This is a genomic window from Streptomyces sp. NPDC001668 (assembly GCF_042893155.1).
Taxonomy (GTDB): Bacteria; Actinomycetota; Actinomycetes; order Streptomycetales; family Streptomycetaceae; genus Streptomyces.
In genome coordinates this window covers 113,232-224,875 of sequence record NZ_JBIAUQ010000015.1, presented here as the reverse complement: position 1 = coordinate 224,875, position 111,644 = coordinate 113,232, and the positions used below count along the sequence as shown (strand labels likewise).

The 111,644-nt window shown below is 70.7% G+C and carries 100 protein-coding genes, 3 tRNA genes, 1 pseudogene and 1 riboswitch (2 of these 105 cut by a window edge); of the genes and pseudogenes, 49 read left to right on the top strand and 55 right to left on the bottom strand.

Annotation, left to right across the window (positions count from 1 at the left end; genetic code table 11):
* Nucleotides 1-192, top strand: a pseudogene (locus ACFYZ8_RS35610) (NTP pyrophosphohydrolase); its annotated part reaches 85 nt to the left of the window's first position; the annotation flags it as partial.
* A 99-nt stretch (nucleotides 193-291) separates the two neighbouring features.
* Here the strand turns inward: ACFYZ8_RS35610 and ACFYZ8_RS35605 are convergent.
* Nucleotides 292-804 carry a GtrA family protein gene (locus ACFYZ8_RS35605; protein WP_388540692.1) on the bottom strand — a complete coding sequence of 171 codons (513 nt, stop codon included), beginning with the start codon at nucleotides 802-804 and terminating at the stop codon, nucleotides 292-294.
* A gap of 142 nt (nucleotides 805-946) precedes the next feature.
* Entirely contained in the window at nucleotides 947-1,435 is a 489-nt protein-coding gene (locus ACFYZ8_RS35600; RefSeq protein WP_388540695.1) for a MarR family winged helix-turn-helix transcriptional regulator, read from the bottom strand.
* Nucleotides 1,436-1,517: 82 nt separating this feature from the next.
* On the opposite strand from ACFYZ8_RS35600, the gene ACFYZ8_RS35595 reads away from it, so the two are divergent.
* On the top strand, nucleotides 1,518-1,943 hold the full coding sequence (locus tag ACFYZ8_RS35595) for an HGxxPAAW family protein (RefSeq protein WP_388540698.1): 426 nt from the start codon (nucleotides 1,518-1,520) through the stop codon (nucleotides 1,941-1,943).
* A 225-nt stretch (nucleotides 1,944-2,168) separates the two neighbouring features.
* Here the strand turns inward: ACFYZ8_RS35595 and ACFYZ8_RS35590 are convergent, their stop codons facing one another.
* Complete coding sequence (locus ACFYZ8_RS35590) at nucleotides 2,169-3,131, bottom strand: GlxA family transcriptional regulator (RefSeq protein ID WP_388540701.1); 963 nt, start codon at nucleotides 3,129-3,131, stop codon at nucleotides 2,169-2,171.
* Nucleotides 3,132-3,277: 146 nt separating this feature from the next.
* Here ACFYZ8_RS35590 and ACFYZ8_RS35585 point away from each other — a divergent pair, with 146 nt between their 5' ends.
* The 9 genes from ACFYZ8_RS35585 to ACFYZ8_RS35545 all read left to right on the top strand — a co-directional run bounded on the left by ACFYZ8_RS35585 (nucleotide 3,278) and on the right by ACFYZ8_RS35545 (nucleotide 14,390).
* A complete protein-coding gene (locus tag ACFYZ8_RS35585) occupies nucleotides 3,278-4,174 on the top strand; it encodes an NAD-dependent epimerase/dehydratase family protein (RefSeq protein ID WP_388540703.1) in 897 nt (298 codons plus the stop codon).
* Between the two features lie 160 nt (nucleotides 4,175-4,334).
* Nucleotides 4,335-5,210, top strand: coding sequence for a DUF2797 domain-containing protein (locus tag ACFYZ8_RS35580; protein WP_388540705.1), 876 nt, complete (start codon nucleotides 4,335-4,337; stop codon nucleotides 5,208-5,210).
* An 18-nt stretch (nucleotides 5,211-5,228) separates the two neighbouring features.
* Complete coding sequence (locus tag ACFYZ8_RS35575) at nucleotides 5,229-5,720, top strand: hypothetical protein (protein ID WP_359040499.1); 492 nt, start codon at nucleotides 5,229-5,231, stop codon at nucleotides 5,718-5,720.
* A gap of 145 nt (nucleotides 5,721-5,865) precedes the next feature.
* Nucleotides 5,866-6,606 (top strand): response regulator transcription factor, encoded by a 741-nt coding sequence (locus ACFYZ8_RS35570; RefSeq protein WP_041821748.1) that lies wholly within the window; start codon nucleotides 5,866-5,868, stop codon nucleotides 6,604-6,606.
* Nucleotides 6,603-8,246 (top strand): ATP-binding protein, encoded by a 1,644-nt coding sequence (locus tag ACFYZ8_RS35565; RefSeq protein WP_388540708.1) that lies wholly within the window; start codon nucleotides 6,603-6,605, stop codon nucleotides 8,244-8,246. Before ACFYZ8_RS35570 ends, ACFYZ8_RS35565 begins: the two co-directional genes overlap by 4 nt.
* A 14-nt stretch (nucleotides 8,247-8,260) precedes the next feature.
* A complete protein-coding gene (locus ACFYZ8_RS35560) occupies nucleotides 8,261-9,763 on the top strand; it encodes a bifunctional glycosyltransferase family 2/GtrA family protein (protein WP_359040494.1) in 1,503 nt (500 codons plus the stop codon).
* On the top strand, nucleotides 9,763-11,949 hold the full coding sequence (locus ACFYZ8_RS35555; protein ID WP_388540711.1) for an ArnT family glycosyltransferase: 2,187 nt from the start codon (nucleotides 9,763-9,765) through the stop codon (nucleotides 11,947-11,949). The genes ACFYZ8_RS35560 and ACFYZ8_RS35555 overlap by 1 nt, the downstream gene beginning before the upstream one ends.
* A 63-nt stretch (nucleotides 11,950-12,012) precedes the next feature.
* Nucleotides 12,013-13,497: an MFS transporter gene (locus tag ACFYZ8_RS35550; protein ID WP_388540713.1), complete on the top strand. Its 1,485-nt coding sequence runs from the start codon at nucleotides 12,013-12,015 to the stop codon at nucleotides 13,495-13,497.
* 122 nt (nucleotides 13,498-13,619) lie between these two features.
* Nucleotides 13,620-14,390: a TetR/AcrR family transcriptional regulator gene (locus ACFYZ8_RS35545; RefSeq protein WP_359040487.1), complete on the top strand. Its 771-nt coding sequence runs from the start codon at nucleotides 13,620-13,622 to the stop codon at nucleotides 14,388-14,390.
* Here ACFYZ8_RS35545 and ACFYZ8_RS35540 read toward each other — a convergent pair.
* The 4 genes from ACFYZ8_RS35540 to ACFYZ8_RS35525 form a co-directional block, all read right to left on the bottom strand.
* Nucleotides 14,387-14,860 carry a PPOX class F420-dependent oxidoreductase gene (locus tag ACFYZ8_RS35540; RefSeq protein WP_359040485.1) on the bottom strand — a complete coding sequence of 158 codons (474 nt, stop codon included), beginning with the start codon at nucleotides 14,858-14,860 and terminating at the stop codon, nucleotides 14,387-14,389. The two genes, ACFYZ8_RS35545 and ACFYZ8_RS35540, sit on opposite strands and share 4 nt — an antisense overlap.
* A 53-nt stretch (nucleotides 14,861-14,913) precedes the next feature.
* Nucleotides 14,914-15,726, bottom strand: a complete 813-nt coding sequence (locus tag ACFYZ8_RS35535) for a YceI family protein (RefSeq protein WP_359040483.1) — start codon at nucleotides 15,724-15,726, stop codon at nucleotides 14,914-14,916.
* A 92-nt stretch (nucleotides 15,727-15,818) separates the two neighbouring features.
* Nucleotides 15,819-18,359 (bottom strand): MFS transporter, encoded by a 2,541-nt coding sequence (locus tag ACFYZ8_RS35530; RefSeq protein ID WP_388540717.1) that lies wholly within the window; start codon nucleotides 18,357-18,359, stop codon nucleotides 15,819-15,821.
* 13 nt (nucleotides 18,360-18,372) lie between these two features.
* The gene (locus ACFYZ8_RS35525) at nucleotides 18,373-18,927 is read right to left on the bottom strand and encodes a MarR family winged helix-turn-helix transcriptional regulator (protein WP_388540719.1); all 555 of its coding nucleotides are present in this window, start codon (nucleotides 18,925-18,927) and stop codon (nucleotides 18,373-18,375) included.
* A 194-nt stretch (nucleotides 18,928-19,121) separates the two neighbouring features.
* Between ACFYZ8_RS35525 and ACFYZ8_RS35520 the strand changes: the two genes are divergently transcribed.
* The gene (locus ACFYZ8_RS35520) at nucleotides 19,122-19,325 is read left to right on the top strand and encodes a hypothetical protein (RefSeq protein ID WP_359040477.1); all 204 of its coding nucleotides are present in this window, start codon (nucleotides 19,122-19,124) and stop codon (nucleotides 19,323-19,325) included.
* 418 nt (nucleotides 19,326-19,743) lie between these two features.
* Here the strand turns inward: ACFYZ8_RS35520 and ACFYZ8_RS35515 are convergent, their stop codons facing one another.
* The 8 genes from ACFYZ8_RS35515 to ACFYZ8_RS35480 form a co-directional block, all read right to left on the bottom strand.
* A complete protein-coding gene (locus ACFYZ8_RS35515) occupies nucleotides 19,744-20,637 on the bottom strand; it encodes an RNA polymerase sigma factor SigF (RefSeq protein WP_359040621.1) in 894 nt (297 codons plus the stop codon).
* A 327-nt stretch (nucleotides 20,638-20,964) separates the two neighbouring features.
* Nucleotides 20,965-21,810 carry an RNA polymerase sigma factor SigF gene (locus tag ACFYZ8_RS35510; RefSeq protein ID WP_388540722.1) on the bottom strand — a complete coding sequence of 282 codons (846 nt, stop codon included), beginning with the start codon at nucleotides 21,808-21,810 and terminating at the stop codon, nucleotides 20,965-20,967.
* 144 nt (nucleotides 21,811-21,954) lie between these two features.
* Entirely contained in the window at nucleotides 21,955-22,248 is a 294-nt protein-coding gene (locus ACFYZ8_RS35505) for a Dabb family protein (protein WP_007383128.1), read from the bottom strand.
* A gap of 12 nt (nucleotides 22,249-22,260) precedes the next feature.
* Complete coding sequence (locus tag ACFYZ8_RS35500) at nucleotides 22,261-22,437, bottom strand: hypothetical protein (protein WP_388540725.1); 177 nt, start codon at nucleotides 22,435-22,437, stop codon at nucleotides 22,261-22,263.
* Nucleotides 22,438-22,558: 121 nt separating this feature from the next.
* Nucleotides 22,559-22,643 (bottom strand) — tRNA-Ser (locus ACFYZ8_RS35495).
* Between the two features lie 45 nt (nucleotides 22,644-22,688).
* A complete protein-coding gene (gene tadA / locus ACFYZ8_RS35490) occupies nucleotides 22,689-23,114 on the bottom strand; it encodes a tRNA adenosine(34) deaminase TadA (RefSeq protein ID WP_388540728.1) in 426 nt (141 codons plus the stop codon).
* A 59-nt stretch (nucleotides 23,115-23,173) separates the two neighbouring features.
* Entirely contained in the window at nucleotides 23,174-23,719 is a 546-nt protein-coding gene (locus tag ACFYZ8_RS35485; protein WP_388540747.1) for a hypothetical protein, read from the bottom strand.
* Nucleotides 23,720-24,054: 335 nt separating this feature from the next.
* Nucleotides 24,055-24,261, bottom strand: a complete 207-nt coding sequence (locus tag ACFYZ8_RS35480; RefSeq protein ID WP_359040612.1) for a hypothetical protein — start codon at nucleotides 24,259-24,261, stop codon at nucleotides 24,055-24,057.
* Between the two features lie 96 nt (nucleotides 24,262-24,357).
* Between ACFYZ8_RS35480 and upp the strand changes: the two genes are divergently transcribed.
* Nucleotides 24,358-24,993 carry a uracil phosphoribosyltransferase gene (gene upp, locus ACFYZ8_RS35475; protein ID WP_359040610.1) on the top strand — a complete coding sequence of 212 codons (636 nt, stop codon included), beginning with the start codon at nucleotides 24,358-24,360 and terminating at the stop codon, nucleotides 24,991-24,993.
* A gap of 376 nt (nucleotides 24,994-25,369) precedes the next feature.
* Here the strand turns inward: upp and ACFYZ8_RS35470 are convergent, their stop codons facing one another.
* Nucleotides 25,370-25,666, bottom strand: coding sequence for a hypothetical protein (locus tag ACFYZ8_RS35470; RefSeq protein ID WP_388542234.1), 297 nt, complete (start codon nucleotides 25,664-25,666; stop codon nucleotides 25,370-25,372).
* Nucleotides 25,667-25,686: 20 nt separating this feature from the next.
* Complete coding sequence (locus tag ACFYZ8_RS35465; protein ID WP_359035237.1) at nucleotides 25,687-27,384, bottom strand: sodium:solute symporter family protein; 1,698 nt, start codon at nucleotides 27,382-27,384, stop codon at nucleotides 25,687-25,689.
* Between the two features lie 111 nt (nucleotides 27,385-27,495).
* Between ACFYZ8_RS35465 and galT the strand changes: the two genes are divergently transcribed.
* From galT to ACFYZ8_RS35445, 4 genes are all read left to right on the top strand, one after another.
* A complete protein-coding gene (gene galT / locus ACFYZ8_RS35460) occupies nucleotides 27,496-28,557 on the top strand; it encodes a galactose-1-phosphate uridylyltransferase (RefSeq protein WP_359035239.1) in 1,062 nt (353 codons plus the stop codon).
* Nucleotides 28,554-29,522, top strand: coding sequence for a UDP-glucose 4-epimerase GalE (gene galE, locus ACFYZ8_RS35455; protein ID WP_359035241.1), 969 nt, complete (start codon nucleotides 28,554-28,556; stop codon nucleotides 29,520-29,522). The genes galT and galE overlap by 4 nt, the downstream gene beginning before the upstream one ends.
* A gap of 2 nt (nucleotides 29,523-29,524) precedes the next feature.
* A complete protein-coding gene (gene galK / locus ACFYZ8_RS35450) occupies nucleotides 29,525-30,679 on the top strand; it encodes a galactokinase (RefSeq protein ID WP_388542236.1) in 1,155 nt (384 codons plus the stop codon).
* A gap of 88 nt (nucleotides 30,680-30,767) precedes the next feature.
* Complete coding sequence (locus ACFYZ8_RS35445; protein ID WP_359035245.1) at nucleotides 30,768-31,556, top strand: hypothetical protein; 789 nt, start codon at nucleotides 30,768-30,770, stop codon at nucleotides 31,554-31,556.
* On the opposite strand, the gene ACFYZ8_RS35440 is transcribed toward ACFYZ8_RS35445, so the two are convergent.
* Nucleotides 31,546-32,004 carry a GNAT family N-acetyltransferase gene (locus tag ACFYZ8_RS35440; protein WP_359035247.1) on the bottom strand — a complete coding sequence of 153 codons (459 nt, stop codon included), beginning with the start codon at nucleotides 32,002-32,004 and terminating at the stop codon, nucleotides 31,546-31,548. The genes ACFYZ8_RS35445 and ACFYZ8_RS35440 overlap by 11 nt on opposite strands.
* Nucleotides 32,005-32,271: 267 nt before the next feature.
* Here ACFYZ8_RS35440 and ACFYZ8_RS35435 point away from each other — a divergent pair, with 267 nt between their 5' ends.
* Nucleotides 32,272-33,039, top strand: a complete 768-nt coding sequence (locus ACFYZ8_RS35435) for a response regulator transcription factor (protein WP_359035249.1) — start codon at nucleotides 32,272-32,274, stop codon at nucleotides 33,037-33,039.
* A 41-nt stretch (nucleotides 33,040-33,080) separates the two neighbouring features.
* Here ACFYZ8_RS35435 and ACFYZ8_RS35430 read toward each other — a convergent pair whose 3' ends face one another.
* On the bottom strand, nucleotides 33,081-33,578 hold the full coding sequence (locus tag ACFYZ8_RS35430) for a MarR family winged helix-turn-helix transcriptional regulator (protein WP_007382615.1): 498 nt from the start codon (nucleotides 33,576-33,578) through the stop codon (nucleotides 33,081-33,083).
* An 89-nt stretch (nucleotides 33,579-33,667) separates the two neighbouring features.
* Here ACFYZ8_RS35430 and ACFYZ8_RS35425 point away from each other — a divergent pair, with 89 nt between their 5' ends.
* Together ACFYZ8_RS35425 and ACFYZ8_RS35420 are read left to right on the top strand one after the other, a co-directional pair.
* Nucleotides 33,668-34,462 (top strand): trans-aconitate 2-methyltransferase, encoded by a 795-nt coding sequence (locus ACFYZ8_RS35425; RefSeq protein ID WP_388542238.1) that lies wholly within the window; start codon nucleotides 33,668-33,670, stop codon nucleotides 34,460-34,462.
* 257 nt (nucleotides 34,463-34,719) lie between these two features.
* Nucleotides 34,720-34,893: a CsbD family protein gene (locus ACFYZ8_RS35420; RefSeq protein ID WP_359035254.1), complete on the top strand. Its 174-nt coding sequence runs from the start codon at nucleotides 34,720-34,722 to the stop codon at nucleotides 34,891-34,893.
* Between the two features lie 78 nt (nucleotides 34,894-34,971).
* Here ACFYZ8_RS35420 and ACFYZ8_RS35415 read toward each other — a convergent pair whose 3' ends face one another.
* From ACFYZ8_RS35415 to ACFYZ8_RS35400, 4 genes are read right to left on the bottom strand one after another with little or no spacing between them, the layout of a single operon-like run.
* The gene (locus ACFYZ8_RS35415; protein ID WP_359035256.1) at nucleotides 34,972-35,268 is read right to left on the bottom strand and encodes a hypothetical protein; all 297 of its coding nucleotides are present in this window, start codon (nucleotides 35,266-35,268) and stop codon (nucleotides 34,972-34,974) included.
* A gap of 33 nt (nucleotides 35,269-35,301) precedes the next feature.
* On the bottom strand, nucleotides 35,302-35,571 hold the full coding sequence (locus tag ACFYZ8_RS35410) for a hypothetical protein (RefSeq protein WP_359035258.1): 270 nt from the start codon (nucleotides 35,569-35,571) through the stop codon (nucleotides 35,302-35,304).
* 22 nt (nucleotides 35,572-35,593) lie between these two features.
* Nucleotides 35,594-36,274 carry a TetR/AcrR family transcriptional regulator gene (locus tag ACFYZ8_RS35405; protein ID WP_359035260.1) on the bottom strand — a complete coding sequence of 227 codons (681 nt, stop codon included), beginning with the start codon at nucleotides 36,272-36,274 and terminating at the stop codon, nucleotides 35,594-35,596.
* The gene (locus ACFYZ8_RS35400; protein WP_388542241.1) at nucleotides 36,271-37,281 is read right to left on the bottom strand and encodes an acyl-CoA desaturase; all 1,011 of its coding nucleotides are present in this window, start codon (nucleotides 37,279-37,281) and stop codon (nucleotides 36,271-36,273) included. Before ACFYZ8_RS35400 ends, ACFYZ8_RS35405 begins: the two co-directional genes overlap by 4 nt.
* Before the next feature lie 307 nt (nucleotides 37,282-37,588).
* On the opposite strand from ACFYZ8_RS35400, the gene ppc reads away from it, so the two are divergent.
* Complete coding sequence (gene ppc / locus ACFYZ8_RS35395; RefSeq protein ID WP_389050790.1) at nucleotides 37,589-40,330, top strand: phosphoenolpyruvate carboxylase; 2,742 nt, start codon at nucleotides 37,589-37,591, stop codon at nucleotides 40,328-40,330.
* A gap of 63 nt (nucleotides 40,331-40,393) precedes the next feature.
* Here ppc and ACFYZ8_RS35390 read toward each other — a convergent pair whose 3' ends face one another.
* From ACFYZ8_RS35390 to ACFYZ8_RS35360, 7 genes are all read right to left on the bottom strand, one after another.
* Nucleotides 40,394-41,086 (bottom strand): LPXTG cell wall anchor domain-containing protein, encoded by a 693-nt coding sequence (locus tag ACFYZ8_RS35390; RefSeq protein WP_388541006.1) that lies wholly within the window; start codon nucleotides 41,084-41,086, stop codon nucleotides 40,394-40,396.
* A 138-nt stretch (nucleotides 41,087-41,224) separates the two neighbouring features.
* Nucleotides 41,225-41,740: a hypothetical protein gene (locus ACFYZ8_RS35385; RefSeq protein WP_359035712.1), complete on the bottom strand. Its 516-nt coding sequence runs from the start codon at nucleotides 41,738-41,740 to the stop codon at nucleotides 41,225-41,227.
* A 53-nt stretch (nucleotides 41,741-41,793) separates the two neighbouring features.
* Complete coding sequence (gene pth, locus ACFYZ8_RS35380; RefSeq protein WP_388541004.1) at nucleotides 41,794-42,396, bottom strand: aminoacyl-tRNA hydrolase; 603 nt, start codon at nucleotides 42,394-42,396, stop codon at nucleotides 41,794-41,796.
* Nucleotides 42,397-42,522: 126 nt separating this feature from the next.
* Entirely contained in the window at nucleotides 42,523-43,116 is a 594-nt protein-coding gene (locus tag ACFYZ8_RS35375; RefSeq protein WP_359035708.1) for a 50S ribosomal protein L25/general stress protein Ctc, read from the bottom strand.
* 196 nt (nucleotides 43,117-43,312) lie between these two features.
* Nucleotides 43,313-44,293 (bottom strand): ribose-phosphate diphosphokinase, encoded by a 981-nt coding sequence (locus ACFYZ8_RS35370; protein ID WP_359035706.1) that lies wholly within the window; start codon nucleotides 44,291-44,293, stop codon nucleotides 43,313-43,315.
* Between the two features lie 132 nt (nucleotides 44,294-44,425).
* Nucleotides 44,426-45,874, bottom strand: a complete 1,449-nt coding sequence (gene glmU / locus ACFYZ8_RS35365; RefSeq protein ID WP_388541000.1) for a bifunctional UDP-N-acetylglucosamine diphosphorylase/glucosamine-1-phosphate N-acetyltransferase GlmU — start codon at nucleotides 45,872-45,874, stop codon at nucleotides 44,426-44,428.
* Nucleotides 45,875-45,986: 112 nt separating this feature from the next.
* Nucleotides 45,987-46,061 (bottom strand) — tRNA-Gln (locus ACFYZ8_RS35360).
* Nucleotides 46,062-46,350: 289 nt separating this feature from the next.
* On the opposite strand from ACFYZ8_RS35360, the gene ACFYZ8_RS35355 reads away from it, so the two are divergent.
* Nucleotides 46,351-47,658 carry a histidine kinase gene (locus tag ACFYZ8_RS35355; protein WP_359035702.1) on the top strand — a complete coding sequence of 436 codons (1,308 nt, stop codon included), beginning with the start codon at nucleotides 46,351-46,353 and terminating at the stop codon, nucleotides 47,656-47,658.
* 10 nt (nucleotides 47,659-47,668) lie between these two features.
* Here the strand turns inward: ACFYZ8_RS35355 and ACFYZ8_RS35350 are convergent, their stop codons facing one another.
* Nucleotides 47,669-48,163, bottom strand: a complete 495-nt coding sequence (locus ACFYZ8_RS35350; protein WP_388540997.1) for an SUKH-3 domain-containing protein — start codon at nucleotides 48,161-48,163, stop codon at nucleotides 47,669-47,671.
* Between the two features lie 88 nt (nucleotides 48,164-48,251).
* Nucleotides 48,252-48,836, bottom strand: coding sequence for a YwqJ-related putative deaminase (locus tag ACFYZ8_RS35345; RefSeq protein WP_388540994.1), 585 nt, complete (start codon nucleotides 48,834-48,836; stop codon nucleotides 48,252-48,254).
* Nucleotides 48,837-49,160: 324 nt separating this feature from the next.
* On the opposite strand from ACFYZ8_RS35345, the gene ACFYZ8_RS35340 reads away from it, so the two are divergent.
* From ACFYZ8_RS35340 to ACFYZ8_RS35330, 3 genes are all read left to right on the top strand, one after another.
* The gene (locus tag ACFYZ8_RS35340; protein WP_388540992.1) at nucleotides 49,161-50,144 is read left to right on the top strand and encodes an SMI1/KNR4 family protein; all 984 of its coding nucleotides are present in this window, start codon (nucleotides 49,161-49,163) and stop codon (nucleotides 50,142-50,144) included.
* Nucleotides 50,145-50,152: 8 nt separating this feature from the next.
* Complete coding sequence (locus ACFYZ8_RS35335) at nucleotides 50,153-53,152, top strand: SUKH-4 family immunity protein (protein WP_388540989.1); 3,000 nt, start codon at nucleotides 50,153-50,155, stop codon at nucleotides 53,150-53,152.
* 236 nt (nucleotides 53,153-53,388) lie between these two features.
* A complete protein-coding gene (locus ACFYZ8_RS35330; protein ID WP_388540986.1) occupies nucleotides 53,389-54,279 on the top strand; it encodes a cellulose-binding protein in 891 nt (296 codons plus the stop codon).
* A gap of 152 nt (nucleotides 54,280-54,431) precedes the next feature.
* On the opposite strand, the gene ACFYZ8_RS35325 is transcribed toward ACFYZ8_RS35330, so the two are convergent.
* The 3 genes from ACFYZ8_RS35325 to ACFYZ8_RS35315 form a co-directional block, all read right to left on the bottom strand.
* Nucleotides 54,432-56,039, bottom strand: a complete 1,608-nt coding sequence (locus ACFYZ8_RS35325; protein WP_359035690.1) for a cation acetate symporter — start codon at nucleotides 56,037-56,039, stop codon at nucleotides 54,432-54,434.
* Nucleotides 56,036-56,443 (bottom strand): DUF485 domain-containing protein, encoded by a 408-nt coding sequence (locus tag ACFYZ8_RS35320; RefSeq protein WP_359035688.1) that lies wholly within the window; start codon nucleotides 56,441-56,443, stop codon nucleotides 56,036-56,038. The genes ACFYZ8_RS35325 and ACFYZ8_RS35320 overlap by 4 nt, the downstream gene beginning before the upstream one ends.
* Before the next feature lie 241 nt (nucleotides 56,444-56,684).
* Complete coding sequence (locus ACFYZ8_RS35315) at nucleotides 56,685-58,184, bottom strand: MFS transporter (protein WP_388540982.1); 1,500 nt, start codon at nucleotides 58,182-58,184, stop codon at nucleotides 56,685-56,687.
* 424 nt (nucleotides 58,185-58,608) lie between these two features.
* Between ACFYZ8_RS35315 and ACFYZ8_RS35310 the strand changes: the two genes are divergently transcribed.
* From ACFYZ8_RS35310 to mfd, 3 genes are all read left to right on the top strand, one after another.
* On the top strand, nucleotides 58,609-59,427 hold the full coding sequence (locus ACFYZ8_RS35310) for an ABC transporter ATP-binding protein (RefSeq protein ID WP_388540979.1): 819 nt from the start codon (nucleotides 58,609-58,611) through the stop codon (nucleotides 59,425-59,427).
* A complete protein-coding gene (locus ACFYZ8_RS35305; RefSeq protein WP_388540977.1) occupies nucleotides 59,424-62,003 on the top strand; it encodes an ABC transporter permease in 2,580 nt (859 codons plus the stop codon). The genes ACFYZ8_RS35310 and ACFYZ8_RS35305 overlap by 4 nt, the downstream gene beginning before the upstream one ends.
* Nucleotides 62,004-62,269: 266 nt before the next feature.
* Nucleotides 62,270-65,800 (top strand): transcription-repair coupling factor, encoded by a 3,531-nt coding sequence (mfd, locus tag ACFYZ8_RS35300; RefSeq protein WP_388540974.1) that lies wholly within the window; start codon nucleotides 62,270-62,272, stop codon nucleotides 65,798-65,800.
* Nucleotides 65,801-65,961: 161 nt separating this feature from the next.
* Here the strand turns inward: mfd and ACFYZ8_RS35295 are convergent, their stop codons facing one another.
* Nucleotides 65,962-66,546: a TetR/AcrR family transcriptional regulator gene (locus ACFYZ8_RS35295; protein ID WP_388540971.1), complete on the bottom strand. Its 585-nt coding sequence runs from the start codon at nucleotides 66,544-66,546 to the stop codon at nucleotides 65,962-65,964.
* Between the two features lie 115 nt (nucleotides 66,547-66,661).
* Here ACFYZ8_RS35295 and ACFYZ8_RS35290 point away from each other — a divergent pair, with 115 nt between their 5' ends.
* Nucleotides 66,662-67,588, top strand: coding sequence for a hypothetical protein (locus ACFYZ8_RS35290; RefSeq protein ID WP_388540969.1), 927 nt, complete (start codon nucleotides 66,662-66,664; stop codon nucleotides 67,586-67,588).
* Nucleotides 67,589-67,606: 18 nt separating this feature from the next.
* Entirely contained in the window at nucleotides 67,607-68,215 is a 609-nt protein-coding gene (locus ACFYZ8_RS35285) for a nucleotidyltransferase family protein (protein ID WP_388540966.1), read from the top strand.
* A gap of 111 nt (nucleotides 68,216-68,326) precedes the next feature.
* Here ACFYZ8_RS35285 and ACFYZ8_RS35280 read toward each other — a convergent pair whose 3' ends face one another.
* Nucleotides 68,327-68,512 (bottom strand): antitoxin, encoded by a 186-nt coding sequence (locus ACFYZ8_RS35280; protein WP_359035673.1) that lies wholly within the window; start codon nucleotides 68,510-68,512, stop codon nucleotides 68,327-68,329.
* A 195-nt stretch (nucleotides 68,513-68,707) separates the two neighbouring features.
* Here ACFYZ8_RS35280 and ACFYZ8_RS35275 point away from each other — a divergent pair, with 195 nt between their 5' ends.
* Together ACFYZ8_RS35275 and ACFYZ8_RS35270 are read left to right on the top strand one after the other, a co-directional pair.
* Nucleotides 68,708-69,430: an HNH endonuclease family protein gene (locus ACFYZ8_RS35275; RefSeq protein ID WP_359035734.1), complete on the top strand. Its 723-nt coding sequence runs from the start codon at nucleotides 68,708-68,710 to the stop codon at nucleotides 69,428-69,430.
* A gap of 86 nt (nucleotides 69,431-69,516) precedes the next feature.
* Entirely contained in the window at nucleotides 69,517-70,260 is a 744-nt protein-coding gene (locus ACFYZ8_RS35270; protein ID WP_388540963.1) for a GNAT family N-acetyltransferase, read from the top strand.
* 24 nt (nucleotides 70,261-70,284) lie between these two features.
* Here the strand turns inward: ACFYZ8_RS35270 and ACFYZ8_RS35265 are convergent, their stop codons facing one another.
* Together ACFYZ8_RS35265 and ACFYZ8_RS35260 are read right to left on the bottom strand one after the other, a co-directional pair.
* Complete coding sequence (locus ACFYZ8_RS35265) at nucleotides 70,285-71,079, bottom strand: hypothetical protein (protein WP_388540960.1); 795 nt, start codon at nucleotides 71,077-71,079, stop codon at nucleotides 70,285-70,287.
* Between the two features lie 107 nt (nucleotides 71,080-71,186).
* A complete protein-coding gene (locus ACFYZ8_RS35260) occupies nucleotides 71,187-71,843 on the bottom strand; it encodes a hypothetical protein (protein WP_388540958.1) in 657 nt (218 codons plus the stop codon).
* A 221-nt stretch (nucleotides 71,844-72,064) separates the two neighbouring features.
* Here ACFYZ8_RS35260 and ACFYZ8_RS35255 point away from each other — a divergent pair, with 221 nt between their 5' ends.
* The 13 genes from ACFYZ8_RS35255 (at nucleotide 72,065) to ACFYZ8_RS35195 (ending at nucleotide 87,136) form a co-directional block, all read left to right on the top strand.
* A complete protein-coding gene (locus ACFYZ8_RS35255) occupies nucleotides 72,065-74,263 on the top strand; it encodes an N-6 DNA methylase (RefSeq protein WP_388540950.1) in 2,199 nt (732 codons plus the stop codon).
* Between the two features lie 94 nt (nucleotides 74,264-74,357).
* Nucleotides 74,358-75,047, top strand: coding sequence for a hypothetical protein (locus tag ACFYZ8_RS35250; protein WP_388540948.1), 690 nt, complete (start codon nucleotides 74,358-74,360; stop codon nucleotides 75,045-75,047).
* 38 nt (nucleotides 75,048-75,085) lie between these two features.
* The gene (locus ACFYZ8_RS35245) at nucleotides 75,086-76,579 is read left to right on the top strand and encodes a serine/threonine-protein kinase (protein WP_359035732.1); all 1,494 of its coding nucleotides are present in this window, start codon (nucleotides 75,086-75,088) and stop codon (nucleotides 76,577-76,579) included.
* An 88-nt stretch (nucleotides 76,580-76,667) separates the two neighbouring features.
* Complete coding sequence (locus tag ACFYZ8_RS35240) at nucleotides 76,668-77,504, top strand: glycoside hydrolase domain-containing protein (RefSeq protein WP_388540945.1); 837 nt, start codon at nucleotides 76,668-76,670, stop codon at nucleotides 77,502-77,504.
* A gap of 155 nt (nucleotides 77,505-77,659) precedes the next feature.
* On the top strand, nucleotides 77,660-78,307 hold the full coding sequence (locus ACFYZ8_RS35235) for a SurA N-terminal domain-containing protein (protein WP_359035659.1): 648 nt from the start codon (nucleotides 77,660-77,662) through the stop codon (nucleotides 78,305-78,307).
* Nucleotides 78,308-78,434: 127 nt separating this feature from the next.
* The gene (locus ACFYZ8_RS35230) at nucleotides 78,435-79,439 is read left to right on the top strand and encodes a nucleoside triphosphate pyrophosphohydrolase (RefSeq protein WP_388540942.1); all 1,005 of its coding nucleotides are present in this window, start codon (nucleotides 78,435-78,437) and stop codon (nucleotides 79,437-79,439) included.
* 413 nt (nucleotides 79,440-79,852) lie between these two features.
* Nucleotides 79,853-81,148 carry a cytochrome P450 gene (locus tag ACFYZ8_RS35225; protein WP_388540940.1) on the top strand — a complete coding sequence of 432 codons (1,296 nt, stop codon included), beginning with the start codon at nucleotides 79,853-79,855 and terminating at the stop codon, nucleotides 81,146-81,148.
* Nucleotides 81,149-81,340: 192 nt separating this feature from the next.
* Nucleotides 81,341-82,333 carry a transglycosylase family protein gene (locus ACFYZ8_RS35220; protein WP_388540937.1) on the top strand — a complete coding sequence of 331 codons (993 nt, stop codon included), beginning with the start codon at nucleotides 81,341-81,343 and terminating at the stop codon, nucleotides 82,331-82,333.
* Nucleotides 82,334-82,538: 205 nt separating this feature from the next.
* A riboswitch (cyclic di-AMP (ydaO/yuaA leader) is annotated at nucleotides 82,539-82,706 on the top strand.
* Nucleotides 82,707-82,709: 3 nt separating this feature from the next.
* Nucleotides 82,710-83,402: a transglycosylase family protein gene (locus ACFYZ8_RS35215; RefSeq protein ID WP_359035653.1), complete on the top strand. Its 693-nt coding sequence runs from the start codon at nucleotides 82,710-82,712 to the stop codon at nucleotides 83,400-83,402.
* 294 nt (nucleotides 83,403-83,696) lie between these two features.
* Nucleotides 83,697-84,983 (top strand): phosphopyruvate hydratase, encoded by a 1,287-nt coding sequence (eno, locus tag ACFYZ8_RS35210; RefSeq protein ID WP_306986654.1) that lies wholly within the window; start codon nucleotides 83,697-83,699, stop codon nucleotides 84,981-84,983.
* A gap of 101 nt (nucleotides 84,984-85,084) precedes the next feature.
* On the top strand, nucleotides 85,085-85,561 hold the full coding sequence (locus ACFYZ8_RS35205; protein ID WP_359035651.1) for a septum formation initiator family protein: 477 nt from the start codon (nucleotides 85,085-85,087) through the stop codon (nucleotides 85,559-85,561).
* Nucleotides 85,562-85,631: 70 nt separating this feature from the next.
* Nucleotides 85,632-86,168, top strand: coding sequence for a DUF501 domain-containing protein (locus ACFYZ8_RS35200; protein ID WP_359035649.1), 537 nt, complete (start codon nucleotides 85,632-85,634; stop codon nucleotides 86,166-86,168).
* Nucleotides 86,165-87,136: an exopolyphosphatase gene (locus tag ACFYZ8_RS35195; RefSeq protein WP_388540933.1), complete on the top strand. Its 972-nt coding sequence runs from the start codon at nucleotides 86,165-86,167 to the stop codon at nucleotides 87,134-87,136. Before ACFYZ8_RS35200 ends, ACFYZ8_RS35195 begins: the two co-directional genes overlap by 4 nt.
* A 545-nt stretch (nucleotides 87,137-87,681) precedes the next feature.
* Here ACFYZ8_RS35195 and ACFYZ8_RS35190 read toward each other — a convergent pair.
* The 6 genes from ACFYZ8_RS35190 to ACFYZ8_RS35165 all read right to left on the bottom strand — a co-directional run bounded on the left by ACFYZ8_RS35190 (nucleotide 87,682) and on the right by ACFYZ8_RS35165 (nucleotide 92,130).
* A complete protein-coding gene (locus tag ACFYZ8_RS35190; protein ID WP_388540930.1) occupies nucleotides 87,682-88,530 on the bottom strand; it encodes a hypothetical protein in 849 nt (282 codons plus the stop codon).
* Between the two features lie 86 nt (nucleotides 88,531-88,616).
* A complete protein-coding gene (locus tag ACFYZ8_RS35185) occupies nucleotides 88,617-89,081 on the bottom strand; it encodes a glycine-rich domain-containing protein (RefSeq protein ID WP_388540928.1) in 465 nt (154 codons plus the stop codon).
* A gap of 150 nt (nucleotides 89,082-89,231) precedes the next feature.
* A complete protein-coding gene (locus ACFYZ8_RS35180) occupies nucleotides 89,232-89,420 on the bottom strand; it encodes a hypothetical protein (protein WP_388540926.1) in 189 nt (62 codons plus the stop codon).
* The gene (locus ACFYZ8_RS35175; RefSeq protein WP_388540923.1) at nucleotides 89,417-89,947 is read right to left on the bottom strand and encodes a hypothetical protein; all 531 of its coding nucleotides are present in this window, start codon (nucleotides 89,945-89,947) and stop codon (nucleotides 89,417-89,419) included. Before ACFYZ8_RS35175 ends, ACFYZ8_RS35180 begins: the two co-directional genes overlap by 4 nt.
* Before the next feature lie 271 nt (nucleotides 89,948-90,218).
* Entirely contained in the window at nucleotides 90,219-91,406 is a 1,188-nt protein-coding gene (locus ACFYZ8_RS35170; RefSeq protein WP_388540922.1) for a helix-turn-helix domain-containing protein, read from the bottom strand.
* A gap of 82 nt (nucleotides 91,407-91,488) precedes the next feature.
* A complete protein-coding gene (locus tag ACFYZ8_RS35165; protein ID WP_388540919.1) occupies nucleotides 91,489-92,130 on the bottom strand; it encodes an HAD family hydrolase in 642 nt (213 codons plus the stop codon).
* 483 nt (nucleotides 92,131-92,613) lie between these two features.
* On the opposite strand from ACFYZ8_RS35165, the gene ACFYZ8_RS35160 reads away from it, so the two are divergent.
* Both ACFYZ8_RS35160 and ACFYZ8_RS35155 read left to right on the top strand, forming a co-directional pair.
* Nucleotides 92,614-93,990, top strand: coding sequence for an NAD(P)/FAD-dependent oxidoreductase (locus ACFYZ8_RS35160; protein WP_388540917.1), 1,377 nt, complete (start codon nucleotides 92,614-92,616; stop codon nucleotides 93,988-93,990).
* Between the two features lie 227 nt (nucleotides 93,991-94,217).
* A complete protein-coding gene (locus ACFYZ8_RS35155; protein WP_389050788.1) occupies nucleotides 94,218-95,516 on the top strand; it encodes a class I SAM-dependent methyltransferase in 1,299 nt (432 codons plus the stop codon).
* Between the two features lie 248 nt (nucleotides 95,517-95,764).
* Here the strand turns inward: ACFYZ8_RS35155 and ACFYZ8_RS35150 are convergent, their stop codons facing one another.
* Together ACFYZ8_RS35150 and ACFYZ8_RS35145 are read right to left on the bottom strand one after the other, a co-directional pair.
* Nucleotides 95,765-98,293 carry an ABC transporter permease gene (locus tag ACFYZ8_RS35150; RefSeq protein WP_388540912.1) on the bottom strand — a complete coding sequence of 843 codons (2,529 nt, stop codon included), beginning with the start codon at nucleotides 98,291-98,293 and terminating at the stop codon, nucleotides 95,765-95,767.
* Nucleotides 98,293-99,054: an ABC transporter ATP-binding protein gene (locus ACFYZ8_RS35145; RefSeq protein WP_359035726.1), complete on the bottom strand. Its 762-nt coding sequence runs from the start codon at nucleotides 99,052-99,054 to the stop codon at nucleotides 98,293-98,295. Before ACFYZ8_RS35145 ends, ACFYZ8_RS35150 begins: the two co-directional genes overlap by 1 nt.
* Nucleotides 99,055-99,479: 425 nt before the next feature.
* Here ACFYZ8_RS35145 and ACFYZ8_RS35140 point away from each other — a divergent pair.
* A tRNA-Leu gene (locus ACFYZ8_RS35140) sits at nucleotides 99,480-99,563 on the top strand.
* Nucleotides 99,564-99,648: 85 nt separating this feature from the next.
* Here the strand turns inward: ACFYZ8_RS35140 and ACFYZ8_RS35135 are convergent.
* The 8 genes from ACFYZ8_RS35135 to ACFYZ8_RS35100 form a co-directional block, all read right to left on the bottom strand.
* Nucleotides 99,649-100,995, bottom strand: coding sequence for a metallophosphoesterase (locus tag ACFYZ8_RS35135; protein ID WP_388540910.1), 1,347 nt, complete (start codon nucleotides 100,993-100,995; stop codon nucleotides 99,649-99,651).
* The gene (locus tag ACFYZ8_RS35130) at nucleotides 100,995-103,232 is read right to left on the bottom strand and encodes an MMPL family transporter (protein WP_388540908.1); all 2,238 of its coding nucleotides are present in this window, start codon (nucleotides 103,230-103,232) and stop codon (nucleotides 100,995-100,997) included. Before ACFYZ8_RS35130 ends, ACFYZ8_RS35135 begins: the two co-directional genes overlap by 1 nt.
* Nucleotides 103,233-103,430: 198 nt before the next feature.
* Nucleotides 103,431-104,564, bottom strand: coding sequence for an alpha/beta hydrolase (locus tag ACFYZ8_RS35125; RefSeq protein ID WP_359035633.1), 1,134 nt, complete (start codon nucleotides 104,562-104,564; stop codon nucleotides 103,431-103,433).
* Nucleotides 104,561-105,637 carry an NAD-dependent epimerase/dehydratase family protein gene (locus ACFYZ8_RS35120; protein WP_388540904.1) on the bottom strand — a complete coding sequence of 359 codons (1,077 nt, stop codon included), beginning with the start codon at nucleotides 105,635-105,637 and terminating at the stop codon, nucleotides 104,561-104,563. Before ACFYZ8_RS35120 ends, ACFYZ8_RS35125 begins: the two co-directional genes overlap by 4 nt.
* Nucleotides 105,634-107,880 (bottom strand): MMPL family transporter, encoded by a 2,247-nt coding sequence (locus tag ACFYZ8_RS35115; protein ID WP_388540901.1) that lies wholly within the window; start codon nucleotides 107,878-107,880, stop codon nucleotides 105,634-105,636. The genes ACFYZ8_RS35120 and ACFYZ8_RS35115 overlap by 4 nt, the downstream gene beginning before the upstream one ends.
* Nucleotides 107,861-109,507, bottom strand: coding sequence for an FAD-dependent monooxygenase (locus tag ACFYZ8_RS35110; RefSeq protein ID WP_388540898.1), 1,647 nt, complete (start codon nucleotides 109,505-109,507; stop codon nucleotides 107,861-107,863). The genes ACFYZ8_RS35115 and ACFYZ8_RS35110 overlap by 20 nt, the downstream gene beginning before the upstream one ends.
* Complete coding sequence (locus tag ACFYZ8_RS35105) at nucleotides 109,504-110,217, bottom strand: HAD family hydrolase (RefSeq protein ID WP_388540895.1); 714 nt, start codon at nucleotides 110,215-110,217, stop codon at nucleotides 109,504-109,506. Before ACFYZ8_RS35105 ends, ACFYZ8_RS35110 begins: the two co-directional genes overlap by 4 nt.
* A gap of 32 nt (nucleotides 110,218-110,249) precedes the next feature.
* Nucleotides 110,250-111,287 carry a ScbA/BarX family gamma-butyrolactone biosynthesis protein gene (locus ACFYZ8_RS35100; protein ID WP_359035623.1) on the bottom strand — a complete coding sequence of 346 codons (1,038 nt, stop codon included), beginning with the start codon at nucleotides 111,285-111,287 and terminating at the stop codon, nucleotides 110,250-110,252.
* 240 nt (nucleotides 111,288-111,527) lie between these two features.
* Here ACFYZ8_RS35100 and ACFYZ8_RS35095 point away from each other — a divergent pair, with 240 nt between their 5' ends.
* Nucleotides 111,528-111,644: the 5' portion of a BTAD domain-containing putative transcriptional regulator gene (locus ACFYZ8_RS35095; RefSeq protein ID WP_359035621.1), read on the top strand. It continues 2,766 nt past the right edge of the window; 117 of the gene's 2,883 nt are visible here — the first part of the coding sequence; its start codon is at nucleotides 111,528-111,530; its stop codon lies off the right edge, out of view.

The following is a 111,644-nucleotide window of genomic DNA, read 5'->3' as shown; positions in this document are numbered from 1 at the left end:
TGCATCGGATCGCGACGACGGTCTGCCGTGATCCGGACGGGCGGATTCTCGTGCATCGGCGGCCGCACACTCGCCGAGGAGCGGGGGGTGTTCGGGGAGCCGCGCTTTGTCCTCAAGTTCCTGTGCCGTGGTGAGATCAGCCCCTACTGGCTCGGGGTGCACGAGGTGGTCGTGACCGCGGCGGCGGTACCTGGGGGGTGAGCGGCTGCGTCTGTCTGTACCTGTCTGTACCTGTCTGGGCATGGGCAGTTGGCTTCTCGGGGCCTGATCCGTGCGGACGCGGCGCTCCGGTCAGCAGGCCGCGCTCACCGCGGTGCGCGGCACTGCCGGACGGGGCAGGGCTACGACGGTCCCGGCCGGGCGCACGTCCTCGCGGGGGCCGGCGAAGACGAACAGGCGCAGGACCAGGAAGCGGCCGATGCCGGCCAGGGCGGAGGCGCCGAGGTAGACGACCTGTTCCGTGAGCTTGTCCGGCGAGGACTCGACGGCGTGCAGCAGGAACATCGCGGCGCAGGTGACGGCGTACGCGGCGGCCGCCGAGCCGGAGGACTGGAGGTGCCGGCGCCAGCCGGGGCGGCGGCCGGTGCCGAAGGTGAACAGGGCGTGCAGCTCGGTGCACAGGAGCGTGGAGGCCACGGTGATCACCGCGTTCGCCAGCGCCCACGGCATCGTCATCGCGGCCAGCGGTACCGCGAAGCTGGAGAGGACGCCGATCCCGCCGCCGCAGACGACGAAGCGCACGAAGGAGGCGAGGGGGCCGGGCGTGGACGGGGACTGGGTCCGGTCGGCCGTCTGCGGCTCCATGGGGTTTCCTCCGGTTCGGCGCTCGAGATCGTCGCGATCAACGATGCCGCCGCGGGCCCGCCGAAACGATGGAGCACCCTCCCGGACCGGAGGTAGGGCTGGCTCCACCCCCGGGGTGGGGCGGCCCCGCTCCTGCCCTCCGTTACTCGCCCTCCGCGTCCTTCGCCCGCAGCTCCTCGATATAGGCGAGCGCGAGGTTCGTCGAACGGCTGAACCAGTCGTGGAGTACGGCGATCTCGTCGGCGGAGTAGCCCGCGAAGACGGCGTCGAGGCGGTCGTAGTACGGCTGGTACAGGGCGACGACCTTGGCCACGGCGTCGGGGAGCGCGGCGACCCGGACGCGGCGGCGGTCGGTGGGGTCCGGGACGCGGGTGACGTAGCCGCCGCGTTCGAGGCGGTTGAGGATGCCGGTGACCGCGCCGGTCGTGACATGGGCGTGCTCGGCGAGGTCGCCCGCGGTGAGGAGGTTCTCGCCGGCCTTCAGGACGCAGGCGAAGCACAGCAGGTCGGTGACGTTCAGGCCCAGTCGCTGGGCCATCTCCTGTTGGCCGAGGTGGGCGGTGGCGATGAAGAAGTCCATCGCCTCCAGGGCCTGGGCCGGAGTGGCGGAGGGACGGGGCTCGGCGTGCATCGGAATCCTTATTATCTTAGTGCGTAAGAGGTTTCTGCGCTAAATTTCTTAGGAGGTGAGACAACGGGCCGGAGGAGGATCTGTGAGTGCACATCAGTATGACGAGGGGCACACGGTCGCGGGGTGGACCGGAGTCGCCATCGCCACCGTGGGGACGTGCGTGCTGGGGCTGGGGGTGTGCGTGGTGTCCGGCGCGCTGATGGCCGTCGGCCTCGTGATCACCGGGGCGAGCGCCCTCGTGACCTGGGCCCTGCACCTGGCCGGCTGGGGCAAGCCGCCGGGGCGTCGGCCGCGCGCGGAGTGGGGCATGCGGGTGCGGGACACGGGCGCGCGGCAGGGGCACCCGGGGTGCGTCGGATGCCGGATGGCGGGTCGGCGCGGGGCGCGGACCGGGGTGGTCGGGGCGAGGGCCGCGGCGACGGTGGAACCGGTCCCCGGGGAGGCGGTGGAGTCGATGGAGCCGATGGAGCCGATGGAGCCGACGGAGTCGATGGAGTCGGTGGGCTGACCGGTCCCCTCGGTTCTCGTGCGGCCTCGTTGTCAGTGGCGCCTCTTACTCGGCCCCTGAGTTCTAGCCCGGAACGGGGTGCCCGGCCCTTCTTCGCGCCCGTGGTGATCACGAGCCGCATGGCGATGGCGCGCAGGCTCGTCGCCGCAGGTGGACCGCCGAGCGGGCAGGTGTTTCACGAGCGACCATCTGCAGAACGCCATGACCGGGTCGGGACACGTTCGGTCACTGACCGGTTTTCACGCTCGGTCGGTGGGCGAAGGAGCTGCGGTAGGCGGCCGGGGTCATGCCGATCTGGCGGCTCAGGTGCTGGCGGAGCGACTCGCCGGAGCCGAGGCCGCTGCGGCTGGCCACCTGGTCGACGGTGAGATCGGTGGTCTCCAGCAGCTCGCGGGCCCGCAGCAGTCGCTGCTGGAGCAGCCATTGGAACGGGGTCACACCGGTCTCGGTGGTGAAGCGGCGGGTCAGGGTCCGCACACTGACCTTGGCCTGGCCGGCAAGGTCGTGCAGGGAGATCGGCTGGTCCAGATGTCGTAGTGCCCAGATGCGGGCCGCGTCCAACAAGGAGTCCGTCCTGGCCGGCAGCGGGGTCTGCACGAACTGCGCTTGCCCGCCGTGGCGCACCGGGGTGACGACGGCGGCGCGGGCTGCCGCGTTGGCCGCGGCCGCGCCGTAGTCGGAGCTGATCAGGTGCAGGCACAGGTCGATCCCGGCGGCCGAGCCGGCACCGGTGACGATCGATCCGTCCTCGGCGAACAGCCGGTTGGCGTCCACGCGCACCGAAGGGAAGGCGCGCTGCAGTTCCTCGGCCAGGGCCCAGTGGGTGGTGGCAGCACGGCCGTCGAGGAGCCCGGCCTGGGCGAGGACGAAGGCGCCGCTGCAGATCGAGGCGATGCGTTTGCCCGCGGCGGCCGCCTCCCGCAAGGCGTCCAGTGCGGCCGGCTCGGCATCGTGCCGGCTGGCGGTCGACGGGACGATCACCGTGTCCGCCGCCGCGACCGCCTGAAGGCCGTGCCGGATCACCACCTCGATGCCACCGGAGGCGGCGACTGTGCCGGGCCTAGCGGTGCACACAGTCACCTCATAGCCGGGGAGTCCCTCTGTCTCGGCGGCGCCGAGCAGCGTCGACGGCATGGACAGGTCGAAGGGCTTGACCGCAGGCACGGCCAGGACAGCGACACGATGCATGGCCAGATCCTTGGATCTCGTGGCTTTCAGGCCACTGACCCTACCTCGCGTCCGCACGGGAGAGTAGGGCGAGCGGCGGGCCCCCGCGAACCACGTTTCCCTCTCCGGGGAAGCGTTCCCTTCTTGAGGAAAGCGGAGACAACGTCATGGCTGATTCAGTCGTCATCGGGGCAGGCGCGACCGGGGCCGCGACCGCAAGGCAACTGGCCGACAGCGGCAGGCGGGTCCGCCTCATCACCCGCAGCGGCAGTGGTCCCGACCACCCCGGCATAGAACGCATCGCCCTGGACGCGGGCCGCACTGACGATCTGGCCGAGGCACTGGCCGGAGCGACCACGGTCTTCAACGCCGCCATGACCGCCTACCAGACGTGGCCGGAGACCATGCCTCCGTTGTTCGCTTCGATCCTCGCCGCGACCGAGCGGGCCGGAGCCGACTACGTGATGCTCGGCAACCACTACGGCTATCAGCGGACCACCGGGCCGCTCACCGAGCGAACCCCGATGACCCCGCACACCCGAAAGGGGCGGGTGAGAGCCGAGTTGTGGCAGCAGGCCAAGGATGCCCATGACGAAGGGCGACTGCGGGTCACCGAAGTGCGAGCCGGGCAGTACCTGGGACCAGGCGCCGTCTCAGCGTTCACCCTGCTGGTCGCGCCCCGGGTCTGCCAGGGCGAACTGGCTCTCGTCCATGGCAATCCCGATGCGGCGCATTCGTTTTCGTACACCGAGGACGTCGCAGCGGCGCTGGTGGCGGTCAGCGGCGACGAGCGGGCCTGGGGACGGGCCTGGAACGCCCCGGTCATCACCACGACCCTGCGCCAGGCCGCGACCGAGCTCGCCGAACTCCACGGGGCACCCGAACCTCGGTTGGAGCCGCTCACCGAGCGGGATGTGGCGCTGCTGTCCTTCACCGATCCGCTGTGGCGGGAGTTCGCCGAGATGAGTTACATGACCGAGCGTCCGTTCCTCGTGGACGACAGCGATGTCCGCGACACCTTCGGACTCAAGCCCTCGACGCTCCGCGAAGCGCTGGCGGCCTGATGCCGCAGTGGGCGGGCCGGGGCTCCCGGCCCGCCCACGCCTGGACTCGAGGCGCTGCAAGACGCTCGACGACCGCCGCACGGTCCCGCACCGCCGGCCACCGCGCCCTGCTTTGTGGCTGGTGTCTGGGCCAGGACTCCGGGGCCTACTCTCGTGAGGGATGGCACAGGGATGGAAGTGCGCGGGGTTGTCGTGGTCGGCGGACGGTCCCGTGCTGCGCTGGGACGGTGGGCGGCGCAGTGCGCTGACCTGGGGGAAGCGGGTGGCCTTCGGGGTCGCGGCGGGGAGTGTGCGGACATGTGTGGGAGCGCGGGGGCACGCGTGTCCGGCGCGGGCCCCGGTGTCGGGGCGGAGCACGGGGGCGCGGTGCGAGGAGTGCGCGCGGCTGGACCGGGCGCACTCCGTGGCCGCCGACACCCTCGCGGACGATCCCCGTCCGTACCGGGTGTATCTGGCGTGGTTCGGGCCCGGCATGGTCAAGGTCGGCATCACGGCGTACGAGCGGGGCTCCGCGCGCCTGCTGGAGCAGGGCGCCGTCTGTTTCAGCTGGCTCGGCACCGGTCCGCTCATGGCCGCGCGGCGCACCGAGGAGCTGCTGCGGGCGGCGCTCTCGGTGCCGGACCGCGTTCCGTACGGCGCCAAGCGGGCCGTACGGTCCGCGCTGCCGGTGTCGGCTGACGAGCGGGCCGCCGAGATCGCCGCACTGCACGCGCGGGCGGTGGCGTTGGGCGGCTGGCCGGACTCCCTGGAGCGCGCGCCGTACCGACCGGTCGACCACGTCGAGATCTTCGGTCTCGCCGCACTGGCCGCCGCCGTGGGTGAGGTGAGCGAGCTCGTCGCGGGCGGGGCGGTGGGTGGGCGGCTTCTCGCGGCCGCCGGACCCGACCTGCACCTGGAGACGGAGAGCGGGGGAGCCGTCGTACTGGACACCCGGCTGATGACGGGGTGGGAACTGGTCCCGGCCGACGGGACGGAAATCAGCGTGCCGGTGAGAGAGTTCAAGGAGGCGCAGGGGGTTCAGGACGGGTTGTTCTGACGAGGGGGAGGTCCGGGGATGGACGTCACCGTGCAGTGGATACGCACGTCGTGGACGAAGCGGTCCCGTGGCGGCGAGGCCGCGACGAGGAGGAACGCGGCTCCGGTCGGGTTCGCGTTGCCGCCGTCCGCGGTGGGGCGGGCCGGAGCGGCGTTCGTCCACGCGGTCCGGATGGACGAGCGGGACGACTTCGCGCCGCACGACCAGCAGGGCGACAACCTCAGGGGTGTCGACGTCCAACTCCGTGAGGCGGACGGGCGGTTGCGGGTGCTGCCCAGGGTGCGGCCGATGTTCGGGGTGCCGCCCCGGCCGCGGCGGCGCCCGGGCGTGCGGCTCGAACCCGGGCAGTGGGTGCGGTGGCAGCTCAACTACCGCTTCAGCAGTGCCGTCGGGTTGCGCGACTGGTCGTACTGGCTGGACACCTTCAACATCGCCTACGGCCCGGTCGGCGCGGAGGTGTTCCTCGGGGCGCCGACGGTTCAGGTGGACGAGCAGGGGCCGGTCCGGTAGCGGCCGGAGACGGGGCCGGGTGCCTTGTCCGTCTCGTCGGACAAGGGACTCCCCAGGGATTCCCTGAGAGCCGCCTGTGTGTTTCTCAGGAAAATCACAGATTGCCGAAAGCGTGTTCTCAGGGGGCCCCGACATGGTGTTCACCATGACCACGACCTCGCCCCAGGGGCGCACCGAACTGCTGAGGCCGGACGGGAGCCCCGTCCGCGTGCTTGTGGTGGACGACGAGCTGTCGATCACCGAGCTGCTGTCCATGGCCCTGCGCTATGAGGGATGGCAGATCCGCAGCGCGGGAGACGGCACGGGCGCCGTGCAGACCGCGCGGGAGTTCCGGCCCGACGCCGTCGTCCTGGACATGATGCTCCCGGACATGGACGGCCTCACCGTCCTGGGGCGGCTGCGGCGCGAACTCCCGGACGTGCCCGTGCTGTTCCTGACGGCGAAGGACGCCGTCGAGGACCGTATCGCCGGGCTCACCGCCGGTGGCGACGACTACGTCACCAAGCCGTTCAGCCTCGAAGAGGTCGTGGCCCGGCTGCGCGGCCTCATCCGCCGCTCCGGCGCGGCAGACCGCCGCTCCGACTCCGTGCTGGTCGTCGGTGACCTCACCCTCGACGAGGACAGCCACGAGGTGTCGCGGGCCGGGGACAACATCCACCTCACGGCGACCGAGTTCGAGCTCCTGCGGTTCCTGATGCGCAACCCCCGGCGGGTGCTCAGCAAGGCGCAGATCCTGGACCGGGTGTGGTCGTACGACTTCGGCGGCCAGGCCAACGTCGTCGAGCTGTACATCTCCTACCTGCGACGGAAGATCGACGCGGGGCGTGAGCCGATGATCCACACCCGGCGCGGCGCCGGCTACCTGATCAAGCCCGCCGCCTCATGAGCGGGCGACGACGGCCGCGGGCGCAGAAGCGGGCAGAGCGGACAGGAAAGCCGCGCACGCTGCGGACGCGGCTCGTCGTCGCGTCGGTGGTGCTGATCGCGGTGGTGTGCTCGGTGATCGGCACGGTGACGACGCTGGCGTTGCGGACCCATCTGTACGACCAGTTGGGCGACCAGGTCTTCGACGCGGGGAAGCGTCTGGCGGGGCCGCCGTTCGGCAGGTCGGAGATCCCGAAATCGAAAGACCAGCAGAACCAGAGCCAGACACAGAACCAGATCCAGAACCTGGACCAGCTCGACGCCTTCGTCACCTACGGACCGACGCAGGAGAACACCGTGGCCGCCGAGATCGGCGCCGACGGCACCATCTCCAAGGCGGTCGTCGCCGTACGGGAATCAAGCGACACCGGCCAGCGGATGAGGGCCAAGACGCTGACCGCGGCACAGCGGGCCGTGTTCGCCGGCGTGCCCACCACGGGCAAGCACGTCGTGACCATTCCCGGTGTCGGTGAGTACCTCGTGATGTACACCGTGTCCAGGGAGGGCACCGGCTACTACGTGGCCTTGCCCACCGACGCCGTGAGCAACACCATCAACACCCTGATCCTCGTGGAGATCAGCGTCACCGCCGCCGGTCTCGGCGCAGCCGTCATCGCCGGTTACGTCCTCGTAGGACTCGCCACCCGCCCCCTCCGCAAGGTCGCCAACACCGCCACCCGGGTCTCCGAACTGCCTCTCCACACCGGTGAGGTCAACCTCAGCGAGCGCGTGCCCGAGGCGGAGTGCGACCCGCACACCGAGGTCGGCCAGGTCGGCTCCGCGCTGAACAGGATGCTGGACCACGTCCACGGCGCCCTGCACGCACGGCAGCAGAGCGAGATGCGGGTGCGGCAGTTCGTCGCCGACGCCAGTCATGAGCTCAGGACGCCGCTCGCCTCCATCCGCGGATACGCCGAGCTCACCCGGCGCGGCAGGGAAGAGGTCGGCCCCGACACCCGGCACGCGCTCGGCCGTATCGAGTCCGAGGCGGGCCGCATGACGCTGCTCGTGGAGGACCTGCTGCTGCTCGCGCGCCTCGACGCCGGGCGGCCGCTCCAGTTCGAGCACACCGACCTCGTCCCGCTGGTCGTGGACACCATCAGCGACGCCCGCGCGGCCGGCATGGACCACAACTGGCGTCTCGACCTGCCCGACGAACCCGCCCTCGTCTCCGGCGACGCGGCCCGCCTCCAGCAGGTGCTCATCAACCTGCTCGGCAACGCCCGCAAACACACCCCGCCGGGTACGACGGTCACCGCGCGCGTGCAGCGCCGCGGACCGTGGATGTGCGTGGACGTCGAGGACGACGGCCAGGGCATCCCGCCCGACCTGCTCCCGCACGTCTTCGAACGGTTCGCGCGCGGTGACTCCTCACGCTCCCGTGCCTCCGGTTCGACCGGTCTCGGTCTCGCCATCGTGCAGGCCGTCGCGACCGCGCACGGCGGCGCGGTGACCGTGGACAGCGTCCCGGGGCGGACCGTGTTCACCGTGCACCTGCCCGCGGTCGGGCCCGTGGCCCCCCGTCCGGCGCCCGAAACCAACTGGCAATCGCACTCACAGGCACAGCACAGCGCCGCCATATGGGTGCAACAGGGGGCCTGACCAGAGTCGTTCCCATGCGAACCGACTCTTCTCCCGGCACCCTGCCGGCGCGGGAGCACCTCCCGGCCGGCGACGCCGGTACGCCTGTCCTGGACGTAGTGATCCCCGTCTACAACGAGGAGAAGGACCTCCAGCCGTGTGTGCTGAGACTGCACGAGCACCTCCGGCGCACGTTCCCGTACGCGTTCCGCATCACCATCGCGGACAACGCCTCGACCGACACCACTCCCCTGGTGTCACAGCGGCTGGCGGCGGACATCCCGGAGGTCAGGGCCTTCCGGCTGGAGCAGAAGGGCCGCGGCCGGGCGCTGCGGACCGTCTGGTCCGCCTCGGACGCCCCGGTCCTCGCCTACATGGACGTGGACCTGTCCACCGACCTCAACGCCCTGCTGCCGCTGGTGGCCCCGCTGATCTCGGGCCACTCCGACCTGGCGATCGGCTCCCGGCTCGCCCGCAGCTCCCGGGTCGTGCGCGGCCCCAAGCGCGAGTTCATCAGCCGCGCCTACAACCTCATCCTGCGCGGCTCCCTCCAGGCCCGCTTCTCCGACGCACAGTGCGGCTTCAAGGCCATCCGGCGGGACGTGGCGCAGGTCCTGCTGCCGCTCGTCGAGGACACCGGCTGGTTCTTCGACACCGAGATGCTGGTCATCGCCGAGCGCGCGGGACTGCGTATCCACGAAGTGCCCGTCGACTGGGTCGACGACCCCGACTCCACCGTCCACATCGTGAAGACGGCGACCGAGGACCTCAAGGGGGTGTGGCGGGTGGGCAAGGCCCTGGCGAGCGGATCGCTGCCGCTGGACCGGATCACCCGGCCCTTCGGCGACGACCCGCGCGACCGCGAGATCCAGGACGTGCCGAAGGGGCTGGCCCGCCAGCTCGTCGGGTTCTGTGTCGTCGGCGGTCTGTCGACCCTGTTCTACCTCGTCCTCTACAGCGCCTTCCGGCAGTTCAGCGGGTCGCAGATCGCCAACGCGCTGGCCCTGCTGGTCTCGGCGGTCGCCAACACCGCCGCCAACCGTCGCCTGACCTTCGGCGTGCGCGGGCGGGGCGGCGCCGTCCGGCACCAGGCGCAGGGCCTGGTCGTCTTCGGCATCGGCCTCGCGCTGACCAGCGGCTCCCTCGCCGCGCTCAACGCGGCCAGCAGCGACCCCGCGCACTCCACCGAACTGGCGGTGCTCATCGCCGCCAACCTCGCGGCGACCGTACTGCGCTTCCTGCTCTTCCGGGCCTGGGTCTTCCCCGACCGCGGTGACGACCAGCCCCGGTCCACCGTCGTCGCCCGCACCCCGTCCACGCCGGCCTACTCGACCCAGCAGTTCCCGCAGCAGCCCAGCGCGCCGCTGCCCCAGCGACCCACGGCACAGCAGTACGCCACGACGCCGTACACCCCGGCGTCCCCGTACGACCCGACCGAGTTCCGCGCCGGTGAAGCCGCGGAGCAGCGCTCCTGGAAGGACGCCACCGTGCAGTTGCAGCCGGTGCGCCCGACCGACACCGACCCGAGGAACTCCTGATGACCACACAGACCGATCACCCGGCCCAGCAGGGTTCCGGGTGGGGTCCGGCGGCGACGGCCTCCGAGGCGCCGGTCGCTCCCCCGGCCCCCGAGTCCGGTGAACCCCGGCGGCCCTTCGTGCGCAGACTGTGGCGCGGTCGCCCCGAGGACCCGCGCTGGGCGCGCCCGGCCCTCCTCGGCCTGCTCGCCGCGACCCTCCTGCTGTACCTCTACAACCTGAGCTCCTCCGGCTACGCCAACTCCTTCTACTCGGCGGCGGTCCAGGCGGGCAGCCAGTCCTGGAAGGCGTTCTTCTTCGGCTCGCTGGACGCGGGCAACGCCATCACCGTCGACAAGCCCCCGGCCTCGCTGTGGCCCATGGAGCTGTCGGTGCGGATCTTCGGCCTGAACTCCTGGGCGATCCTCGCCCCCGAGGTCCTGATGGGGGTCGGCTCGGTCGCCGTCGTTTACGCCTCCGTGCGCCGCCGGTTCAGCCCCGCGGCCGGTCTGATCGCGGGCGCCGTGCTCGCGCTCACCCCCGTCGCGGCGCTGATGTTCCGGTTCAACAACCCGGACGCCATGCTGGCGCTGCTGATGGCACTCGCCTGCTACCTCGTGGTCCGCGCCCTGGAGGACGGCCGGACGAAGTGGCTGCTGTGGGCGGGTGCCGCGATCGGCTTCGCGTTCCTCGCCAAGACCCTCCAGGCCTTCCTGATCCTGCCGCCGCTGGCGATCGTCTACGCCGTCTGCGCGCCGGTCTCCGTCAGGAAGCGGTTGGGCCAACTGGCCGCGGCCACCCTCGCGTTGGTCGTCTCCGGCGGCTGGTGGGTGGCGATCGTCGAGCTGTGGCCCGCCTCCTCCCGCCCCTACATCGGCGGCTCCCAGAACAACTCCTTCCTTGAACTGACCTTCGGCTACAACGGCTTCGGCCGCCTCAGCGGTGACGAGACCGGCTCGGTCGGCGGCGGCGGTGGCGGAGGCGGCACCGGGCAGTGGGGCGAGACCGGCTGGGACCGGATGTTCAACTCCGAGATCGGCGGCCAGATCTCCTGGCTGCTGCCGGCCGCGCTGATCCTGCTCGTCGCCGGTCTGGTGGCGACCCGCAAGCTCGGGCGCACGTCGGTGACCCGCGGTTCGTTCCTCGTCTGGGGCGGCTCGCTGCTGATGACCATGGTCGTCTTCAGCTACATGGCGGGCATCTTCCACCAGTACTACACGGTGGCCCTCGCCCCCTACCTGGCGGCCGTGATCGGCATGGGCGCGGGCATCCTGTGGGAGAAGCGCGCCGAGCTGTGGGCGTCGATCACCCTCGCGGGCTCGGTCGTGGCGGCGGCGACCTGGAGCTACGTCCTGCTCAACCGCACCTCCGACTACCTGCCCTGGCTGAAGTACCTGGTCCTGATCGGCGGCCTCGTCGCCGCGCTCGGCCTGATCTTCGCGGGCCGTGTCACCCGTCAACTCGCCCTCGCGGCAGCGTCCCTGGGCCTGCTGGCCGCCCTGGCCGGCCCGACGGCGTACACCCTCAGCACCCTCCAGGAGGGCCACACCGGTTCCATCGTGACGGCGGGCCCGGCGGGCGCGTCCATGATGGGCGGCGGTGGCGGTCCGGGTGGGGGCGGCGGTGGCCGGGGTGGCTTCGGCGGCGGAATGCCCGGCCGGCAGGGACAGCAGCAGAACGGCAACGGCACCACGCAGGGCGGCGGCACGGGCGGCTTCCCCGGTGGGGGCATGCCCGGCCAGAACCAGCAGAACGGCAACGGCGGCACCCAGGGTCAGCAGGGCGGCCCCGGCGGACGGACGGGCGACGGCGGCGGCATGGGCGGCGGCGTCGGCGGTCTGCTGAACGGCGCCAGCGTCACCTCCGAGGCCAAGAAACTGCTGGAGACCGACGCGTCGGAGTACACCTGGGCCGCGGCGGCCATCGGCGCCCAGAACGCGGCGAGTTACCAGCTCTCCACCGGCGACCCGGTGATGGCGATCGGCGGCTTCAACGGCACCGACCCGTCCCCGACGCTGGCCCAGTTCAAGAAGTACGTGGAGGACGGAAAGATCCACTACTTCATCGCCGGCGGCTCGGGCGGCGGCAGGGGCGGCAGCAGCAGCGGTACGTCCTCGCAGATCACCTCGTGGGTCGAGGCCAACTTCAAGAAGGTCACGGTCGGTTCGGCCACCTTCTACGACCTCACCCAGAAGGCGAGCGGCTGACGGTTCTCCCCGGCGGAGCGGTCATGTTGTACGGCGTATAGGAACTGTTCTACGGTGTACAGCATGACCGCCCCCGCCGCCACCGTCACCGTCTCCCAGGGCCATCCCCAGCGCTGGCTGATACTCGGCGTCATCTGTCTGGCGCAGCTGACCGTGCTGCTCGACAACACGATCCTGAACGTGGCGATCCCCTCCCTCACCAGCGAACTGGGAGCCGCCACCGCCGACATCCAGTGGATGATCAACGCGTACTCCCTGGTGCAGTCCGGTCTCCTGCTCACCGCGGGCAGCGCCGCCGACCGCTACGGCCGCAAGAAGATGCTGGCCGCGGGGCTGGTGCTGTTCGGCGTCGGTTCACTGGTCGCGGGTCTCGCCGACTCCACCGCTCAACTGATCGCGGCGCGGGCCGGGATGGGCGTGGGCGGCGCGCTGCTGATGACCACCACGCTCGCCGTGGCGATGCAGATCTTCGCGCCCGAGGAGCAGCCAAGGGCCATCGGCATCTGGGCCGCGGTGAACTCGCTCGGCTTCGCGACCGGCCCCCTCCTCGGCGGCTTCATGCTGAACCACTTCTGGTGGGGCGCCATCTTCCTGATCAACCTGCCGGTCGCCGCGCTCGCCCTGGTCGCGGTCGTGATCCTGGTCCCCGAGTCCAAGAACCCACGCGGCGACCGCCCCGACCTGCTCGGCGCCCTGCTGTCCACCATCGGCATGGCCTCCCTGGTGTACGCGATCATCTCCGGCCCCGAGCACGGCTGGACGTCCGGCCGGGTGCTGGCGCCGGCGGCCGTCGCGGCCGTGGTCCTCGCCGGGTTCGCGTACTGGGAGAACCGGATCCCCCATCCCATGCTGGACACGCACTTCTTCCGCGACCGCCGCTTCACGGGAGCGGTGGCCGGGGCGGTCCTGATCACCTTCGGCATGGGCGGCTCGCTCTTCCTGCTCACCCAGCACATGCAGTTCGTCCTCGGATACGGCCCCCTGGAGGCGGGGCTGCGGACGGCACCGCTCGCGCTGATGATCGTCGCCCTCAACTTCACGGGCCTGTCGGCGAAGTGGTCGACGAGGCTCGGGACGCCGCTCTCCATCGGCCTCGGCATGGCGGTGATGGCGGCGGGCCTCCTCTCCATCGCCACGCTGACCGACCACGGCTATCCGGGCACGCTCCTCGGGCTGGTGCTCATCGGCACGGGGGCGGCGGTCGCCAGTCCGGCGATGGCACACGCGATCATGAGCGCGATCCCGCCGGAGAAGGCCGGGGTCGGCGCGGGGATCAACGGCACGGTGGCGGAGTTCGGGCAGGGGCTGGGGGTCGCGGTCCTCGGCGCGATGCTCAACGCGCGGTTCGCGGCGGGGATTTCGGTGGCCGCGGTGTCCCTGCCGGGGGCGCTGGCGGAGGCGGGATCGGTGTCGGAGCGGGCGCGGATCACGGACGCGTTCGCCTCCGGCCTGGAGAGCAGTCAGATGGTGGGGGCGGTGGCTGTGTTGCTGGGTGGGGTGGTGGCGGGGGTGTTGTTGCGGCGGGCTGAACGGGGGAAAGCCGCCTGAGGGGGTGGAGGCTTCCCGCTCGTCGGCGGGTGCGGGCTCGTCGTGGTCTCTCGCGCAGTTCCCCGCAACCCTGCGGGGCCTGGCATCTTTGACAGTGAACGGACGTTTCTGAAAGGTGCGCCATGGCTAACGCAGGCCAGAAGGCCCAAGGCCGGACCAGTGTCTGGCTGGAGGGCAAGGTGCGCCGGGGCGGGCGTGGGGGCGGGCAGCCGTCCGGGCTGGACCGGGACCGGATCACCGAGGTCACCGTACGGCTGCTCGACGCGGAGGGGCTGGCCAAGTTCTCGATGCGGCGGCTGGCCGCCGAGCTGAACGTGACCGCGATGTCCGTCTACTGGTACGTCGACACCAAGGACGACCTCCTCGAACTCGCCCTGGACGCGGCCTTCGGCGAGCTGGAGCTGCCCGACCCGGGCGCCGACGAGGACTGGCGGGACCAACTGCGCGCGGTGGCCGGGGAGTACCGGAGTCTGCTGGTCCGGCACCCCTGGGTCTCACCGCTGGCCGGCACCTTCCTCAACATCGGCCCCAACTCCCTGGCCCTGTCCCGGATCGTGCACCGGGTCGTCCGCAAGACCGGCCTGCCCGCCCACGGCATCACCGGCGCGATCTCCGCCGTCTTCCAGTTCGTCTACGGCTTCGGCACCATCGAGGGCCACTTCATGACCCGCTCCGCGCAGGCCGGCATGACCCAGGACGCGTACTTCCGCCACGCCATGACAGCCGCCGCCCAGGCCCCCGACGCCGCCGAGATCCTCAAGGAGAACGAGGAGATCATGACGGCGCGGGGCGGCGACACGGTGGAGGAGATGAGGGACAGGGACTTCACGTTCGCCCTGGACCTCCTGGTGGCAGGCATCGAAACGATGGTGCAGGCGACTTCCAGCGCCTAGGCGTCCGGCGAAGCCAGCCGCGCGGGGAAACCGCCGGTGGCCACCGGCCCCCACCGCTCCGGGGTGACCCGGATGATCGACTTCCCCTGCTTCACCATCGCCGCCCGGTACTCGTCCCAGTCGGGGTGCTCCCCGGAGATGTTCCGGAAGTACTCCACCAACGGCTCCACCGACTCCGGCGAGTCGATGACCTCCGCCGTCCCGTCGACCTGCACCCACGGCCCGTTCCAGTCGTCGCTCAGCACGATCACGCTGACCCGGGGGTCCCGCTTGGCGTTCCGTGTCTTCGCCCGCTCGGGGTACGTGGAGACGACGATCCGCCCGGAGTCGTCCACCCCGCAGGTCAACGGCGAGGCCTGCGGAGACCCGTCCGCCCGCCGCGTCAGCAGGATCGCCCGGTGCCGGGGCCGTACGAAGTCCAGCAGCTCGTCCAGGGAGACGGACTTGTTGGTCGCGATGTTCGGTGCCATGGAATCAGCCTAGTGCCGGGGCGGGCGACGCCTGCCCTGATGGGAGATCCGCTTCAGTGCGACTCCCCCTGCACCGCCTGCACATCGAGCTCGACCTTCAGCGTCGTACCGATCGCCGCGATCCCCGCCTGCACGACCTGGTTGTAGTTCATGGCGAAGTCCTCCCGCCGCAGCTGGGTCGTCGCCCGGAAGGCCGCGCGGGTGCCGCCCCAGGGGTCGGCGCCGGTGCCCAGGTAGGACAGGTCCAGGTCCACGGGTCGTACGACACCCCGCATCGCCAGTTCCCCACGCACCGTCCAGCGATCCGTACCGGTCACCGTCAGCCCCGTCGACCGGTAGGTGATCTCGGGGTACCGCTCGACGTCCAGGAAGTCCGCCGACCTCAGGTGCTCGTCGCGCATGGCGTTCCCCGTGTCGATGGAGGCCGCCCGGATGACCGCCTCCACCCGGGACTTGGTCACGTCGTCCGGGGCGACCTCGATCGCCGCCGTGAAGTCGGTGAAACGGCCGTGCACGCTGGAGATGCCCAGGTGCTGGGCGACCGCGCCCACACTGGAGTGGGCCGGGTCCACGGTCCAGGGGCCAGGCGGCGGGAGTTCCGTCCCGCCGATGCGGGCCAGCGTGACCGTGCCGACCTCGGCCCGGCCGCTCGCGGTGACGATCGCGCTGGAGGCGGCGGGCGCGTAGCCGACGGCGGTGACGATGACGGTGTACGGCCCCGGCTCCAGCGGAGTCCGGTCCCGTACGGCGCCCTCCTCGTCCGCCTCCGCGCGCAGCACCTGCGTGCCGGTCATGTCGGTCACCGTGACGACCGCGTGCGACACGGCCCATCCGTCGCGGGTCCGGATCCTCGCGCTCAGTCCCATTTCACGTAACTCCTCGAAGAAGAAGACCGGCCCGTGGCGGGCGCGCACCTCCGCTTGGAGCGCGCTGCCCGCCACGGGCCGGAGCGGGTGAACTACTCGCCGGGGTGGGCGAGTTCGATGTCGTGGTCGTCGACGCCGGGGCCGTTCACCGTCAGGGCCGTCGCCTGCGGCGGGTAGCCCGTGGCGATGACCGTGTACTCGCCGCCGTCCAGGTCGGTGAAGGCGTACGCCCCGTCCGTCCCGGTGGTGGCGGTGCCGACCACGTTGCCGGCCGCGTCCACGAGGGTGACCCGCGCGTCGGCCAGCGGACCGTGCGGCGCCCGTACGACACCCTGGAGGCGGGCGCCGGAGTCGAGGTCGACCTCGATCCGGGTGACGCCGGTGCCGCCGACCTCGACGGGCAGGGCGCGCGGCCGGAACCCGGCGGCGTTGACCGCGACGGTCACGGCACCCGGGACCAGCTCGCCGAAGGCGAACTCGCCCTGCTCACCGGTGGTCCCGGTGGCCAGCAGATCGCCGCGCACGTCGGTGACGATCACCATGGCGTCCTTGACCGGCTCCCCGTTCTGCGCGGCCCGCACGAGCCCGTTCAGCCCGCTGGTGCCGCTGAGGAGGATGTCGTACGCCACCGGCTCGCCGTTGACGAGCACCGTGGACGCCTGCGGCTGGAAGCCGTCCGCGGAGGCGATCAGGACGTACGACCCGACGCTCGGCGCCTCGACGGCGTAGGAACCGTCGGCCTGGGTGACCGACCGGCCCAGCTGCCGTCCCGTGAGCGAGATCAGCGTGACGGCGGCCTGCGGGACCGGGGCGCTCTCGTTGCCGCGGACGAAGCCGCGGACCGGGATGCCGCCGGAGCCCTCACCGGACGCCTCCGGACGGGCGAGGGTGGCCACGGCGGACAGCCGCTGCGTGCCCTCGGGGGCGGTCTCGGTGTCGGAGGTGGTGGCCCAGCTCGGGGTGTGCCCGGCAGCCGGGGCCTCAGCCGCCTCCGCGGGAGCCGCGGTCTCCGCGGGGGCCTCGGCCGGCGACGCCTCCGCCGCGGCCTGTGCCAGCGCGCCCTTGGTCTTCAGCGGGACCTCCTTGATGAACAGGGTGATCAGGAACGCGACGGCCGCGAGGGCGCCGGCGATCAGGAACACATCGGCGATGCCGTGGCCGTAGGCGCTCTCCATGAGCGTGCGCACCGGGGCCGGGAGCTTGCTCAGGTCCGGGATGCTGTCGGTGGACGAGCCGGAACCGGACAGCGCGGCCTGGTACTTGGGGTCGAGGGCGGCGACGCCGTCCGTGACGTAGTGCGTGATCCGGTGGGACATGACCGCGCCGAGCGCGGAGACGCCGACCGCACCACCGAGGGAACGGAAGAAGGTGACCGTGGAGCTGGCCGCGCCGAGGTCGCTCGGCTCGACCTGGTTCTGCGTGCACAGCACCAGGTTCTGCATCATCATGCCGATGCCGAGACCCAGCAGCGCCATGAAGATCGACATCTTCCAGTACGCCGTGTCGTACCGGATGGTGCCCAGCAGGCCGAGGCCCGCCGTCACCAGCACACCACCGCTGACCAGCCACGCCTTCCAGCGTCCGGTGCGGGTGATGAACTGCCCGGAGACGGTCGAGGAGATGAAGAGCCCGCCGATCATCGGGATGGTCATGACCCCGGACATCGTCGGGGACTTGTCGCGGGCCAGCTGGAAGTACTGGCTGAAGAAGACCGTGCCGGTGAACATCGCGACACCGACGAACAGCGAGGCCAGCGACGCGAGCGTGATGGTGCGGTTGCGGAACAGCCGCAGCGGGATGATCGGCTCGGTCGCCTTGGACTCGATCAGCACGAACAGCAGACCGAGCACGATCGAACCGCCGACCATGGTGTAGGTCTGCCACGACACCCAGTCGTACTTGTCGCCGGCGAAGGTGACCCAGACCAGCAGCAGCGACACGGCGGCCGCGACGAAGGTGGCGCCGGCCCAGTCGACCTTGACGTCCCGCTTCACGGTGGGCAGGTGCAGGGTCTTCTGGAGCACGATCAGCGCGATGACGGCGAAGGGGACGCCGACGTAGAAGCACCAGCGCCAGCCCAGCCAGCTGGTGTCGGTGATGACACCGCCGAGCAGCGGGCCGCCGACGGTGGCCACGGCGAAGGTGGCGCCGAGGTAGCCGGAGTAACGGCCCCGCTCACGCGGGGAGATCATCGCGGCCATGACGATCTGCGCGAGGGCGGACAGACCGCCGACGCCGATGCCCTGGACGACACGGCAGGCGATGAGCATGCCGGAGTTGTGCGACAGACCCGCCGCCGCGGAGCCCAGGACGTAGATGACCAGGGCTATCTGGACGAGCGCCTTCTTGCTGTACAGGTCCGCGAGCTTGCCCCACAGGGGGGTGGTCGCGGTCATCGCCAGCAGCGAGGCGGTGACGACCCAGGTGTAGGCGGACTGGCCGCCGCCGAGGTCGCTGATGATGTGCGGGAGGGCGTTGGTGACGATCGTGGACGACAGGATCGCCACGAACATGCCGAGCAGCAGGCCGGAGATGGCCTCCATGATCTGCCGGTGCGTCATCGGGGCGTACTCCGCGGAGCCTCCCCCGTGCTTGGCGTGAGCCCGCACACCGGCTGGTGTGGTCGTTGCCATGGGCTTCCTTCTCTTACTTGGTGATCGCGGGTGTACGGGTGGTCTGTTCGAGTACGGGGGGTGCGGGTGCGGATGCGAGTGCGGGGGGCCGGGGTTCGGGGCCGTGGTCGCGGGGGTCGCCGTGGGCGGCGTGGGTGCGGGTGTCGTCGAAGCTCGCCCGCAGGCGGGCCATCAGCTCGGTCAGCTGGGCCACCTCGTCGTCGCTCCAGTCGCTGAGGCGCTCGGCGAGCATGTGGCAGGTCCGCTGGGACAACTGGACCAGGAGCGACTGGCCGGCCGGCGTCAGACGCAGGATGCGGGAGCGTTTGTCGGCGGGGTCGGGGGAGCGTTCGATCCAGCCGCGCTCGACGACGTGTGCCACGTGGCGGCTGGTGACCGACATGTCCACGGCGAGCAGTTCGGAGAGCTTGCTGATGCGCATGTCTCCGTAGCGCCCGAGCAGGGTCAGTACGGTGGCGGAGCCGGAGGGGCACTCGGACGGCATCATCCGTCCGATCTCCCTCTTCACGGCTCCGAAGGCGCTGAACTGGCGTATCAGCTCTTCGTATCGCGCCTGCTCGGCGGCCATCACACCTCCCGTGTTCGTTGCTTAGGGCAACCATAGGCGTGCTTGGTTGCTACAGGCAAATAAAACGGGGTGGGTGCGGCATAAAAACTTGGCAAAGGCAAGTATTACGAACGTAAACCTGCGGGTGGGGGCTGCGGGGTCTCTGTGAGCCCCGCACTTGGGCCCGACCCGCTGATTCGCTAGGGTCTCTGGGCATGGCTGACAACCAGGGCCCCCAGGGCAACTACGACCCCGCCGGCAGCACCCAGATGTTCCGCGCGTTCGTCGACGAGGGCCCGCAGGCCCGCCGACAGCCGACTGCGCCGGCGGCGTCGGGTGGGGCGCGTGTCGGGGTGATCATCGGGGTGATCGTCGCGGTGGTGATTGTGGCGGCGGTGGCTTGGCTGGCGCTGAAGTAGTCGTTGCGCGCGGGTTCGGTGGGGGCGGGCGTTGTGCGCAGTTCCCCGCGCCCCTGAGTGCCTGCGGCGCAGCTGCGGGTCCGGTGGGGGCTTGTGTAGCGCGTGCGGTGGGTTGTGGGTCGGGGCCGGGGTGGGGGGTATCCGTCCTCGGTCCGGCGGCTCGGTGACTTCAACAGGGCTCGGTGACGGACGCCGGCCGCTGCGGGCGGACACCCCCCACCCCGTCCCCTGCCCGCCGTACGCGGCCAACGGCCCGCGGGGGCGCGCGAGGCGTAGAGAACGGTCCGTCGTGGCGCAGGCCAACTGCAACCCCCCAGGGGCGCGGGGAACTGCGCGACCAGCCCCCACACACCCGCACCCGCCCGACCACCGCACCCGGCACCCCCATAGGCGCCCTGCCCAAGCCCAGCGCAGCGGCTCAGTCCGAGATGAGGCCCTCGCGGAGCTGGGCCAGGGTTCGGGTCAGGAGGCGGGAGACGTGCATCTGGGAGATGCCGACCTCCTCGCCGATCTGTGACTGGGTCATGTTGGCGAAGAAGCGCAGCATGATGATCTGGCGCTCGCGGGGCGGGAGTTTGGCCAGGAGCGGCTTGAGGGACTCCCGGTACTCGACGCCCTCGAGGGCCGTGTCCTCGTAGCCGAGGCGGTCCGCGAGGGAGCCCTCGCCACCGTCGTCCTCGGGGGCCGGGGAGTCGAGCGAGGAGGCCGTGTACGCGTTGCCGACCGCGAGGCCGTCGACGACGTCCTCCTCGGACACGCCCAGCACGGAGGCGAGTTCGGCGACCGTCGGAGAGCGGTCCAGCTTCTGGGAGAGCTCGTCGCTGGCCTTGGTGAGGGCCAGGCGCAGCTCCTGGAGGCGGCGCGGGACGCGGACGGACCACGACGTGTCGCGGAAGAACCGCTTGATCTCGCCCACGACCGTCGGCATCGCGAAGGTCGGGAACTCCACGCCGCGTTCGCAGTCGAAGCGGTCGATCGCCTTGATCAGGCCGATGGTGCCGACCTGGACGATGTCCTCCATCGGCTCGTTGCGCGAGCGGAAACGCGCCGCCGCGTAGCGCACCAGCGGGAGGTTGAGCTCGATGAGGGTGTCCCGGACGTACGCGCGCTCGGGGCTGTTCTCGTCGAGTGCGGCGAGCCGCAGGAAGAGGGAGCGGGACAGGGTGCGGGTGTCGATGGCTCCGGACACCACCGGGGGAGCCGGGAGCGCCGGGGCCGGCGCGGCCTCGACGGCCGTGACGTCGTCGAGTGCGGGCTCAGTCTCGCTCTTGGTGAGCGTGAGCACCTTGGAGCTGCCCAGATCTGCGGACATGCCACCCCCTTTGGGTCGCGGGACGGTCGCGGCGAACGCCCCGTGGTGGAACGTCAGCCTTCACCTGAATACCGGCGCCGAAGCCTCGGCAAACGCGCTTCCGGCAGAATGTCACATGTCGGCAACACGCTGTAGTGACATGTCGACATGTGAGACTCTAATCCGCCCTGGATAAAGGGGGTCTGACGGTTTTTCGGCACAGAAGGGTCGGGAACGGCGCTGGTGAGCGATTCGCTCGCGCCGGTTACGCCTCGACAGTGCTTGCGAACTGCGGCGTTACGGACCGTGCGACCGTGCGCCCCTTATGCATCCGCTATCCGGCGCGAACTATGCGTCGATCCGATTCGCGGACCGAAGCCGCTGGAAGCTACGCGCGAGTAGCCTCGAAACGTGCATCTGTGAGACCCCGAGTTCCGCGCTGATTTGCGACTGGGTGAGATTGCTGTAGTAGCGCAGGAGAAGGATTCTCTGCTCCCGCTCGGGGAGTTGGACCAGCAGATGGCGGACCAGGTCGCGGTGTTCCACGCCGTCCAGCGCGGGGTCCTCGTAGCCGAGCCGGTCGAGCAGGCCCGGCAGTCCGTCGCCCTCCTGGGCCGCCTCCAGTGAGGTGGCGTGGTACGACCGCCCGGCCTCGATGCAGGACAGCACCTCGTCCTCGGTGATGCGCAGCCGCTCGGCGATCTCGGAGGTCGTGGGGGTGCGTCCGAAGGCGGTCGTCAGGTCCTCGGTCGCGCCGTTGACCTGCACCCACAACTCGTGCAGCCGGCGCGGTACGTGGACCGTGCGGACGTTGTCGCGGAAGTAGCGCTTGATCTCGCCGACGACGGTCGGCATCGCGAAGGTCGGGAACTGCACGCCCCGGTCCGGGTCGAAGCGGTCGATGGCGTTGATGAGCCCGATCGTGCCGACCTGGATCACGTCCTCCATCGGCTCGTTGCGGGAGCGGAAACGGGCGGCCGCGTAGCGCACGAGCGGGAGGTTGGCCTCGATGAGCGCCGCCCGCACCCGGTTGTGCTCGGGCGTGCCCGGCTGGAGCCCCTTCAACTGGCCGAAGAGCACCTGGGTGAGCGCCCGGGTGTCGGCGCCGCGGCTGCGTGGAGGGGCCTCCTGGGGAGGCGCGGTACTGGCCGACACGGTCAACGCCACCTCTTCGTTGGTCAACTCATCCGTCAAAAGCGGTCATAGCATCACAAGACATGTGCACTGTGTGCAAGCACCGCATAACGTTGGGTTACGCCGTGTTGAGGGGCAAGTGGGGCTGAAAGACGCAGAAAAGCCTCCCGCCGTTCCCGGCGAGAGGCTTCAAAGCACTCGTGTTCAGTACGCGTAGTCCGCGATCACCCAAGTGGCGAACTCCTTCCACAGCGCCACGCCCGCCTGGTGTTCCGGGTGCTCGACGTAGGTCCGCAGCGCGGTCACGTCCTCGAACCCGGAGTTGATGGCGAAGTCGTAGGCGATGGGGCGGTCGCTGAGGTTCCAGCCCAGCTCCCAGAAGCGGATCTCGGGGATCTTGCCCTCCAGTGCGCGGAAGGCCTCGACACCCTCCACGACGCGCGGGTCGTCGCGCTCGACACCCTCGTTGAGCTTGAAGAGGACGAGGTGGCGGATCATCTGCGCTCCCAGCTAGTGCGCGCCGTCGGCCAGCCATGTGAAGAAGTCGCCCACGGCCTTGGCGGCGTCCGATATGCCTTGGAACCCTATCTCCACGTAGTCGGCGGCCTTGGCCGGGTCCGTGATGATCACGTACAGGACGAAGACCACGACCAAATAGACGGCGATCTTCTTACCGTTCACCGCCACCGCGGCCTCCCCCGCTACTGGTGTTCCCTGTTGGGTGTTCCTGTTGCTTCTGGGCCGCGAGTGTAACCGGGGTGATCAGCACGCACGAAGGGCCCCGTCTCTCGACAGGGCCCTTCTCAAGCGGTAGCGGAGGGATTTGAACCCTCGGTGACTTGCGCCACACTCGCTTTCGAGGCGAGCTCCTTCGGCCGCTCGGACACGCTACCGAGGGAGACCTTACAGCACGGTGGGGCGTGGTTTGAAATCGGTAATCAGCGGTCCCGGAAGAAGTGCGTGAGCAGGCTCGCGCACTCGTCCGCGAGGACGTCCTCGATCACCTCGGGCCGGTGGTTGAGGCGCCGGTCGCGGACCACGTCCCACAGGGAGCCGGCCGCGCCCGCCTTCTCGTCCCGGGCGCCGTAGACGACCCGGTCCACCCGGGACTGCACGATCGCGCCCGCGCACATCGTGCAGGGCTCCAGGGTGACGACGAGGGTGCAGCCGGTCAGCCGCCACTCGCCGAGCGCGGCGGCGGCCCTGCGGATCGCCAGGACCTCCGCATGCGCGGTCGGGTCGCCGACCGCCTCGCGTTCGTTGTGGCCGGCCGCGAGCACGGTCGTACCGTCCGGGGACAGTACGACGGCACCCACCGGCACGTCCGCGCCCGCCCTGCCGGCCTCGTCCAGGGCGAGCCGCATCGCGGCCCGCCAGCGGTCGCGTACCGGGTCGGGCGGGCCTTCTTCCTCGGTCTCTGCGGTCAGCGGACGGTCTCCAGGACCTCCGAGGCGCCCAAGGTCTCGGCGATCGCGGTGAGGGCGTCCTCCGACAGGGACTTCAGCTCCTTCTCGCTGACGCCCAGGTCGTCCAGGACCTGCGAGTCACCGACCGGGCCGTGCGGCACGGCCTCCTTGGAGCCGCCCGCCACCGCGGTGTCGTCGTCCTCGTCCTCTCCCTCGTCGTCACCGTCCTCGGTGCCGTCGAGGTCGAGGGCGTCGAGGTCGGGGCCGTCGTCGCCTGGCTCCCTTCCGAGCAGTTCGTCGGTGAGCAGGATCTCGCCGTACGAGCTGCGGGCGGCGGCGGCCGCGTCCGAGACGTAGATACGAGGGTCCTCCTCGCCGTCGATGCGGACGACGCCGAACCAGGCGTCCTCCTGCTCGATCAGCACGAGCACCGTGTCGTCCTCGGCCGCGGCTTCCCGGGCGAGGTCGGCCAGATCCGACAGCGTCTCCACATTGTCGAGGAGCTCTGTGTCGCTCGCTTCCCACCCGTCTTCGGTGCGCGCGAGCAGTGCGGCGAAGTACACCGTGACTCTCCCACTGGTCATAGGCGTGCCGGTTGGGGGTCCCCCCGGCGGAGGCTGGGCGGGGAGAGCTCGGCTCCGAGCCCCACCCACTCGGAATCGTGGCAGAAACAAGGCGTTCAGGGGACGTCTTCGGCACCCTGTGTCCGGTGGTTTTGATCGCACGCGCGTCGGCACGTCGGTGAAGGACTCACCAGCGCACTCGTCGCCGCCACGAGCGGGATCGTACGCGGCTTTTCCAAGGGCCCACGCACGGCCACCTGTTCAGGGCACCTCGGGTGCTCCGCCGAGTGCTCCGCCGGGTGCTCCACCGGGTGCCTCGGGACACGTGATCTTCCTTACCAGCGGAAGGTCCGCATGCGCATCGCGTGCCGCAGCCGGGCCACCTTCGCACGGCGTGGCTGCACCCGGTCCCGCAGTTCTCTGGCTTCGGCGAGATCGCGCAGGAACTGCGCGCGTCGGCGTCGGCGCTCGGCGTCGGTCTCCTGTGACGACGGTTCGTGCGTCGGTTCGTGCGACGGTTTGTTCTCAGGCAGGTCAGGCATTGGTTCACCACCCCAGTCCGTCCCTCCCACTTTCCCCCGGTCGGGCGGTTTGACGCCAGCGCGAGGGGGGCGGTGGACCCGGTTACTGTTGTGGACATGCGTCTCCACGTCGTCGACCACCCGCTGGTCGCCCACAAACTCACCACGCTGCGCGACCAGCGCACCGACTCCGCGACCTTCCGTCGACTCGCCGACGAGCTGGTCACCCTGCTCGCCTACGAGGCCACGCGCGACGTGCGCACCGAGGCGGTCGACATCCGGACCCCGGTCGCCCCCACGACCGGGGTGAAGCTGTCGTATCCCCGCCCGCTGGTCGTGCCGATCCTCCGTGCCGGGCTCGGCATGCTCGACGGCATGGTCCGTTTGCTGCCGAGCGCCGAGGTGGGGTTCCTCGGCATGATCCGCAACGAGGAGACGCTGCAGGCCACGACGTACGCGGCGCGTATGCCGGAGGACCTCTCCGGGCGGCAGGTGTACGTCCTCGACCCGATGCTCGCGACCGGGGGGACGCTGGTGGCGGCGATCCGTGAGCTGATCAAGCGGGGTGCGGACGATGTGACGGCGGTGGTGTTGCTGGCCGCGCCGGAGGGTGTGGAGATCATGGAGCGTGAGCTCGCGGGGACGCCGGTGACGGTGGTGACCGCGGCGGTCGACGACCACCTGAACGAACACGGCTACATCGTGCCGGGGCTCGGTGACGCGGGGGATCGTCTGTACGGGTCGGCTGAGTAGGTCGTTCGTGAGTGTGCGGGTTCGGGTGCGGGTTCGGTGGGGGCGGGTGTTTTTGCGCAGTTCCCCGCGCCCCTAAATGCCTGCGGCGGCCGGTTCGGCTCCGGTGGGGGCTGGTGTAGCGCGTTCTGTTCGGTGGGTGGGTCGGGGCCGGGGTGGGGGGTATCCGTCCTCGGTCCGGCGGCTCGGTCACTCCAACAGGGCTCGGTAACGGACGCCGGCCGCTGCGGGCGGACACCCCCCACCCCGTCCCCTTCCCGCCGTACGCGACCAACGGTCCATGGGGGCGCAGGCGACTGCAACTCCCTAGGGGCGCGGGGAACTGCGCGACCAGCCACAACGCACCCGCACCCGCCCGACAACCCCACCCGGCACCCCCTTAGGCGCCGTCACCCTCCGCCTCGTCCACCCGCACAGGCGCCGCAGGCTTCAGCTTCAGCCAGATGAGGAAGAAGATGCCGAGCGCCAGCATCCCGAGGCCCGTCCAGAGGTTGATGTTGACGCCCTCGGACTTGTCGAGGGAGGAGTCGGACGGGTTGATGCCGGCGATCGTGACGATGATGCCGTAGAGGACGAACAGGCCGCCGATGATGCGGCGCAGGTCGAAGATGCGGGCGGCCGTCGCGGACTTGGCCTGGAGTTCGGAGACTTCCCGCTGGACTTCGTGTTCGGACATGGTTTCTCAGGCCTCCGGGATCAGAACGAGAACGGGATGTAGCAGGCGGCCGCGAGGACGACCGCGCCCCAGCCCAGCAGGGCCGGCCGGCGGTACCACGCGTCGTCGCCGACGGCGGGCGGCTCGGACATGCCGGGGGACGTCGTGCCGTAGACGAGGCCCTGGAGATCCTCGGCCGGCTTGGGGGCCGTGAACAGGGACACGGCGACCATGACCACCGCGCCGGCGACGAAGCCCACGATCGCGGAGACGAAGTTGGCGCCCTGGTCGGTGGGGATGTCGATGATGCCCTGCTTGTAGATCCAGAAGTAGTTCACCATCGCCGCGACCGTGCCGGCGAGCAGGCCCCAGAAGCCGGACTTCGCGGAGGCGCGCTTCCAGAACATGCCGACGATGAAGACGACGAACATCGGCACGTTGAAGAAGGAGAACAGGGTCTGGAGGTAGCTCATGATGTTGGAGAAGGAAGAGGCCAGGAAGGCCGTGCCGACCGACGCGCAGACGCCGATCACCGTGATCAGGCGGCCGAAGCGGACGTAGTACTCGTCCTCGCGGCCCCGTACGACGTAGCGGCCCCAGATGTCGTTCGTGAACACCGTGTTGAAGGACGAGACGTTCGCCGCCATGCCTGCCATGAAGGCCGCCAGGAGACCGGTGACCGCGATGCCGAGGACGCCGTTCGGCAGGAGCTGTTCCATCAGGTACGGGATGGCGTCGTTGTACTGGTAGCCGGACTTGGTGGTGCCGAAGCCGGGGATCAGGGCCGCCGCCACCAGGCCCGGGATCATGACCAGGAAGACGATGAAGATCTTCGGGTACGCGGCGATCAGCGGGGTGCGCTGGGCCGCGCTCAGGTTCTTCGCCGAGAGGGCTCGCTGGACCTCCGCGAAGTTCGTCGTCCAGTAGCCGAAGGAGAGGACGAAGCCCAGGCCCAGGACGATCGTCAGCCAGTTCGCGCCCAGTGGGTTGGCGCTGCCGATGCCCGTGCCGCCCCAGGCGGTCGTGAAGTTCTCGCCGTGCTGGGCCGTCAGCTTGTCCGTGAGGCCGTCCCAGCCGCCCACCTTCTTCAGGCCGAGGACGACCAGGGGGATCAGGGCCGCCAGGATCACGAAGAACTGGAGGACCTCGTTGTAGATGGCGGAGGACAGGCCGCCGAGGGTGATGTAGGCGAGGACGAAGGCGCCGGCGACGACGATGGCCACCCACTGCGGCCAGCCCAGCAGGGCCTCGACCACGATCGCGAGGGCGTAGAGGTTGACGCCGGCGATCAGGATGGCCGCGAAGGCGAACAGCGCCGAACTGAGCAGGTGGGCCCACTTGTCGAAGCGCAGGAGCAGCATCTCGGGGACCGAGCGCACCTTGCTGCCGTAGTAGAAGGGCATCATCACCAGGCCGAGGAAGACCATGGCCGGGATGGCGCCGATCCAGTACCAGTGGACCGTGTACGCGCCGTACTGCGCGCTGTTGGCGGCCATGCCCAGGATCTCCGTGGCGGCCAGGTTGGCCGAGATGAAGGCGAGACCCGTGATCCAGGCCGGCAGTGAGCGGCCGGAGAGGAAGAAGTCCAGGCTCGTCTTCACCGAGCGGCGGGCCGCGAAGCCGATGCCCAGGACCACGACGAAGTAGATACCGAGGATCGAGTAGTCGAGCCAGTTGGTGGGGAGCCTCAGCTCGGCCGCGAGATATGCGGTGTCTGCGCCGTTTGTGGGGGTTTGCATAGTCAGCAATTGAACACCTCGACCGATGCGCTTTGTTTGATTCTGATGTTGACGTGGGTGGGCGGTTATGGTTACTTGTGTTTAGTTATGTTTGAGTGAAGGAGTCCGGCGGTGAAGAAGACCTCGACCCGGCTGGCCGACGGTCGCGAGCTCATCTACTACGACCTGCGCGACGACACCGTCCGCGACGCCGTGGACCGACGTCCGCTGGAGCGGACTGTCACCACGTCCGAGGTTCGTCGGGATCCGCTGCTCGGCGACTCCGTGGCCATCGCCTCGCACCGACAGGGGCGCACCTACCACCCGCCCAAGGACGAGTGCCCGCTGTGCCCGTCGCGGGACGGGCGGCTGAGCGAGATCCCGGACTCGTGGTACGACGCCGTGGTCTTCGAGAACCGTTTCCCCTCGCTGGCCGGCGACTCCGGCCGCTGTGAGGTGGTCTGCTTCACCTCGGACCACAACGCGTCCTTCGCCGACCTCACCGAGGAGCAGGCGCGCCTCGTCCTGGACGCATGGACCGACCGGACGTCGGAGCTGTCGCATCTGCCCTCCGTAGAGCAGGTCTTCTGTTTCGAGAACCGGGGTGCGGAGATCGGTGTGACCCTGGGTCACCCCCATGGCCAGATCTACGCCTACCCCTTCACCACGCCTCGCACCGCCCTGATGCTGCGTTCTCTCGCGGCCCACAAGGAGGCGACCGGAGGGGAGAACCTCTTCGACGCCGTCGTGGAGAGCGAGCTGGCCGGCGAGCGGGTCGTCCTGGAGGGCGAGCACTGGGTCGCCTTCGTGCCCTACGCGGCGCACTGGCCGTACGAGGTGCACCTGTATCCCAAGCGCCGGGTGCCCGACCTGCTGGGCCTCGACGAGGACGCCCGCACAGAGTTCCCCAAGGTCTATCTGGAACTCTTGAGGCGCTTCGACCGGATCTTCGGCGAAGGTGAGCCTCCTACGCCGTACATCGCCGGCTGGCACCAGGCGCCGTTCGGGCAGCTGGAGGAGTTCGAGGGCGTCAGCCGTGACGACTTCGCGCTGCACCTGGAGCTTTTCACCATTCGCCGTACGTCCGGCAAGCTGAAGTTCCTCGCGGGGTCCGAGTCGGGCATGAACGTCTTCATCAACGACATCCGACCGGAGGCCGCGGCTCAGCGACTGCGAGAGGTAGCGAGTTCATGAAGTACCTGGTGACAGGTGGCGCGGGGTATGTCGGCGGGGTCGTGGCCCAGTACCTGCTTGAGGCGGGGCACGAGGTCGTCGTCCTCGACAACCTCTCCACCGGCTTCCGCGAGGGGGTGCCCACGGGTGCCTCGTTCATCGAGGGTGACATCCGCGACGCCGCGAAGTGGCTCGACTCCTCCTTCGACGGTGTGCTGCACTTCGCCGCCTCCTCCCAGGTCGGCGAGTCGGTCGTGAAGCCCGAGAAGTACTGGGAGAACAACGTCGGCGGGACGATGGCGCTGCTCGGCGCCATGCGCGAGGCCGGGGTGCGCCGACTCGTCTTCTCCTCCACGGCCGCCACCTACGGGGAGCCCGAGGAGGTGCCGATCGTCGAGTCGGCGCCGACGAAGCCCACCAACCCGTACGGCGCCTCCAAGCTCGCCGTCGACTTCATGATCACCAGCGAGGCGAACGCCCACGGCCTCGGCGCCGTGTCCCTGCGCTACTTCAACGTGGCCGGGGCGTACGGCAAGCAGGGCGAGCGGCACGACCCCGAGTCGCACCTCATCCCGCTGATCCTCCAGGTCGCCCAGGGCAAGCGCGAGGCGATCAACGTCTTCGGCGAGGACTACCCCACCCCGGACGGCACCTGCGTCCGTGACTACATCCACGTCGCCGACCTCGCCGAGGCCCACCTCCTCGCGCTGAAGGCCGCCCAGCCGGGCGAGCACCTCATCTGCAACCTCGGCAACGGCGAGGGCTTCTCCGTCCGCCAGGTCATCGAGACCGTCCGCCAGGTCACCGGCCACCCCATCCCCGAGGTCGTGGCCCCGCGCCGGGGCGGCGACCCGGCCACCCTGGTCGCCTCCGCCGCCACCGCCCGCGAGAAGCTGGGCTGGAACCCGACCCGCGCGGATCTCGCGGGCATCGTCGCGGACGCCTGGGAGTTCGCGCAGACCATCAGCGCAGCAAGGGAGCAGTAGCAGTGGCGGCACAGCAGGTCCGGGACGGTTTCGCCGAGCTCTACGGCACCGAGCCCGAGGGTGTCTGGTCGGCGCCTGGCCGCGTCAACCTCATCGGCGAGCACACCGACTACAACGACGGCTTCGTGATGCCCTTCGCGCTGCCGCACACCGCGGTCGCGGCCGTCTCCAAGCGCGAGGACGGCGTCCTGCGCCTGCACTCGGCCGACGTCGAGGGCGGTGTCGTGGAGCTGCGCCTGGACGACCTCGCCCCCGAGAGCGACCGCGACTGGACCGCCTACCCGGCCGGTGTCGTGTGGGCGCTGCGCGAGGCCGGACATCCGGTCACCGGCGCCGACGTCCACCTCGCCTCGACGGTCCCGGCGGGCGCGGGCCTGTCCTCCTCGGCGGCCCTGGAGGTCGTCGTCGCGCTGGCGCTCAACGACCTGTTCGACCTCGGCCTCCAGCGCTGGCAGCTGGCCCGCCTGTGCCAGCGCGCCGAGAACGTCTACGTCGGCGCCCCCACCGGGATCATGGACCAGACCGCGTCCGCCTGCTGCGAGAGCGGCCACGCCCTGTTCCTCGACACCCGGGACCTCTCCCAGAAGCAGATCCCCTTCGACCTCGCCGCCGAGGGCATGGTCCTGCTCGTCGTCGACACCCGCGTCAAGCACTCCCACAGCGAGGGCGAGTACGGCAAGCGCCGCGCCGGCTGCGAGCGCGGAGCGGCCCTGCTCGGCGTCGACGCGCTGCGGGACATCCCCTACGGCGAGCTCGACGCGGCCCTCGAACGGCTCGGCGACGACGAGGAGGCCGTACGCCTGGTCCGGCACATCGTCACCGAGAACGAGCGGGTCGAGAAGACCGTCGCCCTCCTGGAGTCGGGCGAGACCCGTGCGATCGGCCCCGTGCTGATCGCCGGCCACGCCTCGCTGCGGGACGACTTCCGGATCTCCTGCCCGGAGCTGGACCTGGTCGTCGACACCGCCCTCGCCTCCGGAGCCCTGGGCGCCCGGATGACCGGTGGCGGCTTCGGCGGCTCGGCGATCGTGCTGGCGGAGGCGGCCGACGCGGAGCCCCTCACCAAGGCGGTCCAAGAGGCCTTCGCCGCGGCGGAGTTCACCGCTCCGCGGGTCTTCGAGGCGGTGCCGTCCGCGGGGGCGCGACGCCTGGTCTGAGACCGGCTGACCGCTGTTTTGCCCGGCTTGATCCGAACTTGGGGAAAGCCGGGCCTCTCCCTTGCGTACGTCCCAGTAGCGTCGGAGCGTGAGTCGAGCGCACCTTCGCGTCCTGTCGGCGATCGGCATCGGCTGCTACGCGCTCGCCGCCGTCGTCGGCTTCTTCCTCCTGGCGGACCACCACGGCTCCGGGCTCCTGGTGCCCCTGTGGATCGCGCACGGCGTGCTCCTCGCCGTCCTGCTGACCAAGCTGTGCGCCGACGAGACGGGCTTGTCCGCCGCCCTGCTGGTGGTGGGGGCCTCCCTGGTCGCCGTGTACATCGCCGACCTGGCCCGCGACGACCTCACCCTGGAGCGGCGCGGCGAACGCGTCACCGCCACCGTCCTGCGGGACTGGCCCACCCCCGACCAGGGACGCACCACGGACACCCACGACTACGCCCTCGCACGCCGCGACGGCACCAGGCTCCCTGGCCCCGCCCTCCGCGCCAGGTCCGGCAGCCTCGCCGTCGGCCAGAGCGTCACCGTGCTCGCGGACCCCGAGGGCGTCCTGCGCCCCCGGCTCCCGGGTGACGCGGACGCGACCGGTGACGTCCTGGGCGTGGGGGCGTTCGCGCTGGTCGCGCTCGGCGTCGTCGCGGCCACCGGCCGCCGGGGCGCGGCCGTCGCCCGCCGCAGGGAGGAGCGGGCCCGGCTGGCGGAGCAGGAACACATGCTCCGCGAGGCGCTGCGCACGGCCTCGGCCGACGACCACGGCCTCATCGAGGTCCATCCCGCGCACTACCCCGACGTCCCCCACCGCCGCGCGGCCGGTATCGCCGGGGAACTGGGTCTGGAGCCGGCGGACGAGCCGGGCTCCTGGCGCTTCAGGCGCTGAGCCGCTTGGTCAGCGTGTACTCCGTGACCCCCGGCGGGTAGTCCGGGATCACGCACACCACGTCGTACCCCTGCTTCCGGTAGAAGTCCGGCGCCTGGAAGTCCCAGGTCTCCAGGCGCACGGCGGTGCAGCCCCGGCCGCGGCGCGCGAGCCGCTCCGCCGTCGCGAGCAAGTGCGAACCGAGCCCGAAGCCGCGGTGGCGTCCGTCGACCCACAGGTAGGTCACGTGCAGCCAGCTCGTCCAGGTGTGCCCGACCAGTCCGCCCGCGAGATCCCCGGCCGGGTCCAACGCCCAGACATGGAGCGGAAGTTCCCGTTCACCAGGCGTTCCGCGCAGTGCGCGCAGGACCGGGGAGGCGGCCGTGTTGGCTTCCAGCAGCCGTTTGCGGAGCAGATCTTGCCGGGCTTTGTCGACTTCTGTCTCCAGACGAAACATGCGGCTCACCATAAACGCACCGGACAGCCAGTTCTGCAAATAACCTTCCGCTCCTGCCCCCCGGCCGTACCCTGATGAACAGCACCGGTGGGGGCCGGTGCTGATCAGGGGGCGAGACAGTCGGGTACGGCGCCCGAAGTGGGGGTAGCAGTTCTTGCGCGGCGGCGGCCGTGTGGCCATCGTGCTTCGGGCGTCGTACCCGCGGCCGTGTCGTCTCCCAAGTCGTCTTCCGACGATGAGGTATCCCCTGCTCTTCGAGAGCTTGGGGAAGGGGGTTTCGTGGTTCGCATCCGAGTCCTGGTCGTCGACGACCATCGCATCTTCGCCGAGTCGCTCGCCGCGGCGCTTGCGGCCGAGCCCGACGTGGAGGTCGCCGCGGCCGGCAGCGGTCCCGCCGCGCTGCGCTCGCTGGAGCGCGCGGCCGCCGAGGGCCGCCGCTTCGACGTGCTGCTCGTCGACGCCGACCTGGGCGGCAACGTCCAGGGCATCAGGCCCGCCATGTCCGTGCAGGACGGCAGCGAGGACGGTCTCGTCGACGGCATATCGCTGGTCGTCGGGGTCCGTACGGCGCAGCCCGCGGTCCGGATCGTCGTGCTCGCCGAGAAGGACGATCCGCGCCGTGCCGCGCTCGCCCTCCAGGCCGGCGCCTCGGGCTGGGTCGCCAAGGACTGCTCGCTGTCCCGGCTGCTCACCGTCATCCGAGGGGTCCTGCGCGACGAGACCCACCTCCCGCCCGCCCTCCTCACGGGCGTACTGCGGGAGCTCACCGCCGCCCGCAAGCACCGCACCGAGAGCGAGCGGCTGGTGGAGTCCCTCACCCCGCGCGAGCGCGAGGTGCTGCGCTGCATGGTGGCCGGGCTCGGCCGCAAGGCGGTCGCGGAGAGACTGTTCCTGTCCCCGCACACCGTGCGCACCCACATGCAGAACGTCCTCGGCAAGCTGGGCGTCCACTCCACCCTGGCCGCCGTCGCGTTGGCGCGGCGCGCGGGGGTGGGGCCGGTCGACCTGGCCGGGGATGTCGTCGAACGGGGCGGTCAACTGGCGTAGGGGCGCGGGGAACTACCCAAACGGCTCTCCCAGCGGAGCGCCTAGCCGGGGATGTTGTCGAACGGGGCGGTCAACTGGCGTAGCAACCCGGCCAGTTCACCGCGCTGGGCGCGGGAGAGCTCGGCGAGGATCGCGCGTTCCTGTTCCAGCAGACCGGCGAGGGCCTGGTCCGCGCGGTCCTTGCCGTCCTCGGTGAGCCGGACCAGCACCCCGCGCCGGTCGCTCGGGTCGGGCAGCCGCTCCACCAGGCCCTTCTTGGCCAGCCGGTCGATGCGGTTGGTCATGGTGCCCGAGGTGACGAGCGTCTGCGTCAGCAGTTGCCCGGGGGAGAGCTGGTACGGCGTCCCCGCGCGCCGGAGCGCGGTCAGCACGTCGAACTCCCAGGGCTCCAGACTGTGCTCGGCGAAGGCCAGCCGGCGTGCCCGGTCCAGGTGCCGGGCCAGTCTGCTCACCCGGCTGAGCACCTCGAGCGGTTCCACGTCGAGGTCAGGGCGCTCCCGGCGCCACGCAGCGACCAGCCGATCGACCTCGTCCTCCATGACGATCAGTGTAGTGGTTGTGTCGATGTGAAGTCTCTTGATGTGAAGTCTCTTGACATCAAGATAAAAAAACGGGAACAGTGAGTCCCATGACGACCTGGGACCCCGCTCAGTACCTCCGCCACGCCGACCACCGCGCCCGCCCCTTCACCGACCTCCTCGCCCGCGTCCCCGACCTGCCCGGCGAACGGCCGATGATCGCCGACCTGGGCTGCGGCCCCGGCAACGTCACGGCGCTGCTCGCCGCCCGCTGGCCCACGGCCCTGATCACCGGCTACGACAACTCGCCCGAGATGCTCGACAAGGCACAGGCCGAGCACGCGGGGCCCACGTCCGGCGGCGGCCGGCTCGACTTCGCCCACGCCGACGTCCGCACCTGGACGCCTTCCCAGCCGTACGACCTCATCGTCAGCAACGCGACGCTGCAGTGGGTGCCGGGACACGTGGAGCGGTTCGGGGCGTGGGTGGCGGGACTGGTGCCGGGGGGCACCTTCGCCTTCCAGGTGCCCGGCAACTTCGACTCCCCGAGCCACCGTCTGATGCGTGAACTGGCCGAGCGGGCGGGGCTCGCCAAGACCCTGCGCCACGACGACGCCGTCCTCACGCCCCGGGCCTACCTGACGGCGCTGGCCGACCTGGGCTGCGAGGTGGACGCCTGGGAGACGACCTATGTGCACCTCCTCCAGGGGCAGGACCCGGTCCTGGACTGGGTGAAGGGGACGGGCCTGCGGCCGGTGCTGGCCGCGCTCGCCGAGGACCCGCCGGCCTGGGAGGAGTTCCTCGCCGCCTACCGTGCGGCCCTGCGCGAGGCGTACCCGGCGGGGCAGCACGGCACGCCGTTCCCGTTCCGCCGCGTCTTCGCCGTCGCCCGCAAGGAGGGCTGATGCTCACGGCCGTGGACCATGTGCAGCCGGCCGCGCCGCCCGGCTCGCCACCGGCGCTCGCGGCCCGGGGCGGGTGCTGGTTCCGGGCCGGGGCGGTGGAGCTGCACCTCGGGATCGAGACAGGCTCCAGACCGTCGAAGAGAGGTTCTACTCGTACGACCCCGTGGGCAACCGGCTGGAGTTCCTGGTTTGACCGCGCGGCACCGGGTCACCCGCAGTGCTGACAGCGGATTCCGCAATCACTGGGAGTGAGAACGGTGGCTGGAGACCAGAAGGCCAAGGCCAAGAAGGAACAGGCCAAGGGCAAGGCCAAGGAAGCGGTTGGCCGTGCGGTCGGCAACGAGCGCATGGAAGCCGAGGGCCGCATGGCGCAGTCCAAGGGCGACGCGCGCCAGGCCAAGGAGAAGACGAAGGACACCTTCAAGCACTGACAGTACGAAACCGAACGGCCCGTGCACCGACGCCAGGTGCACGGGCCGTCGTACGGTCCGGTGACGGGTCAGGCCCACTCAGCGCCACTCGGGCGGGATGTTCTTCACCTGCTCCAGGATGTCCCAGTCCTTGGGGCGGTAGCTGGGGGAACTCCAGGGAGCGCCCTGGCCGAGCCAGTAGCCGCGGTAGGTGCGCAGGCCCATCAAGCTGATGTCGCCCACGCTGGGCTCGTTGAAGCAGCACGGGCAGATGGCGCCCTCATTGGGCCAGCCGTGCTCCCAGAACGGCTCCACGCCGTCGTCGTAACCACAGACCCGGCAGACGGTCTCCCACTCCGGGCCGGGCGGCTGCGGGAGTTCCTGTTCGGACGGCACGGGGCCGATCTCCTTCGTGTCGGGAAGGCGCGCTCAGCGCCATTCGACCGGGACGGCGGACAGTTGCTCCAGGACGTCCCAGGCCACGGGGCGGTTCTTCGGTACGTCCCAGGGGGCGCCCCGGGCCACCCAGTGGCCCCGGTTCTCGCGGACCTTGGACAGCTGGTCGTCGCCGAGGCCCGACTCGATGCCGCAGCAGTCGCAGATCACGTACTGCGGCACACCGTGGCGGTCCCACAGGAGTGAGCCGTCGTCGCGCCCGCAGACCCGGCAGACCGTCTCCGACAGATCCTTCGCCTGCACCTGGCTGATCCCCTTCCCCGTCCTAGCTCTTCCGGCGTCCTATCAGGCGCGGCTTCGCCTCCAGGCCGTCCAGGCCGTGCCAGGCCAGGTTCACCAGGTGCGCCGCCACCTCCGCCTTCTTCGGGCGGCGCACGTCCAGCCACCACTGGCCGGTCAGGGCGACCATGCCGACCAGGGCCTGCGCGTAGAGGGGGGCGAGCTTGGGGTCGAAGCCGCGGCGCTTGAACTCACGGCCCAGGATGTCCTCCACCTGGGTCGCGATGTCCGAGATGAGCGAGGCGAAGGACCCGGTGGACTGGGGGATGGGGGAGTCGCGGACCAGGATGCGGAAGCCGTCCGTGTGCTCCTCGATGTAGTCGAGGAGGGCGAAGGCCGCCTGTTCGCACAGTTCGCGGGGGTGACCTGCGGTCAGGGAACTCGTCACCATGTCCAGCAGGCGCCGCATCTCACGGTCCACCACCACCGCGTACAGGCCCTCCTTGCCGCCGAAGTGCTCGTACACCACCGGCTTGGAGACGCCCGCCTTCGCGGCGATCTCCTCCACCGACGTGGCCTCGAAGCCCTTCGCGGCGAACAGCGTGCGACCGATCTCCAGAAGCTGCGCGCGGCGCTCGGCCCCCGTCATCCGGGTGCGCCGGGCACGCCGCGGCTTCGCTTCGTTGCTCGGGGTACTGCTGGAGTCGGTCGCCACGGCGTCCATCATGCCGCCTCGGCGGCCTCCTTCTTGCGCCCTGAGCCGTCCCCGTCGGTGATCCGGCGTGAATCGATACGAGAGCGTGACGGCCAGCGCACGTCGTACGCCCAGCCCAGCATCTCGAACCAGCGGATGAACCGCGCCGAGGAGTCCAACTGCCCCCGCATCACCCCGTGCCGCGCCGACGTCGGGTCGGCGTGGTGCAGGTTGTGCCAGGACTCACCGCAGGACAGCACGGCCAGCCACCACACGTTGCCCGAGCGGTCCCGGGACTTGAAGGGCCGCTTGCCGACCGCGTGGCAGATCGAGTTGATCGACCAGGTCACGTGGTGGAGGAGGCAGACGCGGACCAGGGAACCCCAGAAGAAGCCGGTGAAAGCGCCCCACCAGGACATCGTCACCAGACCGCCGATCACGGCGGGCAGGGCCAGCGAGAGCATCGTCCAGAAGATGAACTGCCGCGAGATCGCCCGGATCGCCGGGTCCTTGACCAGATCCGGCGCGTACTTCTCCTGCGGGGTCTGCTCCTCGTCGAACATCCAGGCGATGTGGGCCCACCACAGACCCTTGATCAGTGCCGGGACCGTCTCCCCGAACCGCCACGGCGAGTGGGGGTCGCCCTCGGCGTCGGAGAACTTGTGGTGCCGGCGGTGGTCGGCCACCCACCGCACCAGCGGCCCCTCGACCGCCATCGAGCCCATGATCGCCAGAGCGATCCTCAGCGGGCGTTTGGCCTTGAACGAGCCGTGGGTGAAGTAGCGGTGGAAGCCGATCGTGATGCCGTGACAGCCGAGGTAGTAGAAGAAGACCAGAAGGCCCAGATCGAGCCAGCTCACACCCCATCCCCAGGCCAGCGGCACCGCCGCGAGCAGGGCGAGGAACGGGACGATGATGAAGAGGAGCAGCGTGATCTGTTCGAGCGAGCGCTTCTGCTCACCGCCGAGCGTCGCGGAGGGCGGTGTCGAGCCGTCGGGCGCCTTCGGGGCGTCTGCGATCACATCGGAGCGCGTGGTCATGGGCGTCCCCTGTGGGGTTCGGAGGATGTAAGACAAGTGCCGGGCTACGGGAAGCCTTCCCGGGGTCCGTTACAACGGACCCTACGGTTCCGTAACCTACGGCGTCGTAAGTATGGCAGCGCGGCGCCCGGCGGCTGGAGCCCGACATTCTGCGCGTCCGCATGGACACCTATCCTTGGAGTCGGTCGGACAGCGCGGTCCGCTCTGATTTCTTCCCGGATGCCCGGCCCGTATGCGGCGGCTGCCGCAGGACCGCACTCCGGGTTCCCCTCCCGGACGAGCTTCAACACTGCAAGGAGCCGCACCTGTGAGCAGTGCCGACGACCTGACTACGAGCGCCACGTCGACCAGTAGTGAGCTGCGCGCCGACATCCGCCGGCTGGGCGACCTCCTGGGCGAGACCCTCGTCCGCCAGGAGGGCCCCGAGCTGCTGGAACTCGTCGAGAAGGTGCGCCGCCTCACCCGTGAGGACGGCGAGGCCGCCGCCGAACTGCTGCGCGGCATCGAACTGGAGACCGCCGCCAAGCTGGTGCGCGCCTTCTCCACCTACTTCCACCTGGCCAACGTCACCGAGCAGGTGCACCGCGGCCGCGAGCTGCGGGCCCGGCGCGCCGCCGAGGGCGGCCTGCTCGCCCGTACCGCCGACCGCCTCAAGGACGCCGACCCCGAGCACCTGCGCCAGACCGTCGCCAACCTCAATGTGCGCCCGGTCTTCACCGCCCACCCCACCGAGGCCGCCCGCCGCTCGGTGCTGAACAAGCTGCGCCGGATCGCCACCCTTCTGGAGACCCCGGTCATCGAGGCGGACCGCCGCCGCCACGACACCCGTCTGGCCGAGAACATCGACCTCGTCTGGCAGACCGACGAACTCCGGGTGGTGCGCCCCGAGCCCGCCGACGAGGCCCGCAACGCCATCTACTACCTCGACGAACTGCACGCCGGCGCCGTCGGCGACGTCCTGGAGGACCTGACGGCGGAGCTGGAGCGCGTCGGCGTCCGGATCCCCGACGCCACCCGCCCCCTGACCTTCGGCACCTGGATCGGCGGCGACCGCGACGGCAACCCCAACGTCACCCCCCAGGTCACCTGGGACGTCCTGATCCTCCAGCACGAGCACGGCATCAACGACGCCCTGGAGCTCATCGACGAGCTGCGCGGCTTCCTGTCGAACTCCATCCGCTACACCGGCGCCACCGAGGAGCTCCTGGAGTCCCTCAAGGCCGACCTGGAGCGGCTGCCGGAGATCAGCCCCCGCTACAAGCGCCTGAACGCCGAGGAACCGTACCGCCTCAAGGCCACCTGCATCCGGCAGAAGCTGGAGAACACCAAGACCCGCCTGGCCCGCGGCATCCCGCACGAGGACGGCCGCGACTACCTCGGCACCAGCGAACTGCTCAAGGACCTGACCCTGATCCAGAGCTCGCTCAGGGAACACCGCGGCGGCCTGTTCGCCGACGGGCGGATGGACCGCACCATCCGCACGCTGTCCGCGTTCGGCCTCCAGCTCGCCACCATGGACGTCCGCGAGCACGCCGACGCCCACCACCACGCCCTCGGCCAGCTCTTCGACCGCCTCGGCGAGGAGTCCTGGCGCTACGCCGACATGCCCCGCGACTACCGGGCCAAGCTGCTCGCCAAGGAGCTGCGCTCCCGCAGGCCTCTCGCGCCCACCCCGGCGCCCGTCGACGCGGCCGGGGAGAAGACCCTCGGGGTGTTCCAGACGGTGAAGCGGGCCCTGGAGGTCTTCGGGCCCGAGGTCATCGAGTCGTACATCATCTCGATGTGCCAGGGCGCCGACGACGTCTTCGCGGCCGCGGTGCTGGCCCGCGAGGCCGGGCTGCTCGACCTGCACGCCGGCTGGGCCAAGATCGGCATCGTGCCGCTCCTGGAGACCACCGACGAGCTCAAGGCCGCCGACACCATCCTGGAGGACATGCTCTCCGACCCCTCCTACCGGCGCCTGGTCGCGCTGCGCGGGGACGTCCAGGAAGTCATGCTCGGCTACTCCGACTCCTCCAAGTTCGGCGGCATCACCACCAGCCAGTGGGAGATCCACCGCGCCCAGCGCCGCCTGCGCGACGTCGCCCACCGCCACGGCGTGCGCCTGCGCCTGTTCCACGGCCGCGGCGGCACCGTCGGCCGCGGCGGCGGCCCCTCCCACGACGCGATCCTCGCCCAGCCCTGGGGCACCCTGGAGGGCGAGATCAAGGTCACCGAGCAGGGCGAGGTCATCTCCGACAAGTACCTCGTGCCCTCCCTGGCCCGGGAGAACCTGGAACTCACCGTCGCCGCCACCCTCCAGGCCTCCGCCCTGCACACCGCGCCCCGCCAGTCCGACGAGGCCCTGGCCCGCTGGGACGCCGCCATGGACGTGGTGAGCGATGCCGCCCACGCCGCCTACCGCAGGCTGGTCGAGGACCCCGACCTGCCCACCTACTTCCTCGCCTCCACCCCGGTGGACCAGCTCGCCGACCTGCACCTGGGCTCCCGGCCCTCCCGCCGCCCCGGCTCCGGCGTCTCCCTGGACGGACTGCGCGCCATCCCCTGGGTGTTCGGCTGGACCCAGTCCCGCCAGATCGTGCCCGGCTGGTTCGGCGTCGGCTCCGGACTCAAGGCCCTGCGCGAGGCGGGCCTGGACACCGTGCTCGACGAGATGCACGAGCAGTGGCACTTCTTCCGCAACTTCATCTCCAACGTCGAGATGACCCTCGCCAAGACCGACCTGCGCATCGCCCGCCACTACGTCGAGACCCTGGTCCCCGCCGAACTCCAGCACGTCTTCGCCGACATCGAGGCCGAGCACGAACTCACCGTCCGCGAGGTCCTGAAGATCACCGGCGAGGACGAACTCCTCGACGCCGCCCCGGTGCTGAAGCAGACCTTCGCCATCCGCGACGCCTACCTGGACCCGATCTCCTACCTCCAGGTCACCCTCCTCAAGCGCCAGCGCGACGCGGCCGCCGCCGGCGAACAGCCCGACCCGCTGCTCGCCCGCGCCCTGCTCCTCACCGTCAACGGCGTCGCCGCCGGACTGCGCAACACCGGCTGACCCTCCCGAACAGAAAGAAGCGGTGCCCCCGAGTCGTCAGGGGCACCGCTTCTTGCTGTGGCGTCAGGCCCTGCGCCGCCTGACCACGAGGTAACCGCCCGCCGCCATCAGCGCGGCGGCGAGCCCCGAGAGCAGGCCGACGGGAGCGCCGTTGCCGGTCTCGGCGAGGTCACCGGTGGAGCCCTGCGCGGAAGCGGAGGAAGAGGCCGACGGCGACGCCCCGGCCCCGGCGGACTCACTGGGGTCGGCGCTGGACCCGGCGCTCGGGGAGGCGGACTCGCTCGCACCGGGCGTGCCGGAGGCCGACGCGGTGGGCGTGGCCGTACCGCCGCCACCGCCTTCCTCCGCCGCGCAGTCCGTCCAGAACACCTTGTGCTTGGCGGCCTGGGACATCTCGCCCTCGAAGTTCCAGAACAGCTTGTAGTGCCCGTCGGGCAGCGACAGGTCCTCCGTACGGCCGTGGCCGTCCTTGTCCAGCGTGATCTCGCCGGACTTCACGGTCGTGCCCTGCACGTCGGCCGTCGGGGCCCACGCCTCGATGTGCCAGTCGACCTCCTGGACGGCGTCGAAGCCGAAGGCGTCCAGGTAGAAGGTGCAGACGTGCGGCTCGTTCTTGCGGAGCTCTTCGCCGGTGGTGGCGTCGTGGATCTTCACGGTCCCGTTGTCACCGGGAGGCGTGGCATGGGCGGCAGGGACGACCAGGAAAGCCGCCGAGGCCACGGCGGACAGGACGCCGAAGCGGGTGAGGGTGCGCATGGGGCAGTAATCCATCTTCGAGAGTGAAACGGGAAGATGTGGAGGGGGCGGCTCAGCATCCAGCGATCACTGACCTCTGGTCAATCACGAACAGACAACACTCACTTTCTCCACAGGAGCGGAGCACGGCGAAAGCCGTCAGACGGTCACGAAAGCCGCCGTGAGCAGCGCGACCCCCGACCCCGCCAGCACCCACGCGAGCCGCGTCCGGCGCAGCCCGCCCGCCACGACCACCGACGCGAGCAGCAGCGCCCCGCCCATCGGCACCCAGGAATAGAGCACCCCGGCGGGCCCGGACCGTACGACGTCATCGCTGCCGGGCTTCACGACCACCGAGTAGGTCCGCCCCTTCCGTACCGCCACCGTCTTCTCGATGACGACCCGGTCCCGCGCCTCGGACCCGTGCGACAACGGCGTGTACGGCCCGCTGCACACGTCCCGCGCACACCGGGCCACCTCCATCGTGCCGCGCTCGCGCCCCTTGGTCAGCATCACGTACTGCGCGCTGCCCCAGGACGCCCACACCCCGGCGATCAGGATCACCAGCGCGATCGTGCCCATCGACGCCAGCTGCCCGAAGCGCAGCGCGGCGGTCGAGGTCTGGCGGGCGGCTCGACGGGAGGCGGCGGCGGTGGCAGGCATGGCCGGGATCATTGGCCATGGCCTTGCCCGAAGTCAATGCGGGTCAGGATCCGCGTCCACGCGGACTACGAGTTGTACGTGCTCTGTGCCCGCTCCAGACCCTCGATCACCAGAGCCTCCACCGCGTCGGCCGCCCGGTCCACGAAGTAGTCCAGCTCCTTGCGCTCACTGGACGAGAAGTCCTTCAGCACGAAGTCCGCGACCTGCATACGCCCCGGAGGGCGCCCGATCCCGAACCGCACCCGGTGGTACTCCGCCCCGAACGCCTTCGTCATCGACTTCAGCCCGTTGTGCCCGTTGTCCCCGCCACCCAGCTTCAGCCGCAGCACACCGAAGTCGACGTCCAGCTCGTCATGGACCGCCACGACGTTCGCGACCGGCACCTTGTAGAAGTCCTTCAGCGCGTTCACCGGCCCGCCCGACAGGTTCATGAACGACATCGGCTTCACCAGCACCACCCGCCGGTTCGCCGGACCGGGCGGCCCGATCCGCCCCTCCACGACCTGCGCCTGCGCCTTACCGGCCCGCTTGAACCGGCCCCCGACCCGCTCGGCCAGCAGATCGGCCACCATGAAGCCCACGTTGTGCCGATTGCCCGCGTACTCGGGCCCCGGGTTCCCGAGGCCGACGATCAGCCAGGGGGCGTTGGCGGGGGTAGTCACGTCCATCTCTCCTCTGCACATGGCGCAGCCGCCGCCCCCTGGACAGGGGCGGCGGCTGGAGCGTACATCGCTACCGCACGGCCGGGCGGCGCCGGGGAAGCGGCGGCCCGGCGGCTACGGCCGGACCGCTGCTCAGGCCTCCGCGGACTCGTCGCCCTCGGCGGCCTCGCCCTCGGACTCCTCGGCCTGCGCGGCCAGGACCTGCAGGACGACGGTGTCCTCCTCGACAGCCAGCTTGGTGCCCTTGGGCAGCGGGATGTCCTTGGCGAGGATGGAGTCGCCGGCCGTCAGACCCTCGATGGAGACGGTGACGGACTCGGGGATGTGCGTGGCCTCGGCCTCGACCGGAAGCGCGTTCAGCACGTGCTCCAGCAGGTTGCCGCCCGGGGCCAGCTCGCCCTCGGTCTGGACGAAGATCTCGACGTTGACCTGCTCGCCGCGCTTGACCAGCTGAAGGTCGACGTGCTCCAGGAAGCCCTTGATCGGGTCACGCTGCACGGACTTCGGGATCGCCAGCTCGTTGGTCTTGCCGTCGATGTCCAGGGAGATCAGGACGTTCGGCGTACGCAGCGCCAGCAGCAGGTCGTGGCCCGGAAGGGTCAGGTGCAGCGGGTCGGAACCGTGACCGTACAGAACACCGGGAACCTTGTTGGCACGGCGGATACGGCGGGCGGCACCCTTGCCGAACTCGCTGCGGGTCTCGGCGGTGAGCTTGACCTCGGACATGCGGATCACTCCTCGTAGAAAGAGAACGGACGTGGTCACCCGGCCACGAACGGCCTGCTACGAAGAGCGCGTCGATAACGGACCGCCGCATCCATGGATACGGCCTCCCTCGCCGAGCAACTGGGGCAGTCTACTCGGCGCGGAAGGCCGTAGGAAAATCGATCATGCAGAAGCGTTTTACGGCGTACCGGCGCGCTTACTGCTCGTCGAAGAGGCTGGTCACGGAACCGTCCTCGAACACCTCACGCACCGCGCTCGCGATCGTCGGGGCGATCGACAGAACCGTGATCTTGTCCAGGTCACGGCCCAGCTCGCCCGGCGTCGGCAGCGTGTTCGTGAACACGAACTCACTCACCCGGGAGTTCTTCAGCCGGTCCGCGGCCGGACCGGACAGCACACCGTGCGTGGCCGTCACGATGACGTCCTCCGCGCCGTGCGCGAACAAGGCGTCCGCCGCCGCGCAGATCGTGCCACCGGTGTCGATCATGTCGTCGACCAGGACACACACCCGGCCCTTGACCTCACCCACGACCTCGTGGACGGTCACCTGGTTCGCCACGTCCTTGTCACGCCGCTTGTGCACGATCGCCAGCGGCGCGCCCAGCCGGTCGCACCAGCGGTCCGCGACCCGCACCCGGCCCGCGTCCGGAGACACCACCGTCAGCTTGTTCCGGTCCAGCTTCCGGCCCACGTAGTCCGCCAGCAGCGGCAGCGCGAACAGGTGGTCCACCGGACCGTCGAAGAACCCCTGGATCTGGTCCGTGTGCAGATCCACGGTCAGGAGGCGGTCCGCACCCGCCGTCTTCATCAGGTCCGCGATCAGCCGCGCCGAAATCGGTTCACGGCCACGGTGCTTCTTGTCCTGCCGCGCGTAACCGTAGAACGGCACGATCACGGTGATGGAACGCGCCGAAGCCCTCTTCAGCGCGTCGATCATGATGAGCTGCTCCATGATCCACTGGTTGATCGGAGCCGTGTGGCTCTGGATCACGAAGCAGTCCGCACCACGTGCCGACTCCTGGTAACGGACGTAGATCTCACCGTTGGCGAAGTCGAAGGCCTTCGTCGGGACGACCCCGACACCCAGCTGCTGGGCGACCTCCTCGGCAAGCTCGGGGTGGGCGCGGCCGGAGAAGAACATCATCTTCTTCTCGCCGGTCGTCTTGATCCCGGTCACAGCACTGTCTCCTCAGAGGTGTCACAGCTGGGTGCCGACAGACCGCGCCGCTGGGCGCGACGGGCCTTCTCAGCTGGTGGGTGCGGGTGTGCACTTATCACGGTACGACGACTTCGGCGCACCTGTTTCCGGTCAGCCCTCACTCGAGCCCTCCCGGGAAGCCGCCTCGGCAGCCTTCGCCGCCGCGCTCCCCGGACGCTTCCGGGCCACCCAGCCCTCGATATTCCGCTGCTGGCCACGGGCCACGGCCAGCGAACCGGGCGGTACGTCCTTCGTGATCACCGACCCCGCGGCGGTGTACGCGCCGTCCCCGACCGTGACAGGCGCCACAAACATGTTGTCCGAACCCGTACGGCAATGCGACCCGACCGTCGTGTGGTGCTTGTCCTGACCGTCGTAGTTCACGAACACGCTCGCGGCACCGATGTTCGTGTACTCACCGATCGTCGCGTCCCCCACATACGAGAGATGCGGGACCTTCGTCCCCTCCCCGATGGAGGCGTTCTTCGTCTCCACATACGTGCCGATCTTGCCCTTGGCGCCCAGCCGGGTGCCCGGGCGGAGATAGGCGTACGGCCCGACGGTCGCACCCGCACCGACATGGGCGCCGTCGGACACGGTGTTGTCGACCCGGGCGCCCGCGTCGACGACGGTGTCCGTCAGCCGGCTGTTCGGGCCGACCTCGGCACCCTCGCCGATGTGCGTGGCACCGTGCAGCTGCGTCCCCGGGTGGACGACCGCGTCCTGGCCGAAGGTGACCGTCACGTCCACCCACGTGGTCGCCGGGTCGACGACGGTCACACCGGAGAGCATGGCGGCGGTCAGCAGCCGGTCGTTGAGGATCCGCCGCGCCTCGGACAGCTGCACCCGGTTGTTGATCCCGGCGATCTCACGGTGATCCGCGGCCACCGAGGCCCCGACCCGGTGCCCGGCCTCGCGGAGAATCCCCAGAACGTCCGTGAGGTACTCCTCGCCCTGCGAGTTGTCCGTGCGCACCTTGCCCAGCGCGTCCGCGAGCAACTGCCCGTCGAACGCGAACACCCCCGAGTTGATCTCCCGGATCGCCCGCTGCGCCTCCGAGGCGTCCTTGTGCTCGACGATCCCGGTCACGGCACCGGAGACCTCGTCCCGCACGATCCGCCCGTACCCCGTCGCGTCCGGCACCTCGGCGGTCAGCACGGTGACCGCGTTGCCGTCCGAGGAGTGCGTGGCGGCAAGGGCGTTGAGCGTCTCACCGGTCAGCAGCGGGGTGTCCCCGCACACGACCACGACGGTCCCCTCGACGCGGCCGCCCAGCTCCTCGAGCGCCATCCGCACGGCGTGCCCGGTGCCGTTCTGCTGCGCCTGCACGGCCGTTCGTACGTCGGCGTCGGTGTCGGCGAGATGAGCGGTCACCTTCTCGCGCGCGTGCCCGACGACCACGACGAGGTTCTCGGGGTCCAACTCGCGGGCGGCGGCGAGCACATGCCCCACGAGGGTGCGGCCACAGATCTCATGCAGGACCTTGGGTGTGGCCGACTTCATACGGGTGCCCTCACCCGCTGCGAGAACGACGACGGCTGCCGGGCGAATGGCGCTCACGGGATGCCCTTCGGCTGTGGAGGGGGTGGGGTGACATCCGCAGGATACCGGGGCGTTTCGTGGGGGACATGGGAGCGGGCCCTGACAGTGCGGTCAGGGCCCGAACAGAGTGTGGCTCCCCCGCCAGGACTCGAACCCGGACAGATGGCACCAAAAGCCACAGTGCTGCCAATTACACCACGGGGGAACAAGTTCGACTAAACCGGACATTTAGTCAGGTCGCCGAGTGGCGGCTCCTACTATGCCGTACCAGGCGCCCTCCATGCGACGGTACAGATCGGCGCCCTGTCGGACGGTGATGCCGGCCCAGCGCATACCGTCCGGGCGGAATGTGATCTTCCGGGCTCGAACGGTGGGCGATTCAGCAGTTCGAGGGATATCGGGCGGTTTCGTGGTCGATCGGTCACTCAAGGTGGTGTAGGCCAGTCGTCGAAATGCGCCGGAAAACCTCGCACCGCCGAACGTAGGCTGGAGGCATGACCACGACGGGGGAAGACACCACCGCGGCTCAGACGGGGCCGTGGTGGTGGGCACGGTGGCGTAGTGCGGTGCTGGACGTGGGCCTCGCGTCGGCGTCCGCGGTGGAATGTGCGTTCGAGGGGATCCGGTTCGCGCAGGACGCGGGGATCCCGACGGCCGCGGGGATCGTGTTCGGCGTACTCGCGGGCTCCGTGCTGGTCGTCCGGCGCAAGTGGCCGATCGCCGTCGTGCTCGTGAGCATCGCCATCACGCCCGCCCAGATGGGCTATCTGATGGGCATCGTCGGCCTGTACACGCTCGCCGCGTCCGAGCTGCCGCGCCGCATCATCGGCTCGCTGGCGGGGATGTCACTGGTCGGGATGCTGATCGTGATGTTCGTGCGGGTGCGGCAGGACATGGCGCACGGCGAACTGGACCTGGGCGACTGGTTCGTGCCCTTCGCGTCGATCACGACCGCGATCGGGATGACCGCCCCGCCCCTGCTGCTCGGCCTGTACGTGGGGGCCCGGCGCCGGCTCATGGAGAGCCTGCGGGAGCGGGCCGACGACCTGGAGCGGGAGCTTCAGCTGCTCGCCGAGCGGGCCGAGGAGCGGGCGGAGTGGGCGCGGGGCGAGGAGCGGACCCGTATCGCCCGGGAGATGCACGACGTCGTGGCGCACCGGGTGAGTCTGATGGTGGTGCACGCGGCCGCGTTGCAGGCGGTGGCCCGGAAGGATCCCGAGAAGGCCGTGAAGAACGCGGCGCTGGTGGGGGACATGGGGCGGCAGGCGCTGACCGAGTTGCGGGAGATGCTCGGGGTGCTGCGCAGTGGGGACGGTTCCGGGCGGCAGGAGCGGGCGGCGGTTCCGCTCGTCGCGGTGGGGGTGGCGGCGGCCGCGGCGGCCTCGCGGGTGGTGGACGAGGCGGACGGGCCCTGTCTGGACGATCTGGAGGCGCTGATCGGGCAGTCCGCGGAGGCGGGGATGGCCGTGGATCTGTCGGTGGAGGGTGAGGTGCGCTCGTATGCGGCGCAGATCGAGCAGACGGCGTTCCGGGTGGTGCAGGAGGCGTTGACGAACGTCCACAAGCACGCGGCGGGCGCCAAGACGCATGTACGGCTGGCGCACCGGGTGTCGGAGATCGCGATGCAGGTGGAGAACGAACCGCCGCCGGAGGTGTCGGCGCTGGCGTCGGCCCGGTTGCCGTCGGGGGGCAACGGTCTGGTGGGGATGAAGGAGCGGGTCTCCGCGCTGGGCGGGGTGTTCGTGTCGGGGCCGACGGAGGCGGGGGGTTTCCGGGTGTCGGCGGTGATTCCGGCGGCGTAGGGCGCGGCGGTCAGCCCGCGGTGAGGCGGGCCGGTGCGATGCCGGAGACGAGGCCGGCGAGGGCCTGGTCGATGTCGGGGCCGAGGTACCAGTCGCCGGTGTGGTCGAGGGCGTAGACGCGGCCCTCGGTGTCGATGCAGAGGATGGCCCCGGTGTCGGTCTCGGCGCCGAGGGGGCAGACCTCGGTGTCGAGGGCGCGGCCGAGGTCGGCGAGGGTGCGGGCCATGTGGAGGCCGTGCAGGGGGTCGAGGTGGAGGTGGGCGGGGGCGACCTGGCGGCCGGGGCCGGTGGGGGTCAGGTGCAGTCCGCCGAACTCGGCCCAGGCCTCGACGGCGGCGGGGAACACGGCGTGCCGGTGTCCGGCGGGTGAGGTGTGTTCGCGCAGGGTGTCGGCCCAGATCTCGGCCTGTTTTATGTCCCAGCGTCCGGGCTGCCAGCCGGCGGCGCGCAGGGCGGCGTCGACGGGGACGGGAAAGCGGGTGGTGCCGGTGCGGTCGGGGTGCATCTGCCCTTCGCGTTCGTCGAGGTCATGGGTGGGCGCCGGAGTGCGTGGGGCGCCGTCGTGCGGGTCGTACGACAGGGGGTGGGGGGTGTCAGCCGCCGTTCGCCGTCGGGTCGACGATGCGTACGCCGAAGTGGGCGCTCAGGGCGGTGCAGGCGCGGCAGGGGGCGGCGAAGCTGCCGTGCAGCGGGTCGCCGTCCTCGCGGATGCGGCGGGCGGTGAGTTTGGCCTGCTTGAGGGCGCGGCGGGCCTCGCCGTTGGTCATCGGCTTGCGGGCGGCGCGCTTGCTGCGGGCGGCGTCGGCGGCGGCGATGTGCCGGGATATGAGCATGGTCTCGGCGCAGCGGCCGGTGAAGCGGTCGCGCCGGTCGCTGGGGAGGGTGTCGAGGAAGTCCTGGACGAGCGGGTGCAGCGGTGGGGCCTGGTCGCCGCGGGCGGCGGTGGAGGTGAGGGTGGCGCCGCGGACGGAGAGGGCGGCGGCGACGGTGGGCAGTATGCCGTCGCGGCGGTGGCGGAGGGCGGGCGCGTGGGGTCTTTCGGCGCTGCTCCAGCCGATGCGGGGATCGCCGCCCAGACCGGTGTGCGGGCCGGTGTGAGGGCCGGTGTCCGTGCCGGTCGTCCTGCCCGTGTGCGGCCCTGGGTGCGGTCCCGTCTGCGTCGTGTTCATGATCGTCATCCCCTCCCGAGCATCCCCCGGACGTCACAGACTGCCAAATGGCGTGGCTGGTGCGGAAGCTGGGGCGGTGCGACACGCCCGCGTTCGGGCGGGCTGTCACGGCGGGGTGACGGCTGGTCACGGAAGCGGAGGGGGGCTGGCCGGTGCCCGGTGACCGGTGTCGTCGTACCGCATAGGCTGTCGGCACCGCGATCCAAGTGGTCGCCGCGATGCGCGCGGTTGACGCGTGGAGACGGACGAGACAGTCGATACGGCGCGTGGCGGCCCTGCATTGCCGAAGGGGTCGCCGCGGGTCGTACCAGAGCGCCGCAGGGGGCTTTCGCCATGACGACAGGTCGGCTCGGGCAACAAGCCGCGCCGCCGAACGCGGCCTACGCCGGGCAGGTCGTGCATTTCCCGGATCCGGTCCGGGCCGCGCGTCATCCCAGAGGGGTGCGGGTGGACGAGCATGGCTATCCCGACTTCTCGCCCTACGCGCGTGCCGCCGCGGAGATCGCCGAGCCGCCGGAGGGTTTCGGGGTCGACGAGCTGCGGCTGACGGACTATGTGTCGGCGAACGCGGCGCTCGCGGCGACCGGTCACGCGTTGTGGGACACGGTGCCCGCGGTGGCGACACCGCACGGCTGGACGTGGCATCACGTGGTGAACTCGCGGCGGCTGGAGCTGATCCCGGTCGAGGTGAAGGCGCTGCTGCGGCATCACGGCGGGATCGCGACGACCCGTGTCGACCAGAACAAGCGGGGGACGCGGCCGTTGCAGGAGACGCGTCCGGCGCACTTCGGGCTGCCGAAGTCGGCGGTGGCGGTGACGGAGTCGCAGGTGCAGGGGGTCGAGGAGGACCTCGGCTACCGGCTGCCGGGCGCCTACCGGTCCTTCCTGAAGGCGGCGGGCGGATCGGCGCCGGTGGGGGCCGCGCTGGACGCGGAGTTGGGCCTCCTTGTGGACCAGCCGTTCTTCACGGTGCGGGACGAGGCGGCGGTCAACGACCTCGTGTACGTCAACAAGTGCCTGCGGGACCATCTGACGAAGGACTACCTCGGTGTCGGGTTCGTCCAGGGCGGTCTGCTGGCGGTGAAGGTGAAGGGCGAGGGGATCGGTTCGGTCTGGTTCTGCGCCTACGACGACGCGCGCGACGTCGATCCCTCGGTGCCGCCGGCGGAGCGGGTGCGGCGGCTGTTGCTGCCGTGCGGTGAGGACTTCGACGTGTTCCTGTCCCGACTGGCCGGTAATCCGCCGGAGTTGGAGACGGTGGCGAACCTGATGGTGGACGGCGGTTTCGCGCGGTCCGTGCCGGTGGCTGGGGAGTGAGCTGACCGATGGTGACGTTCGCGCAGGCGCAGGAGCGCGCGGAGGAGTGGATCAACGGGGACGTTCCGGCGTACCAGCACCGTGAGGTGCGGGTGCGGGAGTTCGACCTCGGGTTCGTGGTGTGGGCCGAGGACCGTGCGGACGGTCCGCGGTCGGACGGGGGCGCCCAGCGGCTGGTCATCGCCCGGGACAGCGGGGAGGCCACGCTGTGGCCCTCGTTGCCGGTGGGTGAGGTGATCCGCCGCTTCGAGGAGGAGTACGGGCGGGGGGAGGACGGGGGTGGTGACGCGGGGGGTTCGCCGACCGCGTCCCGGGTCGATCTGAACCAGACGTCGTTCCTGCTGACGCCGCCGGAGTGGTTGCAGGACGCGGCGGACAAGTTGGGGATCGGGGGCGACGGGGGCGCCGCCGGTGGGGCGGGGGGTGCCGGGTCCGGGTCCGGGTCCGAGTCCGGTGCGGATTCGGGTACGGCGTCGGGGGTGCCTGCGGGGGCGCGGCCTTGGACGGGGACCGACACCAACGGGGGTGAGGACCTCTCCGTCGCGTTGCCGGACACGGTGTTCTCGGCGCCGGTGAGCGAGGGGGACGAGGGGACGGAGGAGGGGGCCTCGTCGGCTTCCTCGGTTTTTTCGGCTTCCTCGGTCTCGGAGATCGTGGAGGTGTCGGAGGACGCGGAGGACTCGGAGGGCCCGGAGGTCTTGGACTCCAGGACCGCGCGGATTTCGGGGGGCGGGAGGGGGTCTGAGGCTCCTGGGGTGCCTGATGCTCCCAGGCCCGCGCCGAGTGCCGGGGACATCGCCGATGTGGCCACCAGCAAGCTCGCGCCTCCGTCGCGGGGGCCGGCCGGCGGATCGACTCCGCCGCCTCCCCCGGGGGCGCCCGGTACGCCGGGGGGCGGGTATGTGCCCACCCAGTTCGTGTCGGCGCCGGGCGTCGAGGGGCCCTCGGGTTCCGGGGCGGCACAGTCTCCGGGGCCGCCGTCGGCTCCCGGTGCTCCCACTCCGCCTCCGCCTCCGCCGGGTGCTCCGGGTGCGTCGGGAGGACCTGGTGGTTCAGGGTTCCCGGGTGCCGTCGGGGGGCCGGGTGGGGCTGGTTCGCCGCAGTCGCCCGGGGCTTCGGGTGCGCCGGGTGCCGGTGCTACGCCGCAGTCTCCCGGCGGTCAGGGTGCGTCACCGTTCCCGGGCGCTCCCACTCCGCCCCCGCCGGGTGCTCCGGGCGGGCCTGGTGGTCCGGGGTTCGCGGGCGCCGGTGGTGTGCCGCAGTCTCCTGGCGGCCCGGGTGGGTCCCACTTCCCGGGTGCGCCGGGAGGGGCTGGTGCTTCTGGGAACCCGGGTGCCCCTGGGGGGCCGGGCGGATCCGGCGTTCCGCAGTCACCTGGTGCTCCGGGGGCTCAGGGTGGGTCTGGCGCTCCGCATCCGCCCGGTGCTCCCGGTGTGCCAGGGACCGGTGGTGCGCCGCAGTCTCCTGGCGGACACGGTGCTCCGCATTTCCCGGGTGCTCCGGGGATGCCAGGAGTTGCCGGCACGCCTCAGCCTTCTGACGGCCGGGGTGCTCCGCAGTTTCCGGACGCGCCGGGCACCCCTGGTGCGTCCGGCGCTCCCCAGCCCGCCGGTGCCCCCGGGGCACCGCAGCCTCCCGGGGTGCCCGGAATCCCCCGGACCGCGCCCGGAGCCGTGCATCACGCGGAAACCGTGTTGTCGTCGCCCCCGGTGGGCGGCCCCGGCATGCCTCCGCCGCCGCAAGCTCCCGGCACTCCCGGCGCACCGAACACCTCAGGCTCTCCTGGTGCCCCTGGTGCCCCTGGTGCCCCGGGCTTTTCCGGGGTCACCGGCGCCCCCGCTGCTCCTGGCGCCGCCCCGGGCGCTCCGCAGCCGATGCCGCCCGGCGCGACGCCGCCCCCGCCTCCGGGCGCCGTACCGTTCCCGGGCCCGGTACCACCGCCCGGACAGCCGGCGCCGGGGCACCCCGCGCCGGGCCAGACCGCATCCGGGCACCCCGCCCACCCCCCGGCCTACGGCTACCCCCAGCAGTCGCAGCCCACCGTCGGCCCCGGGTATCAGGCAGTCCTCCGGTACCGCGCGCAGGACGGGTCGGAGCAGCAGTTGATCCGGCGATCGGCGCCGGGGACCCCGCACCCGGAGTGGCAGATCTTCCACGAGCTGCGCGGCATGAACGTGCCGCCGGACCAGGTGCTGGAGCTGCACACCGAGTTGGAGTCCTGCGAGCTGCCGGGGGCGTACTGCGCGCGGATGATCCGGGAACAGTGGCCGCAGGCGCGGATCGCGAGCATCGCGCCGTACGGCACGGATCACGCGAGCCGACAGCAGGGCATGCAGCAACTGCTCGCGCACCAGGGCGAGTTGCACCAGGTGGCCGACGGCCCGGCGCGCCCGGCGCCAGTGCGCGCCCCCTTGCCGCCGGTCCAGGCCGCGCCGCCGATCCCGCCGGAGGGCGTGGCGCAGGAGCTGGCCGGGGCTTTCGGTCCCGGGATCTTCCGGTTCGAGCAGGTCGCGGTGGACCGGCAGGGCGTGCCGCCGGTCGTCGCGCACTCGCTGGTCGTGGCGGGGCTGCCGTTGGACATGGGCCCGTTCTTCTGGGCGCAGGCCCAGCCGGGGCGCCCGGTGCCGACGCTGGCGGAACTGGCTGTGGAGCGCGGTGTGCAGCCGGCCTCCGACGCGGGCTCGTACCTCGTCATGGGCAGCGACTTCGGCAAGGCGATCTGTGTGCAGTACGGCACGGCGAACATCGTCGCCGTACCCGTGGAGGCCGGGCCGGGCGGTGCGCCCGTACCGCCGCAGTTCGTGAACACGGGCCTGCCCGAGTTCCAGCGCTGTCTGGCCCTGCTCGGCCGGATGTGGCGGCTCCGCTTCGGCCTGAACCAGGAGCAGGCGGGCCGCTGGACCGTCGACTTCCAGGCCCAGCTCGCCTCGCTCGACCCGGCGGCGCTGGGTTCGCCGGAGAGCTGGTGGTCGGTGCTGCTGGAGCAGATGTGGGACGGGCTGCTGTGACGCCCCGCCGCCGCTGAGCGGCGCGCGTACGTGAAGGGTCGGACCCGGTCACACAGGACCGGGTCCGGCCCTTCGTCGCGTACCCCCACTGAAGTGACGCTCCATGGCGACCCGCGACGACCGTGACCTGTGCGCGGAGTGTCGCGTTATGAACATTTCCGTCCGATACATCAAGATGTGCGCGAAATCATCATTTCGCGTCCTTTTGTGTAGTTTTGGCGGAGAGGGGTTCCAGGATGAGCAGCGCACCGGTGTCGCCCCAGGGGTTCGTGGCCGTACGGGGGCGCGGCTACCGCCCCGAACAGGTCGACGCGTACGCCGCCGCCCTCTCGCGGGACCGGGACTCCGCCTGGGAACGGGCCGCCCGGCTCACCGTGCTCGCCAAGGAGATGGAAGCCGAGGCGGTGCACCTGCGGGAGGTCGTGGCGGCGCTGGCCCCGCAGGCGTACGAGAGTCTCGGCGAGGGTGCGCGGCGGCTGTTCGAGCTGGCCCAGGAGGAGGCCGCGGCCGTTCGGGAGGGGGCGCGGGAGGAGGCGCGTCGCCTCGCGGACGAAGCGCGGGCGCACGCCGACGGCGTACGGGATGCCGCGCAGGCGCACGCCGACACCCTGCGCGCCGACGCGGACGAACGGGCCCGTCAACTGCTGCTGGCCGCGCGCGCCGAGGCCGATGAGATCCGCGTCACCGCCCGGCGTGAGCTGAAAGAGGGGCGCGGGGAGGCGCTCGCCGCGCTGCGTGACGTACGCCAGCGCACGATCGCGATGCTCGCCGAGCAGGCCAGGGAGCACGCGGAACGGTGGGCCGGGGTCGAGCGGGCCGACGAGAAGCGGGCGGCCGAGGCGGACGCCCGGTGCGCCGAACGGATCGCGCGCGCGGAGGCGGCACTGTCGGAGGCCGAGCGCGGGTTCGCGGAGGCGGAGGCGTCGGTGGGCCGGCGCGAGGAGGACGCACGCGCGCGTGCGGCGGAGATCCTCGCGCAGGCCCGGATGCGGGAGGAGCGGATCGCCCGGGAGACGGAACGGGTGCTGCGGGAACACGGAGAGCGCTGGGACGAGGTCCAGGCGCAGATGGCCCACGTACGCAGCAGCCTGACGGCGCTTACGGGGCGGGCGGCGCCGTTGGAGTGACAGGGGTGTGCCCGGGGTGGGTTCTGGGGGCCCTTCAAGGAGCGTGAGTGCACCCACCCAGGGGCGCGGGGAACTGCGCGAGCAGCCCCCACAGGCCCGCACCCGACACACGGCCCCCACAGGCCCGCACCCGACACACACGACCCCGGCCCTCACCCCCTTCGTACCGCCCCCGCCAGAATCCACCCCTCCACCGCCTCGTACTGCCGCCGCTGCTCCTCCGCCTTCCGCCGCCCGGAGACCACGCTCCCCAGCCACCCGAACAGGAACCCCGCCGGTACCGAGACCACCGCCGTGGTCGTGAACGGGAACCAGCTGAAGTCGGCCTCGGGGAACGCGGACACAGGGGATCCGGAGACGAGGTTCGTGCCCGGCATCAGCACCAGCACGGTCAGCGTGCCGCCGATCAACGTGCACAGCAGCCCCGTTCGCGTATAGCGCCGCCAGAAGAGGGTGTAGACGAGCGCGGGGGCCAGCGCGGACGCGCCGACGCAGAAGGACAGGATCACCAGCGGCTGGAGACTGCGGTGCTGGATCAGCGTCGCGAGGAAGATCGTGGGGACGCCGACCGCCAGCGCGGACACCCGGGCCAGCAGGATCTCGCGGTGCGCCGGCATCGACCGTGCCCTCGCCGCGAACACGTCGTGGGCCAGGGAGTTGGCGCAGGCGAGGATCATGCCGGAGACGGAGGCGAGCAGGGTGAGGAAGAGCGCCGTGGTGACCGTGGTGAACAGGAAGGTCTCCCCGGCCGACACCTCGGGCCCGAACGCCGCCCGGGAGCCCAGCAGATACGCCGTGTTGCCCTGCGGGTCGGCCCCGGCGATCACCGTCCGCCCGATCATCGCCGTCGCCCCCACCCCGACGACCGTGATGACCAGGACGAACACGGCCACCGACGACACCGCCCAGGACATCGAGCGGCGTACCTGACGGGCGCTGGAGGCGGTGTACATGCGCATGGTGACGTGCGGCAGACACGCCCCGCCGATGACGACCGCGAGTTGCGCGGTGATCATGTCGACGCGCGGATACGGTCCGGCCGCGAACTCCAGCCCGGGTTGCAGGAAGCCGGACCCCACCCCGCTCTGCGCGGCCGCCGTGTCGAACAGGGTGGCGGGGTTCCAGTCGAACCGGTTCATGACCAGTACGGCGACCACGGCGCCCGAGCCGAGGAGCATGACCATCTTCAGGATCTGGATGAGGGCGGTGCCCTTCATGCCGCCGATGGCCGCGTAGCTGATCATCAGGATGCCGAGGCCGATGATGAAGCCCGTCTTCAGCGAGTCGCCGGAGAACCCCAGGATGAACGCCAGGAGTTGGCCGGCGCCGGCGAGCTGCACCAGCATCAGCGGCATCAACGCGGCGAGGGTGACCAGGCAGGCGGCGATGCGCACCCCGCGGCCCGGCATCCGGCGTGCGAGTGCGTCGCCCATGGTGAACCGGCCCGCGTTGCGCAGGGGTTCGGCCAGCAGGAACATCAGCAGCATCAGGGACAGGGCCGTGCTGAGCGCGAGGACGATGCCGTCGTAGCCGTACAGGGCGATGACCCCGCCGGTGCCGAGGACGGTCGCGGCGGAGATGTAGTCGCCCGCGATGGCGAGGCCGTTGCGCATGGCCGACAGGGAGCTGTAGCCGGTGTAGAACTCGTCGAGGTCGTCGCCGTCCGGGCCGGTCATCACGCACAGCAGGAGGGTGACGGTGGCGACGGCGGAGAACGCCACCAGGCTCATCGCCTGCGCGGAGTCGCTGAAGCCGGTCATCGCGCCCCCGCCCCACGCCTGGCGTCCACCTCGGACTGCTTGCGGATGCGGTCCGCGAGCGGGTCGACGTAACGGCGCGCGGTGTGCTCGTACACGGCGATCGCCAGCCAGGTGACGGGCAGTTGGAGCAGGGCGAGGAGCAGTCCTGTGGGCAGTCCGTCGGTGACGCTGCTCGCCATGAAGGACGGCGCGTACGCGGACAGGACGAGGAAGAGCGTGAAGTAGCCGAGGGCGGTGAGCGTGGCGGTGCGCCGCTGCCAGCGGTAGGCGCTGCGCAGGATCCGCAGGTCGCTGTGGTGACCGAGCGGGGAGCGGTCGAAGGCGCGGTGCGGGGCCGGTTCGGGCGGCGGGGCGGGGGGCTGCCAGGGGTAGGTGGGGTGCGGCTGTGACGGGTTGTAGGACATCCCGTTGCTCCTTGCGTGGCTCGGGCCCGACGCGGCGGACCGCAGGGAGTTGGGGGGTGGGCGGGGGAGCGGAGCCCCGCACGTTACTCGTCGGTTCGGAGTTGTACAGCCCTTTTGACAAACTGATCGGTCGGTATGCGCTTACTTCTCTGACCTGCGGTGTTACCCCCGTTAACTCAGACTTTTGATCGCGCCGGAGCGTGCTCGGACCCTCACTTCGGGTGCATGAAGCGCCAGTCGTTCACCGCTCCTCGAGGACCGGGAAGCGGCGCGGCGCCAGGAACAGCAGCACCGCGAACGCCAGTGCCGCCGCGCAGCCCGCGCCCACGTACACCGCGTGCACCGCGTCCGCGATGGCCGCGCGGGTCGTCTCCGGGGCCGTACCCGCGTCCAACGCGCGCGTGACGGAGTCGAGGTCGCTCGCGCCGCCCAGGCGGCTCGCCAGCACGCCGTTGGCCACCGCGCCGAAGACCGCCGCGCCCACCGTCTGGCCGGTCTGGCGGCAGAAGAGGACGGAGGCCGTGGTCGTGCCGCGTTCGGCCCAGCCGACCGTCGACTGGACCCCCACGATCAGGGGGAGTTGGAACAGGCCCAGCGCGGCGCCCAGGAGCAGCATCACCAGGGTCGGCTGCCAGGCCGCCCCCGGGTAGGGGAGGAAGGGGAACGCGAAGAGGATCAGGGCCGCCGTACCGATGCCCAGCATCGCCGTGTTGCGGAAACCGATGCGCCGGTACACGTGCTGGCTCAGCGCCGCCGACACCGGCCAGCTCAGCGTCCATACGGACAGCACGAATCCGGCGGCGACCGGGGCGAGACCGAGCACCGACTGGGCGTACGTCGGCAGGAAGACCGTAGGGGCGACCATGAGCAGGCCCAGGGCGCCGAGCGCCAGGTTCACCGCGGCGATGGTGCGGCGCCGCCACACCCAGCCGGGGATGATCGGTTCGGCCGCCCGGCGCTCGATCAGGACCACGGCGGCCGCCAGGGCAAGACCCGTGCCGAACAGGGCCAGTGACGGCCACGACAGCCACGCCCACGCCACCCCGCCCTGGACGAGCGCCGTCAGCAGCACGCCCCCGCAGGCGAACACCGCGAGCGCGCCCGCCCAGTCGACACGCGCACGCGTGGAGCGCGCTTCCCGGACCGGCTCGTGCAGGTACCGGACGATCAGCCACAGGGCCACCGCGCCGATGGGCAGGTTGACGAGGAAGATCCACCGCCAGTCCGCGTAGGCGGCGAGCACCCCGCCGATCCCGGGCCCCGCGACCGCCGCCACCGCCCACACCGTGGACAGCTTGGCCTGGATCTTCGGGCGCTCCTCCAGCGGGTACAGGTCGGCGGCGAGCGTCTGGACCGTGCCCTGAAGGGCCCCGCCGCCCAGGCCCTGCACGATCCGGAACGCGATCAGCGCCCCCATGTTCCAGGCCACCGCGCACAGCAGCGAGCCGAGCAGGAACACCGCCGAGCCCGCGATCAGCACCGGCTTGCGCCCGAAGGTGTCGGACAGCTTGCCGTACACCGGCAGCGTCACGGTCACGGCCAGCAGATAGCCGGAGAACAGCCAGGAGAAGACGGAGAAGCCGCCCAGGTCGCCGACGATCTGCGGGACCGCCGTGGAGACGATGGTGGCGTCCAGGGCCGCGAGCGCCATCGCGAGCATCAGGGCCGCTACGACCGCCCCGCGCCGGTTCGTGGAGACGTGCGCCGCGGTCCCACGTATCGACGGCTTCGTGTCGTCCACGCGGATTCCTTCCCCCTGCACCTATCTGCCGGCGACCACTCTCCCACTTGCCCCTCACGCGGCGGCAGGGTGCAGTCTCGCCGGGGCGGGGGTGGAGCCGACCCCTAGATCGTCTCCACCTGTCGGTGGACTGCCCCTAGGGGTACCTCCGCACTACGGCTGGGGGAGGGTTCGTACCGCCGGAGGAGGAGAAGGCCCGGGGGGCGTCCTTAACCTGGCTTTACGCCGCTGGGGAGCGGTGGGGGAGGGGCGACCGGATGGGCGGGGGTGGGGTTTTCCCCCGCAGAAGAGGGTGCTGAGCACCAGCGCGCCGGACCGTCCCGCGGCACCAGACTGAACGCCGTACCGAGCACCGAGCACCAGCACCTATCGAACGCCGGGCGGTTCCGGCGGCTCATTGGCTGACCGATATAGGAGACATACCGTGACATCGGCTGTAACCATCACCAGGCACGGGGGCACTGGAGGGCGTACGGCCGTTGCCGCGCGGGCGCGGCAGGTCGTCAAGGCGTACGGGTCGGGCGAGACCCGCGTCGTCGCCCTGGACCATGTGGACGTGGACATCGCTCGCGGACAGTTCACCGCGATCATGGGCCCCTCGGGGTCCGGCAAGTCCACCCTCATGCACTGCCTCGCCGGACTCGACACCGTGACGAGCGGTCAGATCTACCTGGACGACACCGAGATCACCGGCCTGAAGGACAAGAAGCTCACACAGCTGCGCCGGGACCGGGTCGGGTTCATCTTCCAGGCCTTCAACCTGCTCCCGACGCTCAACGCGCTCGAGAACATCACGCTGCCCATGGACATCGCCGGGCGCAAGCCCGACAAGCAGTGGCTCGCGCGCGTGGTGGACACCGTTGGACTTTCGGACCGACTCAGGCACCGGCCCACCCAGCTCTCCGGCGGACAGCAGCAGCGGGTCGCCGTGGCCCGCGCCCTGGCCGCGCGGCCCGAGATCATCTTCGGTGACGAGCCGACCGGAAACCTCGACTCGCGCGCGGGTGCCGAGGTACTGGGCTTCCTGCGCAAGTCGGTCGACGAGCTCGGGCAGACCATCGTGATGGTCACGCACGACCCGGTGGCCGCCTCCTACGCGGACCGCGTGCTGTACCTCGCCGACGGCCGGATCGTCGACGAGATGCACAAGCCGACCGCCGAGGCCGTCCTGGACCGCATGCTGTGCTTTTCTGGGGGACACCCCCAGACCCCCGACTTCGACGCCCGGGGGCGCACGTCATGACCGTCATGAAGACCTCCATGCGCAACTTCTTCGCGCACAAGGGACGCATGGCCCTGTCTGCCGTCGCGGTCCTGCTGTCGGTCGCCTTCGTCTGCGGCACGCTGGTGTTCACGGACACGATGAACACCACCTTCGACAAGCTCTTCGCGGCCACGTCCTCGGACGTGACGGTGAGCGCCAAGGGCGCCTCCGACAGCGGCGAGACCACCTCCGACAACGGCAAGCCGCCGGTCATGCCGGCCTCCGTGCTGACCAAGGTGCGCGAGGCGCAGGGCGTGAAGACGGCGGAGGGGACCGTCTTCTCGACCTCGGTGACCGTGGTGGACGCCGACAAGGACAGCCTCTCGCCGTCCGGCGGCGGCCCCACCATCGTCGGCAGCTGGAACGGCAACGACGCCCGCACCATGAAGATCACCTCCGGTACGGCGCCCAAGAGCTCCGACCAGGTCATGGTCGACAAGGACACCGTCGACAAGCACCACCTGAGGCTCGGTGACGAGATCGGCGTGATCAGCGCGGTCGGCACCCACAAGGCGAGGATCTCCGGCGTCGCCGAGTTCCAGGTCACCAACCCCGGCGCCGCGATCTTCTACCTGGACACCAAGACCGCCCAGGAGACCCTCGTCGGCGAGCCGAACGTGTTCACGAACGTCAACGTCACAGCCGCGTCCGGGGTCACCGACGCCCAGCTGAAGAAGAACGTCGCCGCCGAACTGGGCGGCACCTACAAGGTGCAGACGGCCAAGGAGACCGCCGACGCCAACCAGAAGGACGTCGAGGGCTTCATGAACGTCATGAAGTACGCGATGCTCGGCTTCGCCGGGATCGCCTTCCTCGTCGGCATCTTCCTGATCATCAACACCTTCTCGATGCTGGTCGCCCAGCGGACCAGGGAGATCGGGCTGATGCGGGCCGTCGGCTCCTCCCGCGGGCAGGTCAACCGCTCCGTACTGGTCGAGGCGCTGCTCCTGGGCGTGTTCGGGTCGGTGCTCGGGGTCGGCGCGGGCGTCGGGCTCGCGATCGGGCTGATGAAGCTCATGGGCTCCATGGGGATGAACCTGTCGACCAGCGATCTGACGGTCGCCTGGACGACCCCGGTGGTCGGCCTGCTCCTCGGCGTGGTCGTCACCGTCCTCGCCGCCTGGCTGCCGGCCCGCCGCGCGGGCAAGGTCTCGCCCATGGCCGCCCTGCGGGACGCGGGCGCCCCCGCCGACGCCAAGGCGGGCCGCGTACGGGCCCTGGTGGGCACGGTCCTGACCGCCGGCGGCGGTTACGCGCTCTACCTGGCCGCCGCGGCCGACAAGGCCAAGGAGGGCTCCGCGTGGCTCGGCCTCGGCGTGGTGCTCTCGCTGATCGGCTTCGTCGTCATCGGACCGCTGCTCGCCGGCGGTGTGGTGCGCGTCCTGGGCGCCGTCGTCCTCAGGGTGTTCGGTCCGGTCGGCCGCCTGGCCGAGCGCAACGCCCTGCGCAACCCGCGCCGTACCGGTGCCACGGGCGCCGCCCTGATGATCGGCCTCGCGCTGGTCGCCTGTCTGTCGGTGGTCGGCTCCTCCATGGTCGCCTCGGCCACGGACCAGCTCGACAAGACGGTCGGCACGGACTTCATCATCCAGTCCGACAGCGGGCAGATGATCACGCCGGCCGCCGTGAAGGCCGTGAAGGACACGCCCGGTCTTGAGCGGGTCACCGAATACAAGATCACCGAGGCCGACTACACGACCCCGGACGGCAAGGTCCTCAAGAACACCGACATCACGGCCGCCGACCCGACGTACGCGACCGACCTGCGGACCAAGACGGTCGCCGGCAAGCTCGCCGACGCCTACAAGCCCGACTCGATGTCCGTGCACGAAAGGTTCGCCAAGGAGCACGGCATCCGCCTCGGCTCGAAGATCAAGGTGGCGTTCGACGACGGGGCCACCGCGAACCTGACGGTGCGGGCCATCACCAGCAGCGACGGGATCATCGACGCGGGCTCCAAGTACATCTCCATCGCCACGCTCGCCACGTACGTGCCGGCCGACAAGATGCCCCTCGACCAGCTGGTCTTCGCCTCGGCGAAGGAGGGCCAGACGGACGCCGCGTACAAGTCCCTGAAGTCGGCACTGCACGACTACCCGCAGTACACCGTGCGCGACCAGAGCGACTACAAGGAAGCCCTCAAGGACCAGATCGGGCAGCTCCTGAACATGATCTACGGCCTGCTGGCCCTCGCGATCATCGTCGCGATCCTGGGTGTCGTGAACACCCTGGCGCTCTCGGTGGTCGAGCGGACCCGGGAGATCGGCCTCATGCGGGCCATCGGCCTCTCGCGGCGCCAGCTGCGGCGCATGATCCGCCTGGAGTCGGTGGTGATCGCCCTCTTCGGCGCGCTGCTGGGGCTCGGGCTGGGCATGGGCTGGGGCGCCACCGCCCAGAAGCTCCTCGCCCTGGAGGGCCTGAAGGTCCTGGAGATCCCCTGGCCGACGATCATCGCGGTCTTCATCGGCTCGGCCTTCGTGGGCCTGTTCGCCGCCCTCGTCCCGGCGTTCCGGGCGGGCCGTATGAACGTCCTGAACGCGATCGCGACCGAGTAGCCACCGCGGACGGGGGACAGGGCCCGGCGCCGAGGAGTCACGGGGGACTTCTCGGCGCCGGGTTCTTCGCTGTCCACGGGCGGGTGCGGGGTGCCCGCGGGTGCTTCGCCGTCCCCAGGGCACTCGTCGGGGAGGCGGGGTTGTCCACAGGCTCCGACGGCCGGGCCGACGCCGTCGTAGGCTGGAGACCCCCCGGCCCTTCGTTGTGTCGGGCCCTTCGCGTTGCCCACCCACCCCCAGACACCCCCCGGACGGAAGCCGCCAGAATGAGCCTGCACGGTCTGCTCGACGCCGTCGTCAAGGACCCCGCCCTCGCGGAAGCGATCACCGCGGCCCAGGACGGCAACCGCATGCACGTCGACCTGGTCGGCCCCCCGGCGGCCCGCCCCTTCGCGATCGCCGCCCTCGCGCGCGAGGCAGGCCGTCCCGTCCTCGCGGTGACGGCCACGGGCCGTGAGGCGGAGGACCTGGCCGCGGCCCTGCGCTCCCTGCTCCCCTCCGAGGGCGTCGTGGAGTACCCGTCCTGGGAAACCCTCCCGCACGAGCGCCTCAGCCCCCGCTCCGACACCGTCGGCCGCCGTCTGGCCGTCCTGCGGCGCTTGTCCCACCCCCGCCCCGACGACCCCGAGACCGGCCCGGTCTCCGTGGTCGTCGCACCCGTGCGGTCCGTGCTCCAGCCGCAGGTCAAGGGCCTCGGCGACCTGGAACCGGTGGCCCTGCGCACCGGCCAGACCGCCGACCTGAACACGATCGTGGAAGCCCTCGCCGCGGCCGCGTACGCGCGCGTGGAGCTCGTCGAGAAGCGCGGCGAGTTCGCCGTCCGAGGAGGCATCCTCGATGTCTTCCCGCCCACCGAGGAACACCCCCTGCGCGTCGAGTTCTGGGGCGACGACGTCGAGGAGATCCGCTACTTCAAGGTCGCCGACCAGCGCTCCCTGGAGGTCGCCGAACACGGCCTGTGGGCCCCGCCCTGCCGCGAACTGCTCCTGACGGACGACGTACGCGCCCGCGCGCGTGCCCTCGCCGAGGAGCACCCGGAGCTCGGTGACCTGCTCGGCCGGATCGCCGAGGGGATCGCCGTGGAGGGCATGGAATCCCTGGCGCCCGTCCTCGTCGACGACATGGAGCTCCTGCTCGACGTCCTGCCCAAGGGCTCCATGGCCGTCGTGTGCGACCCGGAGCGGGTGCGCACGCGCGCGTCCGACCTCGTGGCCACCTCGCAGGAGTTCCTCCAGGCCTCCTGGGCGGCCACCGCGGGCGGCGGCGAGGCGCCCATCGACGTCGGCGCGGCCTCCCTGTGGTCCATCGCCGACGTCCGCGACCGCGCGCGCGAGCTGGACATGATGTGGTGGTCGGTGTCGCCGTTCGCGGCCGACCTCGAACTGGAGGCGGACACCCTCAAGCTCGGCATGCACGCGCCCGAGACCTACCGCGGCGACACCGCCAAGGCGCTCGCCGACACCAAGGGCTGGCTCGCCGACGGCTGGCGCGCGGTCTTCGTGACCGAGGCGCACGGCCCGGCGGCCCGTACGGTCGAGGTGCTGGGCGGCGAGGGCATCGCGGCCCGCCTGGACGCTGAGCTCGCGTCTCTGAGCCCGTCCGTCGTGCATGTGGCGTGCGGTTCCATCGAGTACGGCTTCGTCGACCCGGCGCTCAGACTCGCCGTCCTGACCGAGACCGACCTGACCGGGCAGAAGGCGGCCGGCAAGGACGGCGCCCGGATGCCCGCCCGGCGGCGCAAGACGATCGACCCGCTCACCCTGGAGGCGGGCGACTACATCGTCCACGAACAGCACGGCGTGGGCCGCTACATCGAGATGGTCCAGAGGACCGTGCAGGGCGCCACGCGCGAGTACCTCGTCGTCGAGTACGCACCCGCCAAGCGCGGACAGCCCGGCGACCGGCTCTACATCCCCACCGACCAGCTGGAGCAGATCACCAAGTACGTCGGCGGCGAGGCGCCCACCCTGCACCGGCTCGGCGGCGCCGACTGGACCAAGACCAAGGCGCGCGCGAAGAAGGCCGTCAAGGAGATCGCCGCCGACCTGATCAAGCTGTACAGCGCGCGGATGGCGGCCCCCGGGCACACCTTCGGCCCGGACACCCCCTGGCAGCGCGAACTGGAGGACGCCTTCCCGTACGCGGAGACGCCCGACCAGCTCACCACCATCGCCGAGGTCAAGGAGGACATGGAGAAGTCGGTCCCCATGGACCGCCTGATCTGCGGCGACGTCGGCTACGGCAAGACCGAGATCGCCGTACGGGCCGCCTTCAAGGCCGTCCAGGACGGCAAGCAGGTGGCCGTCCTCGTCCCGACGACGCTGCTGGTGCAGCAGCACTTCGGGACGTTCTCCGAGCGGTACTCCCAGTTCCCGGTGGTCGTGAAGGCGCTCAGCCGCTTCCAGACCGACACCGAGGCGAAGGCCGTCCTGGAGGGGCTGCGCGAGGGCTCGGTGGACGTCGTCATCGGTACCCACCGGCTGTTCTCCTCGGAGACCAAGTTCAAGGACCTCGGCCTGGTCATCGTCGACGAGGAGCAGCGCTTCGGCGTCGAGCACAAGGAGCAGCTGAAGAAGCTCCGCGCCAACGTCGACGTGCTGACCATGTCCGCCACCCCCATCCCGCGCACCCTGGAGATGGCGGTCACCGGCATCCGCGAGATGTCGACGATCACCACGCCCCCGGAGGAGCGCCACCCGGTGCTCACCTTCGTCGGGCCGTACGAGGAGAGGCAGATCGGCGCGGCCATCCGCCGCGAACTGCTGCGCGAGGGCCAGGTCTTCTACATCCACAACCGGGTCGAGTCGATCGACCGGGCGGCCGCCCGCCTGCGCGAGATCGTCCCCGAGGCGCGCATCGCCACCGCGCACGGCCAGATGTCGGAGCAGGCCCTCGAACAGGTCGTCGTCGACTTCTGGGAGAAGAAGTTCGACGTGCTGGTGTCGACCACGATCGTCGAGTCGGGCATCGACATCTCCAACGCGAACACACTGATCGTCGAGCGCGGCGACAACTTCGGCCTCTCCCAGCTGCACCAGCTGCGCGGCCGGGTGGGCCGTGGCCGCGAGCGGGGCTACGCCTACTTCCTGTACCCGCCGGAGAAGCCGCTGACGGAGACGGCTCACGAGCGCCTGGCGACGATCGCCCAGCACACCGAGATGGGCGCGGGCATGTACGTCGCGATGAAGGACCTGGAGATCCGCGGCGCCGGCAACCTCCTGGGCGGAGAGCAGTCCGGGCACATCGCGGGCGTGGGCTTCGACCTGTACGTCCGCATGGTCGGCGAGGCCGTCGCGGACTACCGGGCCTCCCTGGAGGGCGGTGTCGAGGAGGAGCCGCCGCTGGAGGTCAAGATCGAGCTGCCGGTCGACGCGCACGTCCCGCACGACTACGCGCCGGGCGAGCGGCTGCGCCTGCAGGCCTACCGCGCGATCGCCTCGGTGAACACCGAGGAGGACGTCAAGGCCGTACGCGAGGAACTCGTCGACCGCTACGGCAAGTTGCCCGAGCCGGTGGAGAACCTGCTGCTGGTGGCGGGTCTCCGGATGCTGGCGCGCGCGTGTGGCGTCGGCGAGATCGTCCTCCAGGGCACCAACATCCGCTTCGCACCGGTGGAGTTGCGGGAGTCGCAGGAGCTGCGGCTCAAGCGGCTCTACCCGGGCACCGTCATCAAGCAGGCCGCGCACCAGGTGCTGGTGCCGCGCCCCAAGACCGCGAAGGTGGGCGGGAAGCCGCTGGTCGGGCGGGAGTTGCTCGGCTGGGTCGGGGAGTTCCTCACGTCGATCCTGGGGTCGTGAGGACTGGGGACAGAGAACAGGGGACCGGGGACCGGGGACAGAGAACAGGGGATAGGGGACAGAGAACAGGGGCTCGTGACCGAGCGGCCTCGACGGTGTGATCCGCCGTCAGGCCGCCGTTCGCTCGCCTGTACGCCGCCCGCTCCGCCGGGACAGTGAGTTCAGGGCGCACGGAACAACGTGGTCGCGAGGGTGCGGAACACCTCCTCCGGGTCCTGTTGGCCGACCGGGCCGTCCAGGTTGTGGCTGAGGAGCAGCGTGGCGAAGCCGTGGGCGAGGGACCAGGCGGCGACCCCCGCGAGGCGGCTGTCGACGCCGAGGTCGTCGGCGCGCACCGCCGAGACCGAGGTGCGCAGGGCGTCGGTGGCCAGGACGCGGGCCGTGGTGAGTTCGAGGTCGTCGGCACGCAGCAGTTCCGGCGCGAACATCACCTGGAAGTGGGCTGGGTGCTCGCGGGCGAAGCGTACGTAGCGCACGCCCGCGTCCTTGAGGTCCGAGGCGTCGTTGACCGCGGCCGCGAGCAGCGCGAATCCATCGGCGGCGATCGCCGTGAGCAGGCCGGTGCGGTCCCGGAAGTGGTGGGCCGGGGCCGCGTGCGAGACACCGGCGCGGCGGGCCAGGTCGCGCAGGCTCAGCCCGGCGGGGCCGTCCGCGGCGATGACGTCGAGGGCGGCGGTGAGGATCGCGTGGCGGAGATCGCCGTGGTGGTAGGGGCGGTTCGGCCTGTCGGTTTCCGTGGGTGGCATGGTCAGAGGGTACGCCCGATCTAGGCATTGACAAGTTCGGGCTGCCCAGGCAATCTAGTCAGTGTCAAGTTGTGGGGTGGGTTCGAGGGGTTTCACCGACGGCAGGGGGTAGGTCATGTCCGAGCACGACGGCAGGGTCGAGGCCGAGGTCGAGGTCCAGGCCGGCGGGGCGGGCGGCGCTGTGGAGCTGCCCCGCGTGCGCCGGCTCTGGCATCTGCTGGAGCCGCTGCACGCGGTGGTCTACTACGCGCCGGAGGTCTTCGAGGAGGCGGCGGCGCTCGGGTACGACACGAAGGAGCGCTGGCCGAGCTACTTCCCGCTGCGTGCCGCACCGTTGGGGCCGGTGGGCGCCGAGCGGGTGGCGTCCGCTTTCTACAGCTTCAGTCCCCGCATGGTCGCCGAGCACATCGACACCGCGTGGGCGAGGGCCGAGCCGGGCGCGGTGCTGGCAGCCAGGCTGCGGGGGATCGACCGGGCCTACCGCGTGCTGTTCGGCGACCGCGTCGACAGTCCGGAGCTCGCGCAGGCCGCCGCTCTCGCCCGCCGCGCGGCCGAGGCGGTGAACACGGCGGGCCGTCCGCTCGCCGCGGCCAACGCCGAGTCGCCGTGGCCCGAAGCCCCGCACCTCCAGCTGTGGCAGGCGGCGACGATCCTGCGCGAACACCGCGGCGACGGCCACATAGCGGCCTTGCTGGTGTCCGGTCTCGACCCGGTCGAGTCGCTGGTCTCCTTCGCCGCGATCGGCGCCGCGTCCGTGGAGCGTTTCGAGAGCCGGGGCTGGAGCGCCGGGGAATGGCAGTCCGCGCGCGAGCGTCTGACGGCCCGTGGCCTGGTCGACGAGCACGGCGAGGCGACGGACGCCGGCCGCGACCTGCGCCACCGCGTGGAACACCACACCGACCGGCTCGCCGCCGCACCGTGGCAGTCGCTCGGAGCGGCCGGCACGGCCAGGCTCGCGGACCTGCTCGGCGACTTCTGGGTCGCGGTGCTGTCCTCCGGGCTCCTCCCGTCGGAGACGACCCTGGGCATCGGCAAGGTCTGACCGTGGTAGTCAGGACGGATGCCCGGACAACTCCCCCTCGCGGAACAACTGGACGCGTTCCGTTCCACGCTCAGCCGCAACGAGACCCTGACCGAGGTGATGACCAGGACCGCGACACTTGACCTGCCCGGCTGGTACGTGACGGCGGGCTGCCTGTTCCAGACCGTGTGGAACGTGGTCACCGGCAGACCCGCGGCTCAGGGCATCAGGGACTACGACGTCTTCTACTTCGACGACACCGATCTCTCCTGGGAGGCCGAGGACGCCGTGATCAAGAAGGGGCAGGAGGTCTTCGGCGACCTGTCGGCCGAGGTGGAGATCCGCAACGAGGCCCGGGTGCACCTCTGGTACGAGCGGAAGTTCGGAGTGCCCTGCCCGCCGTACGACTCCACCGAGTCCGCCATCGACCGCTTCGCCGCGACCACCTGCTGTCTGGGCGTACGGCTGGAACCCGACGGGCAGTGGCGCGTCTACGCACCTCACGGGCTGTCCGATGTGTTCAACCTCGTGGTCCGCCCCAACCCGGTGCTCGCCCCGAGAGAGGTCTACGAGGCCAAGGCCGCGCGCTGGACGCGGGAATGGCCGGAGCTCAGGGTGCTGCCGTGGCCGGACGGAACACCGGCCTGACTCTTCCGGCACGTGAAGCCGCCCGCGCGAGGCGAAGCTGCGCGGACGGCCTCTCGTTCGGCGCCAGGTGAGGATGAGAGAGGGGCCTGAGCCCTCCGCAGGCCTTGGGGCCTACGGCTGTTCGGGCCTGTCGCGATCCATGCCGAGCGACCCCTCGATCTTCTGCTGTGCGTCGTCGACCTGGCTCTCGTACTTGTTGCCCGTCCGGTCGTTGACCTTCCGTTCCGCCATGTCGGACATGTCCTTGGACTTGTCCTGCATCTGGCGGTTGCTCTTGAACCTGTCGAAGATGCCCATCCAGAGCTCCTTCCGGAGGTGACTCAGCAATGACGATACGACCGATATGTTCGCGATGCCCACTTGGGAGGGGTGTGGTCTGGACCTCCTGAATGCCGCGGTGCGCCCGCTCGCTACGGTGTGCGCGACGTCGTACGAGGGAAGGCGCTCCTTGCGGGGGGCGGACCGGGTTGGAAAAGGGGAGGGACGCACGTGATGCGTCTGAGGGGCGGGGCCGCGGCCGCCGTCGTGCTGGTGTTCGCCGTGGCCGGGTGCAAGGCGGAGACGACCACAGGGTCCGGCGGGCCGCAGGAGACCGGGGCCGCGGGCGGCTCGGGCGCCGCTCTCACCGCGGCCGAGTCGCTCACCGTGAAGGGGCGGGCGCCCAAGACGGGTTATGAGCGGGACAAGTTCGGCACCGCGTGGGCGGACACCGACTCCAACGACTGCGACACCCGCGACGACATACTCAAACGCGACCTGGAGGACGTGAAGTTCACCGGCGGGGACTGCAAGGTGTCCTACGGCGTGCTCGAGTCGGACCCGTACTCCGGCAAGGAGGTCACCTACCGGCGGGGGCGCAGCCAGGTCGACATCGACCACGTGGTCGCGCTCTCCGACGCCTGGCAGAAGGGGGCCAAGTACTGGGACGCGGGCAAGCGGATAGCTCTCGCCAACGATCCCCTCAACCTCCTGGCCGTCGACGCGAGCACCAACCGTTCCAAGGGGGACGGTGACACGGCGACCTGGCTGCCGCCGAACAAGGCGTACCGGTGCACCTACGTGGCCGCTCAGGTCGCCGTGAAGAAGAAGTACGACCTGTGGGTCACGGCCGCCGAGAAGTCCGCCATGGAGAAGGTCCTCTCGGGCTGCCCCGGCCAGAGGCTCCCGGCCGGCGGCAATCCGACGGCGGCCCCGCCGAGGTTCCACGCGGACTGAGCGAGCCCTGGGGCGCGCGGTCCTGGGGTCCTTGGCGGGCGGGAAATGCGCTTTCCGGTGGGCGGTCCCGCGCCTACGGTGATCACATGGAGCTGAGGGTATCGAGTCTCGCCGAGCGCCCCGAGATGCGGGAGCGCGTCCTCGGCATGGCCGACAGCTGGCCGCGGTTCGTGACCGAGGACCTGATGGGCGGCGCACACTACTCACGGATCTCCGGCGAACTCCCCGGGCACGTGCTGTTCGCCGAGGACGAGCGGGGCGAGGTCGTCGCGCACGCCCACAGCGTCCCCTTCGCCCTGCACACCGAGGACCGCGGCGAACTGCCCGCCCGGGGCTGGGACGAGATGCTCGAGTGGGCCTTCAGCGACCTGCGGCGGGGCGTACGGCCCGACACGGTCAGCGCGATCTCCGTCGTCGTCGATCCGCGCCTGCAGGGCCACGGCCTGTCCGCCCGGATGCTCTCGGCGATGTGTGACAACGCCCGCGCCCATGGCTTCAGCGAGGTCGTCGCCCCCGTCCGCCCCAGCGCCAAGCACCTGGAACCGCACACCCCGATCCAGGAGTACGCCTTTCGCGTACGACCCGACGGTCTGCCGTACGACCCCTGGCTGCGCGTCCACGCCCGGGCCGGTGCCGCCGTCCATGCCGTGGCACCGGCCTCCATGACGGTGTCCGGCTCCCTGGAGCAGTGGCGCCGCTGGACCGGTCTGCCCTTCGACACCCGGGGCGACATCGAGGTGCCCGGGGCACTGGTGCCGGTGCGGTGCGAGCCGGAGCGCGGGTACGCGGTGTACGTCGAGCCCAACGTGTGGATGCGGCACGCTCTTTGAGCGTGCCGCACCGGTCCCGGGGGCTCAGCCGCCCAGGTTGTCGAGGTCCAGGATGTCGCCGGCCGGCTTCCGCGTCGGCACCGGTTCGTCGAAGTCGCTGAAGGTGACGGACCCCTGGTCCGCACCGGCCGTGCTGTCGATCCGCAGCAGGTACGGCTTGCCCTCGGTGGCGACGTACAGCGTGTAGCGGTCCTTGCCGTCCTTCTCGTGCAGCGTGATCGCGGGTATCCCGTCGACGGTGGCCGCCTTGCCGCGGCTCGCGTCGGAGGCGGTGTCCTCGGCGCCGTCGAGCACCGAGCCCAGGTCGCAGAAGTCCTCGAACTCCTTGGCGTCCGCACCCGTCGCCTTCGACTTGGTCCACTTGCCGGCCAGCATGGCCACGGCCGCGTCGGCGTCCGCCTTCGACTCGCCCTCGCTCTGCTCGCGCAGAAGCGCCTCGTCGAACTTCATGTACACGAGGTCACCGGTCTTGATCAGGTCGGCCTTGCCCTTGCCGCCCATGCCGATGGTGCCGGCGCACTCGCCCTTCTTGTTCACGAGGACGTCGAGGCTGATGGTGCCGCCGCTCTCGTCGTCGGGGATGTCGCCCTTCACACGCAGCGAGGAGGCGCCGGTCGTGGCCTTCGTGGCCCGGTCGGCTATCTCGCCGCCGGTCAGCCCGGCGAAGGGTTCCTTCTTCGCGGCCGGCTTGCTGGGATCAGCGGACGCGCTGGACGCGCTCGACGTGCTGTCCGCCTTGTCCTGGCCCGGCTGGCAGCCGGTGAGTCCTGCGGTGGCCGCGGCGGCGATGCAGAGAGCGGCAAGTGCGGTACGACGCATGGTGATTCCTTGGTGGGGATGCGGTGAGGTGATGAGGTGCGGGGCGCGCGGTGCGTGGGGCGCGCCGCCGTGGTGAGCGAGCGGCAGCCGAAGGGGGACGGGCCGGTTCAGCCGGTCTTCTTCCAGTCCTTGCAGCCGGTCGTCTTGAAGTAGGCGTCCGAGGCGCTGACCTTGACGACGGCCGTGCCGTTCACGTTGTCGTTCGCGAGGATCGAGTCGAGGCCGTGCTCGGCGTCCTTGGTGCGCTCCCAGTAGCAGGAGTCGTCGGTGTTGCCGGTGGACCTGTAGGTGCCCGGGGCGATGTCGGTGCCGACCGCGAACATGCCGCCGTCGCCGGACATCCGGGAGACGAAGGAGCCCTTCGTCTTCGCGTCGACGGCCTCCCAGTCGTTGCAGTCGCTCGACGTGAAGAGCTTGTCGGTGGGCTTGACGGTCACGTAACTGGTGCCGGTGACGTTGTCGTTGGCCAGCAGCGAGTCCATCTCGCCCGAGGCGTTTTTGGCCCGCTCCCAGTAGCACATGCCGTCGCTGTTGCCGGTGGTGCGATACGTGCCGGGCTTGACGTCCGAACCGACCCGGAAGTCGCCGTCACCCGAGAACGCGGGCTTCTTCTTGGCGACCTCGGCCGTGCGGGTGCCCTTGCCGGTGCTGCGGGGGGTACCGCCGTCCCCGTTGTCCCCGTTGTCCCCGGCGTTCGCCGAGACGGCTCCGATGACGACGACTCCCACGACGGTGCCCAGCGCGATCTTGCCCTTCATGCCCATGACTGTGTCCCCCTCCGACGTGGCGACCCCGGCTTGTCCGGCGGCCACTCGTTCGCTGGGTCAATAAGAGCAGAGCTTGTGAACCGAGTCAACACGGTTCACAGGGCTGTATGTGTACACGGCCGTGAAGGGGTGGATCTTGCGTTCATCGGTATGCTCGGCGTCACCCGCGGAGCGCAGAGCGCAGAGCGCCGACGCGGGACGACGAGGGGAGCGGGCGGGTGCAGGACAACGCGACTGAGGTGACCGCCGCCGGTATCGCACGGCTGGCCGGGGTGGGCCGCGCGGCCGTCAGCAACTGGCGCCGTCGCCATGCCGACTTCCCGAGGCCCGTCGGCGGCACCGAGACCAGCCCGTCCTTCGCGCTCGCCGAGGTCGAGTCCTGGCTGCGCAAGCAGGGGAAACTCGCCGAAGTCCCCCTGCGGGAGCGCGTCTGGCAACAGCTCTCCGGCCACCCCGGCGGACCGGTCACCGCCCTCACCCACGCGGGCTGCGTCCTGCTCCTGATCCACGACCGCCCGCCGGTCTGGCTGGAGGTGAGCGCCGGCTCCGACGAACGCCTCGCGGAGATGCTGCCCGGGGCGCTGCGGGAGGTGTTCACGCCGCGATTCGGTCCGGAGCCGGCCATGAACACCGAGGCCGTGAACGCCGGGTCCGTGAACACCGAGGCCGTGAACGCCGGGTCCGTGAACACCGAGGCCGTGAACGCCGAAGCCGCGAACGCCGAAGCCACGAACGCCGAGGCCGCGAACGCTGCGCCGACTGTGAACACTTCGCCCCCCGCAGGCCCCCACCCCGCCGTTCGCACCCCCACCGCCCCGGAACTCCTCCCCTCCGCCCCCCTCCTGCGCGGTGTCGCCGAACTCGCCGCCGAACTGGGGGCGCGCCAGACCTTCGAGTTCCTGCTCGGCCGGCACCTCGACGCCAACCCGCGCCAGTACACGCTCACCCCAGCCGACCTGGCCGGTCTGATGGCCGACCTCGCCGGACCCGCCCGCACCGTCCTCGACCCGGCCTGCGGCACCGGCGCCCTGCTGCGGGCCGCCGCCACCCGCCCCGACCAGAGGCTCTACGCCCAGGACAGCGCCCCCGAACTCGCCGCGCTCACCACGCTCCGGCTCGCCCTGCACACCTGGTCCAGCGTGCGCGGCGCGGCCGGCGACACCCTGCGCGCCGACGCCCACCCCGGGCTGCACGCCGACGCCGTCCTGTGCCACCCGCCCTTCAACGAGCGCAACTGGGGCCACGACGAACTCGCCTACGACCCCCGCTGGGAGTACGGCTTCCCCGCCCGCACCGAGTCCGAGCTCGCCTGGGTCCAGCACGCGCTCGCCCGCCTCAAGGACGGCGGCGCCGGCGTCCTTCTCATGCCGCCCGCGGCAGCGTCCCGCCGCTCCGGCCGCCGTATCCGCGCCGACCTGCTGCGCCGCGGTGCCCTGCGCGCCGTGATCGCCCTGCCGGTCGGGGCGGCACCGCCGTACAACATCCCGCTGCACCTGTGGGTGCTGCGCCGCCCGGAAAGGGCGCCCGCGCAACCGGAGGTGCTCCTCGTCGACGTCGGGCAGTTCGCCGGCGAGGGGCGTGGCGGGCCGGACTGGCGGGCTGTGCGCGAGGCCGTCCTCGACGCCTGGCAGGCCTTCGGACGGCCCGGCCGCTTCACCGAACGGCCCGGACTGGCCCGCGCGCTGCCCGTCATCGAACTCCTCGACGACGACGTGGACCTCGCCCCCGCCCGCCACCTGCCGCCCGCCACGTCCACCGACGGCGCCGAACAGCTCACGGCCGTGCGCGAGCGGCTCGGCGAGACCCTGCGCCTGACCGCGGACCTCACCCCGCCGCGCGCCGACGCCGCGCGCCCCGCGCGGTGGCCGCTCACCACCATCGGCGAACTCGCGCGCGGGGGAGCCCTGGTGCTGCGCACGGGCGGAAACGGCGGCCACGCACGCGTGCCCGTCCTCACCGACCACGACGTCCTGTCCGGGGCCGACCCCTCAGGGACGCTTCCCGAGAGCGAGGAGGAGGCCGTGCTGACCGAACCGGGCGACGTCGTCGTACCGGTGCTCGGCGGGGGATCGGTCGCGCGCGTGATCGACGAGACGACCCGGGGAGCCGCCCTGGGGCGCAACCTCGTGCTGCTGCGCCCCGATCCGGCGGCGCTCGACGCCTGGTTCCTCGCCGGCTTCCTGCGCGGCACCGCCAACAACCGCCAGGCCAGCAGCTACGCGTCCACCGCGACCCGCCTGGACGTGCGCAGACTCCAGTTGCCCCGGCTCCCGCTCGACGAACAACGACGCTACGGCGAACGCTTCCGCGCGCTGGACGAGTTCGAGCGGGCGCTCAGGCACGCCGGGCGGCTCGGAGAGCAGCTCGTGCGCGGAATGTACGACGGCCTGGCCGGCGGAACCGTCGCGCCGGACTGATCAGGACGACAACGGTTCGGTACAACCCGTGACCAGTTGTCGGTATCGGCCTATACGCTCGAACCCCACATCGAATCCCGGTTCAGGAGCGTTCATGTACGGCCACGGCGCGGCGCCGCCGCCCGCCCGCGACTCGGGCACGGTCATCACCCTGCGCGTGGTGCTCGCCGCCGTCGGTTTCCTCTCGTGCGGCCTGCTCGCCTGCGCGCCCCTGTTCCGGATCGCGTTCCTGCGCGGACGGGCGGTCGACTGGGTGCTGGCCTGGGCGAGCCTGCCCCTGTCCATCGCCTGCTTCGCGGTGGTCGGCTCGCTGCCGGAGAGCGACCCGAGGACCGACGTCGCCATGTCGCTGGTCATGCTCTTCGGCCTGTTCAGCAGCGTGTACTTCCTGGTGATGGACATCCGGGTGCACCAGCAGAGGCGTTTCGTCGGCTACCCGCCGCCCCACGGCCCGACGGTCCACACCGGCTACGGCTATCCGCAGTCGGCACCGACAACGACGCCCATACCGGCACCGACGCCTCAGCCGGGACCGCCGTACACATCGACCCTCCTGCCCCTGCCCCAGCCCCAGCCACTGGCGCGGCCACCGGTTCCTCCGGTCCCCGCCCCCGGCGTCGTCCCGCCCCCGCCACAGCGCCCCGCGCCCGCCCGCATCGAACAGGTGCGCGCCGAACTCGACGAACTCAGCGACTATCTGCGCAAGCACGACGGCGGCCACGGCGGCGACCCCGGCGGCACCCAGGACGGCAACCCCGGCGGCACCCACGACGGCGGCAGGTGACCGTGGCGACAGGACGTGTCGTCGCCGGCCGCTACGAACTGTCCACGCTCATCGGGCAGGGCGGCATGGGCCAGGTGTGGACGGCGTACGACGAGCGCCTCGACCGGCGCGTGGCGGTGAAACTGCTGCGCCCGGACAAGGTCGCCGGGCAGGAGGCGGACGAGCTGCGCCGCCGGTTCGTGCGCGAGTGCCGGGTGACCGCGCAGGTCGACCACCCCGGGCTCGTCACCGTGCACGACGCGGGCAGCGAGGGCGAGGAGCTGTTCCTCGTCATGCAGTACGTCGACGGCGCGGACCTCTCCGACCACCTCGCCGAGCACGACCCGTACCCCTGGCAGTGGGCGGTCGCGGTCGCCGCGCAACTGTGCGCCGTCCTGAGCGCCGTGCACGCCGTGCCGATCGTCCACCGCGACCTCAAGCCGCGCAACGTGATGGTGAAGCAGGACGGCACCGTCACCGTCCTCGACCTCGGTGTCGCCTCCGTCATGGACACCGACACCACCCGCCTCACGCACACCGGCTCGCCGATCGGCTCGCCCGCCTACATGGCCCCCGAACAGGCCATGGGCGGCGCGGTCGGCCCCTACACCGACCTGTACGCGCTCGGCGTACTGCTGCACGAACTCCTCAGCGGAGACGTCCCGTTCGCGGGCTCGACGGCGCTCGGCGTGCTGCACCGGCACCTGTACGAGCCCCCGCTGCCCGTGCGCCGCAGCCGCCCCGAGGTCCCCGAAGCCCTCGAAGCGCTCGTCCTGCGGCTGCTCGCCAAGGACCCGCAGCACCGCCCGGCCTCCGCCCAGGACGTGTACGAGGACCTGGCGCTGCTCCTGCCCGCGCGCGGGACGCCCAGCGGAGCACCCCTCGACCCGACCCGCCCCTTCCTGCGCCCGCACGCCCCCTGGCCGGACCGGGCGCGCACCCCCGCGCCCCAGCCCGCCCCGGTCACGCCGGTCCCCGAGAAGGCCGAGAAACCGGACGTCGCCCGTGCGGTCGACGAGGTCAAGCGACTGCTCGGCGAGGGCCGCATCACCCAGGCCGTCGACATCCTCGGCGCCATCCTGCCCACGGCCGCCGAACAGCACGGCGCGAACTCCCCGGTCGTACGCACCCTGCGCAAGCAGTACGCCGCCACCCTCATGGACGACGGCCAGTACCGGCGCGCCCTGCCCGAACTGCGCCGCCTGGCCGACGAACGCGCCGCCGAGGCAGGCCACGCCGACCCGCAGTCCCTGCGCTTCCGCTACGAGGCCGCCCAGTGCCTGGAACAACTCGGCGAACCCGCGGCGGCCCTGGCCGAATACCGCTCCCTGCTGCCGTACTACGAGAACCAGTACGTGGCCGGCGACCCCCAGCTCGCCCACGACGTCCGCCGCCGCATCGGCCACCTGCTGCTCGCCCTCGGCGACCGCCCCGCCGCCCACGAGACCCTCGCGCGGCTGCTGCACGACGTGGAGCGGCTCCATGGACCGGGCCACCCGCTCGCGGCGGAGGTCCGCCGCACGCTCCAGTGGCTCGGACAGGTCCGCGGTTAGCAGGCACCACCGCCTGGCCTTACGCTTCGTTCCCGTCAAGCAAGCCATGTACAGCACAACCAACAGCACAACAGGGGTGGGGTCGTCCGTGTCGTCCAAGTCCAGTCATCGTCAGTCGAAGAAGCGCAGATACATCACCTGGGGCGTCGCCGGGGCCGCCGTGGTCGCCGGCGCGGGCCTCGCCGCACAGAGCTCGATGGCCGCGACCACCTGGCCCGCGCAGAAGACGTACACCGGCCGCGCCTTCGACACCTGCGCCGCCCCCTCCCTGGCCGCGATGAAGGCCTGGCACGGCGGCCTGTACGGTGCCGCCGCCGTCTACGTCGGCGGCAAGAACCGCGGCTGCTCCCAGCCCAACCTCACCGCCTCCTGGGTCAAGTCGGTCAGCGCGGCCGGCTGGAAACTCATACCGCTCTACGTCGGCGCCCAGCCGCCCTGCCAGAGCGGCTCCAACCCCGAGAAGCTCACCGCCTCCACCGCCGCCTCCCTGGGCGCGACCGACGGTGCCGACGCGGTCGCCAAGGCCGCCGCGCTCGGCATGAAGACCGGCAGCCCGATCTACCTGGACATGGAGGCGTACGACATCACCAACAAGGCGTGCAACACCGCCGTGCTCACCTATGTGCGCGCCTTCGACAAGACCCTGCGCGCGAAGACGTACCGCGCGGGTTTCTACGGCTTCACCAGCTCCAGCGCCAAGGCGATCGCCAACGCGACCGACAAGACCGACCTGCCGGGCAACCTCTGGTACGCGCTGTGGGACAAGCAGAACACCACCACCGCCGACTGGCCGTTCGGCAAGACGCAGTACACCGATCACAGCCGCGGCCACCAGTACCTGGTGAACAGCAAGGAGACGCGGAACGGCTACACGATCACCGTGGACCGGGACGCCTGGGACGGCCCGGTGGCCATCACCGGCTGACCCCGGCACACGCGCGTGCGCGCGGTGAGGGCGCGGCGGTGCCCGAAGTCCTGGTGAATCGTTGGTCGAATGGGTTGGCCAGAGCCGGTCCCCTGCCTACCATCGATCACCGCAAGACCTTGTGCACCGTCGCACAATCTCCTCGGGAGGCCTCCTTGCACCGCCGTCGTCGCACCGCGCTCGTCCTCACCGCCGCGCTCGCCGCCGCGGCACCCCTGCTCACCGCCTGCGGAAGCGACGCGCATCCCGGCGCCGCGGCCGTCGTCGGCGGGCAGCGGATCACCGTCGCCCAGCTGGAGAACCGGGTGACCGAGGTGCGCGACGCACAGCGGGCCGCCGTCACGGACGAGGAGCAGTACAAGCAGGCCATCGCCAAGACCGGCACCCTCACCCGCGACGTCCTGCACGGCATGGTCCTCGACCGGGTGCTCCACCGGGCGGCCGCCGACGCGGGCGTGAGCGTGACCCGCAAGGAGGTCCAGCAACTGCGCTCGGGCCTGGAGGAGCAGGCGGGCGGCGCCAAGGGCCTGGAGACGGCCTGGCTGCAGCAGTACGGCATCGCCCCCGAGCGCCTCGACGAGAACCTCCGCCTCCAGCTGGAGGCCCAGAAACTCGCCGGGAAGCTCGGCACCGACACCAGCGACCCCGCCTTCTGGAACGCCCTCAGCAAGGCGTCGAAGCAACTCGACGTCGACCTCAACCCGCGCTACGGCGCCTGGGACGTCGCGAAGAGCACCCGCGCCGACGCGAAGACCCTGTGGGTACGGGAGGTCACGGCGGCGGGGAACGAGCAGGGCGCGTAGCGGCACGGGGCTTCCGGGGACTTCCGCACCCCGGGCGGCGAAGGCGGATGATCGTACGATCACTCCACCCTCCCCGGCCTGTGGACAAACCGATCACTCCGTCGGCGCCGTGCGTTAGCTTCGAATCGTGAACGCAACCGGCTTCGAGCCCGCCCCTGACCAGGACCCCGACACGGCGTCCGCCCCCGGCCGCATCGTCCTGCTCACCACCAGCCACCGCGTCGCCCCCGGCCTGCTGTCCTGGCCCGCCTGGCAGGCGCTGCACGCCGCCGACCGTGTGCTGTGCGCGGACGGCGCCCACCCGCAGCTGCCGTATCTGCGGGAGGCGGGTATAGGGGTGGACGAGGCCTCCCCGACCGCTGAGGATCTGGTCGGCGCGTGCGCGGGCGGACACACGGTGGTCGTCGTGGCCACGGGCGAGGGCGAGCCGGCCCTCACGGACGGTCTGGCACGCCTCGCCGGATCCGGACGCGTCCAGATGCCCGAGCTGGAGCTGCTCCCCGCCTCCTACGACCTGCCCGGTGCCCGGCTCCTCGACCTCGTCCAGGTCATGGATCGCATCCGCACCGAGTGCCCGTGGTCCTCCCAGCAGACCCACAAGGGCCTCGCCAAGTACGGCATCGAGGAGGCGTACGAACTCGTCGAGGCCATCGAGGAGGGCGACCGCGACGAACTGCGCGAGGAACTCGGCGACGTCCTGCTCCAGGTGGTCTTCCACTCGCGCATGGCCGAGGACGACCCGGACACCCCCTTCTCCATCGACGACGTCGCCGGCGGCATCGTCGCCAAGCTCATCCACCGCCACCCGCACGTGTTCGGCGACGAGACGGCCACCACCCCCGAGGAGGTCAAGGCGCACTGGCTGCGCACCAAGGCGATAGAGAAACAGCGCACCTCGGTGACCGAGGGCATCCCCCTCGGCCAGCCCGGACTCGCCCTGGCGGCCAAGCTGGCGTCCCGAGTGCGGACGGCGGGCCTGGAGGTACCGCTGCCCCGGGGCGAGGGCATCGGCTACGACCTGCTGGCACTGGCCGCGCGCGCCGAGGCGGAGGGCGTCGACCCGGAGGCGGCGCTGCGGGCGGCTGCGCGGGCGTATCGGGATGCGATCCGGGTGGTGGAGAACGGGAGCTGAGCGTCACCGGCGGGGCGGCGGGGTGACAGAGGCGGCCAAGGGCTCCGGTGACACCGTGGAATGCGTCCGACCGGCCGCCTGAGGAGAACTGGGGTCCGCCCTGCCTCCTGAGGGGACGTCCACCGAGTTGCCGGGTGCCTGACCCGCACCGGAGCTCATTCGGCCGCGCGAACCGAATCCGGCTGGTGTTCGGCCGGCTGCGCGGCTGGCTTGGTCGCTCGTTGCCCGTTTGCCGGCTGTGGTGCCGGCCCGGCTGGCGCTACGGCTGGTTGCCGGCTGCGTCGCTGGCCTGGTCGGTGGTTGTCCGTTTGCCGGCTGTGGTGCCGGCCCGGCCCGTGCCCGCCCGACTGCTCACCATGAGCCCCACCAAGGCCCCGCTCCATGCCCCCGGACAACCGGGATACCGTCAAGGAGTGACCGACCAGCCCCCCGCCGCCCCCGCGACTCCCGCCGCCCCCACACCCCCCGCCCCCGACCTCTTCACCTGGGAGTTCGCCACCAACCCCTACCCCGCCTACGCCTGGCTCCGCGAGCACGCCCCCGTGCACAGGACCCGGTTGCCCAGTGGGGTGGAGGCCTGGCTGGTCACCCGGTACGCCGATGCCAAGCAGGCCCTCGCCGACCAGCGGCTCAGCAAGAACCCGGCGCACCACGACGAGCCCGCGCACGCCAAGGGCAAGACCGGTATCCCGGGGGAGCGCAAGGCGGAGTTGATGACGCATCTGCTGAACATCGATCCGCCGGACCACACCAGGCTCCGACGGCTCGTCAGCAAGGCGTTCACACCGAGGAGGGTCGCCGAGTTCGCGCCACGGGTGCAGGAGTTGACGGACCGTCTCATCGACGGGTTCGCGGCCACCGGCTCCGCCGATCTCATCCACGAGTTCGCCTTCCCGCTCCCCATCTACGCGATCTGCGACCTGCTCGGCGTACCCCGGGAGGACCAGGACGACTTCAGGGACTGGGCGGGCATGATGATCCGGCACGGCGGGGGCCCGCGGGGCGGGGTCGCGCGGTCCGTGAAGAAGATGCGCGGCTATCTCGCCGAACTCATCCACCGCAAGCGGGAAGCGCTGCCGGACGAGCCCGCCCCCGGCGAGGACCTCATCTCCGCGCTCATCCGCGCCTCCGACCACGGCGAGCACCTCACCGAGAACGAGGCCGCGGCCATGGCTTTCATCCTGCTCTTCGCAGGTTTCGAGACCACCGTCAATCTGATCGGCAACGGCGTCTACGCCCTCCTCACCCACCCCGAGCAGCGGAACCGACTGCAGGAGTCCCTGGCCCGGCGGGAAAGGGGCCTCCTGGAGACCGGTGTGGAGGAGCTGCTGCGGTACGACGGCCCGGTGGAGCTGGCCACCTGGCGGTTCGCCACCGAACCTCTGCGCATCGGCGGACAGGACATCGCCGCCGGCGACCCGGTGCTCGTCGTGCTCGCCGCAGCGGACCGGGATCCGGAGCGGTTCGCCGACCCCGATGTGCTCGATCTGTCCCGCAGTGACAATCAGCACCTCGGTTACGGCCACGGCATCCACTACTGCCTCGGTGCCCCGCTCGCCCGCCTGGAGGGCCAGACCGCGCTCGCCACCCTCCTCACCCGGCTCCCGGATCTCCAACTCGCGGTGGAACCGGCCGATTTGCGCTGGCGGGGCGGGCTCATCATGCGTGGACTGCGTACTTTGCCCGTGGAGTTCACACCCGTCCGGTAATCGACCGAGGGATCCGGGCTATCCCCGCACACGGCCGGGTAAACATGACGCGCCCTCAAGTCTGTGATCTTCACGTGATCTACGCGGCATTAACTTGTGACAAGTGATCGAATCCCTATACGTTCACGGACCAGCGCGGTGCCCCGTACCACCCGCCGCGCCGGTACCTGCTGTCTCGCGAAAGGCCCCTCCATGCTCTCCGGGAACGGTCGTCACCGTCGCCCCCGTCAGGCTCCGGCTCTCCTCGTAGCGGCCGGTGTGACGGGATCCGCCATCGCGATCCCACTGCTCGGAGCGACCGGGGCGAGCGCCGCCACCGGCACCACGTGGGACCGGGTCGCGGAGTGCGAGAGCGGCGGCTCCTGGAGCGCGAACGACGGCAACGGCTACTACGGCGGCCTCCAGATGTCCCAGGAGAACTGGGAGAAGTACGGCGGCCTCGAGTACGCCGAGACCGCGGACCTGGCCAGCCGCAACCAGCAGATAGCCGTGGCCGAGAAGCTCCTCGCCGACCAGGGCATCGCCGCGTGGCCGACCTGCGGACTGCTCAACGGCCTCAGCAAGGACTCGAGCTCGGCCGACGTCGACACGGGCGTGGGGAGCGAAACGCCCTCGACGTCCGGTTCGCCTGAAACATCCGGTTCATCTGGTTCATCCGGATCTTCCGGCTCCTCCAACTCGTCGGGCTCCGAGGAGTCCTCCGGCCTGCTCGACGCGCTGGACGGCTCGACCGCGACGCCCTCGCCGTCGGCCACCCCGTCCGGCAGTGACGGAGATTCCGGCAAGTCGGACGAAAAGAACTCTTCGGAATCCAAGGACGCTGCCACGAAGGACGCGCAGCCTTCCGATGGCTCACCCGTGGTGAGCCCAGAAGAGGACGAAGCGGACAAGTCGTGGCAGGAGGGCAGCTCTTCGGCCCTCGTGGACGTCGGCGCCCTCGGCTCCGGCAAGCACCGCGGCGGCAGTGCCGAGGAGAGTGCGACGAAGAGCACAGCCTCCGCCCCGGCCGGCCGGCACGCCGCCGCCACCTACACCGTCCAGGAGGGCGACTCCCTCGTCTCCATCGCCGACTCCCTTGGCCTCGACGGCGGATGGCGTGCCCTCTATGCCGAGAACAAGGACCGCATCGGAGCCGACCCGAGCAACATCGTCGCCGGTCAGACGCTCGACACAGGGGCTGAATAGGGCTGAAAAGCCCAGAAAAACAGCGGGAGTTCACGTCACACTTCGCACTGAATGTCCACTTTGGTGAAAGTGTGGGATGAGTCTCAGAAGCCCTGATCGTCTTTGAAATTCCGCCGATCGCGTGTCTACGGTCGTGACCGCTCGGCAACCCGAGCCCCGTCTGTCGCAACGCCGAATCCTGCCAGCGGCCGTACGGGAACAGTCGTCGCGTCAAGCGCCGTAGGCAGGAGCGGGGGACCCAAGGTAAGCGCCGGGCCCAGCAGTTCACGCTGGACCGGCTTGGGGTTAAGCCGCGCACCGCGAGGTGCGCGACCGGGCAACTCAACCGGCCCGAACCCGACAGCTCACCTCGCAGGCGTCGGTGAGGGGATCCACCATGCTGTTTTCCGGCAAGGGCAAGCACCGCCGTCCGTCCAAGGCCACCCGCGCCGCCGCGCTCGCCGGTGTCACCGGTGTCGCCATCGCCGCCCCGCTGATGGCGGCCGGCAACGCCTCCGCCGCCACCGCCTCCGAGTGGGACGCCGTCGCCCAGTGCGAGTCCGGCGGCAACTGGTCCATCAACACCGGCAACGGCTACTACGGCGGTCTCCAGTTCTCCGCCTCCACCTGGGCCGCGTACGGCGGCACGCAGTACGCCGCGCAGGCCAACCAGGCCAGCAAGTCCCAGCAGATCGCCGTCGCCGAGAAGGTTCTCGCCTCCCAGGGCAAGGGCGCCTGGCCGGTCTGCGGTACGGGCCTGTCCAGCGCCGGCTACAACGGCAGCAGCTCCTCGTCCTCCAGCTCGAACTCCAGCTCCTCGAACTCGGGCACCAGCACCCGTTCGACCGGCGAGCAGAGCGCCTCGCGTTCCTCCGAGCGTCCGGCGGCCAAGAAGACCGTCACCACCCCGACCGGCAAGAAGGTCAAGAAGGGCGACGGCGAGTACAAGGTCGTCAAGGGTGACACCCTCAGCTCGATCGCCGAGAAGCACAAGGTCAAGGGCGGCTGGCAGAAGCTGTTCAAGCTGAACAAGGACATCATCGACGATGCCGACTTCATCTTCCCGGGCCAGCAGCTGCACCTGAAGTAAGACCCAGCTGAACCACAGGGCCCTCACAGCCGTGTCCTTCAGGATGAAGGCCTCGTGAGGGTCACCCCCCGTCCCCACGGGCTCCCCGCTCCGGTGCGTGTTCCCCCGTACGCACCGGGGCGGGGTTTTTTCATGCCCCGGCGCCGACCGGTCTTTGTTCAGTTCAGAAACAATTTACTCTCGGTTCTGTCCATGGGTCGGTCCACACGGTGGCCGATCGCGCCGAGCCGGTTAGGCTCGGACTCGCAGAACCCACCGCGGTCCCGGCGGACCGTGTCACATCCCAAGAAGGAGATGCTCGTGCCGTCCATCGACGTCGTCGTAGCCCGGGAAATCCTGGACTCCCGAGGCAACCCCACGGTCGAGGTCGAGGTCGGCCTCGACGACGGCAGCACCGGTCGTGCCGCCGTCCCCTCCGGCGCCTCCACGGGCGCCTTCGAGGCCATCGAGCTGCGCGACGGTGACCCGAACCGCTACCAGGGCAAGGGCGTCGAGAAGGCCGTCCTCGCGGTCATCGAGCAGATCGGCCCGGAGCTCGTCGGCTACGACGCCACCGAGCAGCGCCTGATCGACCAGGCCATGTTCGACCTGGACGCCACCGACAACAAGGGCTCGCTCGGCGCCAACGCCATCCTCGGCGTCTCCCTCGCCGTCGCCCACGCCGCCTCCGAGGCCAGCGACCTCCCGCTCTTCCGCTACCTGGGCGGCCCGAACGCGCACCTGCTGCCCGTTCCGATGATGAACATCCTGAACGGCGGCTCGCACGCCGACTCCAACGTGGACATCCAGGAGTTCATGATCGCCCCGATCGGCGCGGAGTCCTTCTCCGAGGCGCTGCGCTGGGGCACCGAGGTCTACCACACCCTCAAGAAGGTCCTGAAGAGCAAGGGCCTGTCCACCGGCCTCGGCGACGAGGGCGGCTTCGCGCCGAACCTGGAGTCCAACCGCGCCGCCCTGGACCTGATCCTCGAGGCGATCAAGGAAGCCGGTTACATCCCCGGCGAGCAGGTCGCCCTGGCGCTCGACGTCGCCGCCTCCGAGTTCTACAAGGACGGCAAGTACCAGTTCGAGGGCAAGGACCGCTCCGCCGCCGAGATGACGGAGTACTACGAGGAGCTCGTGGCGGCCTACCCGCTCGTCTCCATCGAGGACCCGCTGTTCGAGGACGACTGGGCCGGCTGGAAGGTCCTCACCGACAAGCTGGGCGACAAGGTCCAGATCGTCGGCGACGACCTGTTCGTCACCAACCCGGAGCGTCTGGCCCGCGGCATCGAGGAGGGCGCCGCCAACGCGCTGCTCGTCAAGGTGAACCAGATCGGCTCGCTCACCGAGACCCTCGACGCCGTCGAGCTCGCCCAGCGCAGCGGCTTCAAGTGCATGATGTCCCACCGCTCCGGCGAGACCGAGGACGTCACCATCGCCGACCTGGCCGTCGCCACCAACTGCGGCCAGATCAAGACCGGCGCCCCGGCCCGCTCCGAGCGCGTCGCCAAGTACAACCAGCTGCTGCGCATCGAGGAGATCCTCGACGACGCCGCGGTGTACGCGGGCCGTTCGGCCTTCCCCCGCTTCAAGGGCTGACCCCGGCAGGGCCAATCCTTAGCCAGTCGTACGTACGTCCCCGTACCGGTCCCGTACCGTGTGCGGGGACGTACGCACGTAGAAGGGGAGGCGGAGAGCCGATGGCCGTGAAGGACCGGGACCGTTTCTCCACCACGACCAGGATCAGGCTGCTCGGCGAGCAGACCGCGGCCCGTGTCTACCGCTCCCAGACCAGACGGCAGGCCCGCCGCTCCCGGCTGACCGGCCGCGCCGCGCTGCTCGCCCTGGTGCTGTGCACGCTGGTGGTGGCGCTGGCGTACCCGATAAGGCAGTACGTCTCCCAGCGCGCCGAGATCGCCGATCTCCAGCGGGAGAAGGCGCGGGCCGCCGAGCGGGTCGAGAAGCTGCGCGACCTGAAGGCGCGCTGGCAGGACGACGCGTACGCGGAACAGCAGATCCGGCAGCGGCTGCACTATGTGCTGCCGGGGGAGACGGGCTTCATCGTCGTCGACCCGGACGCGGCGAAGCAGTCCCGCACCGATCTCGGGGCCGCCGACCGCCCCTGGTACTCCAACGTCTGGGACGGCGTCGACAAGTCCGACGCCTCCGACCAGTGAACAGACCTGAAGACCTGAAGACCTCAAGAACTCAAAACCTCAAGACCTGAAGACCGATAGAAAGACAGGCATGGAAACGCCCCCGCCCTCCACCCCGCGCACCGAGCCCACCGACGCCGACGTCGAGGCCTTCAAGCAGCAGCTCGGGCGGCCGCCGCGCGGACTGCGCGCGATCGCGCACCGCTGCCCCTGCGGACAGCCGGACGTGGTGGAGACGGCCCCTCGCCTCCCCGACGGCACGCCCTTCCCGACGACGTACTACCTGACGTGCCCGCGCGCCGCCTCGGCGATCGGCACGCTGGAGGCGAACGGCGTGATGAAGGAGATGACGGAGCGGCTGCAGACCGACCCGGAGCTCGCGAAGGCCTACCGGGCCGCGCACGAGGACTACCTCGCGCGCCGGGACGCCATCGAGGTCCTGGAGGGCTTCCCGAGCGCGGGCGGCATGCCCGACCGGGTGAAGTGCCTGCACGTCCTGGTCGGCCACTCCCTGGCCGCGGGCCCCGGCGTCAACCCGCTGGGCGACGAGGCGATCGCCATGCTGCCGGAGTGGTGGCGCAAGGGCGCGTGCGTGACCCTCCCCGAGCAGAAGGAGGACGCCCAGTGACCCGGGTCGCCGCCATTGACTGCGGTACGAACTCCATCCGTCTCCTCGTCGCCGACTGCGACCCCGAGACTGGTGAACTGGTCGATCTGGACCGCCGTATGACCATCGTGCGGCTCGGGCAGGGCGTCGACCGGACCGGGCGGCTCGCGCCCGAGGCGCTGGAGCGGACGTTCGCCGCCTGCCGTGAGTACGCCGCGGTCATCAAGGAGCACGGGGCCGAGCGGCTGCGCTTCGTCGCCACCTCCGCCTCCCGGGACGCCGAGAACCGTGACGAGTTCGTGCGCGGGGTCCTGGACATCCTCGGCGTCGAGCCCGAGGTCATCTCCGGGGACCAGGAGGCCGAGTTCTCCTTCACCGGGGCGACCAGGGAGCTCAGGGGCAGCGACCACCTGGCCAGGCCGTACCTGGTCGTGGACATCGGCGGCGGCTCGACGGAGTTCGTCGTGGGCGACGACCATGTGCGCGCCGCACGCTCCGTGGACGTGGGCTGTGTGCGGATGACCGAGCGGCACCTCGTGCGGGACGGCGCCGTCAGCGACCCGCCCAGCGCCGCCCAGATCGCCGCCATGCGGGCCGACATCGAGGCCGCTCTCGACCTCGCCGAGGAGACCGTCCCGCTGCGCGAGGCGCGCACGCTGGTGGGGCTCGCCGGGTCCGTCACCACCGTGTCGGCGATCGCGCAGGAGCTCCCCGAGTACGACTCCGAGGCCATCCACCACTCCCGGGTCTCCCGCGACCGCGTCCGCGAGATCACCGACTGGCTGCTGCGCTCCACCCACGCCGAGCGCGCGGCGGTCCCCTCCATGCATCCGGGGCGCGTGGACGTCATCGGCGCCGGGGCCCTCGTCCTCCTCACGATCATGGAGCGGATCGGCGCCGAGGAGGTCGTCGTGAGCGAGCACGACATCCTCGACGGCATCGCGTTCAATGTGGCAGAAGAGGCCGAAGAGGGTAAGAAGGGTGACTGACCTGTGGTGATGCGCCCAGAGTAGGCGCGTGACGGCCCCGGTTCCTCACTCAGAGGGGCTGGGTCTTTGTCGCTTAAGTCCGTCTTGGTCAAAGTGGGGGATGAGTCTCAGAAGCCCTGATCGTCTTTGAAATTCCGCCGAGCGCGTGTCTACGGTCGTCACCGCTCGGCGATGCGAGCCCCCCGGCTCGGTACAGCGGGCAACGATCACAACGGGTGAGGTGTGAGCGATGCAGAATGCGCAAGTTGTTCGTCTGCTCGTAGTCGGATTAGTAGTGGCTTTGGCTACCTTGGTGGCTCTGGCTGCTGCGTGGGGAACGCGATCGACGGGAGCGAGCTGGCCCGTCGTACTGCAAGAGGGTGGAAAGGCTTTCGGTGGCGCTGTGGTCGTGTTCGGTGCACTGGTCGGCTTGTACCGAGTGACACAGGGCCGCCCTGGCGAGTGACGTTCCTGTGCTTTCGGCAGCAAACGGCACGGCCCCGGTACCTCGCTCAAAGGTATCGGGGCCGTCGCATGGGCGGAGCGCGGATCCTTCGCGGGGGGGATCAGGGGCGGCGTGGCCGATCTGAGGAGAGGGCGTGCGCGTCTGTATGACGCCTTTGCTCGCGGTGCCTGGCCCAGGTCCGGACGGCGGCGGTAAGGACGGCTCTGTGAGGCATGGGGCGTGTGCGTTCCCAGTTTTCCCACGCGGCGTAGACGGTGCGCGCGAAGGTGGTGACGGTGGCAGGGTCGGCCGCACGGAACGCGGGAACCTGCCCGGCGATCGTCTCGGCCTGGTCTGGCGTGTGGCCGGCGGAGATGAGTCGAGGCACTGTCAGCGCGGTGTCTGCCCACGCGGGTGACGGGCAGGAAAGGGCCCAGTCCAGCAGCAGCAATTTGCCGCCGACAGTCCTCAGCATGTTGTGCGGGGACATGTCCGTGTGGGCGAGTGCTCGGCCTTGCAGTCCGGGCGGCACGTCCTCGGGAAGAAAGTCAGTCCACCGGGTGTGAAGCGGCTTCTTGTTCAGCGCTTCGGGCCACGTCGCCTGAGAGACCACGGTAAGCGTGCGCAGCAGAGGGGCGAGATCGTCGGACCCTGGACTCAGGTCCGGGTGCCGACCCTCGATGTACTCGTACCCGTAGAGCACCCACCCGCCGGCCTCGGCCTCCCACAGCACGCGGGGTGCGAGGGGCGCGCATCGTGTGACCCGCGCCTCGTGGCGGTACACCCACGCCTGTGGGTCGTCGTGCCGAGTGCCCTTGATGAACGCGCGCCCCGCGGGGGTGTGGACGGTGCAGGCGAGCCGGGACATGACGCCGTGCGGCGCGGTCTCGGCCGTTTCTACCGGGCCTGTGTGCCGCTCGACGGCGGCCCGGGTCGTAGCCGGTAGGTCGTGCCATTCGATGCGGTCCACCCGCGGTCTCCTGCGTGGTCGAGCGAAACGGGGTCGGCCCCCGGCCTGGCCACAGCGTGGCACAGGCCGGGGCCGACAGGGGGGAACTACTTTGGGTGGTTCGGGCTGTCCGAGCAGTTCGCGTGGCACTGCGAGCAGTCGGCGAGGTCCAGCTCGGGCCAGAACTCCATGTCGATCTCGTACCCGGCGAGGGTGATCGAGTCGACGGTCAGCGCGCGCAGGGCCTTGCCTCCGCCGTGCTCCTCCTTGTCGAGGAATCCGGGCTGGTGGTGCAGGAAACGGCCGAACCGCCGCTCGCAGAACTCGGCGTACGCCTTGGTGTGGAGCAGGAAGGCATGCCAGAAGTCGTCAACGAGCGGCGAAGGGCTGAGCGGCCGACCGGCGTAGTCACACGCCGCGAGGAAGGCGAGCATCTGGCCGACGCCTCGGTCTGCCTTCTCCTCGGTCAGTTGCGGGAACCTGTCGGTCATGTTGGATACGAGGGTCTGCCGCATCTCCGTGCCGATGAGCGTTCGTGCGTCGGTTGCGGTGCGCTTCTGTGTGATGGTCATGTTTCTGTTCCTCCTTGTGGGTGGTATTTCGGACGCATCGGTGTTTGTCGCAGGCCGGACCTGCCCGTGGTGGGCAGCCCGCGGCGGGCGTTCGTGGTGCGACCCTGACCCTGCGGTCGCCATGGGGCCCCTTCGACCATGGGCGGGATCTCAGGTGCTGGGGCAGCCGTGGTCGTGGCAGTGACATCCGCAGCGGGACAGGAGGAGGATGCCCGTCGCTCCGGGAAGCGGGACGTCCTTGGTCTGGTGGCACTCGTCGTGCAGTTCCTCGTATCCCCGCTTCTGCGCGAGCGCGCATTCCGCGGACAAGGGCGAGGTCTCCGCGCACGCCGTGGTCATTCTTCGTACTCGACATCCGGGCTGCGGCCCACGATCACGAGCGCCAGCACGGCTTCGGCACTGCACAGGTGACCCGGCCGAGTCATCGGCACCGACCAGTAGGACGCTCGCGTGTGCTCGTCCATCTCGGTGTGGTCGGCACGCGGCACACCAAGGTAGGTTCCGCTGCTCAGGCACTCCGCATCAGGTGCCGTCCACTCTGTTGCGGTACCCACGGGTACGAGAGCGTAGTAACGGCGGAAGCCGGGGTCATGAATGACTGGACCCCGCAGGTGCTGGGCGAGTTGGACGCCCACGGTGGGTGGCTCTTCACTCATAGCGGCAACGTGAACGAGGCTCTCGGGAACGCGGATTGCCTCGAAGTTGTGCCCCAGAGGAATCAGCGCAAGTTTCGCGACACTGCTCCACTCGTCCCACACCATCCCGGGCGACGGATGTGCCGAGGCCACCCACTCCTCGACCGCCTTGCGCTGTAAAGGGCTCGCGGGGAATGTGCGGGTCCCCTGCGGGGCCGTAATCTTTGGCATGTCGACGCTCCCTCTTTGTACTGAGCGTTGGCCACGCCCCGGGACCGTCGCGACCGGTCGCCGTGCGCAGCATCCTGTTGACAGTCCCGCAGAGGAAGCAGGCCTCACCGTGCAGTCGGACGATGCTGACGCGCCTGTCGACGACTGTCGGTGTGAGGGGGAGTGCTTTGGGCATCCCGGGCTCCCATCTGCTGGTTCTATGCGTGTGACAGATGGTGGGGGCCAGGAAGGGGCACAAGTACCCCGGTGAGGGGTAGTTGGGGCAGCCGACTCAGGTGGCTGCGCACCATTCCGCGAAGTTCGTGAGCGTCTCGGAGTCGGCCCGCTTCAAACGGCGCAACGTGGCTGCGTCCTCACGAACCCAAGGGTGTTCGCGGGTGTGCTGTGGAGCGATACGGCGGGCGACTTTCAGCGATTCGAACGAGTCGTCTGCGAGGCCGGACCACAGTTGGGCGCGGGCAAGTTCGATGTAGAACCCGGAGCGTCGTTCGGCCGGCAGATCCGTCGGAGGCTTCCACTCACCTGCGACGTCGAGGGCGCGGGCGACGTGATCGTCTCCGAGGCTCACCGCCACCGACACCTCGTGGATGCGCAGGGACTCGGGGCCGAACGCGGTGCCGTAGTAGATGCCCTCTGGCACTCGGTCCGCCAGGGCTCGGGCCTCGTTGAGATGGGCGTCGGCAGCAGAGGCGTCATGCGCCCGGCCGGCGATTACGGCGGCCCGCATGTGGAGCGTGCCCCGCACGGCGATCTTCGCTGTCGTGGTGGGAGTGGGTGCGGCACGTAAGGCCTCTTCCAACGCTCGCAAACCAGGGCCGTGAGCGCCAGCGGCGAAAAACGTCTCCGTGCGCACATAGGCGACGGACGCGGTCAACAAAGGATCGCCGGCTTCGGGGGCGGCCCACCGCATGAGTTCGATCAGGCGGGCGGACAAGTCGCGGGCGCCGAATTTGTACGCGACGGCATCCGCGGAACGGTAGGCACGGACGAGGAGCCCGGCGAGTTCGCCGCGCTCACCCGCGAAGGCTCCATGGTAGGCGCGGGCGAGTTCCGCAAGCAGGTCGGGAAGCTTCCGGGCGATGCGCGTGTACTGGGCTGCCAGTCGCCATTGGGCTGCCTCGACGACCGCCGCGTGCAGGTCATGGACGGGGCGGACGGGACCGTCGGCAGGGAGGTCGTACGCCGCGATGGCGTCGGAGAGCATCGGCAGTGCGTCGTGGACTCGGGTGTGGGCCGAGCCGCGGTCAGTGCGCAGGCGGGTGGGGTCGACGCCGAGGGCATTCGCGATGGATTCGAGAGTCGCATCGCTGACGCCGCGCTCGCCCCGCTCAATCTTTCGGATGGTGCCGAGGGCCACGCAGGCAGCACCCGCGAGTTGCTCCTGTGTCATCTTTGGTCGGACCACGCTGCGGTAGTAGGCGATCCGCCTGCCAACTCCGCCGTGCGCAAGTGCGGACATACGAGCTCCAGTTCAGGGGTGTCCATTGCGAACCGTACCCACGTCAGGTCGCTGTGACCGCGAACGTCCTCGCGCGGCCCGGTCACTCCTTGAGGATCTCGGCGAGGTCGGTAAGACTGCCGATCCGCCAGTCCGCCGCGCTGACGACATCGGGATCATCGGCCCACAGATGCCCCCACGGCCCTCGGCGGATGTGCGCCGCCCGCAGTCCGGCCGCCTTCGCGGGGAACACATCGTTGGCCGGGTGGTCGCCGATGTAAAGGGTCGCGCTCGGTGCGGCGTCGGCCACATCGAGCACCTGCTGGAAGAACTCCGGTTGTGGCTTCGCCACACCCCATTCTCCCGACGTGACAACGAGGTCCGCTGGAAGGTTCAGACCCCGGAGCAGCTCCCCTGCCCGACTGGTCTGATTGCCTGCGATGACCACGCGAACACCCAGCTTGCGCAACGTGGACAGAGTGGGACGGACATCGGCGTACAGGTCGGTCTCGTCGAGATGCTCCCCGTGCCCGGCTGCGTCACGGGCGTCGTACTCAGCGGCGACATCGATACCGGGCCGTGCGAGTCGGAGGGCTTCGGCATTGTCGTACCCCTGCGCGACGACCGCGCCGACCAGCGCGGAGAGGGTATGGCGAGGGACGTCCAGCCAGTCGGCCCACGAAGCCCAATAGCGGTCGTCCCGGGTGATGGTTTCGCCGATGTCCAGCACGATGGTCTCGATCACTCTGGGAGCCTACGGCCAGGCAGTGGCCATAGGCTCAGCGTCTCGCGGAAGAGCTCACGCAGTCCTCCCTTGAGCAGGGGGAACGCACGTATGAGCGGGTCTGAAGGGCCCCTCCGGGCCCCTCTTCTGCGTGCCGTCGAGAAAGTTCGTGAAGTTCTTCACAAGGAATTGAGCCCTGTCGGACGACGAATGTGGGCCGGTTGACCCTTCCGGGGGCCCAACACCCGTGTGAACACGTTCAAAACGGTGAGTTGCGGACCTCGGGCGAGGGGTGTGCGAAGGGGTTGCGAGGGCCCCTCACGGCAGGCTTTCCGGCACGGAGAGGCAGCTCACGCGGCATTGACAACGGGCCGCCCTACACGGTGGTTCCCGTCGTGCGCCATGACATGGATCACCCGAGCGGCGGAGGATAACACACCCTCTGCAAGAGCTTGTGAAGGGGCGCACGAGCGACCCCCCTGAGGCGGGTGGATACTCGATGGCATGAGCACCACGGAGCGTCCCAGGATCCTCGTAGTAGGCGGTGGGTACGTAGGCCTGTACGCAGCTCGGCGCATTCTCAAGAAGATGCGCTACGGCGAGGCGACCGTCACGGTCGTCGACCCCCGGTCGTACATGACCTACCAGCCCTTCCTTCCCGAAACCGCCGCCGGCAACATCTCCCCGCGCCACGTCGTCGTCCCGCTGCGACGCGTGCTGCCGAAGGCGGAGGTGCTCACCGGCCGGGTCACCACCATCGACCAGGACCGCAAGGTCGCCACGATCGCCCCGCTGGTCGGCGAGGCGTACGAGCTGCCCTTCGACTACCTGGTGATCGCGCTCGGCGCGGTCTCCCGCACCTTCCCGATCCCCGGCCTCGCCGAGCAGGGCATCGGCATGAAGGGCATCGAGGAGGCCATCGGCCTGCGCAACCACGTGCTTGAGCAGCTCGACAAGGCCGACTCCACGACCGACGAGGAGATCCGCCGCAAGGCGCTCACCTTCGTGTTCATCGGCGGTGGCTTCGCAGGCGCGGAGACCGTCGGCGAGGTCGAGGACATGGCCCGCGACGCGGCCAAGTACTACACCAACGTCTCGCGCGAGGACATGCGGTTCATCCTCGTCGACGCCGCCGACAAGATCCTCCCCGAGGTCGGCCCCAAGCTGGGCGCCTACGGCAAGGAGCACCTGGAGAGCCGGGGCGTGGAGATCTACCTCTCCACCTCGATGGACTCCTGCGTCGACGGCCACGTGGTCCTCAAGAACGGCCTGGAGGTCGACTCCAGCACCATCGTGTGGACCGCCGGCGTCAAGCCCAACCCGGTCCTCGCCCGCTACGGCCTCCCGCTGGGCCCGCGCGGCCACGTGGACACCGCCCCGACCCTCCAGGTCCAGGGCACCGACTACATCTGGGCCGCCGGCGACAACGCCCAGGTCCCGGACGTCGCCGCCCGCAAGGCCGGCGTCGAGAACGCCTGGTGCCCGCCGAACGCCCAGCACGCGCTGCGCCAGGCGCGGGTCCTCGGCGACAACGTGATCTCCGGGATGCGGGGCTTCCCGCAGAAGGAGTACAGCCACTCCAACAAGGGTGCTGTCGCGGGTCTCGGCCTGCACAAGGGCGTCGCGATGATCGTCATGGGCAAGATGAAGATCAAGCTCAAGGGCCGTCTCGCCTGGTACATGCACCGCGGCTACCACGGTCTGGCCATGCCGACCTGGAACCGCAAGATCCGTGTCTTCGCCGACTGGACCCTCGGCATGTTCCTCAAGCGCGAGGTCGTCTCCCTCGGCGCCATGGAGAACCCGCGCGAGGAGTTCTACGAGGCCGCGCGCCCCGTGCCCGCCGCCGAGCCCAAGAAGACCGAGGCGAAGGCCTCCTGACCCCCTCCGGTCACCCGGCCGGCTCCGGTCGCTGATCCACCCCGAAGGACCTCCCGCCATCCGTGGTGCGGGAGGTCCTTCGGCGTTTCCCGCCCCGCGCCCGGCGGGTGTACATGGTGGCTGCATCTGTTTTGCCCACACGTGACCCGCGGCAGGGACTGCGCCCCGGCATGGCGCTGTTTACCCAGGTGGACAATTCCGGGATCCTCGTCACGGAGGTGTGCGTCATGGCAGATGCCGCGCTGCGGCTCAGGGACCTCTTCGCACAGGTGCTGGGAGTGCCGCTACCGGTGCGGATCCGCGCCTGGGACGGTTCGGAGGCCGGGCCGCCCGAGGCGCCCGCGCTGGTCGTGCGCAACCGGCGGGCCCTGCGCCGGCTGCTGTTCAAGCCGGGCGAGCTGGGGCTGGCCCGCGCCTTGGTCGCGGGGGACCTGGAGATCGACGGCGACCTCTACACCGCCCTCGACCTGATCTCCGGGCTCGTGTGGGAACGCGGCGAGGACGCCAGGACCCTCTTCCAGGCCCTGCGCGACCCCGAGGTGCGCTCCGCCGTACGCGGACTGCTCGCCCTCGCCGGGCCTCCGCTGCCCCCCGCCCCGCCGCGGGAGGAGGTCCGCCGGGTCCGCGGCCACCTGCACACCAGGCGCAGCGACAAGCGGGCCATCAGCCACCACTACGACGTCGGCAACGGCTTCTACGAGATCGTCCTCGGCCCGTCCATGGTGTACTCGTGCGCCTACTGGGAGGCTCCCGAGCCCGAGGGCACCCTGGAGCACGCCCAGCGCGACAAGCTGGACCTGGTCTGCCGCAAGCTCGGCCTGACGGCCGGGCAGCGACTCCTCGACGTGGGCTGCGGGTGGGGCTCGATGGCCATCCACGCGGCCCGTGAGTACGGCGTGAGCGTCGTCGGCATCACCCTCTCCCAGGAACAGGCGGCCTACGCCCGTAAACGCGTCGCCGACGAGGGGCTCACCGACCGCGTCGAGATCCGGGTGCAGGACTACCGGGACGTCACCGACGGGCCGTACGACGCCGTCTCCTCCATCGGCATGGCCGAACACGTCGGCGCCGAACGGTACTTGGAGTACGCCGAGGACCTGCTGAAGCTCCTGAAGCCGGGCGGGCGGCTGCTCAACCACCAGATCGCGCGGCGCCCCCAGACCCACGAATCGGCGTACGACCTCGACGAGTTCATCGACGCCTACGTCTTCCCCGACGGCGAACTCGCCCCCCTCGGTACCACCGTGACCATGCTGGAGCGGGCCGGCTTCGAGGTGCGGGACGTCGAGTCGATCCGTGAGCACTACGCCCTCACCCTGCGCCGCTGGGTCACCAACCTGGAGTCCCAGTGGGCGCGCGCGGTCCGGTTCGCCGGACCCGGCCGGGCCCGCGTCTGGCGCCTGTACATGGCCGCCTGCGCCCTCGCCTTCGAACGCAACCGCATCGGAGTCAACCAGGTCCTGGCCGTCAGACCTCCTGACTCCGGGGCTTCCGGGATGCCGTTGAGATCGCGGACCTGGAACTGAGTGCGAGGCGGACCCCAGTCGGTCGTCGTCCGGCGGCACCGGCCGGCTGGGTGGCTGTTGAGGGTGTCGGTCGGTTCCCCCCCGCCTTCGTGGGGAGGCGGTGGGTCGGCCTGGGCGGCTGGTCCGGGTGTCGGGGCGGGCAGTCCGGCTCTCGCTGAGGTGCCTTTGAGGCACCGCGTTCCGGTCCCACCTGGGGTGCGAGGTGGGGCCCGTCACCCCCTCCGTGACGGGCCCCGACCGGTCTGCGGCTACTCCGCCTTGATGGCCGCCAGCATGTTCATACGGGCCGCCCGGCGGGCCGGCCACAGAGCGGCGAGGATGCCGACCGTCGCCGCGAGGAGCAGGAACACCGCCATCCGGGCCCAGGGCAGGACGAGTTCGTACGTCGCCATCTTCGTGCCCAGCAGCTCACCGGCCGCCCAGCCGAAGAAGACGCCCAGGCCGATGCCGAGGACCCCGCCGAACAGGGAGATGACCAGGGACTCCAGACGGACCATCCGCTTGATGCCCTTGCGGTCCAGGCCGATCGCGCGGAGCATCCCGATCTCCTGGGAGCGCTCGAAGACCGACATGGCCAGGGTGTTGATGACCCCGAGGACCGCGACGATCACCGCCATGGCCAGGAGGCCGTACAGCATGTTCAGCATCAGCGTGAACATCTGCGCGATGGAGTCGGAGAGGTCCTTCTTGTCCTGGACCTTGATGGCCGGGTTGGAGCCGAGGGCCTTCTCCAGGCTGTCCTTGGCCGCGGCGGAGGCTCCGGTGGACGTCTTCAGCATGACCTGCATGTCGGACCGCTCGCGCAGGTGGGGGTCGAGGGTGGCGGTGTCGAGCATGATGCCGCTGATCAGGTCGTTGCCCTCGTAGACCCCGGCGACCGTGAGCCGCTGCGCCTTGCCGTCCTCGTAGTGCACGGTGAAGTTCGAACCCGCCTTCCAGCCGAAGGACTTGGCCCGGTCCTGGTCCACGACCACCTGGCTGCCGCCGACCTTGAAGGCGCCGTCGTCCACCTTGAGGTCGGTGAGCTCGCCGATCGCCGAGCCGTTGACGCCGGTCAGGTACTCGGTCTCGCCGTCGATGCGGGAGGCCGCGTTGCGCAGCGGGCTGACGGCGGTGACGCCGTCGACCTTCGCCAGCTTCTTCTCGACGTCCGGGGAGAGCTCGTTGCCGTTCGCCATGGAGACGACGTAGTCCGCCTTGACGGCCGCGGACGCCATCTTGTCGATCGACTTCTGGAGGCTGCCCGCCATCACCGTCATCCCGGTGATCAGGGTGAGGCCGATCATCAGCGCGGAGGCGGTGGCGGCCGTACGGCGCGGGTTGCGCACCGAGTTCTGGCGGGCCAGCTTCCCGGACACCCCGAACACGCGCATCAGCGGGGACGCGGCCGCGATCAGCGGACGGGACAGCAGGGGGGTGAGGATGAAGACGCCGATGATCAGCAGGACCGCGCCCAGGCCCATGGGGGCCTGCCCGTCCGAGCCGTCCATCGTCGTGGCCGCCAGGATGACGGCGACCCCCGCCCCGCTGAACAGCGCGCCCAGCGTGTTGCGCAGCACCAGCGACTTGGTCGTCGCCTTCGCGTGCACGCTGCTCATCGCCGCGACCGGCGGGATCTTCGCGGCCCTGCGGCCGGGGAGCCAGGCCGCCAGCATGGTGATCAGGACACCGACCGCGAGGGCCGCGCCGACCGTGCCCGGCGTGATGATCAGGGGCCCGTCGGGGACGGTGGCGCCGAGCGTGCCCATCAGCGACCTGAGCCCGGCCCCGATGCCGACGCCGGCCACCAGACCCGTGACGGCGGCGACCAGGCCGACCACGAACGCCTCGATCAGCACCGACCGCGTCACCTGCCTGCGGGACGCGCCGACCGCCCGCAGCAGCGCGAGCTCCTTGGTGCGCTGGGCGACCAGCATGGTGAAGGTGTTGGCGATGATGAAGGTGCCGACGAAGAGCGCGATCCCGGCGAAGACCAGCAGGCCCTGCTTGAGACCGCTCATCGAGGCCGAGATCATCTCGGCCTGGTTGTCGGCGAGTTCCTTGCCGGTCTCCGTCTCCACCAGGTGTGCGGGGAGCGCCTTCTCCAGCGCGGCCCGCAGCGCGGTCTGGGAGGTGCCGAGGGCCGCCTTCACGTCGATCTCGTCGTACGTCCCCGGCTTGCCGAACAGCTTCTGGGCGGTCGCCGTGTCGAACAGCGCGAGGCTGCCGCCGGCCGCGACATTGCCGTCGTCGGTGGTGAAGATGCCGGTGATGACGGGCTTGAGGACCGGGCCGTCGACCGAGATGCGCACGGTGTCGCCGACCTTGTAGCCGGCCCGCTTCGCGGTCTCCGAGTCGATGGCGACCTGGTCCGCGCCGTGCGGTGCGGCGCCCTCGGCGAGCGGGTACCGGGGGTCCTTGGCGCCGTAGTAGTTGCCGCCCTGGGACTGGAAGCCGCCGCCGATGAGCTTGCCGTCCTTGTCGGCGATGGCGGTGAAGCCGCTCACGACGCCGATGGCGTTCGCGGCCCCGGGAACCTCGGCGCTTTTGTCGAGCAGGGCCTGGGTCAGCTCGTGGCTCTTGCCGATCGTGTTGCCCTTGTCCGCCTCGGACTTGGCGGTGACGGCGACGTCGACCTGGTCGAAGCCCTTGGCCGAACTCTTCTGGTAGGCCTCGGAGATGGTGTTGGTGAAGACCAGCGTGCCGGAGACGAACGCCACGCCGAGCATCACGGCGAGCACGGTCATCAGCAGTCTGGCCTTGTGCGCGAGGACGTTGCGCAGGGCGGTGCGGAACATCAGCTGGTGCGGCCCTTCGCGTCGAACTGCTTCATGAAGTCGAGCACGTTGTCGGCGGTGGGCTTGTACATCTCGTCCACGATCCGGCCGTCCGCGAGGAAGACCACCCGGTCCGCGTAGGCCGCGGCCACCGGGTCGTGGGTCACCATGACGACCGTCTGCCCGAGCTCCCGTACGGAGTTGCGCAGGAAGCCCAGCACCTCGGCGCCGGAGCGCGAGTCGAGGTTTCCGGTCGGCTCGTCACCGAAGATGATGTCGGGCTTGGACGCGAGCGCCCGGGCCACGGCGACGCGCTGCTGCTGGCCGCCGGAGAGCTGCGCGGGACGGTGGCTGAGGCGGTCCCGCAGACCGACCATCTGGATGACCGAGTCCAGCCACTGCTTGTCCGGCTTGCGGCCCGCGATGTCCATCGGGAGGGTGATGTTCTCCAGGGCCGTCAGGGTCGGCAGCAGGTTGAACGCCTGGAAGATGAAGCCGATCTTGTCCCGTCGCAGCTTGGTCAGCTGCTTGTCCTTCAGGGAGCCCAGCTCGGTGTCGCCGATGCGCACCGACCCGGAGGAGAAGGTGTCGAGACCGGCGACGCAGTGCATCAGGGTGGACTTGCCGGAGCCGGAGGGGCCCATGATCGCCGTGAACTCGGCCTGACGGAACTCGGCGGTGACCCGGTCCAGGGCGACCACCTGGGTCTCGCCCTGTCCGTAGATCTTCGACAGATCCGTGGCGCGCGCGGCCACGGTGGTGGTCCGGCCGGCTGGGGGCACCCCCGGACGAAGTCTGGGGGAGGGTGTGGTGGTCACGGGATGGAACTCCTAGCGGGACGACATCGTTGAAGGACGTCTTCCATCGTGGTGGCCGGAGCCCGCCGTGTAGTCAGCCGCAGTCCTGGTTCCGAAGGCAGACTTCGGAGGGACCGCGCCGCTCGGTGTCATACCTGGGGATGACGGCGCACCCTGATCGGGGCCCATGCAGAGAACAGGTGGAGCGTCCTCGTTCGGCAGGTGAAATTCCGTCATTCCGCATGCGCGGCCGGGGGGCGCGCGTAACGCTATTGGCAAGTGCGGATGGCGTGTTCCACGGTCTGATGCACCCTCAGACGTCAATAAAATAAGACAACATCGGTCCGCCCGTCCGCTGTTCGGGGGATGTATCCCGATAGGCTCGAACCTCGACGCGGAGCCCATGGCCTGCCCGGATGGTGGAATGCAGACACGGCGAGCTTAAACCTCGCTGCCCCTTCGCGGGCGTGCCGGTTCAAGTCCGGCTCCGGGCACTTTCCCCTCTTTACTGTTTCTGGCGTTCGGCCGCGAGGGGCAGCGAGGGCGGGACTCGTTTCCTCCCGTCCCGCCCGTGCCCTTTCAGGGGCGCAGCTCGATCACCGTGATCTCCGGCTCGGCGCCGACCCGTACCGGCGGGCCGAAGAATCCGGCGCCGTTGGTGACGTACAGCTGGGTGTTGTCGACCTTGCCGAGGCCCGAGACGACGGGGTTGGTGAGCTTGGTGAGTTCCGTGAGCGGGAACATCTGGCCCCCATGGGTGTGACCCGACAGCTGGAGGTCCACCCCGTGCCGGGCCGCTTCCTCGATCATCACCGGCTGGTGTGCCATGAGGACGACCGGGCGGCTGGTGTCCCGGTCGCCGAGGGCGCGCGCGTAGTCCGGTCCGCGCCCGTGCTCGGCACCGGACAGGTCCTCGACGCCGGCCAGGTCGAGCACGGCGCCCCGGTGGCGGATCTCCCTCCGCTCGTTGAGGAGGGTGGTGATGCCGAGGCCGTGGAGTTCGTCGACCCAGGCCTCGGCTCCGTCGAACATGTACTCGTGGTTGCCCGTCACGAAGAACGCGCCGTGCGTGGCTTCCAGGTGACGTAACGGGCGGGCGGCGGGAGCCAGTTGGGAGGGGGTGCCGTCCGCCAGGTCGCCGACGACCGTCACGACGTCCGCCTCCAGAGCGTTGATCATCCGGACGATGCGCTCGGTGTGGGCGCGTCCCAGGAGCGGGCCGAGGTGCAGATCGCTGACGACCGCGAACCGCAGCCCGGAGAGCGGCTGAGCCAGGCCGGCGATGCGGACGGGCACCCGCTTGACCACCGGGTCGCCGAGCGCCGTGCGCATGCCGAACCCGGTGGTGGCGACGGCGATCCCGCCCGCGGTCAGTGCGGCCGCCCGGCTCAGGAAGAGACGCCGGTCCGGACGGGCGGGCCCGGTGCTCCCGGCCCCCGCGCCGGCGCCCGCCCCTCCGGGTGCCGGCCCGCCGGCCGCGAGAGCTCCCTCCGTGTCGGGTGCAGGGGTCGCCGCATCGCGTGCAGGGGCCGCCGCCGCGACCCTCGCCGGCTCCGGAACCGCGGGCGCGGAGGATTCCGCAACCGCGGGCGCGGGCGCCCTGCCGTTCCGTCGCCGTGCGATCGCCCGGATCCCGAGGACCGCACGAGGGGCCTCCCACACCAGCAGAGTCAGCATCAGGTACAGCAGGACGCCCAGCCAGACGTACCCCGTCCAGGCCAGCGGCCGTCCCGTGTCCGGACCGAGCGCCGGGACGAGGATGCGTGGGGCGGCCGCGAGAGCCGCGGAGACGACGACGGCGACGGTTCCCACCCGCCGGGCCGCACCGCCCGGCCGGGTGGTGTCGCGCACCAGCCGGATCCACAGCCAGCGGTGGATCAGCACGGAGGCCACGACGATGAGCAGGTTCACCAGGGGAGCGAGCATTACTTCGCCTCGATCAGGTCCTGGCGGGGCGGCTCGGCGGCGGGCGCCTCACTGATGCCGTACCGGGCGTGCAGACGGCGCAGCGGGGCCGGTGCCCACCAGTTGGCCCTGCCCGCCAGCCCCATGAACGCCGGCACGAGGACGGTACGGATCAGCAGGGCGTCGACCAGGACGGCCAGGGCCATGCCGATGCCCAGCTCCTTCAGGAAGACCACGCCGCCGGTGGCGTAGGTGGCGAAGGTGAGGGCGAGGATCGCGGCGGCCGAGGTGACGAGCGGGGCGCTGCGCTGGATGCCTTCGGCCACCGCGCCCGTGTTGTCCCCGGTCCGGTCGTACGCCTCCTTGACCCTGGCCATGATGAACACTTCGTAGTCCATGGACAGTCCGTAGGCGATGCAGAACATCAGGATGGGGATGCTCGGCTCCATACGGCCGCTCGCGGTGAAACCGAGGAGACCCGAGAGGTTGCCGTCCTGGAAGACCCAGACCAGTACGCCGAACATCACGCTGAGGCTGAGGATGTTGGCGATCGTGGCCTTCGCCGGGATGAGCAGGCTGCCCGTCATCAGGAAGAGGATGACGAAGGTGACCAGGAGGATCAGGGCCACGACCCACGGCAGGCGGTCGAGGAGCTCCGAGCGGAAGTCCGTCATCGCGGCGGGGAACCCGCCCACCCGTACCTCGGTGTACGGGGCGTCCACCGCGCGTACCCGCTCCACGAACCGTGCCATGTCGCCGGCCAGCGCCTTCTGGTCGGGGACGACCGTCAGACGGGTGTGCGCACCGGCCTCGAAGCGGCCCGGATCGGTCGTGGCGCCCACCCGGTCGCCGTCGCGGTACGTGCCGCTCCCGGTGTCCACCTGGAAGACGCCGGGAAGCCGCGACAGCCGCTCCGCGTAGTCCGGGCCGGCCGTGCTCCCTGTCGCCTCGCCGGTGGTGACGATCTGGAGCGCGTCGGTCTCCTCCGCCGCGAAGCCGGTACGGATCTGTTCCTGCACGACACGGCTGGAGGCGCTCGCGGGAAGCACGCGCTCGTCGGGAAGGCCGAACCGCGCACCGAGGAAGGGCGCGCCCAGGGCGAGCAGGGCGACCAGTACCGGAAGGCCGTAGAGGAGCGGCCTGCGCATGACGCGCAGGGTGGTGCGGTACCAGCGGCCGGTTTCCACGGCGGGGTCGGTCCGGCCCGGCCGCAGGGTGCGCCGGCCGACGGCGGCCAGCGCGGCGGGCAGCAGCACGACAGCGCCGAACGCCGCGGACCCGACGACCGCGATGCCGGCCCACGCGAAGGACTGGAGGAAGGGGAAGGGGAAGAGGAACAGCGCCGCCAGCGAGGCGGCGACCGTGAAGCCGCTGAACAGGACGGTGCGCCCGGCGCTGGCGACGGTGCGTACGACCGCCGCGTGCCGGTCCGCGGCACTGCCGCCCGCGGTGGCGGCCATCTCCTCACGGAAGCGGGAGATGACGAACAGGCTGTAGTCCAGGCCGAGTCCCAGGCCGAGGACGAGTGCCAGGTTGGCCGCGAAGGTCGAGACCTCGGTGAACGCGGTGACACCGTGCAGCATCGCCAGCGTGGCCAGCACCGAGAAGAAGCCGATGCCGAGTGTCAGCGCCGCGGCGGACCAGCGGCGGTACACCCACAGGAGCAGCAGGAGCACGGCGGGGATGACGACGGCCTCGGCGCGCAGGAAGTCCCGCCGGGTCTCCTCGCCGACCTGCCGGAAGACCTCGTCCTGGCCGCCGGGGCGCACGGTGAGGAGCTCGGTGTCCCGGGTGAAGTCAGGCGTGATGGCGGCCAGTTCGGTCCGTACCTCGGTGGCCGATCCCTGGAGCCAGGCCACCACCAGCGCCTGTGAGCGGTCCTCGCTCACCAGGGCGCTGTGCTCGCCGCGCGACCAGTAGGAGCCGGCCGTGTCGACGCCCTCGCGCCCGGCCAGGTCCTCGGTCAGTTTCCGGCCCTCGGCGACCACCTCCGGGTCGTCGACCGTCCCGCCGTCCTTGGCGGTGACCAGGAGTACGTAGTTCGGGGAGCCGTCCTTGAACTCCTGGTGCAGGATCTGCTCCGCGGTGGCCGACTCGGAGCCCGGTGCCTCGAAGCGGGACAGCGAGAGGGCGGCCTGGGCTCCCGCGCCGAATGCCGCGGCGAGCAGGAAGAGGATCGCCCCGGCGATCAGGACGGCGCGCCGCCGGGCCGCGGCGAAGGCGCCGAGCCGGTGGAGCGGGGACGGTGTGGCTGGCATGGGATGAACTCCCTGGGTATCGGGGGGTGAGGGGGGAGGGAGAAGGAGGTGGGGGAGGAGCAACGCGGGAGGGGAGAACGCGGGAGGGGAGAACGCGGGAGGGGAGAACGCGGGAGGCCTCCGCACGGTCGACGATGACCGTCCCCGCTGACCGCTCGCTGGAAGATTCGCTGAAGGGCGGGGCGGCGGCGGGCGGGTTCAGTGCCGTTCGAGCCACTTGGCGAGGGTGTCGTGGACCAGGGGGGCCCGGCGGGCCATGCCCATGTAGTGACCGGCCTGCGGGATCTCGATCAGCTGGGTGTCCTTCGCGCCGGTGAAGAGCGCCCGGTGCTCCTCGCCGCCCTCCACACGCGCGTCCTTCTCCCCGTACATGAAGAGGACGGGCACGGTGATGGTCCGCAGCTCGCGCAGGTCGACCATGACCGCGCCGAGCTGGGAGACCATGTCGCCGCAGGGGTGGCGGTTCTGGTGCGGTACGGCGAGGTCGAGGACGGCCGGATCGGTGTCGTGGAAGTTGCCCGACCGGAACTCGGCGGGCCCCAGGTCGTAGTAGACGTATCCCTTGGTCCCGCCGCGCAGACAGGTCTGGAGGGCGGAGAAGAAGCGGGCGTTGGCCTGCGGGGTGAGTCCGCGGTCCGTCCAGTCCATGAGGACGAGGCCGTCGATGTCGTGGAAGGAGTAGGCGGCGATCTGCGCAATCTGGCCGCCGTTGGACTGGCCGGCGAGGAAGACCTTGCCGAAGGAGGTCCCGGTCCCGCCGCTCCCCTTCGCGTCCCCGCTCCGGTAGGTCCCCTTGCGGAGCTGCTGGATGATCTGGTGGGTGATGTCGGCCTGCCCGCCGATGCAGGTGGCCAGGCCGTCCAGCGTGTCGCTGCTGTCGTAACCGATGCGGTCGATGGTCAGCGAGGCGTGGCCGCGTGCGGCCAGTTCCTCCGCGTGGTGGTAGCCGTCGGCCTCGACCCGCCAGTACCACTCGCCCGCGGCGATGCCGTGCTGGTAAAGGGTGACGGCCTTGTCGGCGCTCTCGTCCTCCAGCAGCCGGGTGGGAGCGGTGAGGTGCCCGCGGACGGTGTACGTACGGCCGTCGACCGGGCAGGAGGCCTTCGTCCGGTTGACGTTGCGGACCGTGAAACTGACAGGGATGTCGGAGATGCCCTTGTCGAGCCGCCAGGTCTTCTGCTGCTGCGGGGCGCTCACGCCGTTCGTGCGCTCCGCGGTCGTTTCCGGCGCTGGGGTGACGGCGTTCGCCCAGTACACCGGGGTGACGGCCAGCAGTGCCGCCGCCGCACCGAGCAGCACGGCCCGCAGCCGGTTGGTCCTGGCGGATGTCACGCGGCACTCTCCTCTGGGATCACGTTGTCGAGCAGACCGGCGCGGTGGTACCAGGCGGCGGTGTCCGCGAGGGTCCGGGCCAGTGGGCGGAAGGTGACGCCGAGTTCACGCTCCGCCCGCGCGGAGGTGATACGGGTCCGGTCGCCGTCGAGCAGGGCGCGCACCCCCTCACGGGTGGCGACGGGCGCGGTGCCGCGCAGTTTCGCCTTGGTCTCCAGGACGGTCGCGAACGCGATCGCCGCTCGGGCGGGGACCTGCCGGGGGGCCTGCACCCCGGTGGCGCGGGCGACCGCCGCGCAGGTGTCCGAGAGGGACTGAAAGCGGCCCGCGACGATGTAGCGCCGCAGGTGCTCGCCCTGGTCGGCCGCCCTGACCAGCGCGTACGCCACATCGCGGGCGTCCACCACGTGGTTTCCGGCACGGGGTACGGCTTTGATACCGCTCCGGGCGACGGCGAGGAACAGCCGGCCCGCGGAGGTGGGACCGGCGTCGGCCGGACCCCACATCCAGCCGGGCAGGACGATCGGGACCCGGACGCGGCCCGCGTACTCGGAGTCCTGCGCGAAGGACCGGATGGCGGCCTCCGCGCGGACCTTGCTGGCGCGGTAGGCGTTGCGCTCCCAGTCCGGGGGCGGAGCGGCCGACTCGTCCGCCGGGTTCTCCTCCGTCCCCGCACCGAGGGTGTTGATGGAGCTGGTGTGGACGACGGCGGGCACGCCCGCGGCGACCGCTTCCCGCAGGAGCGCGGTGACGGCGTCGACGTTGGTGGCGAAGAGCCGGGGCAGGTCGGCGTCGGGGAGGTAGTACTCCCGGAAGTACGCGGCGGTGTGGATCACCGCGCCGACGCCGGGCAGTGCCCCGCGGTACGTCTCGGGCCTGCGGATGTCGGCCGTGACGACGGTCAGCCTCGGGTGGGCGGGGAGCTGGCGGGCGGCCTTGGCGGTGTCGCGTACCAGCGCCGTCACCTCCCGCCCCTCGCCGAGGAGTTGGCTGACGACGGCGGTGCCGAGGAGACCGGACGCGCCGGTCACCATCACACGGCCGTGCCGGGGGCCGGGATCGGACGTGTTCATTTCACTGTCTCCAGTACGGGTTCCGGGGGTGTCTCGTGATGCGGGGCCGGGGCCGCGCCCGGTTCCTCGCGCAGGCCGAAGCGTTGCTGGAAACGCTTCAGGGGAGCCGGCGCCCACCAGGTGGTCCGGCCGCCGAGCCGCATGACCGCCGGGACGAGAAGGCCCCGGACGACGGTGGCGTCCACGAGAACGGCGAGGGCGGCGCCCAGGCCGAGCATCTTGCTGTTGGTGATCCGGGAGGTGCCGATGGCGACGAAGACCACCGCGATGATCAACGCGGCCGCGGTGATGACACCGCTGGTACGGCGCACGCCGGTGACGACGGCGAGCCGGGAGTCGCCGGTGCGGTCGTACTCCTCCTTCATGCGCGACAGGAGGAAGACGCCGTAGTCCATGGAGAGTCCGAACGCGATGCAGAACATCAGCACCGGCAGGGTCGCCTCGATGGTCCCGGTGGGCGTGAACCCGAGCGGTCCGGAGAGGTGGCCGTCCTGGAAGACCCACACCACCAGCCCGAACATGGCGGTGAGGCTGAGGGCGCCCGACGCCACGGACAGCAGCGGTATCAGCAGGCTTCCGGTGAGGAGGAAGACCAGCAGGAGGGAGGTGCCGGCGATGAGCAGTCCGGCCGCGGGCAGCCCGTCGGCGATGGCCTGCTTGCTGTCCTCCAGGACCGCGGCCCGGCCGCCGGCGAGCGGTTCGAGGTACTCGAATCCGGACGACGCGGCCCGTACGCCCTCGACGAGGCGCCGGCTTTCCGGCGACACGTCCTCCACGCCCTTGTCCGGGACCACGGACAGATGCGCCAGTCCGTCGGCCGCGCGAGAGGCGTCGGCGGGAGTGGCGCCGTCCTGCCTGCGGCCGTCGCGGTAGGTGCCGAGCGGGGTGTCCACCTCGGCGGCGTGCGGGAGCAGGGAGACCTTCGCCGCGTACCGGTCGAGTCCCTTCGCGTTCCGGACGAGGATCTCCACCCCGCCGGTGGTACTGGCGGTGAAGTCGTCCCGTATCGCCTCCTGGACCCGGCGGGACTCCGAGGCCGCGGGCAGTTGCCGGTCGTCGGCGGTTCCGAACTCGACCTGGAGGAAAGGGACTCCGGCAGCCACCAGGAGCGCGGTGACGGTGACGGCGTACCGGAGCGGGCGGCGCACCACGCGCTCGACGAGGCCGCCCCCCTGGCGGCTCCGCGGTGGCCTCCGGCGCAGGCGGAGGGCGTCGACCCGGTGTCCCAGAAGGAGCAGCACGGCCGGGAGCACGATCAGGGACGCCGCGGCGGCGAGCAGGACGACGCTGAGGCCCGCGTAGGCGAAGGAGCGCAGGAAGTACAGCGGGAAGACCAGCATCGAGGCCAGCGAGACCGCGACGGTCAGGGCCGAGAAGAGAACCGCGCGGCCGGCCGTGCGCAGCGTCGTGCGGACCGCGGTGTGCCGGTCGGCTCCCAGGTGCAGCTCCTCGCGGAAGCGGCGCACGATGAGCAGCGCGTAGTCGATGGCCAGGCCCAGACCGAGCGCGGTGGTGAGGTTCTGCGCGAAGACGGAGACATCGGTGACCGACGTCAGCAGGCGCAGCACGGCATTGGTGCCGAGGATGGCGAGCACGCCGACACCGAGCGGCAGCAGCGCCGCGACGACACCCCCGAAGACGAGGACCAGGATGATCAGTGTCAGCGGGAGCGCGATGAGTTCGGCGGTGCGGAGGTCGGCTTCGATGGTCGTCTGGATCTCCTGCTGCACGGCGACGCTGCCGCCCAGCGAGATGTCCAGCGCGTCGGCGTCGGGTGGGCTGCCCCGGTAGCGGGGTGCCAGCCGGTCGTAGGTCCTGGCCGTGGTGTCGTCGTCGCCTTCGAGGTGCGCGAGGATCAGCGCCTCTGAGCGGTCGGCCGACCGCAGGCGCTCCGAACCGGTCTGCCAGTAGGAGACGACGCCGGAGACCCGGGGCTCGAAGGCGAGGCGTTCGGCCAGCCGGGCCCCCTGCGCGGCCACCTGTTCGCTGTCGACCCCCGCGCCGTCCGCACCACGGACCAGCAGCACGAGATCGGGGGCGCTGGACGGGAAGTGCCGTTCCAGCAGGGCGCCGGCGCGGGAGGAGGCGGAGGACGGGTCGTCGGTGCCACCGCCGAGCAGCCGGTCGCCGACGTCCGCGCCGATGACGAGGGAGTTCGCCGCGAAGAGCAGGGTGAAGAGCAGGACGAACCAGGGACCGCGGCGCCGGCCCGTGGCGCGGGTCTCACGAGATGTGCGGGACACGGCTCTGCTCACCACCGACCGGGATCCTGGCGAGCAGCTCCGTGATGCGGCCCGGACGGTCGAGGGGCACCCGCGCGCCGACCACCCCGTCGGGCCGGACGTAGAGGGCCTGGGTGGTGCTGCCGTACCGGCCGGCGGCGACGTCGTGGGCGGGCAGCGCGGTGGGCACGCGGACGGTGTCGCCGCGGTCGGTCGGCCGGATCAGCAGTACATCGAAGGAGTTGCCGTTGCCGTCGGCGTGACGGGCCGCCGCCGTCTCGGCGGCCCGTGCCGCAACGGTGTCGGTGCCGGAGACGCCGAGCACGACGACGGTGTGCCGGCCGGCGGCGACATAGTCGTGCAGGCTGTCCGCCTCCCGCCCGTACACCATGGACAGCGCGGTGTCGGGGACGCGGCGGCCGGGGCGGACGCCGTCCGCGGCGGTTCCCCAGACGATCGGGCTGCCGGTCAGGTCCAGGTCGATCTGGGCGAGTTCGGGTACGAGACGCTTCTCCAGCGCTCCGCTCGCCGAGAGCCGGCGCAGCAGTGTGTCCCGGAGGAAGCGGGAGACCGCCGAGCGCAGGAGCCAGAGCTTTGTCTGCCGGTCGGCGTTGCCCACGGCCCGGACCGCGCTGGGCCGCCGTTCGGCCTCGTAGCTGTCGAGCAGGGCGGGATCCGCGCCCGCGCAGACGGCCGCGAGTTTCCAGCCCAGGTCGTAGCCGTCCTGCACCCCGGTGTTGAGACCCTGGCCGCCGGCCGGGCTGTGGCAGTGCGCGGCGTCACCCGCGAGGAACACCGGACCCGATCGGAACGTCGCGGCGACCTTGGTGTGCACCCGGAACCTGCTGGTCCACGCGGTGCTCGTCAGGGTCCAGCCCCCGGGGCCGCGGGCGTCGAGGAGCTTCTGGAGCTCGGCGTCGTCCGGGGGGCCCTCGCCGCTGCCGGCCGGCAGGTCGAAGAAGATCCGGTGGCCGCCCTCCGGAAGGGCGACGACCACGAGCACACCGTCGGGCGTGAGGTGGTACTGCGCCTCGGCGGGAGGCAGCGGGGTGCGGCCGGTGGTCTTCAGCAGGCCGTCGCCGAGGAGGAAGTCACGGGCGTACGTGCTTCCTTCGAAGGGGATACCGAGCTCCTCGCGCACCTTGCTGTGCGCACCGTCGGCGGCGATCAGCCAACGGGAGCGTGCGGTGCTGCGGTCCCCGCCGGGGCCCCTCAGCACCACGGTGGCCTCCGCGGTCTCCACCGTGACCGACTCGGCCTCCGTCGACCACTCGACGGCGCCGCCCAGCTGGAGCAGCCGCTCGTACAGCAGCTCCTCCGTCACGGGCTGCGGCACGCACAGCGGGCCGGGGAAGCGGGTGCCGCTCAGGGCGCCGAACCCCAGTCCGGCGATCCTCCTGCCGCGCGACCAGTACGAGGCGCCGCTGAGCGGCAGCGACCGCTCGCCGATCGCGACCGCCGTCTCGAGCCGGTCGAGCACCTCCAGGGCGCCGCTCCACAGGATCAGCGCCTTGGGCGCGCCGGTGGGCCCGCGCCGACGGTCCACGACCCTGACCTTCACACCGTGCCGCAGCAGGGTGCAGGCCGCGGTGAGTCCGGTCGGCCCCGCACCGACGATCAGCACCTGAGGGGTGGGCGAACGGGTCATGAGGTACCTCCGGAGGGTTCGTGGACGAGAGCGGGCAGGCCCATCAGGCGGCCCACGTCCCGGACGGCCTGGTCCGTCGTGTCGAAGCGGATCGCGTGCATTCCCTGCGCCCGGGCGGCGACGCAGTTCTCCTCGACGTCGTCCAGGAGGAGGACGGTGGCCGGGTCGGCGCCGAGCCGGGCGAGGAGCCGGCGGTAGATCTCGGGGTCCGGTTTGCGCACGCCCTCACGGGAGGAGTCGACGACGGTGTCGAACAGCTCCGCGACGGGGAGTGCCGCGCGCCAACGCTGCTCCCACTCCCGGACGTTGTTGGTGAGCAGCCCGAGCCGGTGGCCGGCCGCGCGGACGGTGCGGAGGAAGGCGGTCAGTTCCTCGTTGGTGCGCCGGCCGCGGAACCAGACCTCGCCGAACGGGCGGCCCCGCAGGATGTCGCCGGGATCCGTGTCCAGCTCGGCCAGCACACGGCGGACGAGCTCGTCCTCGGCGATGGCGCCGGTCTCCAGCTCCGCCATGGGGCTCACGCCGTACCGGCGGGTGGCCCGGGCGAAGGCCGTCTGGAGGTCCTCGACCGGGATGCCGGTGCTGTCGGAGAAGACGGCGTAGGTCTCGGCGAGCGGGTTGGTCAGGACTCCGCCGTAGTCGCAGACCAGTGTGGTGATCAGAGGGCCGCCGGGGAGTGCGGCCGCGGCTGCCGCGGGCCCGGGGGTCACGCCCACTGGGCCTGCTGCCGCGGGCCCGGGGGTCACGCCCACTGGGCCACCTCCACGTCGACCTCGCTCACCGAGCTGTCGCCCTGACCGAGGCGCACCTCGACGGGGACGGTCAGGGTGCCCAGGGCCTCCGCGTGCCGCACTCCGCCGACATGGGCGGTGACCGGGGTGCGCAGACCGAGTTCGGCGAAGTCGGTGAAGCGGGCGCGCACGGACGTCACGACCAGGTCCGCGGGGGACAGTCCGTGCAGTCGTGCCACCGAGGCCACGGCGAGCTGCCGGGCGGCTTCCAGCTGGAGGTTCCCCGGCACATGGTCCAGCTGGTGGTCGAACAGGTGCGGGTGGGCGGTGTCGACGACCAGGAACGCGGAGGCGTCACCCCCCACACCGATGGCCGGTTCGGTCAGCACCACGTTCCGGGCGTCCTTGCGTCCCACGGTGGCGGGAGCGGCGGGCGCCGGGCGGTGGGCGCGTGCGGCGGCCGCCGCACGCGCCTTGCCGAGGCCCTGGGCGCGGAGCATCCCGTACGCCCGGCGGCTGACGAACGTCAGCCCGCCCGACGCCCGGAGCGTGGGCGTGCCGTCGAGATCCACGACGATGTTGAAGTCGAACCCCAGGATCCGGCCGCCGCGGTTGGTCTCCGGCCGCACCGACAGGTGCAGCACGGTCTGCGCCGGCCGGGCGCCTATGCGCAGCGCGTCCAGGGACAGCACATCGAAGTTCAGGGCGCTGAAGATGAAGGCGTTGTCCGTCGCCACATCGAGATGGCGGTGGGCGACGCACACCCCGGACTGCCGCAGGACCTCGACGAGCAGCAGGAAGTCGTAGGCGGCCGGATGTTCGCCGACGAGGTGGCCGCGCGGCAGCTGGGCGGCGACGTCGAAGGTGCGGGTGGGGTCGCCGGGCGCGGATGTGCCGGTCTCCACCGAGTCCGTGACGAAGACCTCCGCCACAGAGGCCCGGTGGACCACTGAGCGGGGGAGGGTCGAGTCGAAGCTGAGCGGCACCGGGACGACGACGGGGACGGCGGCTGGTTCGGATGCCGACGAGCGGTTGGCGGGCAGTGTCATTCCGGGAGTCCTCCTGGACCTGTCTGCTGATGTCTCGTTCGGGTCGGGTTCCTGGGGAGGACCTTCGTCGGAGGTGCTGACGGGGCGCTGGAAGGGACGCTGAACTGCTCCGGAAGGGGCCGGGGCGCGGACCGGGCCCACGCGGCCGGGGAAAACAATGTGTTAATCCCACGAGGTTTGATCGGTTCCCGGCTTACACTCTCTTTACTGTTACCGGGGGGGATAGTGGTTGACTCGCGTGTGCGTTTCGAAGTGATGGGCCCGACAAGGGCGCTGGTCGACAACCGGTCACTGTCGCTCGGACCGCCCCGCCAGCGCGCGGTGCTGGTCGCCCTGCTGCTCGGCGGCCCCCGCCCC

Excerpts from the sequence above, each read along its gene's own strand:
- ACFYZ8_RS35340 (WP_388540992.1), top strand. The coding sequence starts at position 49,161 with ATGACGACAGGTCGGCTCGGGCAACAAGCCGCGCCGCCGAACGCGGCC.
- ACFYZ8_RS35110 (WP_388540898.1), bottom strand. The coding sequence starts at position 109,507 with ATGACCCGTTCGCCCACCCCTCAGGTGCTGATCGTCGGTGCGGGGCCG.
- ACFYZ8_RS35405 (WP_359035260.1), bottom strand. The coding sequence starts at position 36,274 with ATGATGGACGCCGTGGCGACCGACTCCAGCAGTACCCCGAGCAACGAA.
- ACFYZ8_RS35580 (WP_388540705.1), top strand. The coding sequence starts at position 4,335 with ATGGCACAGGGATGGAAGTGCGCGGGGTTGTCGTGGTCGGCGGACGGT.
- ACFYZ8_RS35400 (WP_388542241.1), bottom strand. The coding sequence starts at position 37,281 with ATGACCACGCGCTCCGATGTGATCGCAGACGCCCCGAAGGCGCCCGAC.
- ACFYZ8_RS35180 (WP_388540926.1), bottom strand. The coding sequence starts at position 89,420 with ATGACCACGGCGTGCGCGGAGACCTCGCCCTTGTCCGCGGAATGCGCG.
- pth (WP_388541004.1), bottom strand. The coding sequence starts at position 42,396 with ATGGACGTGACTACCCCCGCCAACGCCCCCTGGCTGATCGTCGGCCTC.
- ACFYZ8_RS35275 (WP_359035734.1), top strand. The coding sequence starts at position 68,708 with ATGCGTCTGAGGGGCGGGGCCGCGGCCGCCGTCGTGCTGGTGTTCGCC.
- ACFYZ8_RS35350 (WP_388540997.1), bottom strand. The coding sequence starts at position 48,163 with ATGCACCCCGACCGCACCGGCACCACCCGCTTTCCCGTCCCCGTCGAC.
- ACFYZ8_RS35220 (WP_388540937.1), top strand. The coding sequence starts at position 81,341 with ATGCTCTCCGGGAACGGTCGTCACCGTCGCCCCCGTCAGGCTCCGGCT.
- ACFYZ8_RS35540 (WP_359040485.1), bottom strand. The coding sequence starts at position 14,860 with ATGGCACCGAACATCGCGACCAACAAGTCCGTCTCCCTGGACGAGCTG.
- ACFYZ8_RS35385 (WP_359035712.1), bottom strand. The coding sequence starts at position 41,740 with ATGATCCCGGCCATGCCTGCCACCGCCGCCGCCTCCCGTCGAGCCGCC.
- ACFYZ8_RS35465 (WP_359035237.1), bottom strand. The coding sequence starts at position 27,384 with ATGCAAACCCCCACAAACGGCGCAGACACCGCATATCTCGCGGCCGAG.
- ACFYZ8_RS35155 (WP_389050788.1), top strand. The coding sequence starts at position 94,218 with ATGGCAGATGCCGCGCTGCGGCTCAGGGACCTCTTCGCACAGGTGCTG.
- ACFYZ8_RS35525 (WP_388540719.1), bottom strand. The coding sequence starts at position 18,927 with ATGGCCGCCGAGCAGGCGCGATACGAAGAGCTGATACGCCAGTTCAGC.
- ACFYZ8_RS35215 (WP_359035653.1), top strand. The coding sequence starts at position 82,710 with ATGCTGTTTTCCGGCAAGGGCAAGCACCGCCGTCCGTCCAAGGCCACC.
- eno (WP_306986654.1), top strand. The coding sequence starts at position 83,697 with ATGCTCGTGCCGTCCATCGACGTCGTCGTAGCCCGGGAAATCCTGGAC.
- ACFYZ8_RS35590 (WP_388540701.1), bottom strand. The coding sequence starts at position 3,131 with ATGCATCGTGTCGCTGTCCTGGCCGTGCCTGCGGTCAAGCCCTTCGAC.
- ACFYZ8_RS35290 (WP_388540969.1), top strand. The coding sequence starts at position 66,662 with ATGTCCGAGCACGACGGCAGGGTCGAGGCCGAGGTCGAGGTCCAGGCC.
- ACFYZ8_RS35390 (WP_388541006.1), bottom strand. The coding sequence starts at position 41,086 with ATGCGCACCCTCACCCGCTTCGGCGTCCTGTCCGCCGTGGCCTCGGCG.
- ACFYZ8_RS35160 (WP_388540917.1), top strand. The coding sequence starts at position 92,614 with ATGAGCACCACGGAGCGTCCCAGGATCCTCGTAGTAGGCGGTGGGTAC.
- ACFYZ8_RS35150 (WP_388540912.1), bottom strand. The coding sequence starts at position 98,293 with ATGTTCCGCACCGCCCTGCGCAACGTCCTCGCGCACAAGGCCAGACTG.
- ACFYZ8_RS35280 (WP_359035673.1), bottom strand. The coding sequence starts at position 68,512 with ATGGGCATCTTCGACAGGTTCAAGAGCAACCGCCAGATGCAGGACAAG.
- ACFYZ8_RS35265 (WP_388540960.1), bottom strand. The coding sequence starts at position 71,079 with ATGCGTCGTACCGCACTTGCCGCTCTCTGCATCGCCGCCGCGGCCACC.
- ACFYZ8_RS35480 (WP_359040612.1), bottom strand. The coding sequence starts at position 24,261 with ATGCCTGACCTGCCTGAGAACAAACCGTCGCACGAACCGACGCACGAA.
- ACFYZ8_RS35100 (WP_359035623.1), bottom strand. The coding sequence starts at position 111,287 with ATGACACTGCCCGCCAACCGCTCGTCGGCATCCGAACCAGCCGCCGTC.
- ACFYZ8_RS35270 (WP_388540963.1), top strand. The coding sequence starts at position 69,517 with ATGGAGCTGAGGGTATCGAGTCTCGCCGAGCGCCCCGAGATGCGGGAG.
- ACFYZ8_RS35175 (WP_388540923.1), bottom strand. The coding sequence starts at position 89,947 with ATGCCAAAGATTACGGCCCCGCAGGGGACCCGCACATTCCCCGCGAGC.
- ACFYZ8_RS35565 (WP_388540708.1), top strand. The coding sequence starts at position 6,603 with ATGAGCGGGCGACGACGGCCGCGGGCGCAGAAGCGGGCAGAGCGGACA.
- ACFYZ8_RS35135 (WP_388540910.1), bottom strand. The coding sequence starts at position 100,995 with ATGCTCGCTCCCCTGGTGAACCTGCTCATCGTCGTGGCCTCCGTGCTG.
- ACFYZ8_RS35205 (WP_359035651.1), top strand. The coding sequence starts at position 85,085 with ATGGCCGTGAAGGACCGGGACCGTTTCTCCACCACGACCAGGATCAGG.
- ACFYZ8_RS35330 (WP_388540986.1), top strand. The coding sequence starts at position 53,389 with ATGAGCAGCGCACCGGTGTCGCCCCAGGGGTTCGTGGCCGTACGGGGG.
- ACFYZ8_RS35335 (WP_388540989.1), top strand. The coding sequence starts at position 50,153 with ATGGTGACGTTCGCGCAGGCGCAGGAGCGCGCGGAGGAGTGGATCAAC.
- ACFYZ8_RS35560 (WP_359040494.1), top strand. The coding sequence starts at position 8,261 with ATGCGAACCGACTCTTCTCCCGGCACCCTGCCGGCGCGGGAGCACCTC.
- ACFYZ8_RS35585 (WP_388540703.1), top strand. The coding sequence starts at position 3,278 with ATGGCTGATTCAGTCGTCATCGGGGCAGGCGCGACCGGGGCCGCGACC.
- ACFYZ8_RS35325 (WP_359035690.1), bottom strand. The coding sequence starts at position 56,039 with ATGACCGGCTTCAGCGACTCCGCGCAGGCGATGAGCCTGGTGGCGTTC.
- ACFYZ8_RS35320 (WP_359035688.1), bottom strand. The coding sequence starts at position 56,443 with ATGTCCTACAACCCGTCACAGCCGCACCCCACCTACCCCTGGCAGCCC.
- ACFYZ8_RS35375 (WP_359035708.1), bottom strand. The coding sequence starts at position 43,116 with ATGTCCGAGGTCAAGCTCACCGCCGAGACCCGCAGCGAGTTCGGCAAG.
- ACFYZ8_RS35200 (WP_359035649.1), top strand. The coding sequence starts at position 85,632 with ATGGAAACGCCCCCGCCCTCCACCCCGCGCACCGAGCCCACCGACGCC.
- ACFYZ8_RS35295 (WP_388540971.1), bottom strand. The coding sequence starts at position 66,546 with ATGCCACCCACGGAAACCGACAGGCCGAACCGCCCCTACCACCACGGC.
- ACFYZ8_RS35120 (WP_388540904.1), bottom strand. The coding sequence starts at position 105,637 with ATGAACACGTCCGATCCCGGCCCCCGGCACGGCCGTGTGATGGTGACC.
- mfd (WP_388540974.1), top strand. The coding sequence starts at position 62,270 with ATGAGCCTGCACGGTCTGCTCGACGCCGTCGTCAAGGACCCCGCCCTC.
- ACFYZ8_RS35305 (WP_388540977.1), top strand. The coding sequence starts at position 59,424 with ATGACCGTCATGAAGACCTCCATGCGCAACTTCTTCGCGCACAAGGGA.
- ACFYZ8_RS35555 (WP_388540711.1), top strand. The coding sequence starts at position 9,763 with ATGACCACACAGACCGATCACCCGGCCCAGCAGGGTTCCGGGTGGGGT.
- ACFYZ8_RS35260 (WP_388540958.1), bottom strand. The coding sequence starts at position 71,843 with ATGGGCATGAAGGGCAAGATCGCGCTGGGCACCGTCGTGGGAGTCGTC.
- ACFYZ8_RS35515 (WP_359040621.1), bottom strand. The coding sequence starts at position 20,637 with ATGTCCGCAGATCTGGGCAGCTCCAAGGTGCTCACGCTCACCAAGAGC.
- ACFYZ8_RS35545 (WP_359040487.1), top strand. The coding sequence starts at position 13,620 with ATGGCTAACGCAGGCCAGAAGGCCCAAGGCCGGACCAGTGTCTGGCTG.
- ACFYZ8_RS35600 (WP_388540695.1), bottom strand. The coding sequence starts at position 1,435 with ATGCACGCCGAGCCCCGTCCCTCCGCCACTCCGGCCCAGGCCCTGGAG.
- ACFYZ8_RS35530 (WP_388540717.1), bottom strand. The coding sequence starts at position 18,359 with ATGGCAACGACCACACCAGCCGGTGTGCGGGCTCACGCCAAGCACGGG.
- ACFYZ8_RS35185 (WP_388540928.1), bottom strand. The coding sequence starts at position 89,081 with ATGACCATCACACAGAAGCGCACCGCAACCGACGCACGAACGCTCATC.
- tadA (WP_388540728.1), bottom strand. The coding sequence starts at position 23,114 with ATGCGGCTCGCCCTGGACGAGGCCGGCAGGGCGGGCGCGGACGTGCCG.
- ACFYZ8_RS35285 (WP_388540966.1), top strand. The coding sequence starts at position 67,607 with ATGCCCGGACAACTCCCCCTCGCGGAACAACTGGACGCGTTCCGTTCC.
- ACFYZ8_RS35355 (WP_359035702.1), top strand. The coding sequence starts at position 46,351 with ATGACCACGACGGGGGAAGACACCACCGCGGCTCAGACGGGGCCGTGG.
- ACFYZ8_RS35605 (WP_388540692.1), bottom strand. The coding sequence starts at position 804 with ATGGAGCCGCAGACGGCCGACCGGACCCAGTCCCCGTCCACGCCCGGC.
- ACFYZ8_RS35575 (WP_359040499.1), top strand. The coding sequence starts at position 5,229 with ATGGACGTCACCGTGCAGTGGATACGCACGTCGTGGACGAAGCGGTCC.
- ACFYZ8_RS35250 (WP_388540948.1), top strand. The coding sequence starts at position 74,358 with ATGTACGGCCACGGCGCGGCGCCGCCGCCCGCCCGCGACTCGGGCACG.
- ACFYZ8_RS35570 (WP_041821748.1), top strand. The coding sequence starts at position 5,866 with ATGACCACGACCTCGCCCCAGGGGCGCACCGAACTGCTGAGGCCGGAC.
- ACFYZ8_RS35535 (WP_359040483.1), bottom strand. The coding sequence starts at position 15,726 with ATGGGACTGAGCGCGAGGATCCGGACCCGCGACGGATGGGCCGTGTCG.
- ACFYZ8_RS35425 (WP_388542238.1), top strand. The coding sequence starts at position 33,668 with ATGACGACCTGGGACCCCGCTCAGTACCTCCGCCACGCCGACCACCGC.
- ACFYZ8_RS35430 (WP_007382615.1), bottom strand. The coding sequence starts at position 33,578 with ATGGAGGACGAGGTCGATCGGCTGGTCGCTGCGTGGCGCCGGGAGCGC.
- ACFYZ8_RS35170 (WP_388540922.1), bottom strand. The coding sequence starts at position 91,406 with ATGTCCGCACTTGCGCACGGCGGAGTTGGCAGGCGGATCGCCTACTAC.
- ACFYZ8_RS35470 (WP_388542234.1), bottom strand. The coding sequence starts at position 25,666 with ATGTCCGAACACGAAGTCCAGCGGGAAGTCTCCGAACTCCAGGCCAAG.
- ACFYZ8_RS35130 (WP_388540908.1), bottom strand. The coding sequence starts at position 103,232 with ATGCCAGCCACACCGTCCCCGCTCCACCGGCTCGGCGCCTTCGCCGCG.
- ACFYZ8_RS35550 (WP_388540713.1), top strand. The coding sequence starts at position 12,013 with ATGACCGCCCCCGCCGCCACCGTCACCGTCTCCCAGGGCCATCCCCAG.
- ACFYZ8_RS35345 (WP_388540994.1), bottom strand. The coding sequence starts at position 48,836 with ATGACGATCATGAACACGACGCAGACGGGACCGCACCCAGGGCCGCAC.
- ACFYZ8_RS35520 (WP_359040477.1), top strand. The coding sequence starts at position 19,122 with ATGGCTGACAACCAGGGCCCCCAGGGCAACTACGACCCCGCCGGCAGC.
- ACFYZ8_RS35440 (WP_359035247.1), bottom strand. The coding sequence starts at position 32,004 with ATGGTGAGCCGCATGTTTCGTCTGGAGACAGAAGTCGACAAAGCCCGG.
- ACFYZ8_RS35505 (WP_007383128.1), bottom strand. The coding sequence starts at position 22,248 with ATGATCCGCCACCTCGTCCTCTTCAAGCTCAACGAGGGTGTCGAGCGC.
- galE (WP_359035241.1), top strand. The coding sequence starts at position 28,554 with ATGAAGTACCTGGTGACAGGTGGCGCGGGGTATGTCGGCGGGGTCGTG.
- upp (WP_359040610.1), top strand. The coding sequence starts at position 24,358 with ATGCGTCTCCACGTCGTCGACCACCCGCTGGTCGCCCACAAACTCACC.